We start from the raw sequence: 115,343 nt of genomic DNA, 5'->3' as shown, positions 1-115,343 counted from the left end.
ATCTATCCAATCATGAAATGATCGAAAAGCGTGCAGCAGAAATTAATATAGACATAAACCTTAAGTATTGTTTAGTTTTAATGAAGCAAACGAACAAAGATATCTATCTTTCGAGTTATCGAGATATCGTAAAAAATGCAGTTTATACCAATATTTGTTACCCAGGGATCAGGATGGCGATGATTGATGAAAATCGTTTTATTTTTCTTATTCCAACAGATGAATCTATTTCACATGAAAAAAACTTAAAATTAATTAAAGGGTATTTCAAGGAACTAAATAATAGACTGGAAAAAAAGGTGAACCACATTAGTCTTTTATTTGGGATCTCAGATATAAGTGATTCTATTTATGGAATGAAAAGGAATTACTTAAGATGTGAAAAGACCCTATCCAATGGCAAACTTTTATTTCCAAACAAAAATTACCTTGTATACTCAGATTTAGGAGTTTTTGCTTGGATGGATATACAAGAGGATGAAATTGAGATGATGCTAAAAGATTTAAAGGAGTTATTTGCTGACGGTGAAAATAAGGAATTAATAGAGACCTTAAAAGTCTATCTCGATTGTAAAATGAACTATACCCATACAGCAAAGAAACTTTATATTCATATCAATACGGTAAGAAAAAGAATCGATCATATTAATGATATCATTCAGTTAGATTTAGAAGATCCCTTAAATCGGTTAAAGTTAGAAATTTTACTCAAGCTGTTTAACTGATGTGTAAATCTAACTCCTAAATGAAAGATCCATTATTCATCGTATCTTGTTCCGTGAAAAAAAATTCATTTTAACGAGAAAAAATGAAAAGTTTTAACCTTACGTAAGCGCTATCAAAATATGTACAATACAGTTATAAATTCAGCTGAATATTTTTTCATATTACTAAAAGGCTTTTATGAAAAGTATGAACGGGTACTAATCAATAATGTAAACGATTACCACATTTTCTATTAATGGGAGGATCCTAGTATGCCGAAGAAAAAAGGAATTTTTTATGGATGGTGGATAGTTTTAGCAGGGCTTTTATTAATCACACTAACCGTTCCGTTTACAAGTGCATTAGTAAGTCTCTATATGATTCCTATAACAGAAGAATTCGATATTCCGCGAAGTGCTTTTACATTAACGACGACTATTATTGCCTTATGCGGGATTATTTTATCCCCGATTGTGGGAAAAATGGTGCAAAAATATAATGTTAAAATGATTTTATCACTGGGCATAATCGTATTTTCTCTATCCTATATGTCCTATGGACTTGCACAATCTGTGTATCACTTATACATTTCAGCAGCCTTTCTTGGCATATCCTTCGCATTTTGCGGGAACTTAACTACACAAATTATTATTGTGAATTGGTTTAAAAAAAGCAGAGGATTAGCCTTGAGTATTGCGATATCTGGTATTGGTTTAGGCGGTTTCATTATGAGCCCGATTATCGCCAATCTCATTATGAACGTTGGCTGGAGACAAACTTATTTTATCATGGGACTTGTTATTTTAATTGTAGGTCTGCCTATGGCCTTGTTCGTCATGAGAAAAAGGCCTGAAGATGTCGGTTTGAACCCGTATGGGGAAGGGGAAATGGATGCATCTGATAAACCAAAAGCTGAAATAGAGGTAGACATCACCCCGGCTGAAGCGAAGAAAAAACCATTTTTCTACATTTATATGATTGGCGTTTTTACCATTGGCTTATTTACAACTGGTTCTCTGCAGCAAATTAATCCATATGTCAGTGATATGCATGGAATGGCTTATGCCGCTACAATCGTTGCAATTTATTCCTTACTAGGCATTTTCGGAAAACTAATCCTTGGATGGATTAGTGATAAAGTGGGTGTTATTAAATCGGGAGTTATTGCTTACTTAGCTATATCGGTCGCCTTTATCCTTTTGTTATTTGGACAAAGTAAATCAATCTTAATCATTATGGCGATTTTCCTCGCATTAGGAAATGCCGTTGCCAGTGTGTCGCTTCCACTTTTTGCGAGTCATATATTTGGTTCTAAAAATTATGGTGTCATGATGGGAATCACGAATAGTGCTTTTCAAGTAGGTATGGCTTTTGGTGGAATCATGACAGGAGCGGTTTATGATCTGATGGGTTCCTATACTTGGGCATGGATTGGAATAACTGTTATTGCCTTACTTTCTATGGGATGTATTACGTTATCTTATTCCATTTCAAGAAAGAAATACTTACATGATGATGATAACGGTTCTGTTGAACGTCCTGCATAGAGAAATATAAAGTGTTAATAGAAACGGAGAGGTTAATATGAGAAAGCAATTAATGGAATTATTAGAATCCCGTAAGGATGAAATGATTCAAATTCGCCGTTATTTACATGAACATCCAGAGTTATCTTTTCAAGAAGAAAAAACAGCGCAATATATTACAGATTTTTATAAAGGAAAAGATGTAGAAATTCAAACGAATGTTGGAAATGGCTATGGAATTGTTGTAACCATTAAAGGGGATAAACCGGGAAAAACCATTGGTCTTCGTGCAGATTTTGATGCGCTGCCAATTGTGGAAGAAGCGGATGTGCCATTTAAATCAAAAAATGAAGGAGTCATGCACGCCTGCGGACATGACGGGCATACCGCTTACCTTTTGGTCCTTGCTGACTGTCTGATCCAATTAAAATCTGAGCTAGCCGGTACGATCAAAATTATTCATCAGCATGCAGAGGAAGCACCTCCAGGCGGAGCAAAAAGTATTGTTGAATCCGGTGCCTTAGATGACTTGGATGCCATATTCGGCACACACTTATTCCCGAATATGCCATTAGGTTCTATCGCTTTTCGCAGTGGTCCTGCAATGGCTGGAAGAACTTATTTCAAGCTAAAGATTCAAGGAGTTGGCGGTCACGGCTCTTCTCCTCATATGGCCAATGATGCGATTGTTGCAGGAGCCCATTTTGTCACTGCTGTCCAAACCGTCATTAGCCGTCGCTTAAATCCATTTGATGTCGGGGTTATCACGATTGGTTCTTTCGATGGAAAAGGCACCTTCAATGTGATTAAAGACAGTGTTGAGCTTGAAGGTGATGTGCGCTATATGACAGTTGAAACGCAGCAATTGATTGAAAAAGAGATTCGCCGTATTATAAAGGGGATTGAAGCAGAGTTTGGTGTTAGTTGTGAATTGACCTATACAGCAGATTATCCTCCATTATATAATGATCCGGAAATATCATCATTCGTTAAAGCCTCTCTTGAAGCGATGAATGATTCAGATATAAAGGAGATCGTAGAAAGCCCAATGATTTCCGGTTCAGAGGATTTTGCCTATTATCTTGAAAAAATTCCAGGATGCTTCTTTAACATTGGAGCTCGCCCAAAAGGGGTAGAAACTCCATATTTTAATCATCATCCAAAATTTGATATCGATGAAGATGCTCTTTTAGTGGCAGCAAAATCAGTTGCACAAGTTGTCTGCAGTTATTTTGAATAAAAAAGACATGGGGGCTGTCCAATCATTCCCATAGGATAAAAGAATATATAATAAATAATAATTGTAATGAAAAAAGCCTTCAAGCGGTTGCACCTTTGAAGGTTTTTTTGCTCGAAAAAATATAAGATATATTCCTGAGAAAGTGGAGCAAAAAAAGTTGCCATCTATTGCCGTATTGATTTGCTAACCGTTTGTATTCCGCCTTTGAAGTTGATTTAGTTACATAGTATTGAAAACAATGGCAGATAATTTAATTATGGTGTCTGACACCTTTACCCTTTTCCGACGGAATTCCATATTGATTTTTTAAAACGTTCAGCATAAAAAATATCCCTCAGCAAACCTCAAAGGTGAATCTAGAAAAGCCAGGAAACCAAGGAAACCATTAAGAACAGTATTAATTCCTTATAAGCTTCCAGTATATAAAATATAAATCATAGTTGTATAAATATTAGGAGGATCTACATGGAAGAAGCTATTAGAATAAATGAAAAAGACAAACGTGTTAAACGTGTTGAGGGATATCGTTGGATTGTTTGGATTGTTTTAGCGGCTGTCTATGTATTTGTTACCTTCCATCGAATGGCTGCAGGAGTTGTAAAGACAGACCTTGAGGAAGCTTTCAACATAGGCGCAGCTCAGTTTGCAACCCTTGGATCCATGTATTTCTATGCATATTTTATTATGCAGATTCCATCAGGAATACTGGCAGATAAGTTTGGACCGAAGAAGACGGTTGCTTCATTCTCTTTGCTTGCAGCAGTCGGCTCCATTATATTTGGACTGGCTTCAAACATCATGATCGCTTATCTTGGAAGATTTATGGTTGGTATCGGAGTATCCGTTGTGTTCATTTGCCTGATCAAAATTCAATCACGTTGGTTCTATGCAAAGAACTTTGCGCTGATGGTCGGATTTGCTGGCGTGGCTGCCAACGTGGGAGCAGTACTTGCCCAAACACCTCTTGTAATCGCAACAGGTACATTTGGATGGAGAAACACATTCATTTACATGGGAGTGGCAATGGTAGTCTTTGCTGTATTGGTAGTATTGTTAGTTAAAGATGATCCAACTGATATGGGTCTTCCGGGAATGGATGAGCTTGAAGGAAGACCGGCTGTAACTTCAGCTATAAAAGTCGGGGAAGCCTTAAGGTCAGTTATGTCAAATAAAAGAACATGGATTATATCACTGACCTATATCGGTTTATACACGGGGTATGTTGTTCTTCTGGGAACCTTTGGTGTTTCTTATCTCATTACAACTTACGGAATGTCAACGATTCAGGCTGCCAACATGATTATGGTCGCAGTGATAGGTTCCGCGGTAAGCAGTCTCTTGGTAGGCTATATTTCAGATAAAATTAAAAAGCGTAAGTCCATCGTTGTTAGTTTAAGCTTAGTAACCCTACTCTGCTGGATTGTTTTCGTATATGTAAAAATGCCTGTATCAATGCTTATGCCGTTCCTTTTCATCATGGGATTTGTGATGTCGTGCTTTACAATGTGCTGGACTGTCGCAAACGAAGTAAACGACAGAAGATATTCAGGTATTGCAACAGGTGTGGTAAATTGCATAGGCTTTGCAGGAGCAGCGGTTGTACCTGTATTGATGGGGAAAATTCTTGATGCCTATCAGTCAATGCCGGCCTTAGGATATCAAAAGGCATATTTTGTTCTAATAGTATTGGTTGCAGTGAGTACTGCGGCATCGTTTTTCACCCATGAAACCAAAGCAACAAATGTATATGCAGAAAGGAAATAATTGTGCATCCATGTAATAATGAGAATTAAGAAATCTCATCCTGAAGCGGTACTATAAAATATGATGTTTTAAATGAAAAATGCCTAAATAATGTTGATAAGCCCACCAACATTTATGTTGGTGGGTTTTTAACAAGCGTCTGTTCACTTATTTAACCCCTAAATTTCCCCCAAATAGATGTGGGAGAATACATTCTTTCACTAAGCATAATTCAAATAAAAAACCCTAGAACCATTGATATAACAAGGTTTCTAGGGTTTTTGCATATGCTATTTACAAAGCATATTAATTAACGAGAGTAGAACTCAACGATGAATGATTCGTTAATTTCAGCTGGAAGTTCAGAACGCTCTGGTAAACGAGTGAATGTTCCTTCTAATTTATCAGCATCAAAAGTTACATAATCAGGAACATAATTGTTCACTTCGATTGCTTCTTTAATGACATCAAGGTTGCGTGATTTTTCACGAACACCGATTGTTTGACCGATTGCAACGCGGAATGATGGAATATCAACGCGTTTGCCATCTACTAGAATATGACCGTGGTTTACAAGCTGACGAGCTGCACGACGAGTACGTGCTAAACCTAAACGGTATACAAGATTATCTAAACGAGATTCTAAAAGAATCATAAAGTTTTCGCCGTGGATACCAGCCATTTTACCCGCTTTATCAAATAGGTTACGGAATTGGCGTTCATTTACACCGTACATATGGCGAAGCTTTTGTTTTTCTTGTAATTGTAAACCATATTCAGATAGTTTTTTACGTTGGTTTGGACCATGTTGCCCTGGAGCATATGGACGCTTTTCTAATTCTTTACCTGTGCCGCTTAAAGAGATTCCTAAACGACGGGATAATTTCCAACTTGGACCTGTATAACGAGCCATTAATTGACTCCTCCTCTATGTTTTTATTTTGGTAAAATAAAAACAGACGTGATAAGCCTTCATGGACATTTTGTTTTCATGTACCTTCGCCCTGGCAGCTGAGGGTTACACAATACACCATCATCATCGAAATGCGGTAGCTGGAGTTATCTAAACATCAGAATGAATGATAACTTATTGCACGACGAGGAACAAAATGATACCAAAAAAGTATTCACATAAGCTGCGATATTTTACACAAGGAATATTATATAATTTTTCTTAGAATAATGTCAAGATTATTTTAACTATCGTAAATATATATGTATCTATATGATTTACATAGGGGGAAGGTATGGTAAAATATTAGTGATTTATACCCATAAAGAGGAAATTGAAGCAATTACCATAGAACCTTGGTGGTGCTAAACATGGAAAATGCCAAAAAAACCAATAAAGGTTTTACAGAGGAAAACAGATACAAACAGCTTTATCGCGTTACAGAGAAATTCCATTCTTCAATGAATAAGGAATCCGTCTTAGAAGAAATTATTCTTACTTTAAAAGATGTATACCCGGCTTTCACTTATTTTCTTTTTCTATCTCAGGATCATAAAGGATATGAAGGTCTTCCCATTAAAAGTTTAGACTATAACAGCGAAGATACTTCATTAATGCAGTCATATGTTTCCGGGGCTATTGCCTTTGAGGATTCAGTACAGGAAAGACAGTCGATCCTATATGCACCGCTAAAGGGGAAACAGGGGGTATATGGGGTATTGCAGGTAATAGCACCAAATACTCTTGCATTCCCTAAAAATGAAGTGGAATTTATTTCTCTGCTCGCCACTACTGCCGGCGGTGCCATTGAGAATGCACAATTATATCAACAAACGAAACAGCTTGTTGCAGATTTACAGCTTATTAATGAAACAACGCGTTATTTAAATACCAATCTTCGTCTTGCGGACACGATGGATTATATGTCAAAGCAGATCGTAACCTCCTTTTCTGCCGAGGAAACAGCATTTATTCTATTTTCCTACGGAGATATGAACCCAATTGTTCAGGAGGGGAGTACCCCGTTCTTTTTCTCCGAAGAATCTAAGGTTTATGTTAATTATTTTAAAGAGAAGATTCTTCAAGAAAAAGAGCCTTTATTTATGGGGGATTTAACATTGCCCGGCGAAGCTAAGGCGTGTTTATACCAATCGGCAATGGCAGTACCAATGGTTCATTCGGGTAATTTAAAGGGATACTCTCTTGCTTTGCACCGGAAACCCTATTTTTTCTCGTTTGAAACATTCAAACTGTATGTTTCATTAATACAGCATTCAACCTTGGCTTTTACGAATACGATATTGCGTGAAGCATTGGAAAAGATGGTTGTAACCGATTATTTAACAAAGCTGTATTCAAGGAATTTTCTCGATGACAAAATCAAAGCCTCGATGGAGGTGGATGGCGGCGGTATATTTATTATTATGGACATTGATAATTTTAAAAAAATAAATGACACATACGGCCATCAGGTTGGGGATGAAGTCATTATTCAAGTGGCGGATATCATTCGTTCCAATATTCGCGGTACGGATATTGGGGCCAGATGGGGAGGCGAAGAATTGGCTGTTTATCTGCCGCGGGTATCAGTGGAAATAGGGAGTCAAATTGCGGAACGTCTGGTGACAAGAGTCCGGGAAACTTCGCATCCGACCGTAACGGTTTCCTGCGGACTTTCTTATTGGGAAAAAAGCAAGAATGACACCTATCTCGCTCTTTTTAAACGGGCGGATAAAGCACTGTACGAGGCAAAAACAAGCGGCAAAAATAAAGTTGTCGTTCAGGAAAGTGAATGAACTTTAGCGTTCAAAGGGGCTGTCCCCTCTATAAAGATCCAGTCATGCTGGATTGAATAGAGGGGCAGCCTCTTTTTGTTTTACAAAAATTTTCGCGGCTAATAGATGCGATTCGACTGTAAAAGCAAAAATGGGTTCTAATGATGCCGCTGCTTCGGTATGATGATTGACGAAAGGAGGGGAATCAGGCTTTTGTGTCGAGAAATATTCAAAGGATAATCAGAAAAAAAAGAGAATTGAAGAATTATACGATCGATTTGAAGATAAGGGGGAGAAAACGTGAGAAGAAACGCAAAGGATGAGATCGCGGCCGCAGCGATTTTCTTATTTAATACGAACGGATTCAATGGCACAACCATCAGGGACATCGCCAAAAAGGCAAAGGTAAACATCGCAAATATTTCCTACTATTTCCAAAATAAAAATGGTCTTTTAGAGTATTGCTTTACGATTTACTTTGAACGTTATATGGCGGAAATTGAAAAAGGATTAGGCGAACTGGAAAAGGGCGCACGGCATTGCATGAAAAATATTATAAAAAATCTTCTTGTGTTCCATTGCGAAAATATTCCATTATCTAGATTTGTCTTGCGGGAAATTTCGCTTGATTCGCAAATGGTCCGTGAAATTATGTCTACCTATTTAGTTAAGGAAAGGTATTATTTGACAAGGATTTTAGAATATGGGGTAGAAAAACAGGAATATAAGAAACTAAACGGTAACTATTTTATCATTCAATTGAAGGGAATGTTATCTATGCCGTTTATAAACAGCCATTATATTTCTGAGGTTCTTCATATCTTTCCCCATGAAAAACACTTTCTCGATAAATATCTTGGCGCACTGCATCAATGGATAGATAGTACCCTTTCTTCGCCATTATGGAAAAATGAAAGCTACGCTCTATTATAATCGTTTATCCATATAAAGGTAACGATCATCCTAAAGCGCTGCTTTCCTTGCTTTTTTTTTCGCTATTTCCATTAGAGGAGCAGCTGCCGATAACCTTGTCCCAGTTCTTTCACTTGATGGGCATCTGAGCCATAAATAAGCGGAATCTGCTTTTCCTTTGCTATGGCAGCTACCCAATCGGATGGATATGGTTCGCGGCATAAAGGTTTAGCCGTTCCCGCCCCGTTATAATCGATTTCACAGCCTTGGGCACTGATGCTCTCTAAAATGTCAAGAATGATGGTGCGTTCGTCACCATGGAATGGAAAACGATTTTGAAATTTATGGACAAGGGTTGGATGCCCGATCCTTTTTGGTTTAAAGCAGCCCAAGTCGGCAAGAACGGACAAGCGTACCGTCTCATAATATTTCTGATAGATGGCTTCTACAGAACCGAATATTTCAACCATTTCGGCAAAATATTGCGGACTGTAATCAAGACAATGATAGGTATCTTCATGCTTTAAAAAATGCACAGATAAAATGGCATCATCAAGCTTTGAACCGATTTCATCCAGAAATGCTTTGCTCTCTTTTTCATAGCCCTCGATATAATCGATCTCCAATCCTGCATGAATCTCGATTCTTCCTTGATAGAGCTTTTTCACTCGTTCCACTTCGCTGAAATATTGACTTAGTTTTTCCCGCTCCATTGCGCTGTCCTTTTCCGGTGTCGTATCGATAAACCCATCCGGCAAAGGTGCATGCTCAGTAAAAGAAATTTCCTCCATTCCGAGCGTTAGTGCCCTTTCAATGTACGCTTCAAAGCTATCTTTTGTACCGTGCGGACAAAAAGGTGTATGAACATGTCCATCTCTCTTCATAACAAAATCCCCCAAAAAAACGATTTAGAATAATATAAATGAAATGAATTATTTTAACCCTCAAATTAGGTCTAAAGGAATATTTGATTAATTCGATAAAAAATCGAATTTATTAGTCAAAAATCATCGTTTACATGGTATCATAAAAGCATTAAAAAGAATATGAATCCTTCTTTTGCTTGAAACAGTCAACATCTGTACTAGAACACCTTAGTCAAATTGTAATTGGCATTGAAGGGAGAAGAATGAATCATTATAAAGTGAAACCATTAATGAAACAAACTTAAATCTTTATTTGAATATAAAACAATGGACTGGCTCGATAAAGAACAGGGGGCTTATAATGGAATACATCATTGGAGGAATATCTTTGTTTTTTGGTATATTCCTTACCGGGTATTTTATGAAAAAAAAATACTATAAAGAATCTGATAGACTGGAAAAATGGAAATTAGAGATTAATTCCCGTCCTGTAATAGAAGAAATGCAAAAAGTAAAACAATTAAATATGAATGGACAAACAGAAGTACGCTTTGAGAAATGGCGTCATGACTGGGATGAAATTATTACAGCCAAACTGCCGGATTTAGAAGAACTCTTGTTTGATGCCGAAGAGTATATTGATAGATATCGTTTTAAAAAAGCGAAAGCAGTACAAATGGAGATCGAAAAGGTTCTGACTGAAACAGACGAAAAGATTACAACCATTTTAAGCGAATTAAATGAACTTGTCGGCAGTGAGGAGAAAAACCGCACGGAAACCGAAGAGTTGAAGGAAATTTATCGTGAAAGTAAAAAAATACTCTTGGCTCACCGCCATTCATTTGGTAAATCTGAAAAGTTTCTCGAAGAAAGATTGAATGAAGTGACAGGGAAATTCACCCAATTTAATGAAAAAACCGCAGAAGGAAATTATTTAGATGCCCGTGAAGTCGTTTTGACGATAAAGGGAATCTTAGAAAAGATAAAAAGTGATATGGATTTAATTCCTGATCTGCTCGTTGAGTGTCATTCGACGATTCCTTTCCAGTTGTCTGAATTGAAGGAAGGGTATCAGGAAATGCTCACTCAAGGGTATATTCTTGATCATATCCAAATGGAGGAAAAAACAGAAAAGATCGCGGGTGAACTGGAGACCTGTTTAATCCAGGTTGAGACGGCCGATTTGGAAGGTGTGTCAGAACGAATCAATGAGTGGAAAGAGACCATTGATGAACTATATGATTTACTCGAAAATGAAGTCATTTCAAGGCAAAAGATTGGACACACAGACAAAGAGATTTTAGCCATGCTTCGTAGAGCAAAAGAGGACAATCATAATTTAAAAAGGGAAATGAAACAAATTCAACAAAGTTATCAGCTTGAAGAGGTTGATATTAAATCAACGGAAAAAATAGAAAAACGTGTTGAGGAGATGTTTAGACGGTTTGAGCTTCTTGAACATAAAGTGAATGGAAATACAGCAGCATACAGCTTTTTGAATGATGAACTGCTGGAGGTAAAAGAAGCAATTGAAAATATCGCAGCAGAACAAAATACCTTATCAGAGAAATTGAATGCATTAAGAAAAGATGAGCTGTCAGCACGAGAAAAAGTAGCGGAACTGAATAAACAAATGACAGAATCTATCCGAACGATATCGAACAGCAATATTCCTGGTGTCCCACTTGTCTATAGACATTTGATTGAAGATGCCCAAGAAAGCATCAATAATGTCATGACTAAATTAGAAGGAAAACCTTTGAATGTTCCTATGGTTCAGCAATATTTAGAGGTAGCGCTTCTTACGACAGAAAAAGTGACGGCGATGACAGCTGAAGTGATTGAAACCGCTGCTTTGGTAGAAAAGGTGATTCAATATGGAAACCGATATCGCAGCCGCTACCCTTCAGTAAATAAAGGATTAATTGAAGCAGAAATTTCTTTCCGCAGCTTTAATTATAAGGAAGCGCTGGAACAGGCAGCAGCATCCATCGAGGAAATAGAACCAGGCGCACTAGAGAAAATAGAAGTACTATTATAATAAGAGGCTGACACATAAAGGACAGGCTCCCGCCTTGAACACATGATCAGGATTCTGATGTGTCTTTAGAGGGACTTCCATCCTTGCCAAGTGTCATCCTCTTTTTGCTTTCTGTTATCCAGAAAGGAAATAGTGAAGAATGCCAGTCGCTATTTTTCAAAATCGCGTGATTGTGTTACCATTTACTTTTAGTGAGCATCGGAAGCAAAGGCAGGGAGAAAAGAATGATTTATTTTGATAACAGTGCAACAACTAAGCCGTTTCAAGAGGTGATTGATTCGTTTGTAAAGGTATCTTCTGAGTATTATGCGAATCCATCCTCCTTGCACGGTTTTGGCGGACAGGCCGAGAAACTATTGAGTCAGGCCAGAGCCCAGGCTGCTAAGCTACTTTCTGTTAAAAACAGTGAAATTATCTTTACTTCAGGCGGGACAGAAGGAAATAATTTAGCCGTTAAAGGGACCGCTTCTTTTTATAAAAACAGGGGAAACCATTTGATCACAACGGAAATTGAACATCCATCCGTAAGGGAGCCGTTTAAACAATTGGAGAATCGCGGGTTTGATGTTACCTATATCCCTGTTGATGCCAATGGAAGAGTGAATGCCGGGGATATTGAACGGGCGATACGTCCGGATACCATTCTTGTGTCCGTTATGCATGTAAATAATGAAGTGGGTACGATTCAGCCTATTAAAGAAATTGGCGAACTGCTGCAAAATTACCCCAAAATCATCTTTCATGTGGATCATGTGCAGGGGATGGGGAAGGTCCCGCTCCCGCTTTATCAAAACCATATTGATCTCTGTACTATATCCGCTCATAAAATCCATGGTTTAAAGGGAATGGGGATCCTATACATCAGAGAAGGAGTTCAATTAGAGCCAATCCTTTCAGGAGGTAATCAGGAAGGAAAGCTGCGCAGCGGAACAGAAAATGTCGCAGGCGCTGTGAGTATGGCAAAAGCGCTCCGCTTAATCACTGAAAAAATGGAACATAAAAAAGAGCACTTATCCAATATTTCTAAAACCTTAAGAAACAGGCTCAAGAATTTGGATGGAGTTGTCGTAAATACTCCGGATCAGATTGCCGCTCCTCATATACTAAATATTTCGATTCCCCATATGAAATCAGAAGTAGTCGTGCATGCACTGGAGGATAAAGATATATACGTTTCAACTACATCAGCCTGTTCTTCCAAACAAAAAACAGTAAGCAGTACTCTGACGGCTATGGGAGTTTCAAAAGAGATTGCCGGCAGTGCGATTCGCTTAAGCCTGTCCTATGACAATACGTTAGAAGAAGTGGAAAAAGTAATAGCAGCTATTGCAGAAACAGTAGCAGCATTAAGAAAGGTAATGAAATAACATGAACTACGATCGAATATTGATTCGCTATGGAGAAATGTCAACCAAAGGCAGAAACCGGCATGCTTTTGTTGAAAAATTAGGAAGAAACATCCGCTACGCTTTACATGATTTTTCGAATATCCGAATAAAAAGTACAAGAGACAGGATGTACATTCTTTTAAATGGGGAAAACGGCCGGGATATGGTTGATCGGTTAAAGAGGGTTTTCGGAATTCAGTCCTTTAGTCCAGTGATTAAAACTGGAAAAGAAATAGAAGAAATAAAAGCTACGGCATTAAAGCTTTTCAAACAAGTGTACCAGGAAGGAAACAGCTTTAAAATTACAACAAAACGTGCCGACAAAACCTTTTTTATGGATACAGATGAAATGAACCATACACTCGGCGGTCACATTTTACAAAATGTCCCAAATATAAAGGTTAATGTAAAAAAACCGGATATCAATTTGCAAATTGAAATTCGCACAGAGGCTGCTTACCTTTTTTGTGAAACCATTCAGGGAGCAGGAGGTCTGCCGGCTGGTTCAAGCGGAAAAGCGATGCTGATGCTTTCTGGCGGTATTGACAGCCCGGTCGCCGGATATCTTTCGCTGAAACGGGGATTAGAAGTAGAAGGTGTTCACTTCTTTAGCCCGCCGTTTACGAGTGAACGTGCCAAACAAAAGGTGTTGGATATCGCCGCTAAACTTTCAGAAAGGAATGGCCATTTCCGTTTGCATATTGTTCCATTTACTGAAATTCAACAATTAATTCATAAGCAGATCCCGGAGAATTATACGATGACGGCAACGAGAAGAATGATGCTCCGGATTACCGATGCCCTCAGAGAAAAACAAGAGGCATTGGCTATTATCACGGGTGAAAGCTTGGGGCAGGTAGCGAGCCAGACACTGGAAAGTATGTATGCGATTAATGAAGTGACCAATACCCCTATTTTACGGCCATTAATTATGATGGATAAGCCTGAAATTATTAAAATGGCAGAAGAAATTGATACATTTGAAATATCCAACCGGCCATTTGAGGATTGCTGTACCATATTTGTTCCGCCTTCACCAAAAACAAAGCCGAAACGGGAAAAAGTGATCCGTTATGAAAGCTTTTTTGATTTTGCGCCATATATACAAAAGGCTGTGGAACAAACAGAGACGATTCTCATTAAACCGGAAACACAATTATCGAATGAGTTTGAAGAGCTTTTCTAATAAATTGTAAATTAATCGTTAAATATGTGTTTTTTTGTTAAAATTTTGTGAACAATTACCAGTGTTGCTGTTGTATGAAGGCATGTGATTTTACACAATCTATACTCACAAGGAGGTGAAAATCACATGCCAAATTCAAATAATTTAGTAGTTCCTGGTGTACAGCAGGCTCTAGATCAAATGAAATACGAAATTGCTTCAGAGTTCGGTGTAAACCTTGGCGCTGACACAACATCACGTGCAAACGGATCTGTCGGTGGTGAAATTACAAAGCGTTTAGTGCAAATGGCTGAACAACAAATGGGTGGTTTTACTCGATAATAAAAAGTGAATACTGATGGCTACAAGGAGCGGGTCTATTCCCGCTCCTTTTTCAAATTTCCTTGCTTAAAGATCATCGAAAACGATAAAAATTAGTACTTACTCATAATAACTGGTGAAAAAATTTTCTATATGATTTGATGAAATTTGTGGTATGATGTAAAACAGATGATCTGGAGGCGAAAAACATGAAACGAGAAGATTTAATTGCTCCGTTACAATATAATCTTGTTTCGGAAATTGAACGTTTTGCTAATCATGACGGAAAAATTGCCGTTAAATGGGAGAATCAAGATGGTGAAACAAAAGAATTAACCTATAAAGCTTTAATGACTGCAGCTAATCAAATGGGAAATGTATTTTTAGAGAAGGGCTTAAAAAAAGGGGATGTCGTTCTCATCATTATTCCCCGGTTAGTTGAAGCCTATCAAGTATACTTAGCTGCATTAAAAATGGGTCTGGTTGTCATCCCAAGCTCTGAAATGCTTCGGACAAAGGATCTTCAATATAGAATTTTACATGGTGAAGTAAAAGCTGTCATCAGCTATTATCCATATATCAGTGAATTTGAGCCTATTGCAGAAATGGATCACATTTTAAAATTTGTCACTGGCCGGGATTGTGCGGGCTGGATCCATTTAGAAGAACAAGCTCAGCAAGCTTCGGGGGAATTGTCCATTGCAGATACGGTCAGCAGCGATATGGCCTTTTTATCTTATACATCTGGTACAACAGGAAATCCAAAAGCGGTTGTTCATACACATGCCTGGGCATATGCTCATTTGCGTACAGCCGCACCGAACTGGCTTTGCATCAATGAAGGAGATATCGTATGGGCTACAGCAGGTCCGGGATGGATGAAGTGGATTTGGAGCCCGTTTTTAGCTGTATTAGGATCAGGTGCCACTGGTCTTTCCTATCAGGGGAAATTTGAACCGGAAATATATTTACATTTACTTAAAAAATATCAAGTAAATGTTCTCTGTTGTACACCGACTGAATATCGTTTAATGGCAAAGGTTGAGCATCTGGAGCAGTACGATCTTTCTTCCCTTCACAGTGCTGTATCTGCCGGCGAACCGTTAAACCGTGAAGTCATCGATATATTCTATAATAAATTTAATCTTAAAGTCCGGGATGGCTACGGTCAAACTGAAAATACACTTTTAGTCGGTATTACAAAGGATATTGATTTAAAACCAGGTTCTATGGGGAAACCGACTCCGGGTAACCGGGTTGAAATCATTAATGAATCGGGCGAGCCATGCGCTGTGGGCGAAGTAGGAGACATTGCGGTTCATCGTGATACACCGGCATTATTTAAAGAGTATTATAAAGATCCGGAAAGAACAGCCGACCAATACCGAGGCGGCTACTATGTTACGGGAGACAGGGCTAAGAAAGATGAAGAAGGCTATTTCTGGTTTGAAGGACGCAGTGATGATATCATTATCAGTTCCGGGTATACCATTGGACCGTTTGAGGTAGAGGATGCTCTTGTTAAACATCCATATGTAAAGGAATGTGCGGTTGTAGCTAGTCCAGATAAGGTTCGCGGCAATGTTGTCAAAGCCTTTATTGTGCTGAAAGATGACATACAGGAAGACCTTTCGGATTTAGTAAAGATACTGCAAAGACATGTGAAAGAAATGACCGCTCCTTATAAATACCCGCGGAAAATTGAATTTGTGCAGCAGCTGCCAAAAACAAATTCAGGAAAAATCCGCCGTGTGGAATTAAGGAATAAAGAGTTGGAATTGAATAGCGCGAACTAAGAAATCAGCGAGGATATCTCAAAAGGGGTATCCTCGCTTTAATTTACAGAAATGTCCGTTTTACCTTATGCCAAAATGAGTTATCATCGGTTTTTAATGTTTTAATTTTCCTGTTGCTTAGTTTTATTTCAATATTTTCGACATGGCGGATACTAAGTGCCTCGTTATCCATGGCCATAATGGGAAATTCATTTCCTTCTTTTACGATTTTTAATCTTAGTACCCTGTTCGCACTTAAAATAAACGGATTACCGAGTGTGCGGTATTGATTATTATTGATTGAAGCTAATTCAATTACTTGGATGCAGGGAATCATTGGATCCAGGAGGGCTCCGTGTACCGATTTATTATAGCCCGTACTGCCTGATGGTGTAGAGACAATCACTCCGTCTCCTCTGAACGTTTCTAAATGTAAGTCATCGATAAAGATATCCATGACAAATGTTTTCACGATCGCTGATTGAATGCTGAATTCATTTAAACAATAATAGGAAGTGCCTTGGTCTATCGAAACCTCCAGCACCGGATAGCTGCGAACCTCCAATTGCTCTAAAGAGAGTGCATCCAGAAATTGATCGGCATCCTCAAATAGAAAATCGTTGTACAGACTTATTTTCCCTCCGGTAGATATCCCAATATATAAGCAGTCTTGACGGAATCCTGTGCTCCTTACAGCCTGCAGGAAGTCACCATCACTCCCGATACTTATGATAATATTCGCATTTTTACTATCATCAACAACGTTAAAATGATGCTGATTCGTCTGGTTAATGAGCGAAATAAATTGATTTTTTAGCTCCGGTAATTCTCTATGATAAAAGAAAATATGACTGTGTGCACTCATTTTTATCCCTCCTCCTCTTATATTACTTTAAAACAGGGGGGTTAAGCATGATTTCGGCTTTTCTTCACAAATAATTGAGGTTTTTGAAACAAATGGGCAGATTATCCGTATAAGAAGTAGACTGTAAAATAAAGGAGATGAAGAAATGAATGGGAAAAGATGGGCGGCTTTGGGAATTGCCGCTGTATTGTTTTTTTTCTCCGTTGCCATTAATACGATGACCACATTTCTAAGTAAAGATTTTCAAACGGCAATGGAAGAATTCATGAATCCGGCGAGCGGATTGATGGCAGAAGAGGTCATCGAAGAAGGAAATATGATGGAAAGAATTGCGGTTATTGATTTGAACGGTACGATTCAAGATACGGGTGAGGCATCACCGTTTTTCCAGACAGCCGGCTATCATCATCGGACATTTATGAAGAATTTAAATCAGGCCAAAGAGGATTCAACTGTAAAAGGGATTATCGTGAAAGTGAACACTCCCGGCGGCGGTGTAGTGGAGAGTGCTGAAATTCACGATAAAATTGTTGAAATCCAAAAAGAGGCAAAGAAACCGGTCTATATCTCAATGGGTACGATGGCGGCATCAGGCGGCTACTACATATCTGCACCGGCAGACAAAATCTTTGCCAGCCCGGAAACATTAACCGGATCGCTTGGCGTGATTATGCAGGGGATGAATCTCTCAGGTCTTGCTGAAAAATATGGTGTGAAGTTCGATACGATTAAATCGGGTGAGTTTAAAGATATCGGCAGTCCATATCGGGAAATGACAGAAGCGGAAAGAAATATTTTGCAGGACATGATTAATCACTCCTATGATGGTTTTGTGAAAGTGATTTCAGAAGGACGCGGCATTCCTGAAGAAGAAGTACGAAAAATAGCAGATGGCAGAGTATATGACGGACGGCAGGCAAAGCAATTAAATTTAATTGACGAATACGGCTATTTTGAAGATGCACTCGCCGCATTGAAAAAGGATAAGAAATTGGAAGATGCTCAAGTTGTTCAATATTCAAGTAACTTGGGACTGGGTTCCCTATTCAGCATGTCGGCACGAAATCTTCTGGGTCAGGATGATTTTGAACTTGCGGGTGTGTTGCAGCTACTATCAAATCAGAATTCACCAAGGATGATGTATCTGTATGCAGAATAGGAGGTGGAAATAATGGACAGAGAAAAACAGGAATTTGAAAAAACAGGGCAGAATAATGCGGACCATTTTCAGGAAAATAGCGCTGAAGTTCATCCAATAGAGCCGAATTATGCTGGTTTTTGGATCCGATTTTGGGCCTATTTGCTGGATCTTGTGGTGATCGCCAGTATCAACGGAATTCTTGTGTATCCTGTATTCCGGCTAATGGATCTGCCGCTGAATAAAGCCAGCATGTTTGCACCAATCTCGATTGTTACAGCGATCATCTTTTATGCCTATTTTATTTTGATGACTAAATTCCTTGGACAAACATTAGGGAAAATGGTATTCGGCTTAAAGGTGAAGACGCTGAATGATACAAAACTAAACTGGTCCACGGTATTATTTCGGGAATGGATTGGCCGCTTTATATCCGGAACGATCCTTGTTTTGTATTTTGTGGTTGGATTTTTACCGAAAAAACAAGGAGTTCATGATTTATTTGCTGATACAACAGTGGTTCATGAGAGGATACCCGTTTGAAAACTGGGTTCAAAATAGCAGCTATTTAAAATAAACCTGCCCATCTGGGGCAGGTTTATTTTTGTCTGTTTTTGCCAATAATAACAGGCTGAAAGGTAGTGAATAAAAATTGAAATGGGTTTTGCTTGGTTGTTTACTGCTGATTCTATTATTTGCTATTATCCTAATGATAAAAATGAAGGTTTCGATTCACTATAAACATGCTCAGGATGATGATTCTCTTAAAATAGAATTTCGTGTATTATTCGGCCTTATTAAATACAGACTAAATGTACCGCTTATTAAAGTAGACGATGATTCACCTTCCCTTGTAGTAGAAAATAATCTGGAATCAGGGAATGGAGATAAAAAGAAAGAAGAAACAACCAAAATAACTGAGGACGATCTGCTAAAAAGGTTTCATGATTTCAAAGCTTTATTGGAACATGTCGTATCATTACATCGGATTATCCGAAACTTCCTGAAAAAGGTGAAAATAACCAAGCTGGACTGGTTTACCGCGATTGGAACAGGTGATGCGGCTTTGACAGGAATGCTGTCAGGTGCAGTATGGACGATAAAGGGGAGTATCATTGGGTTAATCAGTCACTATTTTCTCCTAAAGAACGTACCGCGGGTTTCCGTTCAGCCGTATTTTCAAATGAAGGTGACGCAAACTGTATTTACGTGTATGCTTCAATTTAGAATCGGGTATGCTATGTTTGCAGCAATCAAAATTATCAAATTTTGGAAGGGCGGACTGCCGAAATTTAACAAAAAACCACTTTCCGCCGTGTCACAAAATAAAACGAATTCCATTTAATTGAGGAGGTTAAAAGCACATGTCCGATCATCCAATTCAAGGATTAATGACGACTGCTATGGAAAATTTAAAGGAAATGATCGATGTCAATACGATTATAGGGGACCCGGTTGAGACGCCGGATGGGAGTGTTATTTTAACCGTTTCCAAGGTCGGCTTTGGTTTCGCAGCAGGCGGCAGTGAGTTTATTATGAACGGGGGAGACGACAGCGGTAGTCAAGGATCCGATAAAACGAAGCATCCTTTTGGCGGTGGCAGCGGGGGCGGGGTTTCGATTACTCCAATTGCCTTTTTAATTGTCAATTCACAAGGTGTAAAAATGGTCCATCTGGATGAAAATACGCATTTGTATGAAAGAATTCTCGATCTTGCACCGCAGGCTGTTGATAAAATCCAGCAAATGTTATCGAATAAAGATAAAAATAATTCGGCATCAAAATCAAACCCAGCAAACAATCAACAAAACGAATACAATGGTCCAAAACAGGATCTTGATTTATAATCCGAGCATGGTTAACTTTCAAGATGGAAGGTTAACCTTTTTTGTTGAAATTTACCTTTACCGGAGAATAAATCCTTTTTCCTGAATCCCGAGTCATATTAATTGCAAATATTGTAGAAAAGTAATATAGTTTTCACTGTGAACATATTGTTTAAGGAGGAAGATGAATTTGGCATCTGTTACATTTGCGAATAACCCTGTTACATTAATTGGAAATGAAGTGAAAGTTGGAGATAAAGCACCTGATTTTACAGTGTTAGCTAATGATTTATCACCTGTTACATTAGCTGATTCTAAAGGAAGTGTGCGTTTAATCAGCGTAGTCCCATCTTTAGATACTGGAGTATGTGATGCGCAAACACGCCGTTTTAACGAAGAAGCAGCAAAATTAGACAACGTAAATATTTTAACAATCAGTGTAGATTTACCGTTTGCACAAGCACGCTGGTGCGGTGCGGCCGGAATTGACAAAGTTAAAACTCTTTCTGACCACCGTGACCTTTCTTTCGGGGAAAACTACGGAGTAGCTATTGAAGGTCTTCGCTTACTTGCCCGTGCAGTATTTGTTGTTGATTCCAATGACGTTGTTACATATGCTGAATATGTACCTGAGGTAACAACTCACCCTAACTATGAAGCAGCCATTGAAGCAGCAAAAGCAGCAAAATAATTAGAGCGAGTTTTTAATTTCATATTGTTATGAATCGAAAAGCCGGCAAATTTTATGCCGGCTTTTCCTTGTGCATTCCTTTAATCGTGGCTAAAATAGGAAAAGAAACTAATGGCAGGAGGAGATATCTGTGAAAACCACTCCGGTTGAAGAACTATTCAACGTGCTCAATGAAAGTGCGGATTTATTACAGCAGGAACTCGATTGCACCTACCTGGAGGCACTGGCAAAAACAGGGGAAAATATATTTCAACAGTCAATCCTTCAAAAGATTGAAAGTGAATGGACGGGTAAAAGGCTGAAAAAAATCTATGAAGGACTAAATCTGGATCATTTCTCTAAGGAAGAAATACGAAAGTCATTTCAATTAGCCATTTTAAAAGGGATGAAGGAAAGTGTACAGCCAAACCATCAAATGACTCCTGACTCCATCGGAATGCTGTTTGGCTATCTGCTTAATAAATTTATGAAGCAAAACTCCTACCGGATATTGGATCCTGTAGTTGGAACGGGGAATTTACTCACTGCGGTGATGAATCAAGAGCTGAACAAACAGATAGAGGGTATTGGTGTCGATATAGATGATTTATTAATCAAGCTGGCGTATATTAATGCAAACCTTCAGGAGCATCCAATTGAACTATTCAATCAGGACAGTCTCGAACATTTGTTTATTGAAAAGGTCGATGCCGTGATTGGTGATCTTCCGGTGGGTTACTACCCGAATGATATTCGCGCTGCCGACTATGAACTGAAGGCAGACAATGGTCATTCGTATGCCCACCATCTGTTCATCGAACAAAGTATTCGCCATGTAAGACCTGGAGGGTATTTGTTCTTTCTAATTCCTAACGGGCTGTTTGAAAGTGAACAGGCAAAAAAGCTGCATGAATATATGATGAAAAATGTATACATACAAGCTATACTTCAATTACCAGAATCATTATTTAAAAATAAACAAAATGCAAAAAGTATTTTAATTATGCAGAAGCAAGGAGAGCAAGTGAAACAGCCAAAAGAGATACTATTAGTGAATATGCCTTCTTTAACGAATGGTTCAGAGCTGGAAAAGATTTTAATAAAAATGGACCGGTGGATAAACGAGAATAAGTCATGTTAATCAATTACTCTATGGTTTTTTGCTCATAAAGAGATAAGACCTTTCGTACGGTGGCTTTGGGGATGATCAGTGCCATCATATAGAAAGGCCTTTTTTTATTGTTGGGAATATTGGTATTAATTAAACAATCTGAAAATATTTACTTTTATATTGTAAACGCCAACATTCGACAAAATTCTTGAATAACTTCTCGAACAGTGTTTAAATGAAAAATTGAGGAGATTAAATATAAAAGTTGTACAAACTAGGTTTGTACTAATATTTAATATAATTAATAAAGACTGTTATATAAAGGAGCGTTAGCACTCATGGCAAAAATTATCGCAATTAATGCCGGCAGCTCATCGTTTAAATTCCAATTATTTGAAATGCCGAGCGAAGAAGTTATTACAAAAGGTCTTGTTGAAAGAATTGGTATGAATGATTCTATTTTTACTATTACAGTAAATGGTGAAAAACAAAAGGAAACTTTAGATATTCCTGATCATAACGTTGCTGTTGAAATGTTATTAAATAAATTGACTGACTTAGGAATTATTAAATCCCTAAATGAAATTGAAGGGGTTGGACACCGCGTTGTGCACGGGGGAGAAGAATTTGCTGATTCTGTCTTAATTACAGATGAAGTTTTACAGAAAATTGAGGATCTTTCTGAACTGGCACCGCTGCACAATCCAGCAAACATAACAGGTATCAAGGCGTTCCATAAAGTTCTGCCTAATGTTCCTGCAGTTGCAGTGTTTGATACTGCATTCCACCAAACGATGCCGGAGAGTTCATTTTTATACAGCCTTCCTCATGAATATTATGAAAAATATGGTATTCGTAAATACGGTTTCCATGGTACTTCACATAAATATGTTGCAGAACGTGCAGCTGAAATGCTTGGCAGACCATTAAGCCAATTGCGTTTAATTTCCTGTCATCTGGGAAATGGAGCAAGTATTACAGCGATTCAAGGCGGAAAATCGATTGATACTTCAATGGGATTCACCCCGCTTGCAGGTGTAACAATGGGTACACGTTCAGGAGATGTTGACCCAGCCCTTATTCCATATATTATGGACAAAACAGGGAAATCTGCGGAAGAAGTAATCGATGTTTTAAATAAGCAGAGCGGTATGCTTGCACTTTCCGGCTTTTCAAGCGACCTTCGTGATATTGAGGTTGAGGCTGAAAAAGGCAACGAAAGAGCTGAGCTTTCATTATCCGTATTCGCCAGCCGTATTCATAAATATATTGGTTCATATGCAGCGCGTATGTACGGAGTAGATGCGATTATCTTTACTGCCGGAATAGGCGAAAACAGTGATGTCATTCGTGCACGGGTATTAAACGGTCTTGAATTCATGGGCGTATATTGGGATCCTGCATTAAATGCGCTTCGCGGTGAGGAGCGTTTCATCAGCTATCCTCATTCACCAGTAAAAGTAATGGTGATTCCAACAGACGAGGAAGTTATGATTGCCCGCGACGTTGTACGTTTAAGCAAATAAACATTTAGAAAAAAGACAAAGGTTATCGTGCCTTTGTCTTTTTTGCCTTTGTAACCGGGTACCTGATAAGATTTTCCTATTTGGATATGTTATACTGAACAAAACTCCATTTAGGTTTTAGGGGGGATTGGCAATGTCGTTAACAGCCCGGGAAAGAACTGTGCTGCAGGAGATCCATGAGTGGGAAAATAAGCTGTATAGATATGAAGCAAATGATTTTCAATTGATCTATGACAAGTATATTGAACGCTCATTTCAGCAGCTGCCTGAAAAAACAAGAGAGTCTTTTTTTGCCATGCTGGATAATTGGTTATTTCATACACATGCCTTTATTCAAGGCTCGCAGCTGCAGATGGATGCAAAAGAGAAAATTATTTTGAACGGAAGAATTTTTAACGAGGAGATTTCCGAAATTCAAGATATGAAGCAGCTTTCCGTTGCTCAGCTGCAATACATAGCAAACCAGCAGATTGCCAGACACCGTTTATATTCATTTGCCCAAGGAGGAATGACCGGAACGGGAGGAACGGTTTTGCTTGGCTCTGATATTCCATTCATGGCAGTGATTAACTTGCGGGCTGTACAATTAATTGCGGCGACATACGGAGTAGAGGTAAATACACCGTATGAAATGATGACTGCATTAAAAGTATTTAATGCTGCTGTGCTGCCCAACCGGCTGAAAGGGCAGGGATGGGAAGAATTGAAAAATGATGTGCGAAATTTAAAGGATCTTTATTTCTATGAAGGCAGCGAGGAATTAGCGGATATTGCATGGATCGAACAGCTTTTGAAGCAGGGGTTAAAGGGACTGGCGATTATGATGCTGCGGAAAAAAATGATTCAGGGAGTTCCCTTTATCAGTATGGCGATTGGAGCGGGAATGAATTATCAATTAACGCGAAAAGTTACTGATTTTGCCCATAAATATTATCAAATGAGATATTTAAGCGAAAAAGGTTCGCTTAAGCTTTAATTTAATTCAGCCGCTGATGAGCAGCTTAATAGGAGGCTACCGACAGGAATGAGTACACATGAGCATAAGAAAGAAGCACCTAAGAGTGTGACCTGTAAAGTCATTACAGTAAGTGATACACGCGATCAGGATACAGATAAAAGCGGAAAATTAATGATCGAATTATTGGAGCATGCCGGACATAGGGTCGGGGAGTATGTCATTGTAAAAGATGAAGAGAGTCCAATTCGAGACGAAATCTTAAAAGGCTGCAAAAATGAAGAAATTGATATTATTTTAACGAACGGCGGCACTGGGATTGCCCTAAGAGATGTGACGATTGAAACGGTACAAAAGCTGTTTGATAAAGAAATAAGCGGTTTTGGCGAGATATTCAGAATGCTCAGCTATCAGGAAGATATAGGATCTGCTGCTATCCTATCGCGTGCCATAGCGGGAGTAATTGGCCATAAAGCAGTATTTTCAACCCCGGGGTCATCAGGGGCTGTCAAATTAGCGATGAATAAACTAATATTACCCGAACTGGGACATGTAGTGAGAGAATTAAAAAAAGATTTGTATTAAGCCGTTAGACAAGCTAGTGCAAATAAAAAAAGTGACTTAAGGCGAACGATCATCCTTTAAGTCACTTTTCATTAGTAGTGCATTTTTTCCGTAATATTCTGGTGTGTGCGGAACCAGAGCCATAAATCATTGATAATCGAGGCAAGCTCGGCTATTTCACTGTTTAAGAGGCAGGACCGGGCAAAATCATTCTCATCAGAAAGCTCTGTTTGTTTCTCATTAATCATTTTTTCTAAATTGATAATATGGTCAGGAATCGAACCTCTAATGGTTTCCCAGGTAAATAAAATAGACTGACGTTTTTCCAACGGTAAATCATCCCACTCGACGTTTAAAACCGGGATTTGAATTCCCAATCGTTTGTCGAGGATAAAAAAATCCTCCATGATTTTCCCCCTAAAACATTGCATTTATAGACTCCATTCTACTATACTCATCTTATGTGTTCCAATAAAATAATTTTAGGATAAATTGTCGAATATGTATTGAATTTTTCCGGAAAAGTTGTTAAAGTGATATTCAGGTAATTGAATAAAAATATAAATTAATGAATAATTATTCGTAAACATATATTAGGGGGTATTTGGTTATGTCAAATCCAAAAGTAGTTTTAGCGTATTCCGGCGGTTTAGATACATCTGTTGCAGTTAAATGGTTACAAGAAAAAGGATACGATGTAGTGGCTTGCTGCCTTGATGTTGGTGAAGGAAAAGACTTAGACTTCATTAAAGAAAAAGCTCTAACAGTTGGAGCAGTAGAATCTTATGTAATCGATGCAAAAGAAGAATTTGCTCAAGATTACGTTTTAGTTTCATTGCAGGCTCATACATTGTATGAAGAGTCTTATCCATTGGTATCTGCGTTATCAAGACCGCTAATTTCTAAGAAACTTGTCGAAATTGCAGAAGAAACAAACGCAGTAGCAATAGCACATGGATGTACCGGTAAAGGAAACGACCAAGTTCGTTTTGAAGTTTCCATTGCAGCATTAAACCCGAACCTGCAAGTTTTAGCACCTGTGCGTGAATGGGCATGGTCAAGGGAAGAAGAAATTGAATATGCAAAACAAAAAGGAATCCCGGTTCCGATTAATTTAGACAGCCCGTATTCCATTGACCAAAACCTTTGGGGAAGAGCAAACGAATGCGGAATTTTAGAAGATCCTTGGGCTGCACCGCCAAAAGACGCTTATGAATTAACAGCTGAAATTGAAGATACACCGGATACTCCAGAAATCATTGAACTTGGTTTTGAGAAAGGTGTACCTGTTACGTTAAATGGAAAAGCTTATAAGCTTTCTGAATTAATTCTTGAGCTAAATGCTTTAGCCGGCAAACACGGAATCGGCAGAATTGACCATGTTGAAAATCGTCTTGTTGGAATTAAATCACGTGAAGTTTACGAGGCACCTGCGGCAATGACACTTATTAAAGCACATAAAGAATTAGAAGACTTAACACTTGTGAAAGAAGTTGCTCATTTCAAACCAATTATTTCACATAAATTATCTGAGATTATTTATAACGGTCTATGGTTCTCTCCATTAAGAGATGCTCTTTGTGCCTTCTTAGATGAAACGCAAAAACATGTTACAGGTACTGTAAGAGTAAAACTATTTAAAGGGCATGCGATTGTCGAAGGAAGAAAATCAGAGTACTCTTTATATGATGAAAAACTAGCAACATATACTTCTGATGATGAGTTCGATCATGCATCTGCTGTAGGCTTTATCAAATTATTTGGTCTTCCTACAAAAGTACAAAGTATTGTGCAAAACAAGAAGGTGACAGAGTGAAAAAGCTTTGGGGCGGAAGATTTACAAAGTCCGCAGAAGAATGGGTGGATGAATTTGGAGCATCCATTTCTTTTGACCAGGAATTAGTGATGGAAGATATTACTGGCAGCATCGCCCATGTGACGATGCTGGCCAAAACAGGTATTTTAACCGAAGAAGAAGCTGAACAAATTAAGAAGGGCTTAGAGGCCTTAAAAGAAAAAGCTTCGCATGATGAATTGGAATTCTCTGTGGCTTTAGAGGATATTCATTTGAATTTGGAAAGCAAGCTGACAGACATGATTGGACCTGTAGGCGGCAAGCTCCATACAGGCCGCAGCCGTAATGATCAGGTTGCTACTGATATGCATTTGTATTTGAGCAAGCAGGTTCAGGATATCATTGAATTAGTTGTTGAGCTGCAGCAGGCGCTGCTCGAAAAAGCTGAACAGCATATTGAAACGATTATGCCTGGATATACTCACTTGCAGAGAGCACAGCCTATTTCCTTTGCCCATCACTTAATGGCTTATTTCTGGATGCTTGAACGTGATAAACAGCGTCTTTCTGAAAGTCTTAAGAGAATCAATATTTCTCCGCTTGGAGCAGGCGCGCTGGCAGGAACGACTTTCCCGATTGATCGTGCTTACAGTGCGGAATTGATGGGATTTGACGGTATTTATGAGAATAGCATGGATGCTGTCAGCGACCGTGACTTTATTTTAGAATTTCTTTCGACAAGTTCGATCATGATGATGCACTTATCCCGCTTCAGCGAGGAAATCATTCTCTGGTCCAGCCAGGAGTTTCGTTTTATTGAACTAGATGACAGCTTTTCAACAGGAAGCAGCATTATGCCGCAAAAGAAAAATCCTGATATGGCGGAACTTATTCGCGGCAAGACAGGCAGAGTTTACGGAAACCTTTTTGGTCTGTTAACTGTTTTAAAAGGACTGCCGCTTGCGTATAACAAAGATATGCAGGAAGATAAAGAAGGTATGTTTGATACGGTTAAGACCGTTTCAGGTTCTTTAAAAATCTTTGCCGGTATGATTCGGACCATGAGGGTACAAACCGGAAATATGGAAAAAGCAACGAAACAGGATTTTTCTAATGCTACCGAACTTGCCGATTATTTATCAAGCAAAGGGATGCCGTTTAGGGAGGCCCATGAAGTAGTTGGAAAGCTTGTCCTTCACTGTGTGCAGAAGAACTGTTATTTGAGTGATTTAACGATGGAAGAATTTAAAGAATCCAGCAGTCTTTTTGAAGATGATATTTATGAAGTTCTTGCACCGGAAACAGCTGTGGCACGCCGTAACAGTGCTGGCGGCACCGGTTTTGAACAAATTAAACTTGCCATTGATAAAGCGAAAAACTGTTTAAAATAATGGATAAAATAAAAAACCGGCTGTTTTATGAACAACCGGTTTTTTATACATATTAAGTATTATTCATCTTCTTCAAAGATTTCTTTATCAGTACGGACAATCAATACATCACATTTTGCGTAACGGGCAATATGCTCAGACACGCTTCCGATCAGGAATCGTTCAACAGCATTTAAACCGGTTGCGCCACACATTATTAAATCAATATCATGCTTTTTAGCAATGTCTTTCGGAATTTTTACTTTAGGAGAGCCATAGTCAACTTCGTACTCTACTTCTTTTACCCCTGCTTCCAGCGCCTCGTTTTTATAATTTACCATGAGTTCTCTGGCAAATTTGTCAGCTCTTTCAGCAATGGTACGATCATAGGCCTCAACAGTGGCAAAAGTACGTGTATCAATGATATGTGCTAATAAGAGTTTAGCATCATTCCTTTTAGCAACTTGTACAGCTTTTTTAAATGCCCATTCAGCTTCTTTTGAACCATCTACAGCGACAAGAATTTTTTTATACGTTAGACCCATAACAATTCCCTCCTTTTACTTTATTATACAATAAATAAAAATGAGAATAACTACTATTTTTCGACAAATGCTAAAATTGTCTTCATTATTTTGTGATAAATATGGCTTAGATTATCCTCATTATTTGACATTTCACATTTCCGAAGTGGTATAGTGATAAGTAACAAAATTCCTTTTTAGGTGGGATACAAATGCGCATTGGAGTACCAAAGGAAATAAAAAATAATGAAAATCGTGTGGCGATGACACCAGCCGGGGTCATGCATCTTGTCAAAGAAGGGCATCAGGTAGTGATTGAAAAAGGCGCAGGTCTTGGGTCGGCCTTCACGGATGACGATTATATCGGAGCCGGTGCAGAGCTGGTTTTGTCGGCTAGCGAAGCCTGGGCGCAGGACATGGTCATGAAGGTAAAGGAACCGCTCCCTAGTGAATATTCATACTTCCGCGAAGGGTTAATTTTATTTACATATCTTCATCTTGCTCCTGAACCGGAACTGACAAAAGCATTGCTGGATAAAAAGGTGATTGCCATTGCCTATGAAACGGTACAGCTTGCAAATGGAAGTTTACCGTTATTATCGCCAATGAGTGAAGTTGCAGGAAGAATGGCACCGCAAATAGGGGCGCAATTTCTCGAAAAGGTAAATGGAGGAAAGGGGATTCTCTTAGCGGGGGTACCGGGTGTGGCAAAAGGAAGGGTTGCTATTATTGGCGGCGGGGTTGCCGGGACAAATGCTGCGAAGATAGCGGCCGGACTCGGAGCGAAAGTATCGATATTGGATGTGAATCCTGAACGCCTGCAGCAGTTAGATGACCTGTTTGGCACCAATGCAGAGGTTCTTATGTCCAATCCGTATACAATAGCTGAGGCAGTGCGGGATGCTGATCTTGTGATCGGCGCCGTGTTAATTGCGGGCGCAAAAGCACCGACTCTTGTTTCGGAGGAGATGGTGAAAACGATGAGTCCCGGTTCAGTCATTGTGGATATCGCCATTGATCAAGGCGGAATATTCGAAACAACGGATAATATTACGACACATGACAACCCAACCTATGTGAAACATGGTGTTGTCCACTATGCTGTTGCGAATATGCCGGGGGCCGTTCCCCGAACATCCACCATGGCTCTGACGAACGTAACCGTCCCATATGCCGTGCAAATTGCCAATAAAGGATTCAAACAGGCTTGTCTCGAAAATGAAGCGCTGCGAAAAGGGATTAATACCCTAAATGGCTTTGTCACCCACAGGGCTGTCGCAGATGCCTTGGATTTAGATTATCATGATCCAGTGGCGGCATTGCAGCAATAGGAAATCCTGCTTGACGCTGTATACAAAAAACCAGCCTTATTCCGCCGATTCAGGGATAAGGCTGGTTTTGCTTACAGGACTATAGCCCAATCAATTCTTTCGGAAATTTCGTCAATACTTCTACACCATTTTCCGTCATGCACACATCATCTTCGATGCGGACCCCTGCAACATTTGGTACATAGATTCCCGGTTCAATGGTATAAACCATTCCTGGCTCCAATAGTAACGGATTTGTTTCAGTCACGGATGGATATTCATGCACGCTGATGCCAAGTCCATGACCAAGACGGTGTGGGAAAAACTCACCATAACCGGCTTCTTCGATGATGTTCCTTGCCGTTCGATCTACATCTGCTGCTGATACGCCCGGTTTACTTGCTTCAATAGCAGTAAGCTGTGCCCGAAGCACTGTGTCATAAATCTCCTTTTGTTTCTCTGTAATCTCACCATAGGCAATGGTCCGCGTGATATCTGAGCAGTAGCCATCAACCACCACACCTAAATCAAAAAGTACAAAGTCTCCTTTTTTAATTTTCGTTAATCCGGGTGTACCATGGGGTGACGCGGCGTTTGCACCTGTTAATACCATTGTGGAAAAGGACATTTTCGCGATGCCCTTCTTTTTCATTTCATATTCAATCGCTGCCAAAATATCTAATTCAGTTTTTCCTTCCTTGATTTCCGCACAGCCGGCCTCAATGGCGTAATCGGCCAATGCACATGCTTTAAGCAGTTTATTTCGTTCATCGCTGTCCTTTATCATGCGCAGCTTACGCAGTTTTTCTTCTGCAGAAAAAAACGCAGCATCTGGCATTATGGCCGAAATGGCTTCAAAGCGCGCGACATTCATATGTTCTTTTTCAATCGCTGCCTTTGTTATCCGTGAAAGTCTTTTCTGCACAGCATTCGAAAGTAGCTGCCATGGATTGTCAATATCACTGTAAGCGATGATTTCATATTCCCAGCCGGAAGCTTTAGCCTCTTCCTGTTCCATCCCGGGGCAAACAAGAAGCGGTTCTTTCTCTTGAAACAATAGCAGTCCCAACAGCCTTTCATGCGGCTCACAATAAAAGCCGCTTAAATAAAAAACATTATCTGTAGAGGTTAAGAATGAAACATCGATATCGTTTTGTTTCATCCATTCCAAATAGTTTGTTAACCTTTGTTTCATTTATTACCCCTCTTTTCTATGAGTATCCAAATAATATAGCTAATTTTCATTGTACTATTTTAATTTAGGTGAGAAAAGGGCATACAAGTTGGTGCAGCTGTCTAAAGGACTTTTTTGTCCAATCTAGAATGTATTAGCGAAAAAGCTTTTTAAAGGAGTGGAAAAAATGAAGGTAAGTTATCATGGACATTCAGTGGTGAAAATAGAAACGGGTGGAAAAACCATTATCATTGATCCCTTCATAACAGGAAACAGCCTCACTGACTTAAAAGTCGAGGATGTAAAACCGGATTGTATCATTGTTACGCATGGACACGGTGATCATCTCGGGGATACGATACAATTAGCAAAAGCTAATGATGCTTTAGTGATTGCCAATGATGAATTAGCGATTTATTTAGAGTGGCAGGGTCTTAAAGTCCATAATATGCATATTGGCGGATCTTATCAATTTGATTTTGCCAAGGTGAAACTGACACCTGCCTTCCATGGTACCGGTCTGCATACAGACGATCACCAAATTATCTATTTAGGGATGCCGGCGGGGGTTTTGTTTATGGCGGAGGGAAAAACGATTTATCACTCCGGTGATACGGCTCTTTTTTCCGATATGAAATTAATTGGTGAGCGCCATCCGCTTGATCTGGCTTTTCTGCCAATCGGTGATAATTACACAATGGGTCCGGAGGATGCGGCATATGCGGCCAAATTACTTGGAGCCAAAACAACTGTCCCAATGCACTATAATACATTCCCAGTGATTCAGCAGAATCCGCAGAAGTTTATTGATCTGCTTGATAAGCAAAACGGCCGTATCCTGAAACCGGGTGAAGTACTTGAACTATAAACATTTCATGTTAAATCAGCTATAAAAATAAAACGCCTACAAAACCCTCATCACCCATTTTTTTGATAATTTGACTTTTTTTCTTCTTGTCCGCATAGAAATAGAGTATATGGATAAATGAGGTGATTTCATGAAAAAAAATCGATATTTACTGTGCCTGTTGTTAAGCGGTCTTCTTTTATACTATGCGGTTCCCCGGATTTCGATGTTCAGTCCGGGAGCTGAGGGTGTCTTTGCCTATGCCTGGCTGGGGTTTGCTTTGATCGTGATTGCCGGCAATCTAACCGGACTGTTATATACACCAAAACCACAAGGTAAACAACAGTTGAAAGGAAATAGGGCCAGAAAGCGGATAAAATCACGGTATTATAATTAAAACAGAATACGTGAAAAAATTGAAACAGAAGCCCAAGAACCGTATAATAGTAATATATCGTTACGAATTTAAGAAAAAGGGTGAGGTTCTTGGCAACAAAACATGAACAGATCTTACAATATATTGATGAATTGCCAATCGGTGAGAAAATCTCAGTCAGACAGATTGCCAAGGCGCTGGAAGTAAGTGAAGGAACCGCGTATCGTGCAATTAAAGAGGCTGAGAATAAAGGATATGTCAGTACGATTGAACGAGTGGGAACGATCCGCATTGAAAGAAAGAAAAAAGAAAACATTGAAAAACTAACCTTTGCTGAAGTGGTTAACATTGTCGATGGACAGGTTTTAGGCGGAAGAGACGGGCTTTATAAGACTCTTAATAAATTTGTTATCGGAGCGATGAGATTAGAAGCAATGATGCGTTATATCGCAGCGGGAAATCTTCTCATTGTCGGGAACCGTTCAAAGGCTCACGAGCTTGCTTTAAAAGCGGGAGCAGCTGTATTAATAACAGGAGGTTTTGATACAGAGGATGATGTCAGAAAATTGGCTGATGAATTAAAAATCCCCATCATTTCAACAAGCTACGATACGTTTACGGTTGCGACGATGATTAACCGCGCCATCTATGACCAATTAATTAAGAAAGAAATTGTCCTAGTTGAGGATATTCTGACACCTCTGCAAAATACGGTGTATTTAAAGACAACAGATACCGTAGCAGATTGGCATTTACATAATAAAGATACAACACACGGACGATTTCCGGTCATTGACCATAATTTGAAAGTGCAGGGGATGGTTACAGCCAAGGATGTTATTGGCCAGTCTAATGATCTTCCGATTGAAAAAATTATGACAAAAAATCCGATGACAGTTGGCGGCAAGACAAGTGTGGCATCAGCTTCCCATATGATGGTCTGGGAAAGTATTGAGATACTGCCGGTGGTTGATGATTCAAACCATATCGAGGGAATTATCAGCCGTCAGGATGTTCTCAAAGCCCTGCAAATGATTCAGCGTCAGCCGCAGGTGGGAGAAACACTGGATGATATTGTAACAAATCAGATTGTCTTGATGAAAGGAAAAACTAGAGCAGAAGATGTTTATCGCTGTGAAGTCACTCCGCAAATGACAAACCATCTGGGTACCATTTCCTATGGTGTTTTCACCACTGTTGTTTCTGAAGCAGCCAATCGGGTGCTGCGAGGGTATAAGAAAGGTGATCTGGTTGTGGAAAATATAACCATTTACTTTCTTAAGCCGGTTCAGATTGACAGTACCCTTGAAATTTATCCAAAGGTTCTGGAAGCAGGGAGAAAATTTGGTAAAGTTGATATTGAGGTTTTCAATGAAGGAATACTCGTTGGAAAAGCCATGATGATGTGTCAACTGATGGATCGCCATTAATCGAAGCATTCATATGAAAAAAGGCTGTGTAAATGCCAAAAAGGGACTGCGGGTCCCTTTTGCTATCTTTAAATGGTTTCCTGTAATTCTTTCTTAACAAGAGGAAGAAAATATTTATAGGCCTTAATACCGCCCATGATATTTATCGCGCCTAGTACAATAAATATACCAGCGACAATATAGGTTACCGTTGTGTGAAATAAGAATAGCTGATTCACTCCGAACATGGCAATAAATGAACCAAGGGCAATACTAGATTTAGCAGAAATCCACTTCTTTTCTGCAGGGAGTTTAGTCCGGAAGTATTTGGCTTTGAAATAAATGTAAAAGGATAAAGAAAAAACAATTAATATGACAAAAACTGGCATCTGTACTTTCCCCCATTCATACTCTATGACAAACAGTATTCGTTCCTATTTCATTACTGTCTACACTGATAACTTTATTTTACCCATTTTCATAGCGATTGGCTACGTCCATGCATCATTCTTTTTATTTTCTATCATTTATGATATGAATAAAATAATGAAACGATTAAGGAGAGCTTGAATGAAAGAAAAGATATTATCAGCCATTAAACAATATGATACGATCATTATTCATCGTCATGTCCGTCCGGATCCCGATGCTTATGGTTCTCAAGGGGGACTTGCCGAGATTTTACAGGCGTCATTTCCTGAAAAATCAATCTTTACAGTGGGAAAAGAGGAGGAATCGCTGCAATTTCTTCGCCGTCTGGATACCATACCTGACGAGACGTATAACGGTGCATTAGTCATCGTTTGTGACACAGCAAATGAAGCCCGCATTGATGATAACAGATACCGGACAGGGGACAAATTAATTAAAATTGACCACCATCCAAACGAAGACCCGTATGGGGATTTGCTGTGGGTGGATACAAGCTCAAGTTCAACGAGTGAATTGATTTATGACTTTTATAAGTATGGCATGGATAAGGGATTGAAAATGTCAGATGCTGCTGCAAGACTCTTGTATGCCGGTATTGTCGGGGATACAGGACGGTTTTTATTCCCAAGTACAACAAATAGAACATTCGCTTACGCCGGTGAATTAATTCATTATTCATTTTCGCGGACGGAAGTTTATGACAAAATGTATGAATTAAAGCCCAACATTGTCAAACTAAATGGTTATATTCTGCAGACTTATGAAATAGGAGAGAATGGAGTCGCGTATGTTAAATTAACGAAGGAATTGTTGAAGAAATATGATGCGGTTCCGGCACAGGCCTCTGTGCTTGTTAGTTCACTTGGTCATATTCAAGGAATTATTGCCTGGGTGTTCTTTATTGAAGAAGAGGATCAAATCAGAGTCCGTCTTCGTTCCAAAGGTCCCGTGATCAATGGTGTGGCACGCAAATTTCAAGGTGGGGGACATCCACTGGCCGCAGGTGCATCCATTTATTCTTGGGAAGAAGCCGAGTCAGTTATTCATGAATTGGAAGATTTATGCGAGAATTACGCCCGGGTCTAATTCCGGGCGTTTTTTCATTACTCAGCTATCATCAGTTCGATCTCAATGGAGAGCGTCGTGTAGATCGTCATTTCCGTTATTTTACATTTATAGCGTTTATCATTGACAGGCAGGACTTTATTCTCAATGATTTTTTTGATTAACTCCCGGCTGTTATAGGCGGTATCGAGGTCTTTCGCGATCATCATCCCGATATCTTTCTTGATTCCATCTTCCATTTGAAAAATGCTTAATTGATCTAAATCATATTTATCTTTGTTTTTTATTTTGATATAAATAGATTGAACGGTTAGTTTGTGCAGATTCTCCTTGTTCAGATTCTTAAATTCTTCCTGCCAGATCATCTTCTCATTTTCTAATTTGTGAATTGTTGTTTGCTGCTTCGTAATTTCTTTGCTGTACTCCTCCTGCCATTCGCCATAAATATATAAAAAAATGAACCAGCTGACACATGCGCCAATGAGAACGCCGGCTGAAAATTGCTGCCATGTCGGCTTCTGGTAGTATGGAGGGACTCTCATAAACTGGTATGCTCCTGAGTTAACCAGTTAATAAATAAAGAGCCTGTCTGCGCACCGCCCAATGCCGAAAGGATTAACAGGCATTGTTTAAATAAATCCTTCGTTTCTCCTTCTAAAATACCCCTTTCCAGCGTTGAAACGGCATCAAAGGTGCCTCCGATAGCTGTTACGATGGCCCAAATATGGATCATGTTTGACAACCGGTAAATTAAGGTTAAGGGTGGTTTTCCTGTAAGAAAGGCAGCCAGACCGCCGATGATGGAGCCCCCGATAAGGACGCCAAGTGCGATGAAATAGCTTTGTAAAAATAGTGAGAAAAACGGTTGATTTTCCATATCATCCCATCCTTAAGTGATTAATCATTCTATTAAAACATATGGACAAAGATCCACAATTATGTTCAGGCTGTAAAAGTAAAAAATAAGAACGTATTTTCTTTTCTTCTCTAAAACTCTATAATGAATTCATAAGTAAATAAGGATGTGAATGGTCGTGTCGTTTATTCACCTTCATGTATATAGTGCGTTTAGTTTATTAACGAGCACAGCATCAATCGAAAGGCTGGTAGGAGATGCCAAAGCCAAAGGATATAGCGCAATCGCTTTAACAGATAGAAATGTGATGTACGGAATGGTTTCTTTCTATAAAGAATGTTTAAAACAATCGATAAAGCCGATTATGGGGCTGACGGTTGATGTACTGAGCGAGAATCAGGAGACAAAATCGTTTCCTCTTGTTTTGCTGGCAAAAAACCAAACAGGGTTTCAACAATTGCTGAAAATCTCCAGCAGTGTGCAGACTAAGTCGCCAGGGGGGATTCCTATTAAGTGGCTGAGGCATTATTCCAAGGGATTAATTGCCATTTCACCCGGAATGGAAGGAGAAATTGAACAGGGGCTGTTAAATGAAAATAGCGAAACAGCGCAAAAAGTACTTACCCTTTATCAACAGATGTTTGAACCCGGTTCTTTTTACCTGAGTATGCAAAATCATGGTCTTCCTGAAGAGCAAAAGCTGCATCAGGAATTAATGTTACTGGCTGAGGTCAATCAAGTTGGGCTTGTGGCAACGAATCAGGTTCATTATTTAGCTCAAGAGGATGCATTTGCTCAGGAGTGTTTGCAAGCGATTAAGAATGGCAATAAATTGAAGGATGGGGAGCGGGAAAGGCTTCCAAATGATCAATATTATTTAAAGACACCCGAGGAGATGGTTGAGCTATTTTCTTCACTGCCTGATGCTCTGGAAAATACAGTAAAAATAGCAGAAGCATGTAATGTGATGATTGAACTTCATAAAACAAAATTGCCGAGATTTCCAACAGAAAACGACTTAACGGCAGAGCAGCTATTAGAAAATTTATGCTGGCAGGGGTTTAAGGAAAGATATCCGGATTGCGATGAAGCAAAGAAAAAAAGATTGGTCTATGAATTAAACATTATCAAAAAAATGAATTTCAGTGATTATTTTCTGATTGTCTGGGACTTCATGAAATATGCCAGGGAGTCCGGGATATTAACTGGGCCGGGCAGGGGGTCTGCTGCCGGCTCAATGGTTGCTTACACGCTCTATATTACGGATGTTGATCCGATTGAGCACCACCTTCTTTTCGAGCGTTTTTTAAATCCAGAGCGGATTTCAATGCCTGATATCGATATAGATTTCCCTGATCATCGGCGTGATGAAGTGATTCAGTACGTCAGGCAAAAATACGGGCAGCTGCATGCTGCACAAATTATTACATTCGGAACCTTTGCGGCGAAAGCCGTTCTTCGGGATGTTGGGCGTGTATTTGGTTTAAATACAAAGGAACTGGATAAATTGTCAAGGATGGTTCCAGGTACTCTTGGCATTACGCTTCACGAAGCCTATAAACAATCCAAACCATTGCAGGATTTCGTTCACGAATCAGAAACCCAGCGGCTTTTGTTTGAAACGGCATTACGGCTTGAGGGACTTCCTCGTCATACATCGACACATGCAGCAGGCGTGATTTTAAGTCAGGAGCCGCTTGTGGATGTCATCCCAATTACAAAAGGCCACGACGATATTTTTTTAACACAGTACTCCATGGAGCATTTAGAGGAATTAGGGTTACTGAAAATGGATTTCCTTGGTTTAAGGAATCTTTCCCTGATTGAAGCGATCGTGACATCCATTACTCGGACCACGGGGCAAAATGTAAATATTAAACAGATACCCCTTGATGATCCGGCGGTATTCACGCTATTAAGTGAAGGAAATACGACAGGCGTATTCCAATTGGAGTCTGAAGGGATGCGCAGTGTGCTGAAACGACTGAAACCGAATCGCTTTGAGGATATCGTCGCAGTAAATGCTCTCTACCGTCCGGGTCCAATGGAAAATATCCCTCATTTCATTGAGCGAAAATCTGGCCGCGAACCGGTTGTCTACCCGCATCCAGACCTGAAGCCGTTCTTGGAAAACACATACGGCGTTATCGTTTATCAAGAGCAGATTATGCAAATCGCTGCGAAAATGGCGGGTTTTTCTCTTGGTGAAGCTGACCTGCTGCGTCGTGCTGTAAGTAAAAAGCAAAAAGAAGTACTTGACCGCGAAAGAACGCATTTTATTGCCGGAGCAGAGCGGAAAGGCTATCAAAGCTCCACAGCCAATCATATTTACGATTTGATCGTCCGCTTCGCTAACTATGGTTTTAACCGCAGTCATGCCGTTGCTTATAGTTTTATTGCCTATCAGCTGGCATGGTTAAAAGCGCATTTCCCCCTCATGTTTATGGCCGCGATTCTTACATCAGCGGCAGGAAATGAAGAGCGAATAGCCCAGTATATTCGTGAACTGAAGCAAATGAACATATCGCTTCTTCCTCCATCGATAAACCGCAGCGGTTATTCCTTTCATGTCGAAAAAGGAGCGGTACGATACAGCCTGGCCGCAATTAAAGGGGTGGGGGCTGCAGCCTTAAAAGAGATTTTTCGTGCCCGCAAGGAAAAAAAATTCAGTGATTTATTTGATTTTTGTATCCGTGTATCTGTTAAAGCAGTGAATCGTAAAACACTTGAGGCTCTTACTGTATCGGGAAGCTTTGATGAATTTGGCGAAGATCGGGCGGTGCTGTTGGCAAGTATTGATGCGGCTCTTGACCATGCACAGTTAGCCAGACCTGCAGGAGGTGAACAAGGAGATTTATTTTCCAAGGATGACTTTTTAATCCGGCCGAAATATACTGCTGTTGAACCAATTCCTGCAGAGGAAAAACTCCACCTTGAGAAAGAGGTACTTGGATTCTATTTGTCGAATCATCCAGTCTCGCTTTTTGAAAAATATTTTACTCAGCTAAAGATACAGTCATTATATGATTTTACACCTTCCCAAGCTGCTGGACGCGCGGTTGTGTATATAAGTGAAGTAAAAAAAATCAGAACGAAAAAAGGGGAGCAGATGGCTTTCTTAACAGTAAGTGATCAAAGCGGTGATATGGAAGCTGTAGTGTTTCCTAATGTGCTGAGGAAAACAGCATCAGTGATTGTGCAGGGGAATATTTTACTTATCGAAGCAAAAATGGAACAGCGTCAGGGGAAGGGACAACTGATTGTCCAAAAAGGTGAAAGTATGGTGAATATAGTGAAAAACCGATGAATATTTAAAATCATAATCGTATCTTTATAAATAGAATAGAAAATGCTATAGTGTTAGAATGATGGGTGTTATACTACACTGATACCGCGTTTAGCTGTAATAAATCTCCCACGGAGTGCTCAAGTTAGTTAGTGCTCAATAAAAGAGGGAAATGAAGTTGTTACTTTGAAATTTATTTTGAGGGAGTGTAAATGGTGACATTAAGAGAAGAAGCACTGCACATGCATCGAGAAAACAAGGGGAAATTGGAATCAAAATCAAAGGTTAGTGTACAGAATGCTAAGGATTTAAGTCTTGCATACTCTCCTGGTGTAGCAGAACCTTGTAAAGAAATCTACGACAAGCCTGAAACGGTATATGAATATACAATGAAAGGGAATATGGTAGCGGTCGTAACTGATGGCACGGCAGTATTAGGTCTGGGCAATATTGGACCTGAGGCAGCACTCCCAGTTATGGAAGGAAAAGCTGTATTATTTAAAAGCTTTGCCGGCGTGGACGCATTTCCTATTTGTTTAAATACAACGGATACAGAAAAAATAATAGAAACGGTTAAGCTGTTAGAACCTACTTTTGGCGGTGTTAACCTTGAAGATATTGCTGCTCCTCATTGTTTTGAAATTGAGGAAAGACTGAAAAAAGAAGCAGGCATCCCGGTATTTCATGACGACCAGCACGGTACGGCGATTGTAACTGCAGCTGGTTTAGTTAATGCATTAAAGATTGTGAATAAAAAAATATCCGAAATAAAAGTTGTAGCAAATGGTGCAGGCGCAGCTGGAATTGCCATTATCAAATTGCTCCACTTCTTTGGTGTCCGTGATATTATTATGTGTGATACGAAAGGCTCTATCTATGAAGGCCGTCCGAACGGAATGAATAATGTGAAAAATGAAGTAGCGAAGTTTACCAACAGGGATAACATACCTGGAAGTCTGGAAGATGTCATTAAAGGGGCTGACGTATTTATTGGTGTTTCCGCAGCAGGCGCACTTTCTCAAGATATGGTAAAATCAATGAATAGAAATCCAATCATCTTCGCTATGGCGAATCCTAATCCTGAAATTTCACCTGCCGACGCCAAAGCAGCAGGTGCAGCCGTTATTGGTACCGGCCGCTCTGATTACCCTAATCAAGTGAACAATGTTCTTGCTTTCCCAGGTATTTTCAGAGGAGCGCTTGATGTAAGAGCTACTCATATCAATGAACAAATGAAGGTAGCAGCCGTTAAAGCCATTGCCGGACTTATTCAGGAATCTGAACTACATGCCGATTATGTCATTCCGGGACCGTTTGATCCGCGTGTGGCACCGGAAGTCGCAGCTGCTGTAGCAAAAGCGGCTATGGAAACGGGCGTAGCCCGCATGAAAGTAGATCCGGAGGAAATCAAAGAAAAAACACGTAAACTTGCCCTTATTGGAAAAGGTGAGTGATGCTTGATTGCTGTGACCCTCAGAACATGAACTTTTCGGAGCGCCTAATGGTTGGGCGCTCCTCTGTTCGCAACAATTACTATCATTCTTTGGAATAATTACAGCAAATATTCACAAAACAGGAATATATTAAATTGATTGAATAAACAAGGGAGGTTTTACCTTGCTTAAAGATTTATTTACAAAATCAACAAAGAAAAAGTATGCAGCCATACCTTCAACCATCGCAAAGCAGGATGTTCCTGAAGGTATTTTGACGAAATGCCCAAAATGTAAAAAAATAATCTATACAAAAGAATTAATTAAAAATTTAAAAGTATGTTTACACTGTGGGTACCATCATACAATGAATGCCCGAGAAAGATTGGATTCATTTCTGGATGAGGGTACATTTGAGGAAATGGACCGAGAAATGATTTCCGTTAATCCGCTGCAATTCCCTGGTTACTTAGAAAAAGTTGAAAAGGACCGGCAAAAAACCAAAGAAAATGAAGCGGTTGTGACCGGGCTTGGGACCGTTGGCGGGATGAAAACAGTGATAGCTATTATGGACTCAACTTTTCGTATGGCCAGCATGGGAGCTGTTGTTGGAGAGAAAATAACAAGAGCAATTGAAAAGGCAGATGAATGTTCACTACCTTTTATTATTTTTACGGCCTCTGGCGGCGCAAGGATGCAGGAAGGAATATTAAGCTTAATGCAGATGGCTAAGACAAGCGCAGCATTAAAGCGGTTTAGTGATCATGGAGGTTTGTACATCTCGATTATGACACATCCGACGACGGGAGGAGTATCAGCAAGTTTTGCTTCTCTTGGTGATTACAATCTTGCAGAACCAGGCGCTTTGATTGGATTTGCCGGGAAAAGAGTCATTGAGCAAACGATTCGCGAAGAGCTTCCGGAGGATTTTCAAACAGCAGAATTTCAATTAGAACATGGACAGGTAGATGCTGTTATTTCCCGCTTAGAGCTAAAAGAGCAAGTGGCAAATATTTTAGAAATTCATCAACCGGGAGGTGTACCCCAGTGGCAGGAGAATTAGAATTTGAAAAGCCGATAGTCGAGTTAAGAAGGAAAATTGCTGATTTAAAGGAATTTACCAAAAATGCTGATGTCGATCTATCTTTTGAAATTGATAAGCTCGAGGGGCGTCTCTTGAAGCTTGAAAAGGAAATTTATGATCATCTTCAGCCATGGGATCGGGTTCAAATTGCCCGCCATCCCAATAGACCGACTACTTTAGATTATATTTCACTTTTGTTTACAGACTTCTTTGAATGTCACGGCGATCGTGCATTTGCAGATGATGCCGCTATAGTCGGCGGAATTGCCAAATTTAAAGGTGTTCCCGTTACGGTTGTAGGTCATCAGCGCGGTAAAGATACAAAAGAGAATATCCGCAGAAATTTTGGTATGCCACACCCTGAAGGTTTTCGCAAGGCACTTCGGCTCATGAAACAAGCCGATAAATTCAACCGTCCTATCATTTGTTTTATTGATACAAAAGGTGCATTTCCAGGAAAGACAGCAGAGGAACGCGGACAAAGTGAGGCCATTGCGAAAAATTTATTAGAAATGGCCGGATTAAAAGTACCTGTTATTTGTATTGTCATCGGAGAAGGCGGAAGCGGCGGTGCATTGGCATTAGGTGTCGGAAATTACATTCATATGCTTGAAAACTCAACGTATTCAGTTATTTCTCCTGAAGGTGCTGCTTCGATCCTTTGGAAAGACTCCGCTTTGGCCAAACAAGCTGCAGAGTCGATGAAAATTACGGCTCCTGATTTAAAGGAATTAGGCGTAATTGATCAAATTATTCCGGAAATTAAGGGCGGTGCTCATAAGGATATGCATGAGCAGGCAGCACGAATTGAACAAGTTCTGACAGAATCATTAAAAGAGTTAATGAAAATGGACAAGGAACAACTTGTTTCCCATCGCTATGATAAATATAAGAAAATGGGAGAAGTTTCGTTATTAAAAGACTATACAGGGGTAAAATAAAAAACGTACTTTTATCGTACGTTTTTTATTTATTAGCTGTGTTAAACTTGATTGTTGATTTCCGTTCCAGGCACTTCGCTTTCCTGCGGGCGACCGACGAGCCTCCTCGACACTTCGTGTCTGCGGGGTCTCGTCTGTCTCGCTTCTCCCGCGGGAGTCTTCGTGCCTTCCACTCCAATCAACAAGGGACATAAAAATCAACATTGACCTTTAACACAGCCTATTTATTAAGAAATCAGGTAACAGAATACACATTTCCGAAAATTAAGACCTTACAGTGAATAGAACGAGGTATAACGTTTTCATTTCACGCACAATTCCGCCTTTTACCTAAAATGCATGGATTCGGTTGAGATGCCTGTTCCTTCATGTTATTTTAGAAATATTCCTGTATTCTTTAGCCTATAATAATCTTTGACAGCAAGCGAATTCTAGTTATATACATAGTTTAAAAGGAAAGAACTGGGAGGGGCAATAATGAAAAAAATCGGCGTATTAACAAGTGGCGGCGATGCACCTGGAATGAATGCAGCGATACGTGCCGTTGTCCGTAAGGCTATTTATCATAACGTTGAGGTTTGCGGAATTGTCGCAGGGTATACAGGATTAATCAGCGGACATTTCAGGAAATTGGAACTAGGTTCTGTTGGGGATATTATTCATCGCGGTGGAACCATGCTATTGTCTGCAAGATGCGAGGAATTTAAAACGAAAGAAGGGCAGCATAAGGGGCTGCAGCAATTAAAGAATGCTGGTATCGAAGGGTTGGTAGTAATTGGCGGTGATGGTTCATACCGCGGCGCCAAGGCGCTCACTGAACTTGGTTTTCCTTGTATTGGTGTACCCGGAACCATCGATAATGACATTGGCTGCACACAATTTACGATTGGGTTTGATACAGCTCTAAATACGGTCATTGATGCCATTGATAAAATCCGTGATACTGCCAATTCACATGAGCGGACATTTATCATTGAGGTAATGGGCCGCAATGCCGGGGATATTGCTCTTTGGTCAGGGCTAGCCGGCGGTGCGGAAACAATTATCATTCCGGAAGATAATGATGACATCCGGCATATCTGCGCCCGGTTGAAAAAAGGGGAAGAACGGGGGAAAAAGCATAGTATCATTGTCGTTGCAGAAGGGGTATCCAGCGGTATAGAGCTGGGAAAAGAAATTAAGCAGCTGGCAAACATTGATACACGTGTTTCGGTTTTAGGTCATATCCAACGCGGCGGCTCGCCAACTGCTTTTGATCGGGTATTAGCTTCAAGGCTCGGTGCCCGAGCCGTAGAACTGCTTTTACAAGGAAAAGGCGGAAGAGCGGTTGGAATGCAAAATAACCAGGTCAGTGATCACAGTCTGGATGAAATATTTAAAGGTAATCATTCGATTGACCTGAATTTACTCACATTATCCAAAGAACTTTCGATTTAAAAAAGTTTTAATACCCCGAGGAGGAAAATGATATGCGAAAAACGAAGATTGTTTGTACGATAGGTCCCGCTAGTGAAAGTGTTGAAAAACTCATGCAGTTAATGGAAGCAGGAATGAATGTTGCCCGCTTAAACTTCTCGCATGGTAATCATGAAGAACATGCGCAAAGGATTCAGAATATCCGCGAAGCCTCCAAGAAAACAGGAAAAAATATTGCTATTCTCTTAGATACAAAAGGACCGGAAATACGAACTCACAATATGGTTAATGGGGCGATTGAGCTAGTGTCAGGCAGCCAATCGATCATTTCGATGAAAGAAGTGGAAGGTACACCAGAGAAGTTCTCAGTGACCTATGAGGGCTTAATTGAAGATGTACAACCAGGGGCCAGCATTTTGCTGGACGATGGCTTAATTGGTTTGGAAGTCACAAAAATTGATATGGAAAACGGAGAGATCCACGTAAATGTATTAAATACAGGTACGTTAAAAAATAAAAAAGGGGTAAATGTACCTGGTGTATCCGTTAACTTGCCGGGAATTACAGAAAAGGATGCAAGTGATATTATATTCGGGATTGCGCAAAAGATAGATTTTATCGCTGCTTCCTTTGTACGCCGCCCATCAGATGTATTAGAAATTAAGCAATTACTTGAAGAGAACGATGCTACATATATCCAAATTATCCCTAAGATTGAAAATCAGGAAGGTGTCGATAATATTGATGACATCCTTGAAATTTCTGATGGACTAATGGTGGCACGAGGGGACTTAGGAGTAGAAATACCTGCTGAAGAAGTTCCTTTAGTGCAAAAGAATTTAATTAAAAAGTGCAATGCCCTTGGTAAACCAGTCATAACAGCTACACAAATGCTGGATTCGATGCAGAGGAATCCGCGCCCAACCCGTGCTGAAGCAAGTGACGTAGCAAATGCCATTTTTGATGGGACAGACGCTATTATGCTTTCAGGTGAAACAGCCGCTGGTACTTACCCTGTCGAAGCTGTACAGACGATGCATAATATTGCTTCACGTGCAGAAACAGCCTTAGATCATAAAAAATTGTTATCCTCACATAGCAAGGACAGTGAACATACCATTACCGATGCAATTGGACAATCAGTGGCACATACTGCTTTAAATTTAGGCTGTAATGCCATCATCACTGCAACAGAAAGTGGTTATACAGCGCGAATGATTTCAAAATACCGGCCAAAAGCTCCGATTGTGGCGGTCACATCAAATGACTGCGTATTAAGAAGACTGGCCCTTGTTTGGGGAGTATACCCACAATTAGGGCAAAAATCAGTGACAACAGATGATATGCTTGAAAATGCAGTAACAGAAAGTTTAAGCAGCGGATTTGTATCACATGGTGATCTAGTTGTCATTACAGCTGGTGTTCCAGTTGGGGAAGCAGGTACAACAAATCTAATGAAAATCCATTTAGTCGGCGATATACTGGGGAAAGGTCAAGGTATTGGCCGAAAATCAGCTTACGGGAAAGCTGTAGTGGCAAAAAGTACCAAGGAGGCACTTGAAAAAGTAAAAGAAGGCACTATCTTGATCACCATTGGCACGGATAAAGAAATCGTTCCTGCTATTGAAAAATGCAGTGCCCTTATTACAGAAGAAGGCGGTTTAACAAGCCATGCAGCTGTAGTCGGGTTAAATATCGGGATTCCGGTTGTCGTTGGGGTAGCAAATGCTACGGAATTGTTTAAAGACGGACAGGAAATTACCGTAGATGCACAAAGCGGAATCATCTACAACGGCCATGCAAGTGTGTTGTAATCAGCCAATAAGAATGCTGCAAAGACAACCTTAGATCGATGATTTCATAATTTCAATCATCGATCAAAAAAGTCATGTTACTATTACTAAGTGAAACAAACGTCAGCACATAGATAGCTGACGTTTGTTTCGGTACTTAAGCTGACTTATAAAGAGGCTTAAAGCTTTACTGCGGCGTTTCTTTTCCTTTTATAAAGACCCATATATCCCGAAATACATTTGCTCGATGCAATGTCGTAAGGATGACGAGTGTAACAGGACCGATAATGAGACCTAAAAAACCGATTAATTTAAAACCAATAAATAAGGCTATTAATGTAGCCAGTGGATCGAGTCCGATATTGGAGGATAATACTTTCGGCTCGATTAACTGTCTTTGTACAATCACAATCATATAAAGAACAGCTAGTCCTATTGCTAGTCCTATATCACCTGTAATGGCTTCATAAATGATCCAGGGCACAAAAATGAGTCCTGTGCCTACGTATGGAAGTAAATCAACCAGCCCGGTTATAAGAGCAACGGTAACGGCATAATTTACGCGCAGTATAAGCAATCCGATTAGAATAATAATGGTTGTTAGTGAAATAAGGGTAAACTGCGCCTTAATAAAACCAAATAAGGCTTTTTTTAGTTCAAGAAGAACGGATTGGCTGCTCTTTTTAGCAACGGCAGGGACAAGATGTCTGCCTTTAGCGGAAAGTCTTGCCCAATCTTTGCTGATAAAAAAGGTCGCTAATAATGAGAAGATGATGACAGATGCAGCGTTCGGAAACCAAGAAATAATCGTTGGAATGAATTTGAAAAAACGCTGGATAAAATCACCGAGTGTAGCACCAATGACACTTCCGGCATTCCGGATGTTTTTCAAAATCGTTTCCTGCTGCCCGCTTCCTAAGTGATCAAATAAATTGGTAATCTGATTGTAAAACGGGATAATCTGTGCTGCAATAAAATGCTCGATGTAACTGATCAGTGTATCCAGCTGTTTGGGTACAATTCTTGCCAGCTGGTCGGTGCTTGAGACAATTTCTGCAATCAATAGAGTAATGGCACCGGCAAAAATGGAAAAAACAAGAATTAAGACAATGATGACGGCAAGTGAGCGGGGCATTTTTGTTTTTTTATGAAAAAAATTAACAAGCGGATTAATGAAAAGGGCGATGGCGAGTCCAATCAGGAATGGATAGGTTATTTTCGAAAGGTAAAATGCCCCAATTAATAAGAAAACAGCTATACCAAGGACAAAGAGGAATCGCAGTGCTCGATTAAGATATACATAATTCAATGGTAAATACCTCCTTTTTCCAATCTATGAAACCTGTTTAATATAAAATATTTAGAAAATTGATTCTATCATATTCTGCACGGTCATGATAACCTTTTAATACGCAAAAAATAGAAAAAAGATTCACTTATGTTTCATAATATATGGTTATTTTAGCTAGATAAAGGTACATTAATAATGATGTTTTTAAAGATAAAACTTTTTGAACTTTTGAAGTTGTGATACAATAATAAAGTATCAACAGAAAGGAGAATTTCCGTTGATATCACAAGCAACAATTTTCTTATTGCTTTTATTGGCAATTGGTTTTATTGCCAAGAATCAATCACTCATGTTTGCCGTAGCCGTTTTAATGGTTTTGAAATTAGCTGGGGGTGAGACCAAGCTATTTTCTTTTCTGCAAACAAAAGGAATAAATTGGGGTGTTACAGTAATCACTATCGCTGTATTAGCTCCGATTGCGAGCGGTGAAATTGGCTTCAAAGATTTAGCGGCTTCCTTTAAATCCCCTTTTGCATGGATAGCTCTTATTTCAGGGATGGCGGTAGCGCTGTTAGCTAAGGGAGGCGTTAATCTCCTATCTAAAGATCCTGAAATCACCACTGCCCTCGTTTTAGGAACGATATTAGCCGTTTCTTTATTTAAAGGGGTTGCGGTTGGTCCTTTGATTGGAGCGGGAATTGCTTATTGCGCGATGAAGATTTTTGAGATGGTAAAATAATTTGCTTAAAATGCATGACTTTTTTACTGTTTTAAATTTGTTGCCATTCACAAAAGTCTGATAATTGTTTATAATAATATTTGTGTTGAAATAACTTTATTAACAATATAATTAGTTATAAAAATGTAAGCATTTTCTTTTTTTTGCTTTCAATTGAACACTCGCTCAACTTTCTTTACCCAGTAGATTTTCACATGGTCTGTGATCGATTGCCAATACGCAGCCGATTTTATTAAATAGATATCAAGTTTGTTTGAGTAGATGTCAGAAAATTCTATCTGATATTTAATAAATATTCATTCTTTCTTTAATACAGACATTTGAACATGGGGAAAATATTTTTTAAGGAGAGGATTCTATATGACAGTAACACGTGGTCTCGAAGGGGTAGTAGCAACATCCTCGTCAATCAGTTCCATCATTGATGACACATTGACATATGTCGGCTACAACATTGATGATCTAACTGAGAATGCTAGTTTTGAAGAAGTCATCTATCTTTTATGGCACAGAAAGCTGCCAACTAAGGCGCAATTAGATGAATTAAAACAGCAGCTTGCAGAAAATACTGAACTTCCGCCGCAAGTAATTGAACACTTCAAAATGTATCCAATTAATAAAGTTCACCCAATGGCTGCGCTTCGAACAGCTGTTTCTTTGCTTGGCCTTTATGATGAGGAAGCAGACTTAATGGATGAAGACGCTAATTATCGCAAAGCTATTCGTCTACAAGCAAAATTACCTGCAATTGTGACAGCTTTTTCCCGTATTCGCAAAGGCTTAGAGCCAGTTGCTCCTAGAAAGGATTTAAGCTTAGCAGCGAACTTTTTATATATGCTGACAGGAAATGAACCTGATCCCCTTGCAGAGGAAGCTTTTAATAAGGCGCTTATTCTGCATGCGGATCATGAGTTGAATGCTTCTACCTTTACTGCACGTGTCTGTGTAGCAACACTTTCTGATGTATACTCTGGTGTAACTTCAGCAATTGGAGCTTTAAAAGGTCCTCTGCATGGCGGAGCAAATGAAGCAGTTATGAAAATGCTTTCGGAAATTGGCTCTCTTGAAAATGTTGATTCCTATATCCATGGGAAAATGGCTAATAAAGAAAAGATTATGGGCTTTGGACACCGGGTATACAGAAAAGGTGACCCTCGTGCTAAACACTTAAAATTAATGTCTGAAAAATTAACAAAACTTACAGGCGAACCGGAATTATATGACATGTCCGTTAGAATTGAAAGCATTGTTACGGGAGAAAAGAATCTGCCGCCAAATGTAGACTTCTATTCTGCTTCAATGTATCATAGTTTAGGCATTGATCATGACTTGTTTACGCCAATTTTTGCAGTAAGCCGGGTATCAGGCTGGTTAGCGCATATACTTGAACAATATGAACACAATCGTTTAATCCGTCCGCGTGCAGAATATACTGGTCCTGGAATGCAAAAATATGTTTCAGTGGAAGCACGTGGGGAATAATAAATAAACAATAGAAAAGTAAAAAGTATTTTTATTTGTGAAAAAAATTAATAAATATTGTTTACTTTTTATGCAAAAAGTTGTTTAAATATAGTAGGTAATGAAAAGGTTAGAGGTTCTTGCGTCTAACCTTTCATTTGCATGTCATAAGATAATGGCAAAAATAGATAATGATTAAGTAGGACATCATGGAGGGAAAAGTTATGTCAGGAGAAAAAATCACAGTAACAAATGGAGTATTAAACGTACCAAATCAACCCGTTATCCCATTTATCGAAGGAGATGGAATTGGTGCCGATATTTGGGCAGCTGCATCAAGAGTATTAGATGCTGCGGTTGAAAAAGCCTATAACGGTGAACGTAAAATCGAGTGGAAAGAAGTTTTAGCGGGTGAAAAAGCATTTAACCAAACAGGCGAATGGCTTCCAAAAGAAACTTTAGATGTGATTAGCGAATACCTAATTGCGATTAAAGGACCATTAACAACACCTGTTGGCGGCGGAATTCGTTCATTAAACGTAGCGCTTCGCCAAGAATTAGATTTGTATGTATGTTTACGCCCTGTACGTTGGTTTGAAGGAGTTCCTTCACCGGTAAAACGCCCGCAAGATACAGATATGGCTATCTTCCGCGAAAACACAGAAGATATTTATGCTGGTGTTGAGTTTGTTCAAGGCTCTGAAGAAGCTAAGAAATTAATCAAACTTTTACAAGAAGAATTCGGTGTAACGAAAATCCGTTTCCCAGAAACATCTGGTATCGGCGTGAAAACTGTTTCTCAAGAAGGTACAAGCCGTCTAGTTCGTGCAGCTATTGAATATGCTCTGAAAGAAGGAAGAAAATCTGTAACTTTAGTACATAAAGGAAACATTATGAAATTTACTGAAGGTGCATTCAAAAACTGGGGTTATGAAGTAGCTGAAAAAGAATATGCTGATAAAGTATTCACTTGGAATCAATATGACCGCATTAAAGAAGAACAAGGCATCGATGCGGCAAACAAAGCGCAGTCAGAAGCTGAAGCAGCTGGCAAAATTATCGTGAAGGATGCTATTGCAGATATCTTCTTACAGCAAATCCTTACACGTCCAAGCGAATTTGACGTTGTTGCAACCATGAACCTAAATGGTGACTTTATTTCTGACGCACTTGCAGCTCAAGTAGGCGGAATCGGAATTGCACCAGGAGCTAACATTAACTACGTATCCGGACACGCAATCTTTGAAGCAACTCACGGTACCGCTCCTAAATATGCAGGATTAGATAAAGTAAATCCATCTTCTGTTATTCTTTCCGGCTGCTTAATGCTTGACCACCTTGGCTGGACTGAAGCATCTAAGATGATTACGAAATCAATGGAAAAAACCATTGCTTCTAAAGTTGTAACATATGACTTTGCCCGTTTAATGGAAGGTGCAACAGAAGTTAAATGTTCTGAATTCGGTGATGAATTAATTAAAAATATGGAATAATAAATGAAGCAAACAGGCTTTTTGCTGCTTTAGCATGATAAAAATAAGCATCCAGTCAAACAAGACTGGATGCTTATTTTATTTGCTAAAATCCATTTGCTATAAATAATCACTTTAAAAGGCTATCTTTTTAATTGGATATATTTTGATTATAAAAATCTTATACTTCCTATAATCAGAATTTTCTGGTATTGTTTATTTATGTAAATTAATAAAGGGGAGAGGGTTAACATGGCTATAAAACGTAATAAAATTTCTGTTGTTGGCAGTGGTTTTACTGGAGCAACCACAGCGTTATTTATTGCGCAAAAAGAATTAGGGGACGTTGTATTAGTGGATATTCCACAAATGGAAAACCCAACTAAAGGAAAAGCATTGGATATGCTTGAAGCAAGCCCTGTTCAAGGTTTTGATGCAAAAATCACAGGTACTTCAAATTACGAAGACACTGCAGATTCTGACGTAGTAATCATAACAGCTGGTATCGCAAGAAAACCAGGAATGAGCCGTGATGATTTAGTACAAACAAATCAAAAAGTCATGAAGGCCGTTACAAAAGAAATCGTAAAGTATTCTCCAAATTGTATTATTATCGTATTAACAAACCCGGTTGATGCCATGACTTATACCGTATTCCAAGAATCAGGATTTCCGAAAAACCGTGTAATCGGCCAGTCAGGTGTTCTTGATACGGCTCGTTTCCGTACATTTATCGCGCAGGAATTAAACCTGTCTGTTAAAGATATTACTGGATTTGTTCTAGGAGGTCATGGTGATGATATGGTGCCTCTTGTCCGCTATTCTTATGCAGGAGGAATTCCTCTAGAAACGCTCATCTCAAAAGATCGTTTAGAGAGTATCGTGGAGCGTACTCGTAAAGGCGGCGGGGAAATCGTAAACCTGTTGGGAAACGGCAGCGCATACTACGCACCGGCAGCAGCATTGGTTGAAATGACAGAAGCGATTCTGAAAGACCAAAGGCGCATTTTGCCAACGATTGCTTATCTTGAAGGGGAATATGGATACAGTGGTATTTATCTTGGTGTTCCAACAATCATCGGTGGAGCTGGAATTGAAAAAGTGCTTCAGCTTGAATTAGCGGATGAAGAAAAAGCAGCTTTAGACCGTTCAGTTGAATCGGTTAAAAATGTTATGGCCGTTTTAGCGTAACTGTTTTGCGAAAATTCAGGGAATTAACACTTCCCTGGATTTTTTTATTGCCGGAAAATAGCTAGTAGATGATCGTTAAAGTACAGCCAGCCGTTTTGAAATGGTGGGCGGTAAGTTGTGTTTTTTCATTAGGGGAAAATTCTAACATGTTAATAGATGTTTCTAATGTCCGCTTAGTGTATAGTAATAATATAAGTGCTCTGAGATAGAAGGGGAAAAACTATTTGGATAGCGGAGGCTTGTATGGTAAAAAAAGTGCTTATAGTGGATGATGAAAAGTCAATTCTGACATTACTTCAATATAATTTGCGTCAGGCAGGTTATGAAGTGATCACGGCAATGGATGGAGAAGAAGGCAGGGATCTCACATTGTCAGAGAAACCGGATTTAGTGGTGCTTGACCTCATGCTGCCAAAAATGGATGGAGTGGAAGTATGTAAACACCTGCGGCAGCAGAAGAACTTCACACCGATATTAATGCTGACAGCTAAAGATGATGAATTTGATAAAGTGCTGGGACTTGAATTAGGTGCCGATGATTATATGACAAAACCCTTCAGCCCGCGGGAAGTGGTTGCTCGGGTAAAGGCTATATTAAGGCGCTCACAGATTCAGTCCGAGTCATCAGCGCAAAGCCAGGACGATTCAGAGAAGATGACGATCAGCAGTTTAACCATTTATCCGGAACAATATGAGGCTTATTTTGAAGATTCACTTTTGGAATTAACTCCAAAGGAATTTGAATTACTTTTATATTTGGCAAAAAATAAAGGCCGTGTATTAACAAGGGATCAGCTGTTAAGTGCTGTATGGAATTATGATTTTGCCGGCGATACAAGAATAGTAGATGTTCACATCAGTCATTTACGTGAAAAAATTGAACGGAATACAAAAAAACCAGCCTATATTAAAACAATACGAGGCTTAGGCTACAAATTAGAGGAGCCAAAAGGAGAATGACAACGTTTCGAACGAAACTTTTCGTAACGCTTATGTCACTCCTTTTACTTGTTATGGTTGTTCTTGGACTTATGCTGGGTCAGCTATTTAAAAGCTATTATCTAGAGGTCATTGGAAACCGTTTTGAAAAGGAAAGCGTCCTTGTTTCTACCTATATTGAAGAAATAGGCGGGATTCAAAAAATTGAACAGAATAAAGTGAATGATTTCAGTGACTTATTAAAAGTGAGAATAGCCATTGTTGATGCAAAAGGGCATATTGTGCAGGACAGCAAGGGTGACATTGACAATATTTCGGATAAAGAATATTTGTCCATTATGAAAGGAATAACGGAAAAGGACAAAACATACGTAAATGATTCTAATTCCCTGCCGGGTCTGGACTTATATTATTATTGGGAACCTATTATGTTTAATGGCAAACAAGAAGGATTTGTCATTTTCAGCACACAATTAAAAGAAATCGAAAGCGCCTATCAGCAAATATGGTGGATTCTAACCATTAGTTTTGCGTTAGCATTAATTGCGATTGTCCTCTTAGGCTATAAAATTATGACCAGGTATACCAAACCGATTGAAATGGCAACGAATGCAGCGATGGAACTGGCTAAAGGGGATTATCGTACCAGAGTGTATGAAAATCAAATTGATGAAACAGGGATGCTGAATGTGGCGATTAATATTTTAGCCCGCAATCTGCAAAATATGGTGAAAACGCATGAGATGCAAAATGACCGGCTGACAACGTTGATTGAAAATGTCGGCAGTGCCATGATATTAATTGACAGCCGCGGCTATATTAATTTGATTAATCGGACATATAAGGAAATTTTTGATGTTAATCAGGCGGAAAATCATTATAAACTTTATTATGAAGTGATTGAGCATGCAGAAATATGTAAAATCATTGAAGAAATATTTATGACGGAGCAAAAGATAAACCGGCAGGTGATTCTTCCGTTAAAAATTGAACGGCGTCACTTTGAAGTGTATGGTGTTCCGATTATCGGTACGAATGATGTCTGGAAAGGAATTCTGTTAGTTTTCCACGATATAACTGAGATCAAAAAATTGGAGCAAATGCGCAAGGATTTTGTCTCCAATGTTTCTCATGAACTTAAAACACCGATTACATCGATTAAAGGATTTTCCGAAACATTATTAGATGGTGCAATGGAAGACCGGGAAACGCTGGAGGCCTTTTTAAATATTATTCTTAAGGAAAGCGACAGACTGCAATCCTTGATTTATGACCTTTTGGAGTTATCTAAAATTGAGAATGAAGGATTCCGTCTCTCTATTCAGTCATTCAATTTGATTCATTCGCTTGATGAAGTCATCACACTTATGGCGGGAAAAGCAGAAGAAAAGGGAATCCATTTGATCTTTAGTCCGCATAGTAATGAGGTCATTCTTGAAGGGGATGTCTATCGCTTAAAGCAGGTTTTCATCAATATTATTTCAAATGCCTTAATTTATACTTCCAGCGGCGGGTGTGTCACAATGGAAGTGGAAGAAGCGCCGCATAAAATCAAGGTTCAAATTAAGGATACGGGTATGGGAATAGAAAAAGCTGAAATTCCGAGAATTTTTGAACGATTCTACCGTGTGAATAAGGCGAGAGATCGAATTTCTGGAGGAACAGGACTGGGACTTGCTATTGTCAAACACATATTAGAAGTTCATAAAGGAAAAGTGACCGTTGACAGCGAAGTGGGCAAGGGGACAACTTTTACCATCGAACTAATGAAGAAATTTCCACTTGGCTAGGGATTTAGAAGGGGTATGATTTACATTTAATTAACATACCGTTTATGCTTTATTTACAATAGGTTGTTATAATCATAAATGAAATACCCCTTCATCCAAGGAGCCAAATAAAAAGGGCGGGAGCTAATTGCTTTCGTCTTTTTTATTTGGGCAAAATAACCGCCGTTATTTTCCTTTCCTAGTCTACTCATGATAAACTAGGGGAGGAAATAACGGAGTTTTTCTGCACTTAATTAATAGTCCTTATAAGTCATCTATTACCATTATGGCGTTCAAATAAGAAGGATAGATTTAGATTTGCCAATTTAATACTGAAGAGGGTGTTTAGTTTGTCAAAAAAATTAGTGCTGATTGATGGCAATAGTATTGCTTACCGGGCTTTTTTTGCCTTGCCGCTTTTACATAATGAAAAAGGAATACATACGAATGCCGTTTATGGATTTACGATGATGCTGCTCAAAATTCTTGAGGAAGAAAAACCAACCCATATGCTGGTGGCATTTGATGCCGGGAAAACGACCTTCCGCCATCAAACGTTTAGCGAGTATAAAGGGGGAAGGCAAAAGACTCCACCGGAACTGTCAGAGCAGTTTCCATTTCTTCGTGAATTATTGGATGCCTTTCAAATTCCGCGCTATGAATTAGAGAATTATGAGGCGGATGATATTATTGGCACGATGTCCTTACAGGCTGAAAAAGAAGGCTATGAAGTCAAGGTCTACTCAGGTGATAAGGATCTAACCCAGTTGAGTTCGGAGAGGACAACGGTTGGGATTACCCGTAAAGGCATTACGGATATCGAAGTGTACACGCCTGAACATATTGAGGAAAAGTACGGATTAACGCCGCAGCAAATTATTGATATGAAGGGATTAATGGGAGACCAATCTGATAATATACCGGGTGTACCAGGGGTAGGCGAAAAAACTGCCATCAAATTGTTAAAGGAATTCCACACAGTGGAGGAACTTTTGCAATCAATTGATCAAGTAAGCGGAAAGAAATTAAAAGAAAAACTGACGGAATTTAAAGAACAGGCGATCATGAGTAAGGAACTGGCCACTATTCTGCGAGAAGCGCCTGTTGATGTACAAATAGGAGATATCCAGTTCAAAGAATATGATAAAGAAAAGCTTATTGCCCTATTTAAGGAGCTGGGGTTCCAATCTTTATTAAATAAAATAGACGATCCAGATGAAGCGGCGGCGGATGATGCCGTATTAGAAGATATCGATTTTGCAATGGTTGAGGAAATAAAGGAAGAAATCCTTGTCTGTCCATCCTACTTCTATGTAGAAGTGCTCGAAGATAACTATCATTATGCGGATATTCTTGGCTTTTCGCTTGTTAATGAAAAAGGGGCATTTTTTATCTCCCATTCACTAGCCTTGAATTCACCCATTTTTAAGGCATGGGCAGAGGATGAAACAAAGAAAAAGATTGTTTATGATGCGAAACGTTCTGAGGTTGTCCTGCGTCACCACGGGATTCATTTAAGCGGTGTCAGCTTTGATCTATTAATTGCCTCCTACCTTGCGGATCCGTCAGAGACCATTGAAGATATTGCCTCGATAGCGAAAAGATATGGTGTTTCTGATGTTCAAAGTGATGATGTTTTCTATGGAAAAGGTGCCAAGCGGAGTGTTCCGGAAGAAAAGCTTCTTGCTCCGCATCTTGTACGAAAAGCACTCGTTTTATCCCAGCTTGAGGAAAAGCTGCAGGAGGAATTGAAAAGCAATCATCAATTGGAGTTGTTTTATGACCTTGAAATGCCGTTGTCACTTATTCTTGCAGACATGGAATCACAGGGAGTGAAAGTGGATCGGGAACGGCTTCTCGCAATGGGCGAAGAATTAAAGGGCAGGCTGGCGCAATTGGAAGCGAATATTTATTCATTGGCGGGAGAAACGTTTAATATCAATTCTCCTAAACAGCTGGGTGTTATCCTTTTTGAAAAGCTGGGACTGCCAGTCATTAAAAAAACAAAAACCGGTTATTCCACTTCCGCAGACGTTTTGGAACAACTGGAGCAGAGCCATGAAATTATCGCCGAAATTTTACATTTCCGCCAGCTAGGGAAGCTGCAGTCGACCTATATTGAAGGGCTCTTAAAGGTAGTGAATTCGAAAACGGATAAGATTCATACGATTTTTAACCAGACATTAACGCAAACAGGACGGTTAAGTTCTACCGATCCAAATCTGCAAAATATACCGATCCGCTTGGAAGAAGGAAGGAAAATCCGCCAGGCATTTGTTCCTTCTGAATCGGGGTGGGTCATATTTGCTGCCGATTATTCACAAATTGAACTGCGTGTCCTTGCCCATATAGCCGGTGATGAGAAACTTATCCAGGCCTTTAAGGAAGGAATGGACATTCATACAAAGACAGCGATGGAAGTATTCCATGTTGAAAAGGATGAAGTGACCTCCAATATGCGCCGCCATGCGAAGGCAGTTAATTTCGGTATTGTCTACGGCATTAGCGATTACGGATTAAGTCAAAGTTTAAAAATCACAAGGAAAGAAGCAGGAAATTTTATAACCCGTTATTTGGAAAGTTATCCAAAAGTAAAGGATTATATGGAAGACATCGTACGGGAAGCCAAGCAAAAAGGCTATGTGACAACATTGCTACATAGACGAAGATATCTGCCTGAAATTACAAGCCGCAACTTTAATCTGAAGAGCTTTGCTGAACGTACAGCGATGAATACTCCGATTCAAGGCAGTGCAGCAGATATCATCAAAAAGGCGATGATTGACATGGCTGAGCGCCTGAAAACAGAAGGGCTTCAGACGCGTCTGTTACTGCAGGTGCATGACGAATTGATCTTCGAAGCACCACCGGAGGAAATTGAAAAATTAAAGCTCATTGTTCCGGAAGTCATGGAAAATGCCGTTGAATTAAAAGTGCCGTTAAAAGTAGACTACGCCTACGGTCCAACCTGGTTTGACGCCAAATAAATCGATGGTAAAATCGGTGCCAGGCACCGAAAAAAAGACAAATGTCCGCATGAAGCGGACACTGTATTGAAAGGAGGGGGATGGGGTGCCTGAACTTCCTGAGGTTGAAACGATTGTCCGGACGCTGCGGGAGCTGGTGCTGCATAAACAAATTAGCGCAGTAACGATATCCTGGCCTAAAATCATTAAGCATCCGGCTGAAATTGAACAGTTTGCCGATGCATTATGCGGACAAACAATCTTAAATATTGATAGAAGAGGAAAATTCCTGATATTTTATACAGAGGTTTTTGCACTGGTTTCTCATTTGAGGATGGAAGGGAAGTACTTACTGACTGAATCAGGTGAACCAGTGGATAAACACACCCATGTCATATTTCATTTTAATGATGGAACAGAACTGCGTTACCGCGATGTCCGTAAATTCGGCACGATGCATCTGTATCGTAAAGGGGAGGAATTCAATGTACTCCCTCTATCGCAGCTTGGTCCGGAGCCTTTGGGCGGACAATTTGATTTTCAGCCGTTTTTCCAAACGTTATCGCAGAAAAAGCGGGCGATTAAATCAGTGCTGCTGGATCAAACCGTACTGGCGGGACTTGGCAATATCTATGTGGATGAAGCTTTATTTAAAGCCCGCATCCATCCGGAAAGACCTGCACAGTCCCTGTTAGAAAAAGAAGGAAAGCTGCTTTATGAGCAAATCATTAAGACCTTATCAGAGGCAGTGGAAAAGGGAGGCAGCACTGTCAGAACCTACGTAAATTCTCAGGGACAAATGGGAATGTTCCAATTAGAACATAATGTTTATGGGCGAAAAGGAGAACCATGCAACGTTTGCGGGACCTCACTTGAAAGAATTGTTGTCGGCGGCAGAGGCACTGTTTTTTGCCCGATTTGCCAAAAAAGCAGTGCCGGGAAGAATTGATTAACAAATATTAGGCTCTCTTCATAGACTAATGTAGTTGTTTATGAGGAAGGAGCCTAAGTCAATGTTACAATCATTCTCACTCACACTTTTACTATTAGCTTTATCTGTCAGTTTAGACAGCTTCAGTGTCGGGTTTACTTATGGGCTAAGGAAAATGCGAATTCCTTTTAAGTCGATTATGATTATCGCCTGCTGCTCTGCTGTTACCTTAATGATTTCTATGTTTATCGGCCATTTAATACAGCGATTTATCTCTCCCGAACTCGCAGAAAAAATAGGCGGTATCATATTAATAGCCCTTGGCGGATGGATTATCTATCAATTTTTCCGTCCTGACAAAGAAAAAGATGTGCTGCTGCATGAGAAAATGATTGTCAATTTAGAAATAAAGTCGCTTGGACTTGTCATTCATATTTTAAGAAAACCAATGAGTGCTGACTTTGACCAATCCGGGACGATTACAGGTCTGGAAGCGTTTATGCTTGGTCTGGCTCTGTCATTAGATTCATTTGGGGCAGGAATAGGGGCCGTCATGCTGGGATTATCACCACTGTATTTGGCTCTGTCTGTTGCTGTATTAAGCTCATTGCTTGTTTTCCTGGGGATGAGGATGGGGGCGTATTTGTCGCAAATCTCCTGGCTGCAAAAACTATCATTTTTACCTGGAATTTTGCTCATCACAATAGGATTACTGCGATTTTAGCCGCAGTAAAGAAAGGAATAACAGTTTATGACTTTAGTTATCGGATTAACCGGCGGGATTGCCAGTGGTAAAAGTACGGTTGCAAATATGTGTAAGGAGCAGGGGATTACAGTCATTGATGCAGATATGGAATCAAGGGATGTGGTTGAACCCGGTGAGAAAGCCTACGACCAAATTATTGAGCATTTTGGAAAAGGTATTCTTCTTGCTGATGGTACAATCAACCGGGCCAAGTTAGGTGAAATTATTTTTAATAATAAAGAAGAGCGAATGGTATTAAACGGGATAGTTCATCCGGCAGTCAGAGAACGGATGAATGCGAAGAAAGAAGCGGCAGCGGCGAGAAACGAAGCGATTCTTATCATGGATATCCCGCTTCTTTTTGAAAGTAAATTAACGAATCTGGTAGATCGCTCACTTTTAGTTTATGTGGATGAAACGACGCAATTAAAGCGCCTAATGGAACGCAACCAATATTCTGAACAAGAAGCCATATCACGCATCCAGTCGCAGATGCCGTTGAAAGAAAAACGTATCTTATCCGATCGGGTAATCGATAATTCAGGAACACCGGAACAAACGCGTGTGCAGCTGTACAGAATACTAAAGGAATGGGGCTTCGAGGAGAAAAAAGAGGACTGAGCCTCTTTTTTTTTGCCTTTGTTCTGAGGTGAAACATAACGTGTGCTGTACTGAAGAGATGGGCATCTGTTTAAATATCACTCATGAATTTTAGATAACACTAAAAATGAAGTGAAAATGAACTTTATGTTGTCACAAGTGGAGGTTAATGTGTTATACTAATTACGAAAGCAACTCGAAAAAAGTATAACGTTATTGTGGAAGGAGCCGAAGCATGAAGGCGAAAATAGCGATTAATGGTTTTGGAAGAATTGGAAGAATGGTTTTTAGAAAAGCGATTCTTGATGATAACCTTGAAATAGTAGCGGTGAATGCCAGCTATCCGGCAGAAACACTTGCTCATTTAATAAAGTATGACACTGTTCATGGCAGATTTAACGGCGAAGTGAGAGCTGAAGAGAATGTACTTGTTGTGAATGGGAAACGTGTGCAATTATTAGACAACCGTAACCCGGAAGAACTGCCTTGGAAAGAATTAAATATTGATATTGTCATAGAAGCAACCGGAAAATTTAATGCCCGCGATAAAGCAGCGCTTCATTTAAATGCCGGAGCGAAAAAAGTAGTACTAACAGCACCTGGTAAAAATGAGGATGTAACGATCGTTATGGGTGTTAATCAGGAAGCGCTTAATATAGCGGAACATGATATCATTTCGAATGCTTCATGTACAACGAATTGTTTAGCGCCTGTTGCTAAAGTGCTAGATAAATATTTTGGTATTGAGAATGGATTAATGACGACTGTTCACGCCTACACGAATGACCAAAATAATATCGATAATCCGCATAAAAAGGATTTAAGAAGAGCACGTGCGTGCGCTCAATCTATTATTCCAACTTCAACTGGAGCCGCTAAAGCACTTGCCCTTGTACTGCCGCAATTACAAGGAAAATTGCATGGCATGTCTCTTCGTGTGCCAACTCCTAATGTTTCTTTAGTGGACTTAGTTGTAGACTTAAAGCGTGAAGTCACAAAAGAAGAAATTAATGAAGTATTTAATAAAGAAGCAGAGGGCGAATTAAACGGTATCATCGATATTACGGATGAGCCTTTAGTATCCGTTGATTTTAATACAAATGAACACTCAGCTATTGTTGACGGATTGTCAACAATGGTCATTGGTGCCACAAAGGTAAAGGTTCTTGCGTGGTATGATAATGAATGGGGCTATTCATGCCGTGTCGTAGATTTAGTGAAATACGTGGCATCTGAGCTTTATAAATCTTCGACAGTAAATGCAGGTTAATTAAATATAGTAGGCCTGTCTTTAAAGAGGTGCAGCACAATCTGCACCTCTTTTATTTTTTTTAGAATACTTGTACTGCTTCATTCTTTTTAATAAGATAGAAGAAAGGAAATTTAAGTCGGAGTTGATTATATGAGATGTCCTTCATGCCAAAATAATAATACTCGTGTTGTCGATTCCCGCCCAATTGATGATTACAGAGCGATCCGCAGAAGAAGAGAATGTGAAAAGTGCGGCTATCGCTTCACTACCTTTGAAAAAGTGGAAGAAATACCGCTGATTGTTGTGAAAAAGGAAGGAATTAGAGAGGAATTCAGCCGCGAAAAGGTGTTACGCGGTTTAATCAGGGCATGTGAAAAAAGACCTGTTTCTTTAAACCAATTGGAAAACATCGCATCAGAGGTTGAAAGGGAATTACGGAACCAGGGCGGTGCAGAAGTAAAAAGCGAAGTCATCGGTGAAATGGTCATGGACCGTCTTGCTGAAGTAGATGAAGTGGCATATGTTCGTTTCGCCTCCGTTTATCGACAATTTAAAGATATTAATGTGTTTATTGAGGAATTAAAAGAATTAATTAAAAAAGAACAATCCTGATGAGCTGAAGGTTTCTTTAGCTCTTTTTTGAAATATTGAATGGAAAGGTTGACATGCATGACACAACATTGGCAAGAATTATTACCAATTGATCGCTATGTCGTCACTGCCAATGGATTATTACATGATTATGATCGAAAAGTACTCACCTTTTTATATCAGCCGCTGATTGGTGCCATGACCTTAAGTCTCTATCTGACATTATGGGCGGAACTGGAAGAAAACCGCTTATGGTCTGAATCACATTCACATCACAGTTTAATGAATTTTATGGACATGAATTTGCAAGCGATTTATAACAGCCGCTTAAAGCTGGAGGGCATTGGTCTTTTGAAAACCTATGTGAAAGAGGATGAGGATATACGGTCGTTTGTCTATGAACTTCAGCCGCCTCTGACACCGGAACAATTTTTATTAGACGGGATGCTGAACATCTATTTATATCGCAAAATAGGCAAAGCCCAATTTGCACGGGTCAAACGCTTCTTTAGTGACCAGACGATGCAAGATTCAGATTACAAGCAGGTCACAAAGGCCTTTCAAGACGTATTTACTTCCTTCCATCCTAGTGCTTTTTCCTACAGTGACGAAATGAAACAGGATATTGAAATGGAGCAGGAGTATTCCTATATTGGCAGGCAGCACCCGAAAAATATTAAAGCAGAAGCGCCTGATTTTAATTTCGATCTGCTATTTGCCGGGCTTCATGAAAATTTAATTTCCGGCAGTGCTTTTACGGAGCCTGTAAGAGAAGTCATTAGCAATTTAGCCTTCTTATATGGGATCGATCCCATTCAAATGAAGAATATTGTCATTAGTGCGATTGACGAGGATAATAAGATCAATCTCGAGGAATTAAGAAAATCCGCGCGGGATTGGTATCAATTTGAGCACTATGATCAGCTGCCTTCCTTGATTGAGAGAACACAACCAGTCATTCATCAATCTTCGAAACAAGAACCGGAAACTCAAGAGGATAAATTGATTCGTTACTTTGATACTACTTCACCGTTACAGTTTTTAAAGGACATTTCTGGAGGAGCTGAGCCTGCTAAAGCAGAAATGAAGATAATTGAAGATGTCATGTTTGGTCAAAAATTAAATCCTGGTGTTGTGAATGTCTTAATTGATAATGTGTTGCGAATAGCGGATAAGAAATTACCAAGAGGTCTAGTTGAAGTAATTGCTGGTGAATGGGTAAGGAATGAAATTAAAACCGTTAAAGAAGCGATGGAATTAGCCAAAAAAAATCGCCGTCAATATATAGAGCGGGCTAAAGAGAAAAAGACCACAAAGTCAGGAAATTATAAAAAGAAACCGATTCGTACGGAAGTATTGCCCGACTGGTTTGATAAAGAAGATAAAAATGAAGCGAAAGAAAAGAGTGTAGCGGCAAAAACAGCTGAAGAAATTGAAAAAGATAATCGTGAAATAGAAGAAATGCTGAAAAAATTGCGTTCATAGGAGGTGGACAAAAGGATGGAGAGAATTAATGAGACCTTAAAGCGTTTAGCCGGTAATAAAAGCTTTCAAGAAAAATATCGACAAATGCGAGCAGAAATTTTAATGAATCCCTATGTAAAGGCATTTCTAAATGAACATCAAGATGAAATCACAAATGATTTGCTTGAAAAAAATTTAATGAAATTACATGAATTTGGGAATCAAAGTATCCAATGTGATCACTGTCAAAGCCTTGAAAATTGCAAGAACTTAATGCAGGGGTACTATCCGAAATTAGTTTTCTCAAGGGGCTCTATTGAAGTTCATTACGATAAATGTCCCAGAAAACTGATGGATGAAGAAAAAAGGAAAAATGAAAAGTTAATTAAAAGTCTGTATGTTCCAAAAGATATTTTACATGCTTCTTTTGAAGTGATGGACAGGAGCGAAAGAGCTGAAGTAATAAAAAAAGCACTTGCTTTTGTCATGAACTGCAAGGAAGGACTTACGACCAAAGGACTTTATTTTCATGGTGAGTTTGGTGTAGGAAAGTCTTATATTCTCGGAGCGATTGCAAATGAGTTAGCTAAACATAAGATTTCCTCTATGATCGTCTATGTTCCGGAGTTATTCCGTGAATTAAAAAGTTCGATTGGTGATTCGACCCTGAATGAAAAATTGGAAGCTATTAAAAGAGAGCCAGTTCTGATGCTCGATGACATTGGCGCGGAGACAATGTCAAGCTGGGTAAGGGATGAAATCCTTGGTCCAATCCTGCAGTTCAGGATGCTTGAAAACCAACCGACAGTATTCACTTCGAATTTAGATTTTCAAGGGCTTGAGCACCATCTAACCTATAGTCAGCGTGGCGAGGAAGAAAAGATAAAAGCCCGCAGGATTATGGAAAGAATCAGATATTTAGCTGAACCGGTTTTGGTGGAAGGAAGAAATCGGCGACATTGATGCGGCTGTTGCGTGACAGCTGCATTTTTTTGATCCCCATCTACTTCTAATTTGACCAAGTTCTCCATATATATATAAGCATAGATATATAAGGAGGGATTTGAGTTGATTGAAATCCATTTCCGACAAAAAGAGGATGCACAATCGCTGTATTCTTTTTTACAGCAGCAATTACCGGATAAATCAATTGGGGAATATACGCTTCATTGCGAAGATTCACATATAGTTAGGGGCAGAAATACGCACAGCAGGAAAGATGAACTGTTTCGCTGGACGAAAACAGGACTATGCCATTTCATTATGAAGGTGAAATTGAATGATTGGCTGAAGAATATCCTTGCCGCTTATTATTATCGTGATGAAGAGGAACAGCAGCAAATTATTGAGATTGTTCATTCTATACTAGAGGGGAAAAATGATGAACTAAATGCTTTTCTACCGCAAATGAATTTGCAGGAACGACTGTTTATCTTAATTCATGAATGGTTCCGTGAACAGCCTGTTTTTTCTTTTGATCACTTTATTAAATTCAGGCTGCGTTCCTTTATCAATGAATTGGAGAAATATGTAGAATTATCACTTGATGAATACAAAATGGAACAGGAATACCAGGTCTTTATTCAAAGATTAAGAGATTTCTTGCGTGAGAGGTCTCCGAAACAACCGAAGCTTCATCTGCTCTGTGATGAAGGCATCACCTTTTTTAATGAACATTTTGCCGAAATGAAGCGGGGCGATTTAATCGGGATGATCGATCGGAGGCTCTTAATCAATCATCCGGTTTATGTTGATTCAGTGACGATCGCACCACTGCTGTCCATTGCACCATCCAATATATATTTGTATACAAATGATACAGAACAGCCGCTTATTCGCACAATCCGGAATATTTTTGAAGAAAGGGTGATTTGTAAACCGATAAACGCCTTTACGGAAATGAAAGACAGATTTTGCCCTCTTTCGACGAAAAAAGATATGTCCTCTTGATTTTCAATTCATTAATGTCTATAATACAGTACATAATATATGATTAAAAGTAATGATGAGGACAAGGGTATTCTTTTACGGTTTTAGAGAGGGAAGTCGAGGCTGGAAACTTCCTAACACGAATGGATTACTTACCACCTCTAAACTTCGACCGGGAAAAATGGAGATGATGGACTTAAGTCCATTGTACTCGTTAAAGTATCGGAAGACGGCTTAAAACCGTTATCAGACTACAAAGTCATTTTTGTCTTGTGCAAAAATGAGAAGTAGGGTGGAACCACGTGTCTAATAGCTCGTCCCTTTTATAGGGAGGGGCTTTTTTATGTTTACATAAGGAGGAAAAAAGAATGTCAGATGTTTTAAAAATTACATTTCCTGATGGTGCAGTAAAGGAATTCCCGCACGGTGTCACAACGGAGGATATTGCCGGATCGATCAGTTCAGGATTAAAGAAAAAGGCCTTAGCTGGCAAGCTGAACGGTACAATGATTGACTTAAGACGTCCAATCGAAGCGGACGGCGCGATTGAAATTATTACTCAGGATCAGCCGGAAGCATTGGAAATCCTGCGCCACTCAAGTGCTCATACGATGGCACAGGCAATCAAACGTTTATATAAAGATGTAGAAGTGAAACTTGGCGTGGGACCTGTCATTGAAGGCGGTTTTTATTATGATATCGATCTGCCAGTATCTATTACACCAGAGGATTTACCTTTAATTGAAAAAGAAATCAAGAAAATTATAAACGAAAATATTCCAGTTGTCCGCAAGGAAGTAAGCCGAAATGAAGCGATTCAAATTTATAAGGAGATTGGCGATGAATATAAGATTGAATTGATTGAAGCCATTCCTGAGGATGAAACGGTTACGATTTATGAGCAGGGAGAGTTCTTTGATTTGTGCCGCGGGGTGCATGTTCCGTCAACAGGCAAGCTGAGAGAAATTAAGCTATTAAGTATTGCCGGTGCGTATTGGCGCGGCAACAGTGATAATAAAATGCTGCAGCGTATTTATGGAACGGCCTTTTTCAAGAAAGAAGATTTAGCTGAACATTTACGTTTGTTGGAAGAAGCAAAAGAACGTGATCACCGAAAGATCGGGAAGGAATTAAATTTATTTACTACTTCGCAAAAGGTGGGACAGGGTCTGCCGCTCTGGATGCCGAAGGGTGCGACGATCCGCCGCATTATTGAACGCTATATCGTCGATAAAGAAGTAAGCCTTGGCTATGACCATGTGTATACACCCATTATGGGAAGTGTCGAACTTTATAAAACATCCGGGCACTGGGATCACTACCAGGAGGACATGTTCCCTGTCATGGATATGGATAATGAACAGCTTGTTCTTCGTCCGATGAACTGTCCGCACCACATGATGGTCTATAAAAACGGAATTCACAGCTATCGTGAACTGCCAATTCGGATTGCAGAGCTTGGAATGATGCACCGCTATGAAATGTCGGGCGCACTTTCCGGACTGCAGCGTGTCCGCGGCATGACATTAAATGATGCCCATATTTTTGTGCGGCCCGATCAAATTAAAGAAGAGTTTAAACGTGTTGTTGAGCTGATTCTCGAGGTTTATAAAGATTTCGATTTTGAAAGCTTCACCTTCCGTTTATCTTACCGGGATCCGGAAAATACGGAAAAATATTATAACGACGATGAAATGTGGGAAAAAGCACAGAGTATGCTTAAGGAAGTTATTGATGAGATGGATGTCGACTACTATGAAGCAGAAGGCGAAGCGGCTTTCTACGGTCCTAAACTCGATGTACAGGTTAAAACGGCCTTAGGTAAGGACGAAACTCTTTCAACTGTACAGCTTGATTTCTTGCTTCCTGAACGCTTTGATCTCACTTATGTGGGAGAAGACGGCAAACCGCATCGTCCAGTGGTTATCCACCGTGGAGTTGTGTCAACGATGGAGCGTTTCGTGGCATTCTTAATTGAGGAATACAAAGGAGCATTCCCAACATGGCTGGCTCCAGTACAGGTACAAGTCATTCCTGTGTCTCCTGAAATCCATTATGATTATGCTAAAAACGTATTAGAGCAGCTGAAAGCAGCTGGTTTCCGTGTTGAATTAGATGATCGCAATGAGAAAATCGGCTATAAAATTCGTGAAGCGCAAATGCAAAAGATTCCGTATATGCTGGTAGTTGGCGATCAGGAAGTGACCAACCATTCGGTAAACGTCCGTAAATACGGGGAACAAAAATCGGAGACAGTTCCTTTTACAGACTTTATGCAAAACCTGAGAACAGAGGTAGAAAGATAACTCCCTGCAATTGGAAATAAATATTTTTTAGAAATCTATTGCATAAAATGAGTTTCGTATGATAAAATTTTATTCGTTGCGGTAAAAAGTACATTTTTTTAGGATTGGAATTTATATGTACTGAATCCGCTATATGGAAAATTCCTCTTTGACATTACGTAATCATTTGTGATATAGTAATTCAAGTAAATCGAATACGGTTTTTTAGGAAAAGAAGAAGCACCCGCTTCTCACCTGATTGACGCTGGTAAGGCTGTCGACAGGTAACGTATACATTTTTAGTTATAATAACTATGATGTGGTAAGGTGTGGGTGACTAATCATCCACACCTTTTTTGTGAAGAAAACTGACTGAAACTGGGTGTTCTTAACCTAAATATTGTATTCTTGATAAACATTCGGAGGTGTTTTGCTATTAGCAAAGATATGTTGTTGAATGAGGGAATTCGTGCCCGTGAAGTACGCCTGATTGATCAAAATGGTGAACAATTAGGAATTAAATCAAAAAACGATGCACTTGATATTGCGGCTCGTGTCAATCTTGATCTTGTTCTAGTTGCTCCAAATGCTAAACCACCTGTTGCCCGTATTATGGACTACGGTAAGTTTAAGTTTGAACAACAGAAAAAAGAAAAAGAAGCACGTAAAAATCAAAAAGTCATCAGTATTAAAGAAGTCCGATTCAGTCCAACGATTGATGAACATGATTTTAATACAAAACTTCGCAATGCGATCAAATTCCTTGAAAAAGGCGATAAAGTGAAAGCGTCGATTCGTTTCAAAGGACGTGCTATCACACATAAAGAAATTGGTCAACGTGTATTAGACCGTTTTGCAGAAGCATGCAAAGAAGTTGCAACTGTGGAATCACATCCAAAAATGGATGGAAGAAGCATGTTCTTAGTTCTAGCACCTAAAAACGATAAGTAAGAGGAGGATATACCAAATGCCAAAAATGAAAACACACCGCGGCGCTGCTAAGCGTTTCAAAAAAACTGGATCTGGTCAATTAAAGCGTGATCACGCTTATACAAGCCACTTATTTGCCAATAAATCTACAAAACAAAAACGTAAACTTCGTAAAGCAGGACTTGTTTCAAGCGGAGACTACAAACGCATTCGTCATTTATTAGACAACATTAAGTAATTTCAAAATAGGAGGGAAACCATATGCCACGTGTAAAAGGCGGTACAGTTACTCGCAAACGTCGTAAAAAGGTTCTTAAATTAGCTAAAGGTTATTTCGGTTCAAAACATACATTATATAAAGTTGCTAACCAACAAGTAATGAAATCATTACAATATGCTTACCGGGATCGTCGTCAGAAGAAACGTGACTTCCGTAAGCTTTGGATTGCTCGTATCAATGCAGCTGCACGCATCAACGGTCTTTCATACAGCCGTTTAATGCATGGCTTAAAGCTTGCTGGTATCGAAGTAAACCGCAAAATGCTTGCTGATCTAGCGATCAATGATGCCAATGCATTTGCTGAATTAGCAACTGTTGCAAAAGCAAACTTAAGCAAATAATATTGATTATGAAGCCATTCTCTATCATTAGAGAGTGGCTTTTTGCATTAAAGTTTAGGAGGAATTACATGACTTATTTCATTCTTATCTTATTTCTGCTGCTGAATATAATTGGCTTTAGTTTAATGAATGTGGATAAAAAACGGGCGATTAAACACGGCTGGCGCATAAAAGAAAAAACATTATGGCTCACGGCGATTTGCGGCGGTGCAATTGGAGCAGCAGCTGGAATGTACCTGTTTCACCACAAAACGAAGCATCTTTCTTTTAAAATTGGTTTTCCCATTCTTGCTGGTATCGAAGCCATCTTCTATTTTTATTTCTTAAATTGGTCATATCATTTCTCTTTTTTCGATAAGCTTTAATAACATCATGAATCAAATCCGCCCCGTCGAATTTGCGCCCGATTTTTTTCACGCTCAAAGCGCCACATCCTGTGGCTTTGCCTGACTAGGACGTCCTGTCCGTCGTCGAGCTCGCTCGAAAAATTTCCTTTGAAAAATCGAGGCATCCGCCGGAGGCTAAACTTCATTCAGCCGGGGTTTGAACCCCCACTGAATCGGAAATATACTTTGCATTCATCCCCCACTTATAGAAGTGGAGGACTTCAGCTGAATGAAGTTCATCAAAAGGCAATGAGGCAGCCTCAGAGCCGATGCGAAAAGAGGTCAAACGATGGATGAAAGTATGTCGATTTTGCTGGTTGTTCTTGGAGCAGGCGGGGTTCTTGCTCCGGTAGCCTTTATCCTGTTTCATCTTATTCGGCAGTTTCTCTTTATCCCTGTTACCATTGTCTGTCTGGCTGGGGGAATTCTTTTCGGTGCCTTGTTTGGCACTTTATTATCCCTGATTGGCTTGCTGTTAAATTCCGTTTGTTTTTATTTTCTGATTGGTAAAATGCCAAAGACATATGAAAAACTAGCTAAATTAAAAAGAAAATGGTTTGGGGAATATCGCAATCTTACTGTAGCCCAAACGGCCGTTTTACGCTTAATTCCATTAATTCATTTTCATCTGCTGAACTTTTGTTTGATGGAAAAAGACCGCCGGTTTAGCCCATATATGAAAAATAATCTGCTCTCTAATTTACCGCTGGCGTTCTTCTATTCTGCCTTTGGCTCTATTATCAGCCTATTTACACCTCTCGTTATGGCAGTTATCTTTCTATCCTTGATGGTTCTTGTTTATTTATTACGGGAAAAAGTGACGGTGATTAAATGGCAGAAGTTTTTCAGCTTAAAGGAAGGCTGATGATGAGGAAAAAGGGAAAAGCCAACGGGATAGTTGGCCTTTCAGACTGCCCTGTTTACGGCTAAAGAGGACGCGGAATGAATAGTGATAAGGATATTGCGGCTCTTTATTATTTTTTTTGCAAAAATTCCTTTACTGGACTTTTCCAATCTAATGCTGCATACGGATAATAGCTGCGCACCCGTTCCTCAATAAACTGAAAATCTTCGCGTACCAGCCCCTTTAATGCTGCTGTACTATGAGACCAAATAAAGATTGAAACAACATCAAAGGAATCATCTGTAGTGCCTAAATACTTTTCCCCTTCAAAAAGAACGCCTTTATAGGTGAGAAAAAAGTTTTTTCGTACATTATTGGGATCATCTAAAAAATAATAGCGCTTTTGTTCGTGAGCTGATTCGAGTTTTCGTTTTGGGTTTAATATAAATTTTATCATTCGATAGATGAGGAAAAGAATAAGGGCGAATAGCATAAAGCGTACAAGCCACAACAAAATAACCCCTCCCTTTTCTTTATGATTCCTTATTTACGATTAAAAAAATAAAAGGTTTCACATAAAGGAAAATTATTTTGAAAGGGAAGATAAGATGGATGAAACAGACCGTTCATTCGCTAATTTTTTGTATAACGACAACCCCCTTCTGTATAATAGATAGTAGACCATACAAAGGAGTCGAAATGATGGCTAAATTTGATGAAACGCTTACGATGTTAAAGGATTTAACAGATGCCAAAGGAATCGCCGGAAATGAGAGAGAACCCCGGGAAGTCATGAAAAAATACATAGCACCCTATGCAGATGAAATCATAATGGATCATCTTGGCAGTTTAATCGCTAAAAAAACAGGTGATGAAAACGGACCGAAAATTGTCGTGACCGGACATTTAGACGAAATTGGTTTTATGATTACGCAAATTGACAGCAAAGGATTTTTGAAATTCCAAACAGTTGGCGGCTGGTGGAACCAGGTGATGCTGGCACAGCGAGTGACCATCGTTACACGTAAAGGAGATATTACGGGAATGATCGGCTCGAAACCGCCGCATATTTTATCGCCTGAAGCACGGAAAAAACCTTATGAAATTAAAGACATGTTTATTGATATTGGCGCCACCAGCAAAGAGGAAGCAGAAGAGTGGGGTGTACGCCCGGGAGATATGGTAGTTCCGGCATTTGAATTTACGGTGATGAAGAATGAAAAAATGCTTTTAGCAAAAGCGTGGGATAACCGGATTGGCTGTGCGATTGCCATCAATGTGCTGCAGCAGTTACAAGGTGTCAGCCATCCAAATATTGTTTATGGTGTTGGAGCGGTACAGGAGGAAGTTGGCCTACGCGGTTCCAAAACATCCACCTTCAAGGTACAGCCTGATATCGGTTTTGCCGTGGATGTAGGAATTGCCGGGGATACACCAGGAGTGTCTGAAAAAGATGCGATGGGCAAAATGGGAAATGGACCGCAAATTGTTTTATATGATGCCTCCATGGTTTCTCATAAAGGGCTGCGCGATTTAGTCACAGATACAGCGGACGAATTAAACATTCCTTATCAGTTTGAATCGATTCCCGGCGGCGGCACCGATGCCGGTTCGATTCATGTGACAGCTAAAGGGGTGCCGGCACTTTCTATCGGCATTGCCACCAGATATATTCATTCGCACGGTGCGATGCTGCATCGTGATGATTTTGAAAACGCCGTAAAACTTGTGGTTGAAGTAATCAAACGCTTAGACCGCGAAACAGTCGACCGGATCACATACGAATAAGGTGCCTAGTACCGTAAAATGACAGATGGCCTTACCAGATGGGCTAAGTGAATAGTCTAACCTATGGGTACAAAGAAAAAATAACAGCCGCAATGGCTGTTATTTTTTTAGACCTGCTTCTAAAGCAGAAAGCATTTCTTGTTTATCTTGTTCTGAGGAATGATTCCAAATGACTTCAAACAGTACTCCAAGTCCAGGAAGCATTTTTTCTTCACCGGTAGAAATGGCATCCACAATCGTATCCTCAAGCTGGGCCTGGGTATTCCCTGAGACATTGTGAATAATGGCGTTACGCAAATTCAAGTTCATCTATTTTCCTCCTTAAACATTAACATGAACAGTAATTAGCGTTTCCTATTGATGATGCAATATGTATCCAAAGTGCGTTATAATAAAAGGCAATGCAGACTAAAAGGAGCGTAAGCAAGTGAAATATATTGAATCAGTCAAAAATCCAACCGTAAAGGCTTGGAAAAAGCTTTTAACGAAAAAAGAGCGGGATCGTTCAGGCCGCTTTTTGATTGAAGGATATCATCTGGTAGAGGAAGCGCTAAAAGAACGGCTTGTCATGGAAGTCATTGTGAATCAGGATATGGACAAACAGCCGCCCATTATAATAGAAGGAACTGAGGTTATTTATGTAACCAATGAAGTGATGAAGGCTATATGTGATACAGAAACACCGCAGGGAATTGCAGCAGTCTGTGAAAAGCCGTCCATGTCTCTTGAACCAGATAAGGCAAAAAAACTGCTTTTATTAGACCGGGTGCAGGATCCGGGGAATATGGGAACGTTAATCCGTACAGCAGACGCAGCGGGCATGGATGCTGTTATTTTAGGCGAGGGATGTGCTGATCCCTATAATCCGAAGGTTATCCGCTCCACACAAGGAAGCCTATTTCATCTGCCAATCGTAAAGGCCGATTTGGCTGCGTTTTTGGACACTCTTACCATTCCAGTTTATGGCACATCTCTAGAGGGCGGAGTCCATTTTGAGACGGTGGAAAAATCGGATGCATTTGCTCTTTTGGTGGGGAATGAAGGACAGGGTGTAGCCCAAGAGCTTCTTGATAAAACAACAAGAAATTTGTATATTCCCATATACGGTAAATGCGAATCATTGAACGTTGGCGTAGCTGCCGGCATATTTATGTATTATTTGCGAAAATGAATTTGAAACCAATGGGAATTTGTACTATAATAATACAGAATTTGATAAAACAAAGACGATGACAGAGACCAGTAGCTTAGGAAATCCGTTACAAGGGAGAAAATGCCGTGACTGAAAGCATTTTTAATGGCGCTGCTTAAGGGAATTCACCTCTCGAGTTGGCATTGGGAAGATTGTGTAACCAATCCGAAAAATGTTCCGGTGAAGAGCCGTTATGGGAATGAAGTGAGTGTGTTTCTTTTTTGCGCACTAATAAGGGTGGTACCGCGAAAAGTAAGCCTCGTCCCTTTTTTGGGATCGAGGCTTTTTTGTGTTTATCTAATGTTTGTCTTTGTTCATAATAGGGATGGAATGAAAGCCGCCCGACTATGAATCATATTTAAAGGAGGAATTACAAACATGCAGGAACGTTTACAAGAACTGCAGACAGAGGCGCTGGAAAAAATTGCAGCAGCATCTGACTTAAAAGAATTGAATGATATTCGTGTTGCCTACTTAGGCAAAAAAGGACCAATTACAGAAGTGCTGCGCGGCATGGGGAAATTATCGGCTGAAGAACGCCCGAAAATGGGGGCATTGGTGAATGTTGTCCGTGAAACGATTACAGCAAAAATCGAAGAAAAGCAAGCCCTGCTTGAGGAAGAAGCAGTTACGGCGCAGCTGGCAGCAGAAACGATTGATATCACATTGCCGGCAAGACCTATTAATAGAGGAAACCTTCATCCATTAACGCGAATCATTGAGGAAATTGAAGACGTGTTTATCGGTATGGGTTATGCAGTAGCAGAAGGTCCGGAAGTGGAAAGCGACTACTATAATTTTGAAGCGTTAAACTTGCCAAAAAGCCATCCTGCCCGTGATATGCAGGATTCCTTCTACATTTCAGATGAAAGTGTGCTAATGCGTACACATACTTCACCTGTTCAGGCAAGAACGATGGAAAAACAAAAAGGACAGGGACCGGTTAAGATTATCTGCCCTGGTAAAGTGTACCGCCGCGATAATGATGACGCGACACATTCCCATCAATTTATGCAAATTGAAGGTCTAGTGGTAGATGAAAACATTTCGATGAGTGATTTAAAAGGAACACTAGAGGTCTTCCTGAAAAAAGTCTTCGGCCAGGAGCGCGAAATCCGTCTGCGTCCAAGCTTTTTCCCTTTTACAGAACCGTCTGTTGAAGTAGATATTTCTTGTAAAATTTGTCAGGGACATGGATGTAATGTCTGTAAGCATACCGGCTGGATCGAAGTATTAGGCGGCGGAATGGTTCATCCAAATGTTCTTGAGATGAGCGGCTTTGATTCGAAAAAATATTCCGGATTTGCTTTCGGAATTGGTGTAGAACGCATTGCGATGCTGAAATACGGAGTAGATGATATTCGTCATTTCTATACAAATGATGTCCGTTTCTTAAAGCAATTTAATCGCTTTGAAGTGTAAGCATTTGGATAAACAAGGGATTATTGAATGAATAGGAGGATCATTAATGTTTGTTTCATATAAATGGCTGCAGGATTATGTCGATCTATCCGGCATGAGCTGTTCAGAGCTGGCAGAAAAGATTACAAAAAGCGGAATCGAAGTAGAAGGGGTAGAAAAGAAAAGCGAAGGATTAAAAGGTGTCGTGATTGGACATGTGCTAGAATGCGAGAAGCATCCCGATGCAGATAAACTGAATAAATGTCTAGTGGATATCGGTGCGGAGGAACCTGTACAGATCATCTGCGGAGCACCGAATGTGGGTAAAGGACAAAAAGTAGCAGTGGCCACAGTGGGTGCCGTTCTGCCAAATAATTTTAAAATTAAAAAAGCCAAACTTCGCGGCGAAGTATCTAATGGAATGATCTGTTCTCTACAGGAACTTGGCATTGAATCGAAGTTAGTGGCGAAAGAATATTCCGTTGGGATTTTCAACTTCCCGCAGGATGCTAAAGTGGGAGAAGATGCCCTAGAGGCTCTGGCGCTCGATGATGAAATTTTGGAATTGAGCTTAACTCCTAACCGTTCTGATGCTTTAAGCATGCTTGGTGTGGCGTATGAAGTCGCGGCCATTCTAGGCCGTGAAGTAAAATGGCCGGTCATTGAAAAAGAAGAAGCTGCGGAAAAAGCATCTGATTATATCAGCGTCAAAGTGGAGGCAGCGGAAGATAATCCACTATATATCGCAAAAATCGTAAAAGATGTAAAAATCGCACCATCTCCACTATGGATGCAAACACGCTTAATGAATGCCGGAATCCGCCCGCACAATAATGTAGTTGATATTACGAATTATATCTTGCTGGAATACGGACAGCCGCTTCATGCGTTTGATTATGATCGTCTGGGTTCGAAGGAGATTGTGATCCGTCGTGCCAAAGAAGGAGAAAAAATCACAACCCTTGACGATACAGAACGTACATTAACAGCGAATCATCTAGTGATTACGAACGGTGCTGAGCCAGTTGCGATTGCCGGAGTCATGGGCGGTGCCAATTCCGAGGTAAAAGAAGATACGACGACCGTTATTATCGAAGCAGCTTACTTTGCCGGACCTGTTGTGCGTAAAGCATCGAAAGATCATGGATTGCGCAGTGAAGCAAGTGCCCGCTTTGAGAAAGGGGTAGATCCGAAAAGAACTCGCGCTGCAGGAGAAAGAGCGGCACAACTGATGGCTCAATATGCAGGGGGTACGATTTTAGCAGGAACCTCTGAATATAACAATATGAAAATGGAACCTGCGGTTATTTCCATTACCCTAGATAAAATCAATACGGCGCTTGGAACGAACATTTCAGCTAAGGAAGTAACCGATATCCTTACCCGACTAGGCTTTGATGTGAAAGTAGAAGGAGAAGATTTCGTTATTACCGTTCCGACCCGCCGTGGTGATATTACCATCGAAGCAGATATCGTGGAAGAGGTTGCTCGTCTGTATGGCTATGATAATATTCCTTCTACCCTGCCAAAAGGCAGTGCAACTGCCGGAGCCTTGACGGATTATCAACAAAAACGCCGTCTTGCGCGCCGTACTTTAGAAGGTGCAGGGCTTTATCAAGCAACTACTTATTCCCTTACCAGCATGGAAAAAGCTGCTCAACTTGCTTTAGAAAAGCGGGAACCTGTCCGTTTGGCGATGCCGATGAGTGAAGAAAGAAGCCAATTGCGGATGAGCATTCTGCCGTCACTATTAGAGGCAGTTAAATATAATAATGCCCGTCAAATTGATTCTGTAGCGCTGTATGAAATCGGCTCAGTATTCTTAAAGCAGGAAAACGATCAGCTGCCTGAAGAAAGAGAACATGTTGCTGCTGCGATTACCGGTCTTTGGGAAGCGAATCCGTGGCAGGGTGAGAAAAAAGCAGTTGATTTCTACGTTCTGAAAGGGGCATTGGAAGCATTGTTTGCTGCACTCGGGGTAACAAGTCAAATCGAGTACCGCCAGTCAGCTTTGGAAAATATGCATCCAGGCCGGACTGCAGAAGTTCTGCTGAACGGCGAGGTGATTGGCTTTGTTGGCCAGGTTCATCCAACACTGCAAAAAGAGCTCGATCTAAAAGAAACATATGTATTTGAATTGTCATTTAAGAAAATAGCAGCGGCAGAGGTTGAACCTATTTCCTATCAATCGATTCCGCGCTTCCCATCTATTACAAGAGATATTGCTCTAGTAGTCGAGCAAAATAAAGCTGCCGGCGAACTGGAAGCGATCATTGCTGAAGCAGGAGGGGCGCTGTTAAAAGAAGTTCATGTCTTTGATTTGTATGAAGGCGAACATATGGAAGCCGGTAAAAAGTCACTGGCCTTCTCTTTAAAATATTTTGATCCGGAACGCACATTAACGGATGAAGAAGTAACAAAAGCACATGAAAAAGTATTACAGGCCGTTGCCGATAAAGCCGGAGCCGTTTTACGCGGTTAATAAAGAAAAAAGGATGTCACCGGGCTTTTGAAAGCCTGGTGGACATCCTTTTTTAATTGAAAAATACCATATAAATAATTCCTATTAAGAGGAAAATTGCACAACAAATAAATAAGATTTTTGCCAACTTTTCCATTACTCTGCTCTCCTTAAATGATACCGGCGCCAATGACGAATGACAATGCGATGGAAATAATCATGGAAATCAATCCTACCGCCCGGTTATCCTTTTCGATCTCTTCATCGATCTTGAAAGTAGGTGTCATAAATTCAAAAATAAAGTAGCCGATAAGCAGTAAAATAAATCCAAAAATCCCCCAGCTAATCATGGTCATAAATGAATCGTTATGTTCAATGGAATAACGAAAGATATTGACGATGCCAAATATCTTACCGCCTGTCGCCATTGCCACCGCAATATTCCCCTTTTTAATTTCATTCCAGTTTTTGTACTTTGTCACAAGTTCAAACACAGCTAAAAATACAATTAAACATAAAATGACAACACTATAATTCGCTGCGGTAAGTACATATTCGTTTTCCCAAAATTGATTCATTTAAGACACACCTTCTTTTATTTAAACTCGACTATCGTAACCCCAATACCGCCTTCACTATGATCTCCGAAACGAATATGCTTGACGGCCCGGTGGTTTCGCAAATATTCCTGTACTCCCTGCCTTAAGGCACCGGTTCCTTTCCCATGGATAATGGATACGCGGGGATATCCGGCGAGCAGGGCATCATCAATGTACTTTTCCACTCTTGCTAGAGCATTCTCATACCTTTCACCGCGTAAATCTAATTCCAGACTGACATGGAAATCCCTTCCTTTCACGGTGGCAATGGTTCGTTGTTCGACTGCTTTAGGGGTCTGGATATATTCAAGGTCGCCTACTAACACTTTCATTTTCATGATTCCGATCTGCACTTCCCATGAATCAGAAGAAACCTTCTTGAGCAAATGACCTTTCTGATCAAAACTTAACACCTTGACTTCATCCCCAGGGTGAAACTCATGTTTATTGGTTTTACGCAATGCTGATGATTTGGCTTTCTTTTCTTTTGGTGCTGCTTCTGTTAATTTTTTTTGCGCTTCAATCAGTTCATGTTCTTTAATTTCTGTTTGTTTTTCAGCACGCATTTTTCGTAAATCATGAATGATCGCATTTGCTTCCCGTTGTGCTTTTTCAATAATTTCGCGGGCTTCATCTGAAGCTTTATCATAGAGCGAGTCTCTCTTATCATAGTACTCGACCATTTGTTTCTGTAAATCCTTTTGCAGCATTTCCGCATTTTTCAATACATCATGTGCTTCCTGCAGTTCATTTTCTGCTTGACGTTTGCTTTCTTCAAGCGATGCAATCATATTTTCAACCTGATGGCTGTCCGCGCTAACGAATGTTCGGGCCATATCAATAATCCGTTCATTTAACCCAAGCCGTTTGGAAATTTCAAAGGCATTGCTTCGCCCAGGAACCCCGATCAATAAGCGATATGTCGGACTTAATGTCTCAACATCAAATTCGACGCTGGCATTAACGACTCCTTCTCTGTTATAACCATATGCTTTTAACTCAGGATAATGTGTAGTCGCAATGACCCTTGATCCGCGCCGGTTGACCTCATCTAGAATGGATATGGCTAAAGCGGCACCTTCCTGCGGATCTGTGCCGGCACCCAGCTCATCGAATAAAACGAGGCTGTTATAATCCGCCCTGCCGAGGATATCGACAATATTGACCATATGGGAAGAAAAGGTACTTAAGCTTTGTTCAATGGACTGCTCGTCGCCAATATCAGCATAGACCGCATCAAATACAGCCATTTCCGAACCATCGAGGGCAGGGATTTGCAAGCCGGATTGCGCCATTAACGTGCAAAGACCGACTGTTTTCAATGTGACCGTTTTACCGCCGGTATTCGGTCCAGTTATCACAATCGTGGAAAAATCCTTGCCGATGACAATATCATTGGCTACTACTTCATCAATGGGAATTAATGGGTGTCTGGCCTTTATTAAAGAAATTCTGCCTTCATCATTCATCGTCGGCTTAGAAGCTTTAATTTTGTGACAATAGCGTGCCTTGGCAAAGAGAAAATCAATATGGCCAAGCACCTTGGTAATGATCTCAAGTTCAATGCTATGTTCAGCCGTTTGTGCGGAAAGCAGAATGAGGATCCGCTCAATTTCCTGCTGTTCCTTGATCCGGATACCCTGTAACTCATTATTAAGCTGGACAATGGACGCGGGCTCGATAAATAATGTTTGACCGGATGAACTTTGATCATGGACAATACCGCCATAATGACCTCTATATTCCTGTTTTACCGGGATAACAAAGCGGTCATTCCGAATCGTAACAATGGCGTCAGAGAGCATTTTTTGTGCATTCGAGGAGCGGATCATACTTTCCAGTCTTTCCCGCACTCGTGCTTCCTTTGTCCTGATTTGATTCCTTAGTTGCCGCAATGTTTCACTGGCACTGTCGAGCACTTCGCCATTGTCATCAACGGCGTTTTTAATTGATTGTTCCAGCTCGGCCAGAACGATTATTTTCTCTGCTTCCTGCTCAAGATTTGGCAATGCATCATGCTCTTGGGCGAAATCCTCAATAAACCGTTTCATCGTCCGGCTGGCATGAACCGTGCTGGCTACATGCATTAATTCATGCGGGCTTAAGCTGCCGCCAATCACCGCCCGTTTAATATCGGGGCGGATATCGAAAATACCGCCAAGCGGTACATTTCCTTTTAAGCGCAATACTTTAACCGCTTCATCCGTTTCTTCCTGACTTTGCACGACTTCAGCAAAATCAGTAGAAGGGGCTAACTTTTCCGCTAGTTCCCTCCCCAATGTAGATGAAACATGTTCAAGAAGCTGTTCTTTCACTTTATCAAATTCCAATACCTTAAAAACCTTTTGCTGCATGGAGATATGTTCCTCCCTAAAATAGAAGTAGAAGGCGCCAGCCATTCGGCGCCTGAAACTGGAAGTTTCACTTTATTGGCGTTCACGTAAAAAAGTGAGTAATTCTTCTTTTTTCCAAGTATTGATCACGCTGGCTTTTTTAATCCAGCCTTTTTTGGCACTTGAAACACCAATAGACATATGATTCAATGTTTCCAATCGATGCGCATCAGTATTAATCGCCAATTTAACTCCCGCATCCTGAGCTTTCTTGATATTGGCTGCAGATAAGTCAAGGCGGTTTGGATTCGCGTTTAACTCTAAGACCGTATTGGTTTCCTTTGCGAGTTCGATAAGCAGGTCCATATCAACCTCATATCCATTCCGTTTCCCAATCAGTCTTCCTGTCGGATGGGCAATAATGTCTACATTGGCATTATACAGGGCTGTTTTTAAACGTTCCATTATTTTTTCCTTTGGCTGGGAAAAAGAAGAATGGATCGAAGCAATGACGATATCCATTTCAGTCAGAATTTCATCGCTGAAATCAAGAGTGCCATCCGGCAAAATGTCCATTTCAATTCCGGAGAGGATGGTAAAATCAGCAAATTTCGCGTTCAGCCTGTTAATTTCTTCCCGCTGTTTTTTTAAGCGCTCAATCGTCAATCCGTTGGCGACTTTTAAATACTGAGAATGATCGGTTACCGCCATATACTGATACCCTCTATTGCGGCAGGCTTGCGCCATTTCCTCAAGCGAATGTGCCCCATCACTCCAGGTTGTATGCATATGGAGATCGCCCTTTATGTCGTCAAGCGAAATTAACCCGTAGTCCTCATAATAGTGTTCAACCTCAGACCCATCTTCTCTCAGTTCAGGAGGGATGTATGGCAGATCAAAGTGAGCATAAAATTCCCTTTCTGAAGCAAAGGTCAGCACCGTGCCTTGATCGTTATTTTCAACCCCGTATTCACTGATTTTTTCGCCTCTTGTCTTCGCCAGCTGGCGCATCCGGACATTATGTTCCTTAGAACCGGTAAAATGATGCAGCGTCGTGGCGAATTCCTCCGGCTGTACAAGGCGGAAATCAATCGAAACATCATAATCCAGGTCGAGAACAATTGATACCTTTGTATCCCCGGCGGCAATCACCTCTTTTACCTCGGCAATGGTTAACAGCTGCTCTTTCACGAGGATCGGCTCTTCCGTCGCAATGATAAAGTCCAAATCCTTAACTGTTTCCCTCATCCTCCGCAGACTCCCGGCCCGGGAAAATTGCTCTATATGCTCCATTGAGGTTAAAGCCTTTTCAATTTTTTCTGCAACCGAAAGCATATAGGCGAGCGGAAGCCGTTCAGGTCTGCCGCCTGCCGCAAGCAAAGACTGGAGGAGTTTTTCCTCTGTTTTCTTGCCAAATCCGCTTAACGTCTGCACCTGATGATTCCGGCAGGCTGTTTCAAGATCTTTGGCATTTTCTATCCCAAGCTCTTTGTACAGCCGTGATATTTTCTTGCTTCCCAGTCCAGGTAATTGCAGCAGTGGAATCAGTCCTTTTGGAACATCCTCTTGAAGTTCCTTCAGAAGGGAGGATTTGCCTTCCTGTCTGTACTCTTCAATGACCGCAGCTGTTCCTTTTCCAATCCCTGGCAAAGAAGTCAAATCAGTTAATTCTTCCCACGGACTTTCACTTAATTCCAAGCTTTGCGCTGCTTTTCTAAAAGCAGCTGTTTTAAAGGAGTTTTCACCCTTTAATTCCATATAGACAGCAATCGTTTCTAATAATCGAATGACATCTTTTTTATTGATCATTTTGTATTCACCTGCTTAGCAGCATTCTTTTTATGAAAAAGTTTATTTAATTTTTATTAGTATTCTCCCTTAAAAAGAAAACTTCTCTGTTAAAGAGAAGTTATAGCGTTTCCGGCTGATTTATCCACAGATCCCCAATCAGCTGTGACAAAAATGGTGTATGCTTCAGCATCATTTCTGCCATGGAGGAGTCTGATAAACTGGTTTGCACAGCTTCAAGCGGCAGGAGCGCGGCTATTAATAATAGGATAAACATGATAAAATAGACTTCTATAAATCCCAAAATACCTCCTGCCCATACATTCAACTGCTTGATTACCGGAATTTTGGCGAGAAAATTCAGCATATTGCCGATAATATGAAGCAGGATGTTCACAGCAAAAAAAATCACGACAAAGGCGATGGCGCGATAATAAACTTCTTCCAAATTAGCATCGTTAAAGAGTAATGAAAAGGTGGAATCAGTACTTGATACAGGATATGGGATCCACATTGTGAGTTTCGGTGCAAGCTGTTCGTGGTAGTGAAAAGCAGCGAAAGAAGCAAGAAAAAAACCAGTTAGATGGATCAGCTGCCGGATAAATCCTCGCTTTAAACCTATAAAAAATCCAAAACCTAAAACGATCCATACAGCGAGATCGAGCATAACTGTATCAGTCCTTTACTTATGTACTTCTTTTTCAAGCTCTTCAAGCCGTTCTTTTATTTTTACATAATCGTTAACGGCATTAATGGCTGTTAAGACAGCCAGTTTAGTGGTATCGAGTGCAGGATTCTTTGAGTGAATTTCTCGCATTTTTTCATCGACCATTAAAGCCACATGCCGAATATGGCTGGCACTTTCTGAGCCAACTATAATATACTGATTTCCGTATATTTCAACCGTAATGCGGGTTTTTTCCGTTTGTGACAAGCTGCATGCCTCCATTCAAAAGAATCCTAAACATAATCATAACATGAAACCTGAATAAATTTAAAGTAGAAGGATGTCAAATATAGTCAAAATAGAAGGAGTGAAACATTTGAACCAGGTTGTACTACAGAAAAATGCCCAGGAAATAGCGAAAATGAAGGAGTATTATGATTCCAATTTAACAGGAAAAACACCGCAGGGCGGGGTTTTTACGGCAAAGACAAATCATTGCACCATTACTGCTTACCGTTCTGGTAAAGTGCTTTTTCAAGGTGCTGGCTGTCAGGAGGAAGCAAGAAGATGGGGGGCACCCGGCGTTAAACAGAATTCGAATTCCACAGCAGCCCGGAAAACAAAAGCAGTCGAAAAGCGGCCAGGTGCAGGTCTTCCTGCTAATATCAGCAGTCTGTCTGTTATCGGATCTGATGAGGTGGGAACAGGGGATTTTTTTGGTCCGATTACAGTTTGTGCCGCCTATGTAAAAAAAGAAGAGATCCCGCTTCTGCATGAACTTGGTGTGCAGGACTCGAAAAATTTGAACGATGAAAAAATTTCCGCGATTGCGAAGCAGATCATAAAGATTATCCCCTACAGCCTCTTAGTGCTGCCTAATGAAAAATATAATTCCATGCAGAAAACAGGCATGTCACAGGGGAAAATGAAGGCACTCCTTCATAATCAGGCTATCCTGCATCTATTAAAAAAAATAGCACCTGAAAAGCCGGAAGCGATTTTGATTGACCAATTTGCGAAAGAGGAAATCTATTACGGATATTTAAAGGGGCAAAAAAATATTCAAAGAGAAAATGTTTGTTTCAGCACGAAAGCAGAAGGAATCCATACCGCTGTGGCAGCCGCATCCATTATCGCCAGATATGCCTTTGTGCAGCATTTTGAAAAACTAAGTGTACAAGCTGGGTTTAAAATTCCAAAGGGAGCAGGAGCGCAGGTGGATGCAGCCTGTGCCCGCTTAATTAAGGAAAAAGGCAAAGAGGTGCTGCCGGCATATGTGAAGTTGCATTTTGCCAATACAGACAAGGCCTTTAATATCCTGCGGCGAAAATAACCGTCTTCTGAGTGAATTAAGATAGTTCTATTCATGTTGCAAGGGGGAATACAATAGAATAAGATGATCGCTTGAAACTCTTGGCCATGTTAAAGGAGGAGTTCACGATGGATCAAAAACTATGGCATAACCTATATCCTGAAGATATCCCCCATGGATTAGACTATCCTGAGACGCTGCTGCATCATTTTTTACGCAAAACAGCAGCAGAGTTTCCAGATAAACCAGCCATCCATTTTTTAGGAAAGGAATTGACCTTTCGATATTTATATGAAGCAGCTGAAAAGCTGGCAGGATACTTGCAAAGTATTGGAATCGTGAAAGGGGATCGGGTGGCTGTCATGCTTCCGAATACCCCTCAGGCAGTTATCAGCTTTTATGGAATCCTCATGGCAGGAGGAATCGTGGTCCAAACAAATCCTCTATACACGGAACGGGAATTAGAATATCAGATGAAGGATTCGCGGGCAAAAGGTATCATCACCCTTGACATTTTATATCCAAGAGTAACGAAGATAAAGGATCATACAGACTTACAGCATATCATTATAACCGCTATTAAAGATTTTCTCCCCTTCCCAAAAGACATCTTCTATCCATTTATCCAAAAAAAACAATACGGCATCGTGGTAAAGGTCCAGCATGAGGGCTTTTGTCACTTATTTACGGAAATCTTAAAACAGCCAAAAAGAACGCTAATTGAATATGAGCAAAATCAAGAAGAGGATATTGCACTGCTGCAATATACAGGAGGCACCACCGGCTTTCCAAAAGGAGTGATGCTGACCCATAAAAATCTTGTCGTGAATACATCGATGTGCACAGCCTGGCTGTACAGATACAGACGCGGAGAAGAAATCGTGCTGGGAGTTATTCCGTTTTTTCATGTTTATGGGGTGACAACCATCCTGATTTTAGCGGTGATGCAGGCGTATAAAATGGTGCTGCTGCCGAAATTTGATGTGAAGACGACGTTGAAGACCATCCATAAACAGCGCCCTACCTTATTCCCCGGGGCTCCTACCATTTATATCGGACTGTTAAATGATCCGGATGTGCAGAAATACGATCTTTCCTCGATCGATTCATGTTTGTGTGGTTCCGCTCCGCTGCCTTTAGAGGTACAGGAGAAGTTTGAGAAAACAACCGGTGGAAAACTTGTTGAAGGCTATGGGTTAACGGAAGCCTCGCCGATTACCCATGTGAATTTCCTTTGGGACCATCCGCAGGTAAAAGGGAGTATCGGTGTACCGCTGCCTGATACAGATGCGGCTATTTTTTCTCTGGAAACCGGTGAAATCCTGCCCCCCGGCGAAATGGGGGAGATGGCTGTTAAAGGTCCGCAAGTGATGAAAGGCTATTGGGAGCGAGCGGATGAAACAAAGCAAACCTTTAAGGATGGCTGGCTCTTAACAGGTGATCTTGGCTATATGGATCAGCAAGGCTATTTTTATATGGTTGATCGTAAAAAAGACATGATCATTGCCGGCGGGTTTAATGTTTATCCCCGTGAAATCGAAGAGGTTCTTTATGAGCATCCGGCTGTTAAGGAAGCGGTTGTAGCTGGAGTTCCGGATCCGTACCGCGGGGAAACGGTAAAAGCCTATATCGTTTTAAAGGAAGGTTCTAATGTAACGGAAGCGGAACTGAATGAGTTTTCTCGAAAAAATCTGGCTGCATATAAGGTTCCGCGCAAATACGAGTTTCGCCTGGAACTGCCAAAGACGGCCGTAGGAAAGATCTTGCGCAGAGCCCTCGTCGAAGAGGAGAACCGCCACGGCAATCAAGAAAAAGACTGAAGAGAAATTGCTGACTGACTCGCTATTTTCCATGAGTCAGTTTTTTTAAAATTAAAACTGAGCACATGCTCATGTAACGATCGATCCAGTTTGGTGGGTACAAAATATTATTTTTCAAAAACTTATCAGAAAAATTAAAAAAATGGAGGAAAATGCAGAACAATAGAGAATAACATTAAAAATATGAAAGTAATTATAATTTAGGAGGAAATCCATATGGAAAATTTGCGTTGGTTTCATGAAGACATGGTTGCCGTTGTCCAAATTTCCAGTCCACCGGCCAATGCCTTATCGTCTAAATTACTGCAGGAATTGTCAGCAGTCTTCGATGACATTGAGGCGAATAACGAAATCAGGGTAGTACTGATTCACGGGGAAGGGCGTTTTTTTTCAGCAGGAGCAGATATTAAAGAGTTTACAGAAACAGAACCCGGAGAAGGATTTACTAAGCTGGCAAAATACGGTCAAAATCTTTTTGAAAGAATTGAAAGCTTTCCCAAGCCAGTCATCGCTGCGATCCATGGAGCTGCATTGGGAGGCGGTTTAGAATTAGCCATGGCATGTCATTTCCGTTTAGTAACAGAGGGAGCAAAACTGGGTCTTCCTGAACTATCGCTCGGTTTGATTCCTGGATTTGGCGGAACGCAGCGTCTGCCGCGTTATGTTGGAACAGCAAGAGCCGCAGAAATGCTGTTTACGAGCAAACCCATTACAGGATTAGAGGCTGTTCAGTTAGGATTGGCCAATCATGCCTATAAAGATGAAGAACTGCTTGAAAATGCGAGCACAATGGCCAAAGATATTGCCAAGAAAAGTCCGCTTGCGCTTCGTGCGGCAATCAAATTATTAAACAAGGCAAAAACAGAGGAATTTTACCAAGCGGTGAAGAAGGAAGCGAAATTATTTGGCAAGATTTCCGAATCAAAGGACAGTGCTGAAGGAATTTCTGCTTTTATCGAAAAAAGAGAAGCTGTTTTTTCAGGGAAGTAAGGCGATGTACCAAGTGTAAAGTATGATAGTTGATCATACTTTATTACTGTATTTTGAATTCAAAAAATTTAGATATATTATTATTTTCGGAATACATTTATAATTAAAATGGTAGAAAATATTTGAGGGAGGTAAAAGGATGAATATTTTTGTGTTACTAAAAAGAACATTTGATACAGAAGAAAAAATCAGTTTATCATCAGGGAAAATCAATGAAGACGGTGCGGAATATATCATTAATCCTTACGATGAATATGCTGTTGAAGAAGCACTGCAAATCAGAGATGCCCATGGCGGGGAAGTAACCATCGTGACGGTAGGTACAGATGAATCTGAGACGCAAATTCGTACAGCTTTAGCAATGGGAGCAGATAAAGCGGTTCGAATTAATATAGAAGATGATGTTGAATTCAGTGATCAATCTACCACAGCAAAAGTCATTGCTGAGTATTTAAAAGATAAGCAGGCTGATATTATTCTCGCAGGAAACGTGGCGATTGATGGCGGGTCAGGACAAGTCGGACCCCGGGTGGCAGAACTGCTGGGGATTAATTACGTGACGACCATTACCAAAATAGTTCTTGACGGAAACAATGCCACAGTAGTCCGCGATGTAGAAGGGGATTCTGAGGTCGTTGAAACAAGCCTTCCTCTGCTTGTCACAGCGCAGCAAGGATTAAATGAACCACGTTATCCGTCATTGCCTGGAATTATGAAGGCAAAGAAAAAACCCTTGCAAGAAATTGAATTAGATGATCTTGATTTGGATGAGGATGAAGTGGAAGCCAAAACGAAAACAATTGAAATTTTCCTTCCACCTAAAAAAGAAGCGGGTCGAGTACTGTCCGGTGAATTAAATGATCAGGTAAAAGAACTGGTACAACTGCTTCATACAGAGGCGAAAGTGATTTAACTTTATAAAAAAAAACGGGAGGCAGTGAAACAATGGCGAAAAAAATATTAGTGCTGGGAGAAGTTCGTGATAATTCTTTGCGTAACGTATCTTTTGAGGCAATTGGAGCGGCAAAGGCAATTGCAGACGGAGGCGAAATTATCGGGCTGTTAGTTGGGCAGTCTGTAAGCGCTTTAGCTGCGGAATTGATTTATTACGGTGCAGATCGTGTCATTACCGTAGAAGACGAGAAATTGAAGCAATATACACCGGATGGATACGCACAGGCCATTCTATCTGTCATGGACGTCGTAAAGCCGGATGGAATTATTTTAGGTCACACAGCACTTGGGAAGGATGTTTCTCCTAAACTAGCAGCAAAATTGAACTCCGGTTTAGTTTCCGATGTCACAACTGTGGAAGCCGCAGGCGGCAACATTGTGTTTACAAGACCCATCTATTCCGGAAAAGCATTTGAGAAGAAAATTGTTACGGATGGTTTCATTTTAGCCACAATCCGTCCGAACAATATCGCACCTTTGGAAAAAGATGAGTCCCGCACTGGCGAAGTATCATCTGTATCTGTTGCAATTAAAGATTTACGTTCTATTATTAAAGAAGTAGTCAGAAAAGCAAGTGAAGGCGTTGACCTATCTGAAGCCAAAGTCGTTATTTCCGGCGGCCGCGGTGTAAAAAGTGCGGATGGTTTCAAATTATTAAAGGAAATGGCAGATGTATTGGGCGGTGCAGTAGGTGCATCACGCGGGGCATGCGATGCAGATTATTGCGATTATTCATTGCAAATTGGCCAAACAGGTAAAGTAGTCACACCGGATTTATATATTGCATGCGGAATTTCCGGGGCTATCCAGCACTTAGCGGGAATGTCAAATTCAAAAGTGATTGTGGCCATCAATAAAGATCCGGAAGCGAACATCTTTAATGTTGCGGATTATGGAATTGTTGGTGATCTTTTTGAAGTGGTTCCATTATTAACGGAAGAATTTAAAAAATTATTAATTAACGCATAAACTGAACAGGAAAACATTTTTTCCTTAGATATAAGATTGAAACTGTCGGTCGACCTGTCACGTTCTGTCCTAAATGGAAGCAGCAGGAATTTGAAAAGAGCCGGCGGCCGGCAAATACATATTCATTTTGAGCATGCGCTCATTTTTTTGCCGGAATACTTCAGAACTGTTAGGGGAAAAATAGGCTATGAAACAAATTATTAGCATTGCTCAAAAAACGGTGATATACTTTCGTTATATTTAGAGTTATTTGAAGGAGGCAATAAAATGGCAATTGTACATGCAACAGATGCAACTTTTGCAAATGAAACAGAATCCGGCTTAGTGCTGGTTGATTTTTGGGCACCATGGTGTGGACCTTGTAAGATGATTGCACCAGTTTTAGAAGATCTTGATTCTGAAATCGGCGAAAAGGTAAAAATCGTTAAAGTCGATGTCGATGAAAATCAAGAATCAGCCGGAAAATTCGGCGTTATGAGTATCCCGACTTTAATCGTCTTAAAAGACGGTGAACTAGTGGATAAAGTGGTTGGATTCCAGCCTAAAGAAGCACTTGCTGAGCGTTTAGAAAAGCAATTTTAATTGATACGAAGAATAATAACTCCCCCTGGCATCATGCCAGGGGGAGTTATTCTATACATGTACCATTATTTGACTTGCCCAATTGCCACTTATCCCTCTATTATGTAAGGTGGAAGCTAAAGAAAGGAGGAGGCCTCCGCGTGAATGACTTGATTAAACATAAACTATCCCTGCTCCCTGAGCAGCCTGGCTGCTATTTAATGAAGGACCGTCAGGGAACGATTATCTATGTGGGGAAAGCGAAGATCCTGAAAAACCGTGTGCGTTCCTATTTTACCGGTTCACACGATGGTAAAACATTAAGATTAGTCAATGAAATAGAGGACTTTGAATATATTGTTACTTCATCTGAAATAGAATCACTGATTCTGGAAATCAATCTCATTAAGAAGCATGACCCGAAATATAATGTCATGTTAAAGGATGACAAAAGCTATCCATTCATTAAATTAACAGCAGAAAAGCATCCTAGACTGATCACAACCCGTAAAGTGAAAAAAGACAAAGGGAAGTATTTCGGTCCTTATCCAAATGTCCATTCGGCCAACGAAACAAAGAAACTGCTGGACCGCATTTATCCATTAAGAAAATGTTCAACCCTGCCTGACCGTGTCTGCCTCTACTATCATTTAGATCAATGCCTTGCTCCATGTGTGAATGAGGTAAAAGATGAAGATTATAAAACGATGGTGGATGAAATTACCCGTTTTTTAAACGGTGGATATGAGGAAATCAAACAAGCATTAACGCAAAAAATGAATGAAGCTGCAGAAGTGCTCGATTTTGAACGTGCCAAGGAGTACAGAGATCGAATTGCCCATATTGAAGCGACAATGGAAAAACAAAAAATGGCAACAACTGATTTCACTGACCGGGATGTATTTGGTTATGCCTATGATAAAGGCTGGATGTGTGTACAGGTCTTTTTTATCAGGCAAGGGAAATTAATCGAACGGGATGTTTCTATGTTTCCTTTATATAATGAACCTGAGGAAGAAATGCTAAGCTATTTAGGTCAGTTCTACACGAAGACAAATCATTTTAAGCCGAAGGAAATCCTTATTCCGGATACCGTATCAACCGAATTGGCAGAAGAACTCTTGCAAGTAAAGGTCTTGAAACCAAAGAGAGGACAGAAAAAAGAACTGGTGAATTTGGCCTGTAAAAATGCAAAAATTGCCTTATCTGAAAAATTCTCCCTTATTGAGCGGGACGAAGACCGGACGATCAAAGCGATTGAGCGTTTGGGAGAGGAAATGGGGATTTATACACCGCACCGTATTGAAGCCTTCGATAACTCGAATATTCAAGGGACTGATCCCGTTTCTGCCATGGTGGTATTTATTGACGGGAAGCCGGAAAAACGGGAATACCGGAAATATAAAATTAAAACGGTCAAGGGACCGGATGATTATGAATCGATGCGGGAAGTTGTGCGGAGAAGATATACCCGGGTATTAAGAGATAATCTTCCCTTACCGGATTTAATCATCATCGATGGAGGCAAAGGTCATATTGAAGCAGTAAGGGATGTGCTGGAAAACGAATTGGGAATTGAACTTCCGATTTCCGGACTGGCAAAGGATGAAAAACACCGGACGTCACAGCTGCTATATGGAACGCCATTAGAGATTGTTCCTTTAGAAAGAAACAGTCAGGAATTTTACCTCCTGCAAAGAATCCAAGACGAAGTTCATCGGTTTGCAATTAGTTTTCACCGTCAGCTGAGAGGCAAAAACGCCTTTCAATCCATGCTCGATGATATTCCTGGCATCGGTGAAAAGCGAAAAAGACAGCTGTTAAAAGAATTCGGCTCGGTTAAGAAAATGAAAGAAGCGACATTGGAAGAAATTACAGCAGCCGGCATTCCGCAGAATGTGGCCAAGACATTGCTGGAAAAGCTTCATGAAAATCAAACTGAAAACAGTGATGCCAATAATTCATGAAAAAGCCATTCATAGATTAGTTAAAACTTCCATCAGTTTAATCCGCTGATGGAAGTTTGTCTATATTCATCAAACCGGATCCTTTTTATCCCATTTTACGGTGAATTGGACTTTTCCACCCCGTTTTCGCGGGTGTTCAAATGCTTCAGCAATAACCTCTTTTTGGTTCTCTATTTGCTGCGCGATAAACCCCGCTTCTAACTGGAAATGGTAGGTTCCTTTACTTTGCAGGCGTTGGGTGATTAAAAGACTGGATAATTCCAACTCAAGTTCACTTTTTTTCTCATTCATGATCATTAACTGACCCCAGCCAGCCTTTTCAAAAAAATCTGCAATTTCTGAGAAGTCCTGCAGTGAAAACTTCCGTGCCAGCTGTTTTCCTGCCCAATATAAAATCTCTGCTGATTCACTGCCTAGTATTTCCGGCAGAAGGATCTCTCTTATTAATTCGTATCCAAACGCAGGAACGGTGACGGTTTCAGCTTCCTGCTTTAATTCTTCGGCTGTATTTTTACTCACTCTTCTCCCCTCTTTCTATGACTCTATTATATACAATGATGGCTTTTTTACGCATTCTTTTATGAAAAAAAGCTAAGGAAGGGAAGGTAATTTTTGCTATTTTAATATATTGCGTAATTTGTCTAAGCAGCAGAAAATAAAATGTGAAGGCATATCCGCTTTGTAATCAATATTTTTGAAAAATTTTCGCTATATAAATTATTTTTGCAATCGTTTCTTGACGGTGTAAACGGTTGAGAGTACAATGAAATTGTCACACAATTGTAAGAAAATTTACCAATTATTTTCCACTCAATAACCGAGTGAACGCTCAGTTGTTTTTTGGAGAGTAATACATATTTTAAGGTCAATATTATTAGGAGGGGTTAATTTAATGGCTGGTAATCGTGAATTTTTCAATCGCAGATTGCATTCATTACTGGGTGTCATTCCTGTAGGACTATTTCTAACTGTGCACCTTATTGTGAATCACTTTGCCACAGTTGGGGAGGAGGCATATAACAAGGCGACAGGGTTTATGGGCAATCTTCCATTCTTATTGTTCTTAGAAGTCTTTGTTATTTATTTGCCTATGTTATTTCATGCAATCTACGGACTGTATGTTGCGTTCACAGCGCAGAATAATGTAAGCAGATTCAATACATTCCGTAACTGGATGTTTGTTCTGCAGCGTATTACAGGTGTTATTACACTTATTTTTGTGGCATGGCATGTTTGGGAAACAAGAATTCAGGCTTTATTGGGTCAAGAGGTTAATTTTGATATGATGGCAAATATTGTAGATAATCCTGCCATGCTTTGGTTCTACATTATCTGTATCGTTTCTGCCGTATTTCACTTTGCTAATGGTCTTTGGTCCTTCTGTGTCAGCTGGGGGATTACAATTACACCACGTTCGCAGCAAGTTTCCACTTATGTGACAATGGTATTTTTCGTGCTATTATCAATTGTCGGAATACGTGCAATTTTAGCGTTTGTATAATAGATTAATAATTGGGAAGATATATATTTGCTTTTAGCAATTTGTTGGAAAGATGGATTGAAGGAGTGAGTCACGAATGGCAAAAGGAAAAGTTATTATCGTCGGCGGCGGGCTTGCCGGTCTAATGGCGACAATCAAAGTAGCAGAATCAGGTACTCCTGTTGAGTTATTCTCACTTGTACCGGTAAAACGCTCTCACTCAGTTTGTGCCCAAGGTGGTATTAATGGAGCGGTAAATACAAAAGGTGAAGGAGACTCCCCATGGATTCACTTTGATGATACCGTTTACGGGGGGGACTTCTTAGCAAATCAGCCTCCTGTAAAGGCAATGTGTGATGCAGCACCTGGAATCATCCACTTATTTGACCGGATGGGAGTTATGTTCAACCGTACACCGGAAGGATTATTAGACTTCCGCCGTTTCGGGGGAACACAGCATCATAGAACAGCATTTGCCGGTGCGACAACTGGTCAGCAGCTGCTTTATGCTTTGGACGAGCAGGTTCGGAGCTTCGAGGTAGCAGGTTTGGTTACCAAGCATGAAGGCTGGGAATTATTACAGATCGTTTTAGATGATGAACAGGTTTGTAAGGGAATTGTGGCCCAAGACTTAAGAACAATGGAAATCAAAGCTTTTTCTGCGGATGCTGTCATACTCGCAACAGGCGGACCTGGAATTATCTTTGGTAAATCAACAAACTCTGTTATTAATACTGGTTCAGCCGCAGCGATTGCTTATCAGCAAGGTGTTTATTATGCTAACGGTGAAATGATTCAAATTCACCCAACAGCCATCCCTGGTGATGACAAACTACGCTTAATGAGTGAATCAGCTCGTGGTGAAGGCGGTCGGATTTGGACATATAAAGATGGTAAGCCTTGGTATTTCCTTGAGGAAAAATATCCTGCATACGGAAACCTTGTACCGAGGGATATCGCAACACGTGAAATCTTTGACGTCTGTATCAATCAAAAGCTTGGTATTAATGGCGAAAACATGGTTTATCTCGATCTTTCCCATAAAGATCCGCATGAACTTGATGTTAAATTAGGCGGTATCATTGAAATTTATGAGAAATTCACCGGTGAAGACCCTCATAAAATTCCAATGAAAATTTTCCCTGCCGTTCACTATTCAATGGGCGGAATGTGGGTTAATTATGACCAAATGACAAATATTAAAGGTTTGTTTGCTGCCGGTGAATGTGATTATTCACAGCACGGTGCAAACCGTCTTGGTGCGAACTCACTATTATCTGCTATTTACGGCGGTATGGTAGCCGGACCGAATGTTGTGAACTATATTGAGGGTCTTGAAAAAGGTTCTGATACTATTTCTTCAACGTTGTATGACGGTTATGTGAAACAAGAAGAACAAAAATGGAATGACATTATGTCTATGAACGGAACGGAAAATGCATATGTTCTTCATAAAGAATTAGGAGACTGGATGACAGCAAATGTTACCGTTGTCCGTTATAATGACAAACTGCAACAAACAGATGAGAAACTTCAAGAGCTGTTAGAGCGCTATGAAAATATCAACATTAATGACACAGCTAAATGGAGCAACCAAGGTGCAGCGTTTACTCGTCAATTACAAAATATGCTTCAATTGGCACGTGTGATTACATTGGGTGCATATAATCGTAATGAAAGCCGCGGTGCTCACTATAAGCCTGATTTCCCTGAGCGTAATGATGAAGAATTCTTAAAAACAACGATGGCTAAATTTGTGGACAGCAAATCAGCACCGGCATTCCATTATGAAGATATTGATGTATCACTAATTCAGCCGCGTAAACGGGACTATACAACGAAACACTAAAAGGGGGGATACGGGGATGTCTGAGCAAAAGACTGTTACATTTATTATTACCCGTCAAGACGATACGAATTCAGCTTCATATCAAGAGGAATTTGAAGTTCCATATCGTCCAAATTTAAATGTTATTGCAGCATTAATGGAAATTCGCCGCAATCCTGTAAATAAAAAAGGGGAAAAAACTACACCAATTGCATGGGATATGAACTGTCTGGAAGAGGTTTGTGGTGCATGTTCGATGGTTATTAACGGAAGACCGCGCCAATCTTGTTCTGCTATCGTCGATCAATTGGAACAGCCAATTCGTTTGGAACCGATGAAAACATTCCCTGTAGTTCGTGATTTACAGATAGACCGCAGCCGGATGTTTGATTCATTGAAAAAGGTGAAGGCATGGATTCCGATTGACGGAACCTATGATTTAGGAGCAGGACCTCGTATGCCTGAAGTAAAACGCCAATGGGCATATGAACTGTCTAAATGTATGACTTGCGGAGTTTGTTTGGAATCTTGTCCAAATGTAAACAGCAAATCAAGCTTTATTGGACCAGCTCCGTTATCACAAGTTCGTTTGTTTAACGCACATCCAACAGGTGCAATGAACAAAGCAGAGCGCTTAGAAACGATTATGGGGGATGGCGGTCTTGCGAACTGTGGTAATGCGCAAAACTGTGTCCAAGCTTGTCCGAAAGGAATTCCATTAACAACTTCTATTGCTGCTCTTAACAGAGATACAGCCATTCAATCATTCAAAAATTTCTTTGGCAGTGACAAGGTTTAATAAGCAAAATAAAGGGTTGTCTTTCCCGGCAATGTTGCCGGGGAAGACAACCCTTTTGATATTCAGCACATTGGTTTCAATTGCCGTTGATAGAATCAGCGCAGTTGATTTTTACAGATGACCGTTTGAATGACAAAATAATCTATTTCTCCGTTCAATGCCTCCCAAAGGGGTTTTAATTTTTCAATTCCGCACAACTGAATCGCATTTAGCACCTTTTGTTCTGTCTCTTCATCAAATATTTCAGTCCAATTCAGCGGCTGCCCTTCTTGAACACTTCTGATGATATGCTTTTGCACGGTTATTTTTGTGAGCTGCCGTTTTCGGGCAATTTCCTCAAGTGTTACCCCATCCATATACCACTGATAGGTTAGGAGATGGCTGGGCTGTTCTTCTTGATCCTCTTGAACATGCTTTTTGGGAGCAGGAAGAATGATAGAATCTATTTCAAGTTCATTGTCATGGATAAATTGACTAATTGCGTTTATAAATACCTCGCCATATTTAGCAAACTTGGTTTGTCCCACTCCTTTGATTTGCAGCATCGCCGCTTCAGTGACTGGATAATAACGGCACATTTCCTTTAGTGTACTGTCGCCAAAGATGACGAAGGGAGGGACATGTTCCTGATCTGCTAATTCCTTACGCAAGACACGGAGGATCTCAAACAATTCAAGATTTTCTTCACTTTCAGCGGCAAAGGTTTCAAGGTCAGGATTTTTCTTCATCATGACCGTTTCGACCCCTTTTAGAACCGGAATAGCCTTATGGGTTACTTTAACAACTGGATATTTTCCGTCTGTCATAAGCAGATACCCTTCAGCAAGTAAGTAATTAATGGTATCGATAATATCTTTTTCACTTCGGGTTCGTAATAAACCATAAGTAGAAAGCTTGTCAAACCCGAGCTCTCGTATCCGTTTCTGACCGGATCCTTTTAATACTTGAGCCATCAACGTAACCCCAAAACGCTCTCCCATTCGTTTGCAGCATGAGAAAATCATCTGCGCCTCACGGGTGATCTCTATCTTTTCCCGAGAGTCTTTGCAGCTTGAGCACTTGCCGCATTGAATCGGAGGATGCTCGTGATCAAAATAGCGAATAATATAGGACTGCAGACATTCTTCCGTATGACAGTACATGACCATCTGATTTAATTTATGGTATTCCTGTTCCCGCTTTGCAAAATCAAGACTTGTTTCTTCAATAAGAAACTTTTGTAATTGAATATCCTGGGCCCCGAATAACAGCCAGCATTCACTTTCTTCCCCGTCCCGGCCGGCACGTCCGGCTTCTTGATAATAAGCTTCAACATTTTTCGGAAGATTATAATGTAATACAAATCTGACGTTGGATTTATCAATCCCCATGCCAAATGCATTGGTCGCGATCATAATATCGATCTCATCATAAACAAACTGTTCCTGTGCTTTTTTCCTTTCGGCTTCATTGAGACCGGCATGATATTTGGCGCACGAAAATCCCTTTGCAGTTAAAAAGCTGTAGAGATGGTCTGTCTCTTTCCTGCTTGATGTATAGATAATTCCTGATTGCTTTGGTTTTTTTAGTAAATATTGCACGATAAAGTCGCGTTTATTCGTCCCTTTTATCACATGAAAAGCTAAGTTTTCGCGGGCGAATCCTGTTTTAAATGTATCTTCGGCGTGTATTGCCAGAAGGCTGCAGATGTCCCCAGCCACATTTTCCGTTGCGGTTGCTGTCAGCGCCACAATAACAGGATTATGGTTTAATTGGCGCAATGATGAAACAATCGAACGATAGCTTGGTCTGAAATCATGCCCCCATTGCGAAATACAGTGTGCTTCATCAAAGGCGATTAACGGGATTTCGATTGAATTGAGCAGATCGATAAAATGCGCAGATTCAAATCGTTCGGGAGCTGCATAGACAAGCTTATACGCACCCTTTTTAATTAAGGACATTCGTTCCTTCAGCTCTTGGTTGTTTAACGAACTGTTAATATAAGTAGCCGGGATTTCCGCAGTGGAGAGGGAATCTACCTGATCCTTCATGAGTGATATGAGCGGGGAAATCACAATCGTAGTTCCTTGGAAGAGGAGGGAAGGAATTTGAAAGCAAAGCGATTTTCCACCTCCGGTAGGCAGGATGCCAAGGGTGTTTTTTCTGTTTAATATATTTTCGATAATCTCTTTTTGACCATTGCGAAAGGATGCATAACCAAAATATTGCTTTAATAGCCGTTTAGCTTCATCTAACATATCGCTGCCTCCCATGGATTCAGTATTATTTCTAGTTTATCATTGATGGCAGGCTCTTGATAAGGTTTGGCATAAGAATCAGCAAAAATAATTCCCTCAGTGCAAGGGAAAAGAGTGGATGCTTGCCAGTTGGTGTTAATGGACAATGAAAAAGACATTCAAGCATGCCTGAATGTCTTTTTTTGCTTTTTCAGAAAAAAATTCCGCACATTTTTTAAATAAACGCCTTTAGTAAGCGAAATGTAGTCACTTCAATACTTGCACTCACATATGATATCGTGACTAAATATACACCCATCCCGCAGTTCATAGCTGGCGAAGGCAAGGAGGGTTACAATACTTGAAGGAGAATGAATATACTCACAAGCCGTTACTCACCAAACGAGAAAGAGAAGTTTTTGAACTGTTAGTACAAGACAAAACAACAAAAGAAATCGCGGGAGAATTGTTTATCAGCGAAAAAACAGTTCGAAACCATATTTCAAATGCCATGCAAAAACTAGGCGTAAAGGGGCGTTCTCAAGCTGTAGTCGAGCTCCTTCGTATGGGAGAGCTAAAGCTTTGATTTTAACCGGTATCCTTATGAAGGATACCGGTTAATACTTATATTCCATTATATGATTCTATATCCATTGTATGAGTTCATCATATAAGAAAAAGCAATCCGTTAAAAGGACTGCTTTTTTTGCTGTCTAAAAAATTTATTTGCAGCATATTCTTAATGGAATTAATTCTTGAATTTTATATATAAAAGATAGAAAATAGGATAATGAGAAAAAAATTACTAACGAATATGACGAGATTACATCATGATATACGATAAAAATGAGGCGGATATGTTGAAACGACCAATTGGAGTAATAGATTCCGGAGTAGGCGGTTTGACCGTAGCTAAAGAAATAATGCGTCAATTACCGAATGAACAAATTATCTATGTAGGGGATACGGCGCGCTGCCCTTACGGTCCGAGACCTGCTGAAGAAGTCAAAGTGTTTACTTGGCAGATGACGCGTTTTTTATTGGAAAAAGAGATTAAAATGCTTGTTATTGCCTGCAACACAGCAACTGCGGTTGCACTAAATGAAATTAGAAGCGAGCTTTCTATTCCTGTTCTGGGTGTAATTCACCCGGGTGCACGGGCTGCGATTAAAGTAACCAGGAATAAGAGGATCGGCATTATCGGAACGATAGGTACGGTGCGAAGTGTGGCATATGAAAGAGCCCTGACTCAATTGGATAAGAATGTATATTCTATTTCACTGGCATGTCCTAAATTTGTTCCGCTTGTAGAGAGCGGTGAATACAGCAGCCCTTTAGCAAAAAAAATAGTAGCAGAGACACTAAGACCATTAAAAAATAAAGGTCTTGACACGCTTATTTTGGGGTGCACCCATTACCCGCTGCTGCAGCCATTAATTCAGAATGTAATGGGGCATTATGTCAAAGTAATCAGCTCAGGCGAAGAAACGGCAAGTGAAGTAAGCACAATCCTGCAGCATAACCGTATGTTAAATAAGGAAAACGGCGAGCCTGAACACGCCTTTTTTACAACTGGTTCAAAAGGGATGTTTACAAAAATTGCCTCTGAATGGCTTGAAAAACCAATTACCAATGTATCAACAATTAAATTGGGTACTTTTTAAAGGGATCTAACCCCAAGTCACTATACCTGGTACAGCAGCAGTATAGAGGGGCGGGTCCCTCTTTGCTTTGGGGTAGAGTCTTTATCGCCTATTTTTTTCTCTGCAAAGACGGTCTAATTTTTTAGGCAGGTCCGTATACATGTAGTACAAACTGTCTTTGGAGGGATTGTAATGTCTAAATCTAAATATAAAAAGATATTAGTGTCTGCTGCGATTATATCAGCTGTTTTTTTGGGCGGCTGCGGTCTTTTAGGGGGAGAAAAGAAAAAAGAAATTGATCCGCCAAAAGAAGTGACGATGACAAACGGGGAACAGGAGCCTGCTGCAAAGAACGCCGAGCCAAAATCAACGAATAGTGAGAAGGATGCAGTTGCGGAAGAGACAATCAAAACGGAATTGTATTTGATTGATAAAAATGGTTTAGTTGTACCGCAAACGTTGAATTTGCCGAAAACAGAATCAGTGGCGAAACAAGCGCTGGAATACTTAGTGGACAATGGTAAAGTGACGGATATGCTGCCGAACGGGTTCAAAGCGGTCCTGCCGGCAGATACAAAACTAACAGTAAATGTGAAGGATAAAGTGGCGACCGTTGATTTTTCCAATGAATTTAAAAACTATCAGCCTGAAGATGAATTGAAGATTCTTCAATCCGTCACATGGACGTTAACCCAATTTGACTCGATTGAGAAAGTAAAGCTGCAAATGAATGGACATCCGCTTGAAGAGATGCCGGTAAATGGAACACCGATTGGCGACGAATTAACGAGAAAAGACGGAATTAATCTGGATATTTCTAATTCCGGCGATATTACAAATACAAGACCAGTTACCGTGTATTTCCTTAGCGGAGAAAAGGGCGGCTATTATTTTGTCCCAGTGACCAAAAGGGTAAGCAATATGATTAATAATAATATCACTGCTGCTGTACAAGAATTAGTCAAAGGTCCGAGTGCTAACTCAAATCTCTTAAATGAATTCAGTCCGGATGCGAAATTAATTGACAAACCTAAGTTTCAGAACGGAAACGTGACGCTTAATTTTAATGAAGAGATTTACGGAAGCTTTGATGAAAAAGTGATTTCGAAAAATGTACTTCAGTCTCTTGTACTCTCACTTACGGAACAATCAGGAATAGAAAGTGTCTCCATTACCGTTAATGGAAAAACAGAGCTGGTTAATGAAGAAGGGAAAAAACTGACAGAACCCGTTACCCGCCCGGAATATGTGAATACAGGTAGTTTCTAAAGCTTCATTTTTGCTATACTATATTATGATGATGAAAAGGGTGGCGTAATGGTCACTCTTATTCTTTTTTGGGGGTAACTGTATTGAAGGTAATTATCGCAACGAAAAATCCGGGTAAGGCAAGAGAATTTGTGAAAATGTTTGAACCTTACAATGTAGAAGTGAAAACGCTGCTTGATTTTCCTGAATTTGCTGAGATTGAAGAAACAGGGAAGACATTTGAGGAAAATGCGATTTTGAAGGCGGAAACGGTTTGCAAACAATTAGGAGAAATGGCGATAGCAGATGATTCCGGAATTATGGTAGATGCTCTTGAAGGCCGCCCGGGTATATTCTCAGCACGATATGCAGGGGAGAATAAAGATGATGAAGCAAATAATGATAAATTACTCGGAGAATTGAAGGATGTGCCTGAGGTCAAGCGAACAGCCAGGTACTATTGTGCACTGGCATTTGCAGTTCCGGGTAAAAGGACGATTATCGTAAATGGGACTTGTGAAGGGGTCATGATTTCTGATAGAAGAGGAATAAACGGTTTTGGCTATGATCCTCTCTTTTATTTACCAGAGCGAGGGAAAACGATGGCTGAAATCACTCCGCAGGAAAAAAATGAAATCAGCCATCGTGCCAAGGCGCTGCGAAAACTCGAAGATCATCTGACTGTGGTGTTTTCGAGGGAGAATTAATGCATGAAGGTCCTGGTTGTTAGTGATAGTCATGGATTGACGTCGGAGCTGGAACAATTGAGGGAAAGGCACGGAGAGGAAGTAGAGTTATTTATCCATTGCGGTGATTCTGAGCTGTCGGCAGACCATCCGGCACTTATCAACTATGCCGTAGTTCGTGGGAATTGTGACGGAGACGGGCGGCATTCTGCAGAATTGCTTCAGGAGGCAGGGAACCGAAAAATCCTGATTACTCATGGACATCGTTACTCTGTGAAAAGCGGCATGATGAAATTATCGTATAAAGCCCGTGAAAGTGGTGCTGATATCGTTTGTTTCGGTCATACGCACTATCTGGGCGCAGAAATGGTTTATGATACCCTTTTTATAAACCCGGGGAGCATTCGTCTCCCACGAGGCAGACGAGAGCGAACGTATGTCATTTTAGAAATACTGGAGAATGAATACAAGTTAAAAGTATATGATTATGATAAAGGAGAAATCATCACTTTAGAACAGACTTTTTCTTCTAACGGAGATTGATTTCAGCAGCACAGTAAAATATTGGAGGAATGTAAGTCTTCCTCCTTTCATTTGTTTTTAAGCAAATAGTGTTGACTTTTCCTTTATTTCTATCTATAATAAGAAATGTCTTTGAAATAGGACAGAAAAGTGTATGTCCCAGTAGCTCAGCAGGATAGAGCAACGGCCTTCTAAGCCGTCGGTCGGGAGTTCGAATCTCTCCTGGGACGCCATTTTGAACACCAACTACATACTGAAATTCTTAGATATATAAGGATTAAACTAACACCTTCATTACATTTAATGAATCGGTCAATGTACGGTCTAAACCGTTACTTGATTAATCATTGATTGTAGTGGAGGTGTTTTTTGTTTTGACGAAAAGTAAGGGATTACTTGATATTAAGTTTGATGTTAATAGTGTTTTAAATCAACAATCAGAAGAAATAAATACAAAGTCAAAACGAACTAAGACCGACTCTTTGACCGTTGAGAAGGCACTTGAAATTATTATTCGTCAAATGGAAGTGAGTGGGAACAGACCTAGAACCATTCATGACTATAACTATTATGTGAATGATTTTAAAGAAAAAATGGGTGCAGTTAATTTGACTGATATTTCAACCGAATTAATTTATAAGTGGTTGGATGGGATGAATGTATCTAATCAAACAAAATTGACAAGGTTAAAGTGTCTGAAAGCGTTTCTTTCACGTTGCTTTGACAATGGATGGTATCAATCGAAATTTTGGAAAACATTAAATGTAAAAGTTGACCAAAAGGTGAAGGAAGGTGCTACAGACCATGAAGTAAACCTTCTCTTATCTTTGCTTGACTTAAACAATTTCGTTGAATTAAGGGATGCTGTGGCGGTTCTAATTATGTATAAGACAGGTGTTAGGATTAACACGTTATCTCAACTGGAAGAACACCATATTGATTTTGAAAATAATGTCCTTATTTTAGATGGAGAAATAATGAAAAATCATCAGGGGATAAAATTACCCTTTGATGAAATGACTTCAAAACTGTTAAAAATATTAATTCATCAAAATAACATCATCAGGGATAATTACCGAAAATTTAATTCTCATTTGTTCATTACAAAATATGGCGATCCAGTTTCTAATTCTCCAACTCATAACAATATCCAAAAGAGATTAAATCACTACAGTAAAGAGTATGGGATTAAGAATATCAATCCTCACGCCCTTAGACGGGGATTTGCCAAAAATTTATTAGACAAGGGTGCTGGATTACCTTTGATTAGTAAAGCCCTCGGACATAGCGATTTAAGCGTTACAACGAAATATTTATACATGGATATGGAAGATGTAGCAAAAAATCTGAAAGAATTTCTTGAATGAGTGGGGGAATTGAAATGAATACAGAAATTAGAGATTCCGAATTGTATTTATTAGAGGAATTAATTGAGGATTTGAACGTAAAAAAGGCAGAATACGAGAAGAAATTTAACTCTGTCAATCCTGAGAATAAGAATGAAATGTATAAAGCATATGGCAAACTAACTGCTTTATTGGATATTCAAACTTTTCTAATTCGGAAAAAACGTGAAATTAGGAAGCGTTATAAAGAGTTAGTTTAGATTAGCATAATGACAATCTAAAAAAGAAATGGGGCTAAGTGATTCGCAGTCACTCAACCCTGATAAGTTTTTACATTCGATTAAAACTAAAAACTAAAAACTGAATAAGAAACATCCTATTCAACTACTATTATAATTTGAAAAAAAATTATGGTCAAGTGGTCTAGTTTCCTATTGTCTTTTTTAGGGTGTTTCAGTCATGGTTGCCCAATAACATGACTATAACTAAAACTGGAAAGGTAATGACCCAGCCGTTGCTATAAAATGGGTATAGGATACAGAAGGCATTTCCCTATTTATGCTAGTATCTGAATGTGGTTGACGCACATAATCGGTCAGGAGTGGAAGGATAGAGGTAGATATACCTGCAAGACATTCACAAGTAGAATGAGTCCAACTTTGGGCGTATTTGAACCTGCTAGGGCTATCTGTTGCAGTAGAATGTTAGGATGAATAATCCTCGACAAATAGGGATATACGGAATACGGATTCCATAAGATGACGGAAAAGTATAAGTCGCTTGTCTATGTTCTTGATTATTTTTTTAATCTTGAACGTAGGCAACAACTATGCCAAAAGCCGTTGTCCATAGAATCAAAAAAAGTTAAAGGGCGAAAAACATAAAGTCAAGTGAAATGAATCAAATAAGTTGGAAAAATTAGAATAAAATTAATTGGAAATAATAATTAGTAAGTTGTTGGAGGACGTAGCCCCGTAGCGGGGACAGCGAACAAACGATAGTGCGTAGGGTGTTCCACTATTAAAATATAAATAAAAAACAGAATGGTCAAATCATAACTCACTTATATAGTGGGTTTTTTTATTTCACTAAACTACAAGAATAACACTATACCATAATAAAGTTAGAAACCTATCCCCTACCATATATACTGGGGGACTGTGAGACTATCAGGTCTAGGGGACTAAGGATAAATGTGTTTTGGAGAGCAAAAATAAGAAAGGGGAGAGGGCTGATTGGGAAGAAAAATCTGAGCGATACTTTAGTAGAAAAACAAAAAGTCAAGAGAAAATGATTGATTCTGAAAAAATACAATTTGCCAAAATAAAAATAATCGATACAATAAGACGTGAACAGTAAATTTAAAAAGTGTTCGTATAAAATCTAAGGAGGTAATCAGTTGACAAGTAAGTTTATAGAGAATATCAAAAATACATACGAAGAAAACTGGAACGGAACAAGTAAACAATATATTTGGGATGAAGTGGAATATGCTAAACTAGTAATTGAAAATGGAAAGCCTATTACTAATCATTTGTTCAAGGATATATATTTATTAGCAAAATATTACAGACATATTGAAGGGTTAGATGATGAAGGTATTAAGGCGAACATAACAGGTTTTACAGTATTAGATAAGATACATAATTGGGATTTAAGAGAATACTTTGAGAAGATGATTGATGGTGCTGTAAGGGGATCGAAAAAGCAACACATGAAAATATGCCATGAAATTAGGATAACTGAAAATGAACTAAATATAATTAACAATATGGTGGACAGTACAACAAGAAGGATTGCATTTGTAATACTGTGTATGTGGAAAGCAAATGGGAATAAGCCATTCAGGGCAACAATGAATCAAATAACAAATGAAATTGGACTAAATGCTAATAGTAGGAAATTAATGTATACTTTTTATGGGTATTTAATTAAAGAGGGTTTCATCTATCGGTATAATAGAAGAACCGAAAATAGAAAAAGAATACTTGAAAAAATGATAAAAGTTGATAGTCAATATGGGGAATTATTTATACCGTATGATTCCTATAAGTATGAGAAACATTTAGCACATCCAACAAGAAGAAGTAGCATTGCATTATGGAGATATGAGCAAGAGTACATAGAATGTGAAGAAGAACCGCCAACAATTAAACTACCTAGTTATTATGAAAATATGACAGTAGAACAAAAAGAGAACTATAAGAAATTTAGGTATCATTACAAAGAAGATGAATTTCATTTAATTGATGATAATATGCATTTTAGGGATAGTATAAACTTTGAATATATTAAAAATAATATAGATCATGTAGCACATTGTTGGATGAGAAATGATTTTGCTTGGATGATAGGTGGAGAAGTATTTTATCAGGAGAATGAAGCCCATGATAAGATAAAGGTAATCTTTGCTGAAAATGATTGTTCTGATGGATTATTAATTAATGTGAATGATTTACAAGGTGAATATGAGAAGTTACTGGGTGGAAACAAACTTGTATTCGGTAATTGTACAGAATGTGGTTGTAAGATCGTCAAGAATAGTAATAAAACAAAATACTGTGATGATTGTAGAATTGAAGTGAGAAGAAAGCAAGTTAATAGGAATGTTCGTAAATTAAGAAATAAGTTGTAATCGAATAGAAGTATAATTTCTATGGGTGGATACCCAGTGGATGTGGAGGATATAAAAATGGATAGTTTAGATAAATTAATTGTAGATTATATAGAACAACAGGAAGGACTAACAGAAGAAGAAATAATGATTAAGGCACAATTTGAATTAATTATTCCTATGCAGATCATTAGCAAGTTTGAAGAATGGAAGAATAAAAGAAGATTCTATTTTAACAAAGATGATAACCATGATAATTATGAATATGTTAGTAAATTAATAAGGGAAGAAATGTTGGAAATTATTGATGATGCCGATTTTATTGTCAATACATTAGTAAAACATTATTACGATAGTGAGAAGCCGAATATTGGCGGTAAAAAGTTATTATGGGATGTTTTTGGTGATGTACTATATTCTAATATTAAAGAGAATACAAAAGGTACTAAAAGTTGTGATGAATGTGGAGATAGATTTGAACCTACTAAACAACGTCAAACTAAATGTCCTTCTTGTCAGGAAAAAATTAAGAAAGAAAAGGCACGTTTGAGAAAAATCAAATTCAATGAAAAGAAGAAAAATAATCAATAAAAACTCAGCGTTCCAGTGAGTTGTGAAAACCCTTGAATTTACTATGTTTTCGCCTTACTGGAATTTTTTTATAATTCCCTCTAAGGGAAGGATACAGTTAAAAGTGGAATCTGATTAAACAAGGATTTTATCTTAAATTAAAAAATGCTCGAAAACGACAAAAATTATCAGTAAAAAGCCCTGAAAACCTTGATGTATCAACGTTTTGAAAGTGTGCAATAGGAAAGATAATTAAATGTCTATTAGGGAAGATGTTACGATTTAGACGGTATTTATCAAAGTGGATACACATGCAACTTTCAATATTCCGACTGAAAACTTTCTCTCCGAAAAATTAGATTTATTTATCAGGGTAGATATAAAGGGGTAATTTTCATAAAGTGCCATTCCAGTAATGACATTTCATGAAGGGTATTCCCTTCCTACACTAGTTTAACGAGATTCTAGTGTCATTATTTTATATCTCCTAGTCAAGATTCACCTCTTGACCTCCAATTTTCTATAAGTAGTCATTTATTTGGCTACTCCTATTTTTTTAATCATATTTATACCTATATTTAATAATTTAGGATTGACAAATTTAATTATATATTTTTTCTCATATTTATTCGTTAGGAGGTGATTATCATGGATGTAACTCAAATTCCTTTTGACAAATTATTGGAACAAGGAATATTTGCAATTCTCTTTGTGTATTTACTATATCATCAACAAAAGGATAGTAAGGCAAGAGAGGATAGATTAATGTCACATGTAGAGAAAACTACTGAAACATTAGATGTATTAAGTCAACGTATGGAAAATGTGAATACAAAAGTAGATCACATTGATACAAGATTAACAAAATTTGAAACAGAAGTAAGGGGGAATAATTAATGGCAGAAATTACAGCAAGTGCATATTCAGATTTAAGAAATTATATTCAATCAAATTGGCAATACCTAGAATTACAAGATGATTTAGGTACAGCAATTATAAGATTATCTCCGGCTGATTCAAGAGTTACATCAACAATTGAAGGAAACAACGTCAAAATTACAGTAGTGGTAAAAGGTAGTGATTCAGATATTACAGCACCTAAAACATTTGCAAAAAGTGTAATTTATAAGGTGGCTACTGGTGGAGAACCATATTCAACAGAATCATTTACATCATTTACAATTGAGGGCGAACAAGATGAATTAACGGTGATACATACAATATCAGTGCCACAAGTGTAAAGGGGCTGATTAGATGGTTATACAAATTAGCACACCACAGGATTTAGACAATATCAGGAATAACCTTGCAGGAGATTATGAATTAACAAATGATATTGATATGTCTAGTTTTGGTAATTTTATACCTATTGGTAAGTCTCCACAATTTACAGGGAATATTGATGGTAAAGGTTATAAGATTTTTAATCTTTCAATAGTGGACAATTCAGAATACACAGCGTTCATTGGTCGTACAAATACGGGTAGCGTTAGTAATTTAGGATTAGAAAATGTCTACATTGAATCTAATTCACATCATTTAGCAGGTTTAGTTGGATTAAATTATATGGCTACTATTTCCAATTGCTATGTAACTGGAACAATTAAAAATACTAATACATCATCACTATATACTGGTGGTTTGATTGGACGGTCATATGGATTAATTGAAAATTGCTATACAGATTGTACAGTTATTGGTGGAAAAGTTACTGGTGGATTTATTGGTTATTTCACTAGCAATCTATCTACTGTCATAAATAACTATTCAAAAAGTACAGTGAGTGGCGGAACTGATACTGGTGCTTTTTATGGGATGACTAATACGACATCTAAACCAATCTATGAAAATAACTTCTTTGACAAAGATGTAGTAGGAACAACAAATTATCAAACAACAGGAGTTACAGCCAAAACTACAAGTGAAATGAAAACTCAATCAACATTTACTGGATGGGATTTTGATAATGTTTGGTACATGGAGGATTATCCTGCATTAAGAGCATTTGCAAATATTCCTACAGCAAAAATTGAAACTGTCAATGTTGATTCCTATAGTACACCTATTCAATCTGAATTAAATAAAACTATCAAGTCAACTAAAGAGTTAAGAACTCATTCAGAACCCATTCAGACGTTCATACAGCGTTATACAGCAACGATAAGGGATGTTGAGGGTTATTTATCACAAATTCATTCGGAATCGACACAAAGCCATAGAAGTGTTAGAACAGGTAATAGGAATGTGGATAGTTTTGTTTTACCGATTGGTTCAAATGTATATAGGGAATCAAAAACTATTAAACAATTATTATCGTATGTAAAGCCATTACAAGCCAATATAAGCGTTTTAAATGTAATGAGGGATATTCCTATCTATGCAATTGTAAGTACACAGAAAAATACTTCTGTGACTTCAAATGAACAGAATATGAGTGAAATATCCTATATTCAGAACCCTTCAAGTGTGGAGGTGATATAAATGTATCAGGGAGATACTATCAGGTTGAAATGTCATTTTAAAACATTTAACGGTGGTTCAGTCAGCCCCACTGATATTAAATTAACCATCTATGACAAAGATAAAACACAAATTGAACAAATACCATTAGATGACACCAATAAGGAAAATATAGGTGTCTATTTTTATGATTACAGCCCTGCCAGTGAATTGAACGAATTTATTTTCGAGTTTGCTGGCATGTATAACAATAAACCGATTCTTGTAAGGGATTCGGTGCAAGTTAAATTCAATTAATCAAAGGAGGACATAAAATGTCACAGGAAATCAGTTTTACACAAGTACAGTTAGATGAAGCAATTGCCAATGCCAAAAATGAATGGGTTGAAAAGGAATTTAATCCATTAGTTGCTGAAAGGGATGATCTGCTTCAATATAAACCAAAAGAGTTATCGGATGGTGAAAAAGCAATTCAGGCAGAAAAAGAAAAATTAGCAGAATTAAAAAAAGAATTTTTTCAAAAGGATGTTTATTTTTCATTAAAAGAAAATGGACTTGAAGCATTTGCCAATGTGGTCAAAGTTGAGAATGATGATGAATTGAAAGAAGTTGTACAATCACTTTCTAAAATTGTCAATGACATTAAGGTAACTAATGGTTATGTACCAAATGATCATAAACAACAAAATGAATATGATGCCTTTGCTTCAAAAAAGGATACAAAAGGTATGATTGGAACTAAATTAGCAAATTTGTTTAAGTAAGCACTTTATACATTTGTATGAGGTGTTTTTTATTTATAAAAATATTGGGTAGTGACCGACACTAAAGGAGAATATTTACATGTTTAAATCAAACACTTTCACAGAAATCGAACAAATTTCACTAGCAAAAGAGATCGCTATTATCGGAGTACAAGCAACACCATTTACATCTTTACTTATGGCAAAAGGTAATATTGAGAAAGCATTATCAACTGTTTACACATGGAGAGAAAAAACTCTTGACCATACTGATGATTTATCAGCCGTTGAGGGTTCAGATGAAATTGTATTCTATGAAACTGCAAGAGCAGAACTAAACAACATTCTTGAAATCTTCAAAAAGGGTGCAAGTATTTCAGGCACAGCCGTTGCTATGAAATCCACTCAATTTGCGGAAGAAGTAAATGATCGCCTATTAGAATTAAAAATTAATATGGAGAAAAAATTTATTAATGGATTAAAAAATGATGGCAGCGTAACACCTTTCAAACGTCAATTAAGTGGATTAATTGAAATGGCAGACCCTTCAAATGCTGAAACTGGTATTCTTGACGAATTAATGATTAAAACAGTTATGCGTAACTTGTGGGAACAAGACCTTGCAGAAGGTAATTACTATGCTTTAGTTTCAGCAGATTCTAAAGAGAAAATTGATAACCTTTACAAAGATAGATATGATTACAACCATGTAACAACTAATTTTGGCTTACTTGTTGATTCTATTTCAACAAATTATGGAACACTACACTTCATTCTTTCTAAACATGTTCCAGCAGATAAAGTGGTAGTATTCAACGATAATTATGTTGATCTTGCTTACCTTCGTCAACCACATTTTGAACCACTTGCAAAAACAGGTGATTCAATTAAAGGTCAAGTTATTGCAGAAGCAACATTAAAAGTTGGTAGTAAGAAAGGTGTAGCAGTAGTTACTGTAACAGAATAATTGAATACATAGATTGAGGATGGGGAATTATTCCCTGTCCTCTTTCAATTTAATCAGGGAGAAAATGAGGATGATTACCAAAAAGGAAGAATATTTATTGAGACGTAGGAGAAAGAAAATAACGCATGTTGAATTGGCTAATTATTTACATTGTAGTCAGTCGCTTATTTCAAGATACGAAACAAATAAATGTGGAATGTCACAGAAGAAAATAGAGAAATACAGAAAATATATAGACGAAAAAGAAATCTAAAAATAATCAGAAAGTTGGAGGTGAAGAAGTGAGATATAAGAAATTCGTTTTACCACTTTCTTCTTGTATCTCAGTTTATTAATTTTTAGGAGAATTAATAAAATTTATACTGAATGAGATACAAGGAGGAAGTTTAGGAGTTTGAATAATTCAAAATCCTAAATGGTAGTTAGGATATTTACAATTAAGAAGATAGTGGGAGATTTTCTTCTTTCACTAGAGGTATGCAAAATAAATTAAAGGATAAATTTCCAGAATGGTGCTTTAACAATGAACAAGGACAAAATAGTTTAATCCTTACAGATGACCTAGATTCCCTTTTAGGTTGTGCAATTGAAAAATTTGTTAAAGGGAATGACATTAATTATTTCTACAGTTTTAAAAGTTTGAATGTGGCTGATAGAACGGACAAACGAAAAGCCATAGGAATTGATCTTGCATTACATAAGGGGAAATCTTGGTGTAATCATGTTGTAAGAATTAATGAGGATGATTATGTCAATCCACAAACAGCCAATATAAACGCATTATTGAAAATCCATTCAGGTAACTATTTCAAGAAATATGCAATGTCTACAGTATTAACAATGTGGAGTTTCTACAATTTGCCTTTACCTGAAACAAAGGAAGGTAAAATGTTGTTACTTTGTATTGATTCAGGTTATTTAGGACATTACAGTGATTCATTTAAAGATGTACATACAGCATATTTGAAATTGTTGGGCTTTGAGGAATTAATTGATTTACTGAATAAAACACATAAATTTGAATACGAAATGTTGCAAGGTAAATATAATACTAAAGCAAAAATAAAATTGAATAATGATGGTTACTTACAAACTAATTTACCCCTAGCAGAATTGCAGGGGCTTTTTGGCATTCCATTAGAATTGCCGACACAACAATTTACTAAAATGTTTCAATTTCAAGATGATATAGGAAGTACATACAGTATCAGATCAAAGGAACAAATTGATAAAAGAATTATCAGTTTTGCTTTGACTGGAAGTAAGAAATTTAAGTATACATACGCATAAAAAATCAAGGAGGATAATCACAATGAAAAATTATTTCTTTTGTTACAATAAAAAAGTTTCAGATTTTCTTAAAACTAAGGGTATTTACTATATTACGGTGGCACAAGACGTTAAAACACTAAAGATTTTCAGTTTGTTTGAAATTACACCGTCTTTTCAACAGGCACTAGAAGAATATAAAAATCAATCTAAATAATAAATAAATCCAACTCTATATATAAATCTTTTACATAAATCGGAGGTAACAACATGCAAGAGACTATCAAAAAAATTGAATTTACAGAAGAAGAAGCAATAAGAATTACAATGGAACATGGTTATGATGGAGCAGAGTTTAATACTTCTGTATGGAAAACTAGAGGATGTTTACATCCAAACAGAACGCTTGATGCACTTATTAGTAAATTAAAAACTATCTATGACAGTGTAGAAGTTGAAGGTAAAGGTAAGAAAAGAAAATACATACTGAAAGATAAAAAGGTTAAAGTATCAGAAAGAATTTTCAATTATAAAGGAACAATTCCAACACTTGAAGATGATATTATGAAGGAATTTATATTTAATCATCTAGTATCGTATGAAAAAGAGTTTACCCAATCTTATAGAGGTTGGGCTAGACTAATTGGATTCATTGGTACTGATAATTTTAAAGTTGAAGAAATGATACAAAAACTTAAAAATGTGCATCATGGTTTCCCTACCATCTACAATCCAAAAGAAGCAGTTGGTAAATTTATTCAAACTTTAAATATTAGAAATAAAGATGTAGTTGAAAAATCCTTTAAGCGTCTTGAAAAAGAGGGGCGTATTACTGTATCAGAAGTTTATAATTTTAAAATGAATGATGGACAAATTGAGGAAGTCGATCAATTAGAATACGAGGAAGTACAAGAAGTATTAAAGGAATTATTAGAATCAAAGGAAGTAACATATTATCAATATACCCAATCCGTAACAAGTTTAAATAAATCAAAGAAAATGAAAGAAATTATTCGAGAAGTTGGGAATTATCTTTCAGAACAATTTGATATTCAATATTTCTTTAAATCCTTTAAGGTGACAGTATTAGACAAAACTATTCATAATGAAATTTCAAAAGATGAATTTAAACAAGCATACTTTAAACGATTAATTAAATTGTCAATAGATAGACAAAATAAAAAGGATTATAAGGAATCATTATCATTTTGGAAAAGGTTTTACTTATTGAATACATTAGCACTTTTGAAATATTTGAATGTTAAAGGAATAGAAAAATATTGGGATAATGAAAGAAAATTACAACTTGAAAAAACAGATGAGTTTACTTTAGAACGCTTAATCTATTATTTTGAATCAGATGTTGAAAAAGAAAAAATACGGCATACATTCGGAAATATTGATAATATCGAAGAAAGTTTACCATTTTAAGTTTTGTACACAACCCAAAGTATTAATATATAAACCTATTATATAGTTTGGATTGTGTACAAAATATTTATCGTAATATACAAAAATAAAAATGATTATATAGTCGGGTGAATTGTGAAGCGATAGCGAAACAAGAGGGGCGGGCTTAGGTACTTCATTTTGTGACGTGCTTCTTGTCACAACTTGAAGTAGTTGGTGATAAGCCCCTAATGTTTTAACTATTAAAGTGTTACAACTAAATAAACATATAACGGACAAGAAACTCACTTGTCCTTTTTGGCGTTCACAAAACTAAAAGAGTGTTTTGTTCTCTTATTTATAAATTTTCTATTCAATTAATTAATTAATCAGGAGGAATCTATTATGAAATTATTCAAAAGTAAGAAACGTGTAATTATTGAAGGGTGTAAGGATATACATTCCATTATTGATCATTCACAAGAAATTATTGCTGATTCACAAAGTTTAATTTCTGATATGCAGAAGGATGTTCAATCAATGCAAGAGGGTATTGATGATATGAGAAAGAACAGCGAGGAATGTCAGAAATTGAGTAAACAGAATCTGATCATTTTAAATGATATGAGAATTGTACTTGATGAATTGGCAGGTGATACAGAATGAATATTCATGAAGCATTGCGGAATGTGACACAGAAGAAACAGGAATATTTTAAATGGAAACATGATATAAGATTCAATATATCAGAGCCGAGGAAATCAGAAGAGGAATTTTTACAAAGTGTTGACTTAAAAACATTAAATACTTTTCATAGATGGGAACGATCACAGGAATATAAAAGTTTACTCATGTTGCTATTGGAAAGTAAAGTGGCTAATGACTTTGAGGACATTTATAAAATTGTAACGGATAAAGCAAAAGACGGTGATGAAAAATCTATACGCTTATTTTTATCTATGCAAAAGGATATTCAATCCAATGCTAAATTAGCAGCCAAAACATTTGAAAAAGTTGAGGAAATTGATGATATGGATGATTTAGTGCTGGATTGAGGTTGCTGAGAGTGACCACAAGCGAATTAACTTTGATTAATTGAATAAGTGTACATCTAATTTTGTCTGAGGGCTGTATTTTGCAGTCCTCTTTTTATATTGGAGGTGAAAAAATGATAAAAACAAAGTCAGCAAAGTTAAATAAGGTACTCAATTCATTTCCTCTATTTGCAAAGAATTTCATTTACATAATTGATAATAACAATGAGAAAGTAAAGTTTGATTTAAACCTTGCACAATTAGAACTTGAAGATTTAATGAATAATAATCGTTTTGTCATTGTTAGTAAAGCCCGACAAGGTGGAATTTCAACTTATACAGTTGCAAAAGCATTATGGAGAGCATTGACCAATGAGAATGAAAATATTCTTATTGTTTCCTATAAATCTGATTCATCTAAGGCACTATTTGAAAAGTTGAAAAGTATGAATGATTGGATTGACAGAGAAAAATATCCTGTATTCCCTAGTGTAAAACGTGATAATAGGGATGAATTATTTTTTGATAATGGATCAAGGATAACTTGTCTTGTAGCCAGTAACAAATCAATTGGTAGGGGTTCTACATACAGTTGGATTCACATGTCAGAGTTTGCCTTTTATGATCGTCAGGAAATGCAATTACTATCGGCAGAGCAATCACTAGCAAAAGGTAGTAGTAGTGTATTAACCATTGAAACAACGAGTAACGGAACCTCTAACATGTTCTATCGTTTGTCTATGTCAGCCATGAAGGGAAATTCTAAATATAAGTTGATGTTTATTCCTTTTTATCATGACTTATATAAGAAACAATTCAAATTTGAATATGATGAAGCCGAGATATGGCATAAGGAAGACAACAAGGGTGTTCGTTTGTCTGTAAAGGATTTAGAACCTAGTGAGAAGGTTTTGTATGATAAGGGTGCAAATTTACGGCAATTAATGTGGAGAAGGTACAAGTTACTGGATATGACATTACAGGAATTTCAACAGGAATATCCATCTAATATATTGGAATCGTTTATTTCAACAGGTTCAAGTGTATTTGAATATTTCACTCAGAAAGCATCACCAAGTTGCTCATTTGAGCATCATTGATTCGCGGTTAGAGCATCATCAATATTCTGTTAAAATATCACTT

General features: G+C 39.1%; 110 protein-coding genes, 1 tRNA gene and 2 other annotated features (1 of these 113 running past the window's edge). Of the genes, 92 read left to right on the top strand and 19 right to left on the bottom strand.

The window, feature by feature from the left end; all coding sequences use genetic code 11:
- From HNR53_RS11440 to HNR53_RS11425, 4 genes are all read left to right on the top strand, one after another.
- Positions 1-725, top strand: the end of a protein-coding gene (locus HNR53_RS11440; protein WP_184526056.1) for a PucR family transcriptional regulator. The gene continues 898 nt to the left of window position 1, outside the view; 725 of the gene's 1,623 nt are visible here — the last part of the coding sequence; its start codon lies beyond the left edge, outside the window; the stop codon is at positions 723-725.
- 252 nt (positions 726-977) lie between these two features.
- The gene (locus HNR53_RS11435; RefSeq protein ID WP_184526054.1) at positions 978-2,252 is read left to right on the top strand and encodes an MFS transporter; all 1,275 of its coding nucleotides are present in this window, start codon (positions 978-980) and stop codon (positions 2,250-2,252) included.
- Between the two features lie 37 nt (positions 2,253-2,289).
- Entirely contained in the window at positions 2,290-3,471 is a 1,182-nt protein-coding gene (locus HNR53_RS11430) for a M20 family metallopeptidase (RefSeq protein WP_184526052.1), read from the top strand.
- 465 nt (positions 3,472-3,936) lie between these two features.
- A complete protein-coding gene (locus HNR53_RS11425) occupies positions 3,937-5,235 on the top strand; it encodes an MFS transporter (RefSeq protein ID WP_184526050.1) in 1,299 nt (432 codons plus the stop codon).
- Between the two features lie 289 nt (positions 5,236-5,524).
- On the opposite strand, the gene rpsD is transcribed toward HNR53_RS11425, so the two are convergent.
- Entirely contained in the window at positions 5,525-6,127 is a 603-nt protein-coding gene (rpsD, locus tag HNR53_RS11420) for a 30S ribosomal protein S4 (RefSeq protein ID WP_184526048.1), read from the bottom strand.
- A gap of 410 nt (positions 6,128-6,537) precedes the next feature.
- On the opposite strand from rpsD, the gene HNR53_RS11415 reads away from it, so the two are divergent.
- Both HNR53_RS11415 and refZ read left to right on the top strand, forming a co-directional pair.
- The gene (locus tag HNR53_RS11415; RefSeq protein ID WP_184526046.1) at positions 6,538-7,962 is read left to right on the top strand and encodes a sensor domain-containing diguanylate cyclase; all 1,425 of its coding nucleotides are present in this window, start codon (positions 6,538-6,540) and stop codon (positions 7,960-7,962) included.
- Positions 7,963-8,241: 279 nt separating this feature from the next.
- Complete coding sequence (gene refZ, locus HNR53_RS11410; RefSeq protein ID WP_184526043.1) at positions 8,242-8,874, top strand: forespore capture DNA-binding protein RefZ; 633 nt, start codon at positions 8,242-8,244, stop codon at positions 8,872-8,874.
- A gap of 71 nt (positions 8,875-8,945) precedes the next feature.
- Here the strand turns inward: refZ and hisJ are convergent, their stop codons facing one another.
- A complete protein-coding gene (hisJ, locus tag HNR53_RS11405) occupies positions 8,946-9,737 on the bottom strand; it encodes a histidinol-phosphatase HisJ (protein WP_184526041.1) in 792 nt (263 codons plus the stop codon).
- Between the two features lie 343 nt (positions 9,738-10,080).
- On the opposite strand from hisJ, the gene ezrA reads away from it, so the two are divergent.
- The 5 genes from ezrA (at position 10,081) to mbcS (ending at position 16,430) form a co-directional block, all read left to right on the top strand.
- Entirely contained in the window at positions 10,081-11,760 is a 1,680-nt protein-coding gene (gene ezrA, locus HNR53_RS11400; protein WP_184526039.1) for a septation ring formation regulator EzrA, read from the top strand.
- Positions 11,761-11,984: 224 nt separating this feature from the next.
- A complete protein-coding gene (locus tag HNR53_RS11395) occupies positions 11,985-13,127 on the top strand; it encodes a cysteine desulfurase family protein (RefSeq protein ID WP_184526037.1) in 1,143 nt (380 codons plus the stop codon).
- Position 13,128: 1 nt separating this feature from the next.
- The gene (gene thiI, locus HNR53_RS11390) at positions 13,129-14,334 is read left to right on the top strand and encodes a tRNA uracil 4-sulfurtransferase ThiI (protein WP_184526035.1); all 1,206 of its coding nucleotides are present in this window, start codon (positions 13,129-13,131) and stop codon (positions 14,332-14,334) included.
- A gap of 126 nt (positions 14,335-14,460) precedes the next feature.
- Entirely contained in the window at positions 14,461-14,655 is a 195-nt protein-coding gene (locus tag HNR53_RS11385) for an alpha/beta-type small acid-soluble spore protein (protein ID WP_184526033.1), read from the top strand.
- Positions 14,656-14,843: 188 nt separating this feature from the next.
- The gene (mbcS, locus tag HNR53_RS11380) at positions 14,844-16,430 is read left to right on the top strand and encodes an acyl-CoA synthetase MbcS (protein WP_184526031.1); all 1,587 of its coding nucleotides are present in this window, start codon (positions 14,844-14,846) and stop codon (positions 16,428-16,430) included.
- A gap of 43 nt (positions 16,431-16,473) precedes the next feature.
- Here the strand turns inward: mbcS and HNR53_RS11375 are convergent, their stop codons facing one another.
- Positions 16,474-17,274: an NAD kinase gene (locus HNR53_RS11375; RefSeq protein ID WP_184526029.1), complete on the bottom strand. Its 801-nt coding sequence runs from the start codon at positions 17,272-17,274 to the stop codon at positions 16,474-16,476.
- 145 nt (positions 17,275-17,419) lie between these two features.
- Between HNR53_RS11375 and sppA the strand changes: the two genes are divergently transcribed.
- The 9 genes from sppA to HNR53_RS11330 all read left to right on the top strand — a co-directional run bounded on the left by sppA (position 17,420) and on the right by HNR53_RS11330 (position 25,085).
- The gene (sppA, locus tag HNR53_RS11370) at positions 17,420-18,433 is read left to right on the top strand and encodes a signal peptide peptidase SppA (RefSeq protein ID WP_184526027.1); all 1,014 of its coding nucleotides are present in this window, start codon (positions 17,420-17,422) and stop codon (positions 18,431-18,433) included.
- Positions 18,434-18,445: 12 nt separating this feature from the next.
- Positions 18,446-18,955: an RDD family protein gene (locus tag HNR53_RS11365; protein ID WP_184526025.1), complete on the top strand. Its 510-nt coding sequence runs from the start codon at positions 18,446-18,448 to the stop codon at positions 18,953-18,955.
- Positions 18,956-19,064: 109 nt separating this feature from the next.
- Positions 19,065-19,757 (top strand): DUF2953 domain-containing protein, encoded by a 693-nt coding sequence (locus tag HNR53_RS11360; RefSeq protein ID WP_184526023.1) that lies wholly within the window; start codon positions 19,065-19,067, stop codon positions 19,755-19,757.
- A gap of 19 nt (positions 19,758-19,776) precedes the next feature.
- Positions 19,777-20,259 carry a GerW family sporulation protein gene (gene ytfJ, locus HNR53_RS11355; RefSeq protein WP_184526021.1) on the top strand — a complete coding sequence of 161 codons (483 nt, stop codon included), beginning with the start codon at positions 19,777-19,779 and terminating at the stop codon, positions 20,257-20,259.
- Between the two features lie 169 nt (positions 20,260-20,428).
- On the top strand, positions 20,429-20,929 hold the full coding sequence (gene tpx, locus HNR53_RS11350) for a thiol peroxidase (RefSeq protein WP_184526019.1): 501 nt from the start codon (positions 20,429-20,431) through the stop codon (positions 20,927-20,929).
- Positions 20,930-21,059: 130 nt separating this feature from the next.
- Positions 21,060-22,049 (top strand): N-6 DNA methylase, encoded by a 990-nt coding sequence (locus tag HNR53_RS11345; protein WP_184526017.1) that lies wholly within the window; start codon positions 21,060-21,062, stop codon positions 22,047-22,049.
- 308 nt (positions 22,050-22,357) lie between these two features.
- On the top strand, positions 22,358-23,545 hold the full coding sequence (locus HNR53_RS11340) for an acetate kinase (protein ID WP_184526016.1): 1,188 nt from the start codon (positions 22,358-22,360) through the stop codon (positions 23,543-23,545).
- Between the two features lie 133 nt (positions 23,546-23,678).
- Positions 23,679-24,521 (top strand): EcsC family protein, encoded by an 843-nt coding sequence (locus HNR53_RS11335; RefSeq protein WP_184526014.1) that lies wholly within the window; start codon positions 23,679-23,681, stop codon positions 24,519-24,521.
- 48 nt (positions 24,522-24,569) lie between these two features.
- Positions 24,570-25,085: a MogA/MoaB family molybdenum cofactor biosynthesis protein gene (locus HNR53_RS11330; RefSeq protein WP_184526012.1), complete on the top strand. Its 516-nt coding sequence runs from the start codon at positions 24,570-24,572 to the stop codon at positions 25,083-25,085.
- Between the two features lie 71 nt (positions 25,086-25,156).
- On the opposite strand, the gene HNR53_RS11325 is transcribed toward HNR53_RS11330, so the two are convergent.
- Positions 25,157-25,471: a hypothetical protein gene (locus tag HNR53_RS11325; protein ID WP_184526010.1), complete on the bottom strand. Its 315-nt coding sequence runs from the start codon at positions 25,469-25,471 to the stop codon at positions 25,157-25,159.
- A 203-nt stretch (positions 25,472-25,674) separates the two neighbouring features.
- Here HNR53_RS11325 and HNR53_RS11320 point away from each other — a divergent pair, with 203 nt between their 5' ends.
- Complete coding sequence (locus tag HNR53_RS11320; RefSeq protein ID WP_184526008.1) at positions 25,675-26,880, top strand: argininosuccinate synthase; 1,206 nt, start codon at positions 25,675-25,677, stop codon at positions 26,878-26,880.
- Positions 26,877-28,250 (top strand): argininosuccinate lyase, encoded by a 1,374-nt coding sequence (gene argH, locus HNR53_RS11315; RefSeq protein WP_184526006.1) that lies wholly within the window; start codon positions 26,877-26,879, stop codon positions 28,248-28,250. Before HNR53_RS11320 ends, argH begins: the two co-directional genes overlap by 4 nt.
- Before the next feature lie 59 nt (positions 28,251-28,309).
- Here argH and HNR53_RS11310 read toward each other — a convergent pair whose 3' ends face one another.
- On the bottom strand, positions 28,310-28,774 hold the full coding sequence (locus HNR53_RS11310; protein WP_184526004.1) for a universal stress protein: 465 nt from the start codon (positions 28,772-28,774) through the stop codon (positions 28,310-28,312).
- Positions 28,775-28,965: 191 nt separating this feature from the next.
- On the opposite strand from HNR53_RS11310, the gene ald reads away from it, so the two are divergent.
- Positions 28,966-30,084 (top strand): alanine dehydrogenase, encoded by a 1,119-nt coding sequence (gene ald / locus HNR53_RS11305; RefSeq protein WP_184526002.1) that lies wholly within the window; start codon positions 28,966-28,968, stop codon positions 30,082-30,084.
- Positions 30,085-30,163: 79 nt separating this feature from the next.
- Here ald and HNR53_RS11300 read toward each other — a convergent pair whose 3' ends face one another.
- Positions 30,164-31,258: a M24 family metallopeptidase gene (locus tag HNR53_RS11300; RefSeq protein WP_184526000.1), complete on the bottom strand. Its 1,095-nt coding sequence runs from the start codon at positions 31,256-31,258 to the stop codon at positions 30,164-30,166.
- A gap of 166 nt (positions 31,259-31,424) precedes the next feature.
- Between HNR53_RS11300 and HNR53_RS11295 the strand changes: the two genes are divergently transcribed.
- The 3 genes from HNR53_RS11295 (at position 31,425) to HNR53_RS11285 (ending at position 33,890) form a co-directional block, all read left to right on the top strand.
- Positions 31,425-32,105, top strand: coding sequence for a metal-dependent hydrolase (locus HNR53_RS11295; protein ID WP_184525998.1), 681 nt, complete (start codon positions 31,425-31,427; stop codon positions 32,103-32,105).
- Positions 32,106-32,235: 130 nt separating this feature from the next.
- The gene (locus HNR53_RS11290) at positions 32,236-32,481 is read left to right on the top strand and encodes a YtxH domain-containing protein (RefSeq protein WP_184525996.1); all 246 of its coding nucleotides are present in this window, start codon (positions 32,236-32,238) and stop codon (positions 32,479-32,481) included.
- A gap of 89 nt (positions 32,482-32,570) precedes the next feature.
- The gene (locus HNR53_RS11285; protein WP_184525994.1) at positions 32,571-33,890 is read left to right on the top strand and encodes a CBS domain-containing protein; all 1,320 of its coding nucleotides are present in this window, start codon (positions 32,571-32,573) and stop codon (positions 33,888-33,890) included.
- A 68-nt stretch (positions 33,891-33,958) separates the two neighbouring features.
- On the opposite strand, the gene HNR53_RS11280 is transcribed toward HNR53_RS11285, so the two are convergent.
- Positions 33,959-34,258 (bottom strand): YtpI family protein, encoded by a 300-nt coding sequence (locus HNR53_RS11280; protein ID WP_184525992.1) that lies wholly within the window; start codon positions 34,256-34,258, stop codon positions 33,959-33,961.
- A gap of 181 nt (positions 34,259-34,439) precedes the next feature.
- On the opposite strand from HNR53_RS11280, the gene HNR53_RS11275 reads away from it, so the two are divergent.
- Entirely contained in the window at positions 34,440-35,387 is a 948-nt protein-coding gene (locus HNR53_RS11275; RefSeq protein WP_184525990.1) for a DHH family phosphoesterase, read from the top strand.
- 17 nt (positions 35,388-35,404) lie between these two features.
- Here the strand turns inward: HNR53_RS11275 and ytrI are convergent, their stop codons facing one another.
- Both ytrI and ytrH read right to left on the bottom strand, forming a co-directional pair.
- Positions 35,405-35,908: a sporulation membrane protein YtrI gene (gene ytrI / locus HNR53_RS11270; protein ID WP_184525988.1), complete on the bottom strand. Its 504-nt coding sequence runs from the start codon at positions 35,906-35,908 to the stop codon at positions 35,405-35,407.
- On the bottom strand, positions 35,905-36,243 hold the full coding sequence (ytrH, locus tag HNR53_RS11265) for a sporulation membrane protein YtrH (RefSeq protein WP_184525986.1): 339 nt from the start codon (positions 36,241-36,243) through the stop codon (positions 35,905-35,907). Before ytrH ends, ytrI begins: the two co-directional genes overlap by 4 nt.
- Before the next feature lie 157 nt (positions 36,244-36,400).
- Between ytrH and dnaE the strand changes: the two genes are divergently transcribed.
- The 6 genes from dnaE (at position 36,401) to pyk (ending at position 46,196) form a co-directional block, all read left to right on the top strand.
- Positions 36,401-39,529, top strand: coding sequence for a DNA polymerase III subunit alpha (dnaE, locus tag HNR53_RS11260; protein WP_184525984.1), 3,129 nt, complete (start codon positions 36,401-36,403; stop codon positions 39,527-39,529).
- Positions 39,530-39,723: 194 nt separating this feature from the next.
- Positions 39,724-40,962 (top strand): NADP-dependent malic enzyme, encoded by a 1,239-nt coding sequence (ystJ, locus tag HNR53_RS11255; protein WP_184526203.1) that lies wholly within the window; start codon positions 39,724-39,726, stop codon positions 40,960-40,962.
- A gap of 163 nt (positions 40,963-41,125) precedes the next feature.
- Entirely contained in the window at positions 41,126-42,004 is an 879-nt protein-coding gene (accD, locus tag HNR53_RS11250; RefSeq protein ID WP_184525981.1) for an acetyl-CoA carboxylase, carboxyltransferase subunit beta, read from the top strand.
- Entirely contained in the window at positions 41,989-42,966 is a 978-nt protein-coding gene (gene accA / locus HNR53_RS11245; RefSeq protein WP_184525979.1) for an acetyl-CoA carboxylase carboxyl transferase subunit alpha, read from the top strand. The genes accD and accA overlap by 16 nt, the downstream gene beginning before the upstream one ends.
- A 477-nt stretch (positions 42,967-43,443) precedes the next feature.
- Complete coding sequence (pfkA, locus tag HNR53_RS11240) at positions 43,444-44,403, top strand: 6-phosphofructokinase (RefSeq protein WP_184525977.1); 960 nt, start codon at positions 43,444-43,446, stop codon at positions 44,401-44,403.
- 32 nt (positions 44,404-44,435) lie between these two features.
- Positions 44,436-46,196, top strand: coding sequence for a pyruvate kinase (pyk, locus tag HNR53_RS11235; protein WP_184525975.1), 1,761 nt, complete (start codon positions 44,436-44,438; stop codon positions 46,194-46,196).
- Positions 46,197-46,362: 166 nt separating this feature from the next.
- On the opposite strand, the gene ytvI is transcribed toward pyk, so the two are convergent.
- The gene (gene ytvI / locus HNR53_RS11230) at positions 46,363-47,484 is read right to left on the bottom strand and encodes a sporulation integral membrane protein YtvI (RefSeq protein ID WP_184525973.1); all 1,122 of its coding nucleotides are present in this window, start codon (positions 47,482-47,484) and stop codon (positions 46,363-46,365) included.
- A gap of 259 nt (positions 47,485-47,743) precedes the next feature.
- Here ytvI and HNR53_RS11225 point away from each other — a divergent pair, with 259 nt between their 5' ends.
- From HNR53_RS11225 to HNR53_RS11125, 21 genes are all read left to right on the top strand, one after another.
- On the top strand, positions 47,744-48,205 hold the full coding sequence (locus tag HNR53_RS11225) for a DUF441 domain-containing protein (protein ID WP_221452302.1): 462 nt from the start codon (positions 47,744-47,746) through the stop codon (positions 48,203-48,205).
- A 360-nt stretch (positions 48,206-48,565) separates the two neighbouring features.
- Positions 48,566-49,687, top strand: coding sequence for a citrate synthase (gene citZ / locus HNR53_RS11220; protein ID WP_184525971.1), 1,122 nt, complete (start codon positions 48,566-48,568; stop codon positions 49,685-49,687).
- Positions 49,688-49,890: 203 nt separating this feature from the next.
- Entirely contained in the window at positions 49,891-51,159 is a 1,269-nt protein-coding gene (gene icd, locus HNR53_RS11215; RefSeq protein WP_377802082.1) for an NADP-dependent isocitrate dehydrogenase, read from the top strand.
- A 231-nt stretch (positions 51,160-51,390) separates the two neighbouring features.
- On the top strand, positions 51,391-52,329 hold the full coding sequence (mdh, locus tag HNR53_RS11210; protein WP_184525966.1) for a malate dehydrogenase: 939 nt from the start codon (positions 51,391-51,393) through the stop codon (positions 52,327-52,329).
- Positions 52,330-52,572: 243 nt separating this feature from the next.
- Positions 52,573-53,289 (top strand): response regulator transcription factor, encoded by a 717-nt coding sequence (locus tag HNR53_RS11205; RefSeq protein ID WP_184525964.1) that lies wholly within the window; start codon positions 52,573-52,575, stop codon positions 53,287-53,289.
- Positions 53,286-55,058 (top strand): two-component system histidine kinase PnpS, encoded by a 1,773-nt coding sequence (pnpS, locus tag HNR53_RS11200; RefSeq protein ID WP_184525962.1) that lies wholly within the window; start codon positions 53,286-53,288, stop codon positions 55,056-55,058. The genes HNR53_RS11205 and pnpS overlap by 4 nt, the downstream gene beginning before the upstream one ends.
- Positions 55,059-55,387: 329 nt before the next feature.
- Complete coding sequence (gene polA, locus HNR53_RS11195) at positions 55,388-58,024, top strand: DNA polymerase I (protein ID WP_184525960.1); 2,637 nt, start codon at positions 55,388-55,390, stop codon at positions 58,022-58,024.
- A gap of 85 nt (positions 58,025-58,109) precedes the next feature.
- Positions 58,110-58,952 (top strand): DNA-formamidopyrimidine glycosylase, encoded by an 843-nt coding sequence (gene mutM, locus HNR53_RS11190; protein WP_184525958.1) that lies wholly within the window; start codon positions 58,110-58,112, stop codon positions 58,950-58,952.
- Positions 58,953-59,016: 64 nt separating this feature from the next.
- The gene (gene ytaF, locus HNR53_RS11185; RefSeq protein WP_184525956.1) at positions 59,017-59,658 is read left to right on the top strand and encodes a sporulation membrane protein YtaF; all 642 of its coding nucleotides are present in this window, start codon (positions 59,017-59,019) and stop codon (positions 59,656-59,658) included.
- Positions 59,659-59,685: 27 nt separating this feature from the next.
- A complete protein-coding gene (gene coaE / locus HNR53_RS11180) occupies positions 59,686-60,300 on the top strand; it encodes a dephospho-CoA kinase (protein WP_184525954.1) in 615 nt (204 codons plus the stop codon).
- A gap of 214 nt (positions 60,301-60,514) precedes the next feature.
- Positions 60,515-61,549 carry a glyceraldehyde-3-phosphate dehydrogenase gene (locus HNR53_RS11175; protein WP_184525952.1) on the top strand — a complete coding sequence of 345 codons (1,035 nt, stop codon included), beginning with the start codon at positions 60,515-60,517 and terminating at the stop codon, positions 61,547-61,549.
- 132 nt (positions 61,550-61,681) lie between these two features.
- Entirely contained in the window at positions 61,682-62,143 is a 462-nt protein-coding gene (gene nrdR, locus HNR53_RS11170) for a transcriptional regulator NrdR (RefSeq protein ID WP_184525950.1), read from the top strand.
- 57 nt (positions 62,144-62,200) lie between these two features.
- Positions 62,201-63,607 carry a replication initiation and membrane attachment family protein gene (locus HNR53_RS11165; protein ID WP_184525948.1) on the top strand — a complete coding sequence of 469 codons (1,407 nt, stop codon included), beginning with the start codon at positions 62,201-62,203 and terminating at the stop codon, positions 63,605-63,607.
- A 15-nt stretch (positions 63,608-63,622) separates the two neighbouring features.
- Complete coding sequence (dnaI, locus tag HNR53_RS11160; RefSeq protein ID WP_184525946.1) at positions 63,623-64,549, top strand: primosomal protein DnaI; 927 nt, start codon at positions 63,623-63,625, stop codon at positions 64,547-64,549.
- A gap of 105 nt (positions 64,550-64,654) precedes the next feature.
- On the top strand, positions 64,655-65,536 hold the full coding sequence (locus HNR53_RS11155) for a putative sporulation protein YtxC (RefSeq protein WP_184525944.1): 882 nt from the start codon (positions 64,655-64,657) through the stop codon (positions 65,534-65,536).
- Between the two features lie 347 nt (positions 65,537-65,883).
- Positions 65,884-67,821: a threonine--tRNA ligase gene (gene thrS / locus HNR53_RS11150; protein ID WP_184525942.1), complete on the top strand. Its 1,938-nt coding sequence runs from the start codon at positions 65,884-65,886 to the stop codon at positions 67,819-67,821.
- A gap of 205 nt (positions 67,822-68,026) precedes the next feature.
- Positions 68,027-68,163: a sequence feature (ribosomal protein L20 leader region), on the top strand.
- 84 nt (positions 68,164-68,247) lie between these two features.
- Positions 68,248-68,751, top strand: a complete 504-nt coding sequence (infC, locus tag HNR53_RS11145; RefSeq protein ID WP_184525940.1) for a translation initiation factor IF-3 — start codon at positions 68,248-68,250, stop codon at positions 68,749-68,751.
- A gap of 16 nt (positions 68,752-68,767) precedes the next feature.
- On the top strand, positions 68,768-68,968 hold the full coding sequence (rpmI, locus tag HNR53_RS11140; RefSeq protein ID WP_184525937.1) for a 50S ribosomal protein L35: 201 nt from the start codon (positions 68,768-68,770) through the stop codon (positions 68,966-68,968).
- A gap of 23 nt (positions 68,969-68,991) precedes the next feature.
- Complete coding sequence (gene rplT, locus HNR53_RS11135; RefSeq protein ID WP_184525935.1) at positions 68,992-69,351, top strand: 50S ribosomal protein L20; 360 nt, start codon at positions 68,992-68,994, stop codon at positions 69,349-69,351.
- Positions 69,352-69,419: 68 nt separating this feature from the next.
- Positions 69,420-69,716, top strand: coding sequence for a DUF1294 domain-containing protein (locus HNR53_RS11130; protein ID WP_184525933.1), 297 nt, complete (start codon positions 69,420-69,422; stop codon positions 69,714-69,716).
- Positions 69,717-70,026: 310 nt separating this feature from the next.
- Entirely contained in the window at positions 70,027-70,602 is a 576-nt protein-coding gene (locus HNR53_RS11125) for a TVP38/TMEM64 family protein (protein ID WP_184525931.1), read from the top strand.
- A gap of 109 nt (positions 70,603-70,711) precedes the next feature.
- Here the strand turns inward: HNR53_RS11125 and HNR53_RS11120 are convergent, their stop codons facing one another.
- A complete protein-coding gene (locus HNR53_RS11120) occupies positions 70,712-71,095 on the bottom strand; it encodes a sigma-w pathway protein ysdB (protein WP_184525928.1) in 384 nt (127 codons plus the stop codon).
- A gap of 188 nt (positions 71,096-71,283) precedes the next feature.
- Here HNR53_RS11120 and HNR53_RS11115 point away from each other — a divergent pair, with 188 nt between their 5' ends.
- Positions 71,284-72,369 carry a M42 family metallopeptidase gene (locus tag HNR53_RS11115; protein WP_184526199.1) on the top strand — a complete coding sequence of 362 codons (1,086 nt, stop codon included), beginning with the start codon at positions 71,284-71,286 and terminating at the stop codon, positions 72,367-72,369.
- A gap of 99 nt (positions 72,370-72,468) precedes the next feature.
- Here the strand turns inward: HNR53_RS11115 and sspI are convergent, their stop codons facing one another.
- Positions 72,469-72,678, bottom strand: coding sequence for a small acid-soluble spore protein SspI (gene sspI / locus HNR53_RS11110; protein ID WP_184525926.1), 210 nt, complete (start codon positions 72,676-72,678; stop codon positions 72,469-72,471).
- A 118-nt stretch (positions 72,679-72,796) separates the two neighbouring features.
- On the opposite strand from sspI, the gene HNR53_RS11105 reads away from it, so the two are divergent.
- The 3 genes from HNR53_RS11105 (at position 72,797) to pheT (ending at position 77,444) form a co-directional block, all read left to right on the top strand.
- Positions 72,797-73,540 carry a TrmH family RNA methyltransferase gene (locus HNR53_RS11105; protein WP_184525924.1) on the top strand — a complete coding sequence of 248 codons (744 nt, stop codon included), beginning with the start codon at positions 72,797-72,799 and terminating at the stop codon, positions 73,538-73,540.
- A gap of 49 nt (positions 73,541-73,589) precedes the next feature.
- Positions 73,590-73,831: a binding site (T-box leader), on the top strand.
- A 108-nt stretch (positions 73,832-73,939) separates the two neighbouring features.
- Entirely contained in the window at positions 73,940-74,983 is a 1,044-nt protein-coding gene (gene pheS, locus HNR53_RS11100; RefSeq protein WP_184525922.1) for a phenylalanine--tRNA ligase subunit alpha, read from the top strand.
- 46 nt (positions 74,984-75,029) lie between these two features.
- Positions 75,030-77,444: a phenylalanine--tRNA ligase subunit beta gene (gene pheT, locus HNR53_RS11095; protein ID WP_184525920.1), complete on the top strand. Its 2,415-nt coding sequence runs from the start codon at positions 75,030-75,032 to the stop codon at positions 77,442-77,444.
- A gap of 149 nt (positions 77,445-77,593) precedes the next feature.
- On the opposite strand, the gene HNR53_RS11090 is transcribed toward pheT, so the two are convergent.
- The 5 genes from HNR53_RS11090 to zapA form a co-directional block, all read right to left on the bottom strand.
- The gene (locus tag HNR53_RS11090; protein WP_184525918.1) at positions 77,594-78,001 is read right to left on the bottom strand and encodes a DUF350 domain-containing protein; all 408 of its coding nucleotides are present in this window, start codon (positions 77,999-78,001) and stop codon (positions 77,594-77,596) included.
- 17 nt (positions 78,002-78,018) lie between these two features.
- A complete protein-coding gene (locus HNR53_RS11085; protein WP_184525916.1) occupies positions 78,019-80,376 on the bottom strand; it encodes an endonuclease MutS2 in 2,358 nt (785 codons plus the stop codon).
- A 72-nt stretch (positions 80,377-80,448) separates the two neighbouring features.
- Positions 80,449-82,164: a DNA polymerase/3'-5' exonuclease PolX gene (polX, locus tag HNR53_RS11080; protein WP_184525914.1), complete on the bottom strand. Its 1,716-nt coding sequence runs from the start codon at positions 82,162-82,164 to the stop codon at positions 80,449-80,451.
- A gap of 100 nt (positions 82,165-82,264) precedes the next feature.
- Complete coding sequence (locus tag HNR53_RS11075; RefSeq protein ID WP_184525912.1) at positions 82,265-82,810, bottom strand: CvpA family protein; 546 nt, start codon at positions 82,808-82,810, stop codon at positions 82,265-82,267.
- A gap of 15 nt (positions 82,811-82,825) precedes the next feature.
- A complete protein-coding gene (gene zapA, locus HNR53_RS11070; protein WP_184525910.1) occupies positions 82,826-83,077 on the bottom strand; it encodes a cell division protein ZapA in 252 nt (83 codons plus the stop codon).
- A 109-nt stretch (positions 83,078-83,186) separates the two neighbouring features.
- On the opposite strand from zapA, the gene rnhC reads away from it, so the two are divergent.
- From rnhC to uvrC, 7 genes are all read left to right on the top strand, one after another.
- Positions 83,187-84,143, top strand: a complete 957-nt coding sequence (rnhC, locus tag HNR53_RS11065; protein WP_281391820.1) for a ribonuclease HIII — start codon at positions 83,187-83,189, stop codon at positions 84,141-84,143.
- A gap of 107 nt (positions 84,144-84,250) precedes the next feature.
- Complete coding sequence (locus HNR53_RS11060; RefSeq protein ID WP_184525906.1) at positions 84,251-85,942, top strand: AMP-binding protein; 1,692 nt, start codon at positions 84,251-84,253, stop codon at positions 85,940-85,942.
- A 216-nt stretch (positions 85,943-86,158) separates the two neighbouring features.
- The gene (locus HNR53_RS11055; RefSeq protein ID WP_184525904.1) at positions 86,159-86,932 is read left to right on the top strand and encodes an enoyl-CoA hydratase; all 774 of its coding nucleotides are present in this window, start codon (positions 86,159-86,161) and stop codon (positions 86,930-86,932) included.
- Positions 86,933-87,071: 139 nt separating this feature from the next.
- The gene (locus tag HNR53_RS11050; protein WP_184525901.1) at positions 87,072-87,845 is read left to right on the top strand and encodes an electron transfer flavoprotein subunit beta/FixA family protein; all 774 of its coding nucleotides are present in this window, start codon (positions 87,072-87,074) and stop codon (positions 87,843-87,845) included.
- Positions 87,846-87,877: 32 nt separating this feature from the next.
- Positions 87,878-88,855, top strand: a complete 978-nt coding sequence (locus HNR53_RS11045; RefSeq protein WP_184525899.1) for an electron transfer flavoprotein subunit alpha/FixB family protein — start codon at positions 87,878-87,880, stop codon at positions 88,853-88,855.
- 267 nt (positions 88,856-89,122) lie between these two features.
- A complete protein-coding gene (gene trxA / locus HNR53_RS11040) occupies positions 89,123-89,437 on the top strand; it encodes a thioredoxin (protein ID WP_184525897.1) in 315 nt (104 codons plus the stop codon).
- Between the two features lie 140 nt (positions 89,438-89,577).
- The gene (uvrC, locus tag HNR53_RS11035; RefSeq protein WP_184525895.1) at positions 89,578-91,383 is read left to right on the top strand and encodes an excinuclease ABC subunit UvrC; all 1,806 of its coding nucleotides are present in this window, start codon (positions 89,578-89,580) and stop codon (positions 91,381-91,383) included.
- A gap of 69 nt (positions 91,384-91,452) precedes the next feature.
- Here uvrC and HNR53_RS11030 read toward each other — a convergent pair whose 3' ends face one another.
- Positions 91,453-91,902, bottom strand: coding sequence for a DUF2507 domain-containing protein (locus HNR53_RS11030; protein WP_184525893.1), 450 nt, complete (start codon positions 91,900-91,902; stop codon positions 91,453-91,455).
- 373 nt (positions 91,903-92,275) lie between these two features.
- Between HNR53_RS11030 and HNR53_RS11025 the strand changes: the two genes are divergently transcribed.
- From HNR53_RS11025 to sdhB, 3 genes are all read left to right on the top strand, one after another.
- Entirely contained in the window at positions 92,276-92,884 is a 609-nt protein-coding gene (locus tag HNR53_RS11025) for a succinate dehydrogenase cytochrome b558 subunit (RefSeq protein WP_184525891.1), read from the top strand.
- A gap of 76 nt (positions 92,885-92,960) precedes the next feature.
- Positions 92,961-94,712 carry a succinate dehydrogenase flavoprotein subunit gene (sdhA, locus tag HNR53_RS11020; RefSeq protein ID WP_184525889.1) on the top strand — a complete coding sequence of 584 codons (1,752 nt, stop codon included), beginning with the start codon at positions 92,961-92,963 and terminating at the stop codon, positions 94,710-94,712.
- A 16-nt stretch (positions 94,713-94,728) separates the two neighbouring features.
- Entirely contained in the window at positions 94,729-95,490 is a 762-nt protein-coding gene (sdhB, locus tag HNR53_RS11015) for a succinate dehydrogenase iron-sulfur subunit (RefSeq protein WP_184525887.1), read from the top strand.
- A gap of 95 nt (positions 95,491-95,585) precedes the next feature.
- Here sdhB and recQ read toward each other — a convergent pair whose 3' ends face one another.
- Positions 95,586-97,730, bottom strand: coding sequence for a DNA helicase RecQ (gene recQ, locus HNR53_RS11010; protein ID WP_184525885.1), 2,145 nt, complete (start codon positions 97,728-97,730; stop codon positions 95,586-95,588).
- Between the two features lie 340 nt (positions 97,731-98,070).
- Between recQ and HNR53_RS11005 the strand changes: the two genes are divergently transcribed.
- From HNR53_RS11005 to HNR53_RS10890, 24 genes are all read left to right on the top strand, one after another.
- Positions 98,071-98,295: a helix-turn-helix domain-containing protein gene (locus HNR53_RS11005; protein ID WP_026693730.1), complete on the top strand. Its 225-nt coding sequence runs from the start codon at positions 98,071-98,073 to the stop codon at positions 98,293-98,295.
- A 274-nt stretch (positions 98,296-98,569) separates the two neighbouring features.
- On the top strand, positions 98,570-99,373 hold the full coding sequence (gene racE / locus HNR53_RS11000) for a glutamate racemase (protein ID WP_281391832.1): 804 nt from the start codon (positions 98,570-98,572) through the stop codon (positions 99,371-99,373).
- A gap of 171 nt (positions 99,374-99,544) precedes the next feature.
- On the top strand, positions 99,545-100,621 hold the full coding sequence (locus tag HNR53_RS10995) for a GerMN domain-containing protein (protein ID WP_184525883.1): 1,077 nt from the start codon (positions 99,545-99,547) through the stop codon (positions 100,619-100,621).
- 83 nt (positions 100,622-100,704) lie between these two features.
- Positions 100,705-101,307, top strand: a complete 603-nt coding sequence (locus tag HNR53_RS10990) for an XTP/dITP diphosphatase (RefSeq protein WP_281391818.1) — start codon at positions 100,705-100,707, stop codon at positions 101,305-101,307.
- Between the two features lie 3 nt (positions 101,308-101,310).
- Complete coding sequence (locus HNR53_RS10985; protein WP_184525879.1) at positions 101,311-101,829, top strand: metallophosphoesterase; 519 nt, start codon at positions 101,311-101,313, stop codon at positions 101,827-101,829.
- Between the two features lie 135 nt (positions 101,830-101,964).
- A tRNA-Arg gene (locus HNR53_RS10980) sits at positions 101,965-102,041 on the top strand.
- Between the two features lie 141 nt (positions 102,042-102,182).
- Positions 102,183-103,175: a tyrosine-type recombinase/integrase gene (locus HNR53_RS10975; protein ID WP_184525877.1), complete on the top strand. Its 993-nt coding sequence runs from the start codon at positions 102,183-102,185 to the stop codon at positions 103,173-103,175.
- Positions 103,176-103,189: 14 nt separating this feature from the next.
- Positions 103,190-103,414, top strand: a complete 225-nt coding sequence (locus tag HNR53_RS10970) for a hypothetical protein (protein WP_184525875.1) — start codon at positions 103,190-103,192, stop codon at positions 103,412-103,414.
- A gap of 940 nt (positions 103,415-104,354) precedes the next feature.
- A complete protein-coding gene (locus HNR53_RS10965) occupies positions 104,355-104,513 on the top strand; it encodes a hypothetical protein (protein ID WP_184525873.1) in 159 nt (52 codons plus the stop codon).
- 40 nt (positions 104,514-104,553) lie between these two features.
- Complete coding sequence (locus tag HNR53_RS10960) at positions 104,554-105,789, top strand: hypothetical protein (protein WP_184525871.1); 1,236 nt, start codon at positions 104,554-104,556, stop codon at positions 105,787-105,789.
- A gap of 57 nt (positions 105,790-105,846) precedes the next feature.
- Positions 105,847-106,359 (top strand): FmdB family zinc ribbon protein, encoded by a 513-nt coding sequence (locus tag HNR53_RS10955; protein WP_184525869.1) that lies wholly within the window; start codon positions 105,847-105,849, stop codon positions 106,357-106,359.
- 627 nt (positions 106,360-106,986) lie between these two features.
- Positions 106,987-107,235, top strand: a complete 249-nt coding sequence (locus tag HNR53_RS10950; RefSeq protein ID WP_184525867.1) for a BhlA/UviB family holin-like peptide — start codon at positions 106,987-106,989, stop codon at positions 107,233-107,235.
- The gene (locus HNR53_RS10945) at positions 107,235-107,579 is read left to right on the top strand and encodes a hypothetical protein (protein ID WP_184525865.1); all 345 of its coding nucleotides are present in this window, start codon (positions 107,235-107,237) and stop codon (positions 107,577-107,579) included. Before HNR53_RS10950 ends, HNR53_RS10945 begins: the two co-directional genes overlap by 1 nt.
- A gap of 13 nt (positions 107,580-107,592) precedes the next feature.
- Entirely contained in the window at positions 107,593-108,819 is a 1,227-nt protein-coding gene (locus tag HNR53_RS10940; RefSeq protein ID WP_184525863.1) for a GLUG motif-containing protein, read from the top strand.
- A complete protein-coding gene (locus HNR53_RS10935) occupies positions 108,820-109,095 on the top strand; it encodes a hypothetical protein (RefSeq protein WP_184525861.1) in 276 nt (91 codons plus the stop codon).
- Between the two features lie 17 nt (positions 109,096-109,112).
- Positions 109,113-109,562, top strand: coding sequence for a hypothetical protein (locus HNR53_RS10930; protein ID WP_184525859.1), 450 nt, complete (start codon positions 109,113-109,115; stop codon positions 109,560-109,562).
- Positions 109,563-109,641: 79 nt separating this feature from the next.
- Positions 109,642-110,508: an SU10 major capsid protein gene (locus tag HNR53_RS10925; RefSeq protein ID WP_184525857.1), complete on the top strand. Its 867-nt coding sequence runs from the start codon at positions 109,642-109,644 to the stop codon at positions 110,506-110,508.
- A gap of 70 nt (positions 110,509-110,578) precedes the next feature.
- A complete protein-coding gene (locus tag HNR53_RS10920) occupies positions 110,579-110,761 on the top strand; it encodes a helix-turn-helix domain-containing protein (RefSeq protein WP_221452301.1) in 183 nt (60 codons plus the stop codon).
- A 224-nt stretch (positions 110,762-110,985) separates the two neighbouring features.
- Positions 110,986-111,798, top strand: coding sequence for a hypothetical protein (locus tag HNR53_RS10915; protein ID WP_184525855.1), 813 nt, complete (start codon positions 110,986-110,988; stop codon positions 111,796-111,798).
- Between the two features lie 22 nt (positions 111,799-111,820).
- Positions 111,821-111,994 (top strand): DUF5659 domain-containing protein, encoded by a 174-nt coding sequence (locus tag HNR53_RS10910; RefSeq protein ID WP_184525853.1) that lies wholly within the window; start codon positions 111,821-111,823, stop codon positions 111,992-111,994.
- A gap of 53 nt (positions 111,995-112,047) precedes the next feature.
- The gene (locus HNR53_RS10905) at positions 112,048-113,208 is read left to right on the top strand and encodes a hypothetical protein (protein WP_184525851.1); all 1,161 of its coding nucleotides are present in this window, start codon (positions 112,048-112,050) and stop codon (positions 113,206-113,208) included.
- A 363-nt stretch (positions 113,209-113,571) separates the two neighbouring features.
- A complete protein-coding gene (locus HNR53_RS10900) occupies positions 113,572-113,832 on the top strand; it encodes a hypothetical protein (RefSeq protein WP_184525849.1) in 261 nt (86 codons plus the stop codon).
- Entirely contained in the window at positions 113,829-114,221 is a 393-nt protein-coding gene (locus HNR53_RS10895; protein ID WP_184525847.1) for a hypothetical protein, read from the top strand. The genes HNR53_RS10900 and HNR53_RS10895 overlap by 4 nt, the downstream gene beginning before the upstream one ends.
- A gap of 113 nt (positions 114,222-114,334) precedes the next feature.
- Entirely contained in the window at positions 114,335-115,300 is a 966-nt protein-coding gene (locus HNR53_RS10890) for a terminase large subunit (protein ID WP_184525845.1), read from the top strand.
- Positions 115,301-115,343: the final 43 nt, after the last annotated feature.

This window comes from Bacillus benzoevorans (assembly GCF_014207535.1).
Classification (GTDB): Bacteria; Bacillota; Bacilli; order Bacillales; family Cytobacillaceae; genus Bacillus_BD; species Bacillus_BD benzoevorans.
This window is presented reverse-complemented; position numbering and strand designations above follow the sequence as displayed.

Excerpts from the sequence above, each read along its gene's own strand:
- HNR53_RS11435 (WP_184526054.1), top strand. The coding sequence starts at position 978 with ATGCCGAAGAAAAAAGGAATTTTTTATGGATGGTGGATAGTTTTAGCA.
- HNR53_RS11430 (WP_184526052.1), top strand. The coding sequence starts at position 2,290 with ATGAGAAAGCAATTAATGGAATTATTAGAATCCCGTAAGGATGAAATG.
- HNR53_RS11425 (WP_184526050.1), top strand. The coding sequence starts at position 3,937 with ATGGAAGAAGCTATTAGAATAAATGAAAAAGACAAACGTGTTAAACGT.
- rpsD (WP_184526048.1), bottom strand. The coding sequence starts at position 6,127 with ATGGCTCGTTATACAGGTCCAAGTTGGAAATTATCCCGTCGTTTAGGA.
- HNR53_RS11415 (WP_184526046.1), top strand. The coding sequence starts at position 6,538 with ATGGAAAATGCCAAAAAAACCAATAAAGGTTTTACAGAGGAAAACAGA.
- hisJ (WP_184526041.1), bottom strand. The coding sequence starts at position 9,737 with ATGAAGAGAGATGGACATGTTCATACACCTTTTTGTCCGCACGGTACA.
- ezrA (WP_184526039.1), top strand. The coding sequence starts at position 10,081 with ATGGAATACATCATTGGAGGAATATCTTTGTTTTTTGGTATATTCCTT.
- HNR53_RS11395 (WP_184526037.1), top strand. The coding sequence starts at position 11,985 with ATGATTTATTTTGATAACAGTGCAACAACTAAGCCGTTTCAAGAGGTG.
- thiI (WP_184526035.1), top strand. The coding sequence starts at position 13,129 with ATGAACTACGATCGAATATTGATTCGCTATGGAGAAATGTCAACCAAA.
- HNR53_RS11385 (WP_184526033.1), top strand. The coding sequence starts at position 14,461 with ATGCCAAATTCAAATAATTTAGTAGTTCCTGGTGTACAGCAGGCTCTA.
- mbcS (WP_184526031.1), top strand. The coding sequence starts at position 14,844 with ATGAAACGAGAAGATTTAATTGCTCCGTTACAATATAATCTTGTTTCG.
- HNR53_RS11375 (WP_184526029.1), bottom strand. The coding sequence starts at position 17,274 with ATGAGTGCACACAGTCATATTTTCTTTTATCATAGAGAATTACCGGAG.
- sppA (WP_184526027.1), top strand. The coding sequence starts at position 17,420 with ATGAATGGGAAAAGATGGGCGGCTTTGGGAATTGCCGCTGTATTGTTT.
- HNR53_RS11365 (WP_184526025.1), top strand. The coding sequence starts at position 18,446 with ATGGACAGAGAAAAACAGGAATTTGAAAAAACAGGGCAGAATAATGCG.
- ytfJ (WP_184526021.1), top strand. The coding sequence starts at position 19,777 with ATGTCCGATCATCCAATTCAAGGATTAATGACGACTGCTATGGAAAAT.
- HNR53_RS11340 (WP_184526016.1), top strand. The coding sequence starts at position 22,358 with ATGGCAAAAATTATCGCAATTAATGCCGGCAGCTCATCGTTTAAATTC.
- HNR53_RS11335 (WP_184526014.1), top strand. The coding sequence starts at position 23,679 with ATGTCGTTAACAGCCCGGGAAAGAACTGTGCTGCAGGAGATCCATGAG.
- HNR53_RS11330 (WP_184526012.1), top strand. The coding sequence starts at position 24,570 with ATGAGTACACATGAGCATAAGAAAGAAGCACCTAAGAGTGTGACCTGT.
- HNR53_RS11325 (WP_184526010.1), bottom strand. The coding sequence starts at position 25,471 with ATGGAGGATTTTTTTATCCTCGACAAACGATTGGGAATTCAAATCCCG.
- HNR53_RS11320 (WP_184526008.1), top strand. The coding sequence starts at position 25,675 with ATGTCAAATCCAAAAGTAGTTTTAGCGTATTCCGGCGGTTTAGATACA.
- HNR53_RS11310 (WP_184526004.1), bottom strand. The coding sequence starts at position 28,774 with ATGGGTCTAACGTATAAAAAAATTCTTGTCGCTGTAGATGGTTCAAAA.
- ald (WP_184526002.1), top strand. The coding sequence starts at position 28,966 with ATGCGCATTGGAGTACCAAAGGAAATAAAAAATAATGAAAATCGTGTG.
- HNR53_RS11300 (WP_184526000.1), bottom strand. The coding sequence starts at position 31,258 with ATGAAACAAAGGTTAACAAACTATTTGGAATGGATGAAACAAAACGAT.
- HNR53_RS11295 (WP_184525998.1), top strand. The coding sequence starts at position 31,425 with ATGAAGGTAAGTTATCATGGACATTCAGTGGTGAAAATAGAAACGGGT.
- HNR53_RS11290 (WP_184525996.1), top strand. The coding sequence starts at position 32,236 with ATGAAAAAAAATCGATATTTACTGTGCCTGTTGTTAAGCGGTCTTCTT.
- HNR53_RS11280 (WP_184525992.1), bottom strand. The coding sequence starts at position 34,258 with ATGCCAGTTTTTGTCATATTAATTGTTTTTTCTTTATCCTTTTACATT.
- HNR53_RS11275 (WP_184525990.1), top strand. The coding sequence starts at position 34,440 with ATGAAAGAAAAGATATTATCAGCCATTAAACAATATGATACGATCATT.
- ytrI (WP_184525988.1), bottom strand. The coding sequence starts at position 35,908 with ATGAGAGTCCCTCCATACTACCAGAAGCCGACATGGCAGCAATTTTCA.
- ytrH (WP_184525986.1), bottom strand. The coding sequence starts at position 36,243 with ATGGAAAATCAACCGTTTTTCTCACTATTTTTACAAAGCTATTTCATC.
- pfkA (WP_184525977.1), top strand. The coding sequence starts at position 43,444 with ATGAAAAAAATCGGCGTATTAACAAGTGGCGGCGATGCACCTGGAATG.
- pyk (WP_184525975.1), top strand. The coding sequence starts at position 44,436 with ATGCGAAAAACGAAGATTGTTTGTACGATAGGTCCCGCTAGTGAAAGT.
- citZ (WP_184525971.1), top strand. The coding sequence starts at position 48,566 with ATGACAGTAACACGTGGTCTCGAAGGGGTAGTAGCAACATCCTCGTCA.
- icd (WP_377802082.1), top strand. The coding sequence starts at position 49,891 with ATGTCAGGAGAAAAAATCACAGTAACAAATGGAGTATTAAACGTACCA.
- mdh (WP_184525966.1), top strand. The coding sequence starts at position 51,391 with ATGGCTATAAAACGTAATAAAATTTCTGTTGTTGGCAGTGGTTTTACT.
- HNR53_RS11205 (WP_184525964.1), top strand. The coding sequence starts at position 52,573 with ATGGTAAAAAAAGTGCTTATAGTGGATGATGAAAAGTCAATTCTGACA.
- pnpS (WP_184525962.1), top strand. The coding sequence starts at position 53,286 with ATGACAACGTTTCGAACGAAACTTTTCGTAACGCTTATGTCACTCCTT.
- ytaF (WP_184525956.1), top strand. The coding sequence starts at position 59,017 with ATGTTACAATCATTCTCACTCACACTTTTACTATTAGCTTTATCTGTC.
- coaE (WP_184525954.1), top strand. The coding sequence starts at position 59,686 with ATGACTTTAGTTATCGGATTAACCGGCGGGATTGCCAGTGGTAAAAGT.
- HNR53_RS11175 (WP_184525952.1), top strand. The coding sequence starts at position 60,515 with ATGAAGGCGAAAATAGCGATTAATGGTTTTGGAAGAATTGGAAGAATG.
- nrdR (WP_184525950.1), top strand. The coding sequence starts at position 61,682 with ATGAGATGTCCTTCATGCCAAAATAATAATACTCGTGTTGTCGATTCC.
- HNR53_RS11165 (WP_184525948.1), top strand. The coding sequence starts at position 62,201 with ATGACACAACATTGGCAAGAATTATTACCAATTGATCGCTATGTCGTC.
- dnaI (WP_184525946.1), top strand. The coding sequence starts at position 63,623 with ATGGAGAGAATTAATGAGACCTTAAAGCGTTTAGCCGGTAATAAAAGC.
- thrS (WP_184525942.1), top strand. The coding sequence starts at position 65,884 with ATGTCAGATGTTTTAAAAATTACATTTCCTGATGGTGCAGTAAAGGAA.
- infC (WP_184525940.1), top strand. The coding sequence starts at position 68,248 with ATGTTGTTGAATGAGGGAATTCGTGCCCGTGAAGTACGCCTGATTGAT.
- rpmI (WP_184525937.1), top strand. The coding sequence starts at position 68,768 with ATGCCAAAAATGAAAACACACCGCGGCGCTGCTAAGCGTTTCAAAAAA.
- rplT (WP_184525935.1), top strand. The coding sequence starts at position 68,992 with ATGCCACGTGTAAAAGGCGGTACAGTTACTCGCAAACGTCGTAAAAAG.
- HNR53_RS11130 (WP_184525933.1), top strand. The coding sequence starts at position 69,420 with ATGACTTATTTCATTCTTATCTTATTTCTGCTGCTGAATATAATTGGC.
- HNR53_RS11125 (WP_184525931.1), top strand. The coding sequence starts at position 70,027 with ATGGATGAAAGTATGTCGATTTTGCTGGTTGTTCTTGGAGCAGGCGGG.
- HNR53_RS11115 (WP_184526199.1), top strand. The coding sequence starts at position 71,284 with ATGGCTAAATTTGATGAAACGCTTACGATGTTAAAGGATTTAACAGAT.
- sspI (WP_184525926.1), bottom strand. The coding sequence starts at position 72,678 with ATGAACTTGAATTTGCGTAACGCCATTATTCACAATGTCTCAGGGAAT.
- pheS (WP_184525922.1), top strand. The coding sequence starts at position 73,940 with ATGCAGGAACGTTTACAAGAACTGCAGACAGAGGCGCTGGAAAAAATT.
- pheT (WP_184525920.1), top strand. The coding sequence starts at position 75,030 with ATGTTTGTTTCATATAAATGGCTGCAGGATTATGTCGATCTATCCGGC.
- HNR53_RS11090 (WP_184525918.1), bottom strand. The coding sequence starts at position 78,001 with ATGAATCAATTTTGGGAAAACGAATATGTACTTACCGCAGCGAATTAT.
- HNR53_RS11085 (WP_184525916.1), bottom strand. The coding sequence starts at position 80,376 with ATGCAGCAAAAGGTTTTTAAGGTATTGGAATTTGATAAAGTGAAAGAA.
- polX (WP_184525914.1), bottom strand. The coding sequence starts at position 82,164 with ATGATCAATAAAAAAGATGTCATTCGATTATTAGAAACGATTGCTGTC.
- HNR53_RS11075 (WP_184525912.1), bottom strand. The coding sequence starts at position 82,810 with ATGCTCGATCTCGCTGTATGGATCGTTTTAGGTTTTGGATTTTTTATA.
- HNR53_RS11060 (WP_184525906.1), top strand. The coding sequence starts at position 84,251 with ATGGATCAAAAACTATGGCATAACCTATATCCTGAAGATATCCCCCAT.
- HNR53_RS11055 (WP_184525904.1), top strand. The coding sequence starts at position 86,159 with ATGGAAAATTTGCGTTGGTTTCATGAAGACATGGTTGCCGTTGTCCAA.
- HNR53_RS11050 (WP_184525901.1), top strand. The coding sequence starts at position 87,072 with ATGAATATTTTTGTGTTACTAAAAAGAACATTTGATACAGAAGAAAAA.
- HNR53_RS11045 (WP_184525899.1), top strand. The coding sequence starts at position 87,878 with ATGGCGAAAAAAATATTAGTGCTGGGAGAAGTTCGTGATAATTCTTTG.
- trxA (WP_184525897.1), top strand. The coding sequence starts at position 89,123 with ATGGCAATTGTACATGCAACAGATGCAACTTTTGCAAATGAAACAGAA.
- HNR53_RS11025 (WP_184525891.1), top strand. The coding sequence starts at position 92,276 with ATGGCTGGTAATCGTGAATTTTTCAATCGCAGATTGCATTCATTACTG.
- sdhA (WP_184525889.1), top strand. The coding sequence starts at position 92,961 with ATGGCAAAAGGAAAAGTTATTATCGTCGGCGGCGGGCTTGCCGGTCTA.
- sdhB (WP_184525887.1), top strand. The coding sequence starts at position 94,729 with ATGTCTGAGCAAAAGACTGTTACATTTATTATTACCCGTCAAGACGAT.
- recQ (WP_184525885.1), bottom strand. The coding sequence starts at position 97,730 with ATGTTAGATGAAGCTAAACGGCTATTAAAGCAATATTTTGGTTATGCA.
- HNR53_RS10995 (WP_184525883.1), top strand. The coding sequence starts at position 99,545 with ATGTCTAAATCTAAATATAAAAAGATATTAGTGTCTGCTGCGATTATA.
- HNR53_RS10985 (WP_184525879.1), top strand. The coding sequence starts at position 101,311 with ATGAAGGTCCTGGTTGTTAGTGATAGTCATGGATTGACGTCGGAGCTG.
- HNR53_RS10970 (WP_184525875.1), top strand. The coding sequence starts at position 103,190 with ATGAATACAGAAATTAGAGATTCCGAATTGTATTTATTAGAGGAATTA.
- HNR53_RS10955 (WP_184525869.1), top strand. The coding sequence starts at position 105,847 with ATGGATAGTTTAGATAAATTAATTGTAGATTATATAGAACAACAGGAA.
- HNR53_RS10950 (WP_184525867.1), top strand. The coding sequence starts at position 106,987 with ATGGATGTAACTCAAATTCCTTTTGACAAATTATTGGAACAAGGAATA.
- HNR53_RS10945 (WP_184525865.1), top strand. The coding sequence starts at position 107,235 with ATGGCAGAAATTACAGCAAGTGCATATTCAGATTTAAGAAATTATATT.
- HNR53_RS10940 (WP_184525863.1), top strand. The coding sequence starts at position 107,593 with ATGGTTATACAAATTAGCACACCACAGGATTTAGACAATATCAGGAAT.
- HNR53_RS10935 (WP_184525861.1), top strand. The coding sequence starts at position 108,820 with ATGTATCAGGGAGATACTATCAGGTTGAAATGTCATTTTAAAACATTT.
- HNR53_RS10930 (WP_184525859.1), top strand. The coding sequence starts at position 109,113 with ATGTCACAGGAAATCAGTTTTACACAAGTACAGTTAGATGAAGCAATT.
- HNR53_RS10925 (WP_184525857.1), top strand. The coding sequence starts at position 109,642 with ATGTTTAAATCAAACACTTTCACAGAAATCGAACAAATTTCACTAGCA.
- HNR53_RS10920 (WP_221452301.1), top strand. The coding sequence starts at position 110,579 with ATGATTACCAAAAAGGAAGAATATTTATTGAGACGTAGGAGAAAGAAA.
- HNR53_RS10915 (WP_184525855.1), top strand. The coding sequence starts at position 110,986 with ATGCAAAATAAATTAAAGGATAAATTTCCAGAATGGTGCTTTAACAAT.
- HNR53_RS10910 (WP_184525853.1), top strand. The coding sequence starts at position 111,821 with ATGAAAAATTATTTCTTTTGTTACAATAAAAAAGTTTCAGATTTTCTT.
- HNR53_RS10905 (WP_184525851.1), top strand. The coding sequence starts at position 112,048 with ATGCAAGAGACTATCAAAAAAATTGAATTTACAGAAGAAGAAGCAATA.
- HNR53_RS10900 (WP_184525849.1), top strand. The coding sequence starts at position 113,572 with ATGAAATTATTCAAAAGTAAGAAACGTGTAATTATTGAAGGGTGTAAG.
- HNR53_RS10895 (WP_184525847.1), top strand. The coding sequence starts at position 113,829 with ATGAATATTCATGAAGCATTGCGGAATGTGACACAGAAGAAACAGGAA.
- HNR53_RS10890 (WP_184525845.1), top strand. The coding sequence starts at position 114,335 with ATGATAAAAACAAAGTCAGCAAAGTTAAATAAGGTACTCAATTCATTT.